The following is a 112,393-nucleotide window of genomic DNA, read 5'->3' on the forward strand; positions in this document are numbered from 1 at the left end:
TGGCCGGTGCGATTGGCGGCGGTGGTTTGGGTGACCTGGGCATCCGCTACGGCTACCAGCGCTTTCTGCCCGAGATCATGCTGGCCGTGGTGCTGGTGCTGATCTTCTTTGTGCAGGCCGTGCAGAGCCTGGGCGACTGGGCGGTGCGCAGGTTGAGCCACCGGTGAGTGGTTGATTGGCTGTTTCTTTTGCTATTTATTTGATAGCTATAGAGGGATGATGGAAGAGCGCAGACGGCCATTTTTCTTTAAACTCTGGCGCCCGTCTCCGCACCCATAGCTGCCCTCACCTTCACTCCCTCTCCCGCAAGGGGAGGGGGAGCCTGAATAACCCCTTCAGCCCGGCACCCGGTAGTGGTAGCCGTACGCCGTCTTGAACCCCATCGACTGGTACAGCCCCAGCGCTGGCGTGTTCTGCGCGCGCACCTGCAGGTAGGCGCTGGCTGCCCCGGCCTCGGCGGCCCAGTGCAGCAGGGCTGTGACCAGCGCGCGCCCGCGCCCGCCGCCCCGGTGCTCAGGCGCCACGGCCAGGTCGTACAGGCCCACGGCGCCGCGCTCCAGCACTGCCAGCCCAAAGCCCACGGGCTGGCCCTGTGCATCGTGCTGCAGGGCAAACGCGGCAGGGTGGGCGATGTGGTCCAGCATGCTGTTGTGCAGCGCGCGGTGGTGCGTTGGCACGCTGTTGGCGGCGGCAAAGCCCTCCAGCCAGGCGGCAGTGGGCGTGGTGCTGATATGGGTGCTGCCATCGGGCTTGCCGACCGAACCCAGGGCCAGCGGCCGGTGCAACACCAGTGAGGGGTCGAAGTGCTGGTAGCCCGCCTCGGCCAGTTCCAGGTCGGCCTCGGGCGGGGCCAAGGGCGAGATGCGGAACACGGCGGGCAGCCCGTGCCGTGCGTACAGCGCTGCAGCCGCTTCGCGCACCCCGTCAAACGGCGCGCCGGGCAGCAGCGCGTTGACCGAATTGGCACGCTTGGTGTAGCCGCCCGACAGCCGGAACACCCAGCCCCGGTGGAACACCGTCTGGCGCGCGGGCCAGGCGTTGAAGGCGCGTTCTTCAAGGGCGCGGATCAGGGCTGCGGGGACTGTGGGCTCGATGGTGGTGGGCGTCATGGCAGGTGTTATACCAACCCACCCCTCGGGCACGTAGTCAGTCGGTGGTGATCTTGTGGTCGGCCACCAGCTTGGCAAAGCGTGTGGTGTCGCTGGCTATCTGCTCGGCCATTTGCGCGGGCGTGTTGCCAATGGGCTCGGCGCCAATGTCCTGCATGCGCTTCTTGAAGTCGGGCGACTGGATCACCTTGACCATCTCGGCGTTCAGCCGGGTCACCACATCGGCGGGTGTGCGTGCCGGGGCCAGCACGCCAAACCAGGTGCCGATGTCAAAGCCCGCAAAACCGGCCTCCTGCAGTGTGGGCACATCCGGCAGCGATGAAGACCGCTTGGCCGTGGTCACCGCCAGCGCGCGCAGCTTGCCCGCCTTGATGTGGGGCAGCACGGGCGTGATGGTGTCGAACGACATCGACACCTGCCCGCCCAGCAGGTCGGTGGTCAGCGGGCCGCTGCCCTTGTAGGGCACATGCAGCACAGGCTGGCCTATGGCGGTGGAGAACTGCGTGCCGATCAGGTGCTGCGCCGTGCCCGCGCCGTTGGAGCCATACGAAAACTTGTCGGGCGCGGCCTTGATGAGGGCCACGAGTTCCTTCACATCCTTGGCGGGCGTGGTGGCGCTCACGGCCAGCACGTTGGGCACCAGGGCCACGGTGGTGATGGGCGCAAAGCTCTTTTGAAAGTCGTAGCTGAGCTTTTTGTAGACGCTGGTGGCAATGGTGTGGTGCACCGCGCCCATCAGCAGCGTGTAGCCGTCGGGTGCGGCCTTGGCCACGTAGTCGGCACCAATGGTGGCGCCCGCGCCGCCCCGGTTTTCCACGATCACGGGCTGGCCCAGCGCGGTGCTGAGCTTTTCGCCCAGCGCTCGCGCCAGCACGTCGGTGGTGCCGCCCGCTGCAAACGGCACGACGATGGTGACGGGCTTGGTCGGCCAGGCCTGCGCGTGGACAGTTTTGCCAGGCAGCAGGCAGGCGGCTGCGGCCAGCGCCGCCAGTGCCATCAGGTGTTGACGGCGCAGCGGGTGTGCGATGGCGGTGGGGCTGGGGGTAGGGCGATGCATGGTTTGTCTCCTAAAGGATGGGGGCGGCGGCTGTGTGGCCTTTGCGGCCTTGTGGTGGTGCCCGCCGTGTAGCGTCCAGGCCCGTTCTTGCGGGCCTTGAACGATTGCTTTCAGGCGGCTTTGCGCTCGGTCTCCTTGCCGCTGATCAGCGCGCACACCGCATCGGTCACCTGCGCCGTGGTGGCCGTGCCGCCCAGGTCGCGGGTGTGGAGGGCCGGGTTGGCGGTGACTTGCTCGATGGCCTGCATCACGGCGCGGGCCGCATCCACCTCGCCCAGGTGCTCCAGCAGCATGACCACCGACCAGAAGGTGCCGATGGGGTTGGCCAGGCCCTTGCCCATGATGTCGAACGCCGAGCCGTGGATGGGCTCGAACATGCTGGGGTAGCGGCGCTCGGGGTCGATGTTGCCGGTGGGCGCAATGCCCAGGCTGCCCGCCAGCGCGGCGGCCAGGTCGCTGAGGATGTCGGCATGCAGGTTGGTGGCGACGATGGTGTCGAGCGTGGAGGGGCGGTTGACCATGCGGGCCGTGGCGGCGTCCACCAGCTCCTTGTCCCATTTCACATCGGGGAACTCGGCCGCCACCTGCGCGGCGATCTCGTCCCACATCACCATGGCGTGGCGCTGGGCGTTGCTCTTGGTGATGACGGTGAGCAGCTTGCGGGGGCGCGATTGCGCCAGGCGGAAGGCAAAGCGCAGGATGCGCTCCACGCCCACGCGGGTCATGATGGACACATCAGTGGCCGCCTCGATGGGGTGGCCCTGGTGCACGCGGCCGCCCACGCCGGAGTATTCGCCCTCGGAGTTTTCGCGCACGATGACCCAGTCCAGATCCTTGGGCGCGCAGCGCTTCAGGGGCGCGTCGATGCCCGGCAGGATGCGTGTTGGGCGCACGTTGGCGTACTGGTCAAACCCCTGGCAGATCTTGAGGCGCAGGCCCCAGAGCGTGATGTGGTCGGGGATGTCCGGGTCGCCTGCCGAGCCAAACAGGATGGCGTCTTTGCCGCGCAGCGCATCGAGCCCATCGGCCGGCATCATCACGCCGTGGGCGCGGTACCAGTCGCCGCCCCAGCCGAAGTTTTCGAACTGGAACTGCAGGCCGGAGTGGCGGGCGGCCAGGGCTTCGAGCACACGCTGGCCGGCGGGAACCACTTCCTTGCCGATGCCGTCTCCGGGGATGGTGGCGATTTGATAGGTTGTCATGCAGAGGCCTGGGTGAATGAAGGTCTGGAAATGCCCGTGCAGCAAGGCACAGGCGTGAAAGAGAAACACAGGAGAAACCAAACGGTAGAGGGACTGTAGGCCTGGACGCCTTTACAGAACGCCGCTAAAGTGAATCCATCGTTAACCTATAGTTAAGGTCGCGCCGATGAGTTCCACCATCCAGCCCGCAGAACTGGGCTTCTTTTCTGCGCTGGCCGCCAGCCCCAGCCTGAGCGCCGCAGGGCGCGAAATGGGGGTCTCCACGGCGGCGGTCAGCAAGCACCTCACGCAGATGGAAAAGCGCCTGGGCGTGGTGCTGGTCAACCGCACCACGCGCCGCATGAGCCTCACGCCCGAGGGCGAGCTGCTGCTGGAGCACGCGCGCCGCATCCTGCGCGAGATCGATGCGCTCGATGAACTCATCGTGCAGTCCAAGGCCAGCCCCAAGGGCCTGCTGCGTGTGAACGCCACGCTGGGCTTTGGCCGCATGCACATCGCCCCCGTGATCTCGGACTTTGTGCGCCAGTACCCCGAGGTGGATGTGCAGCTGCAGCTGTCGGTGCACCCGCCGCCGATCACCGACGACGCCTACGACGTTTGCGTGCGTTTTGGTGAGCCGCCCGACGGCCGTGTGATCGCCCGCCGCATCGCCCCCAACCGGCGCGTGCTATGCGCCGCGCCCGCCTACCTCGACCGCCATGGCAGGCCCCGCGTGCCGCGCGACCTGATGGAGCACCAGTGCATCGGCATCCGCCAGGGCGACGAGGCCTATGGCCTGTGGCGCCTGACCACCGGGCGCGGCAGCAAGGCACACACCGAGTCGATCAAGATCACCGGCAACCTCACCACCAACGACGGCGAGATCGCCGTGCTGTGGGCACTGCAGGGCCACGGCATCGTGATGCGCGCCGAGTGGGACGTGAACCGCCACCTGGCCCAGGGCCTGCTGGAGCCCGTGCTGCCGCATTACCAGACCCCGGCGGCCGACATCTATGCGGTGTACCCGCAGCGCCACCAGTTCTCCACCCGCGTGCAGGCGTTTGTGGGGTTTCTGGCCGAGGCGCTGGCAGCGTCGGGGGCGCCGGCCGCTGTGCCCGCGAAGCCGGGCAAGCCGAGTAAAAGTGCAATGCAGGTTTCTTGATCTGCGGGGTGGCGCCGATCCGGTGGGGGGTTAGGGTGTCGCTATCCAACTGGCTGAGCCTGCCGTCTTCAACCGCCTTTCCCTGGCCCGCTTTTGACCATGTTTGACCATGAAACCACTCCCGCTACTTTCTGCCTTGCTGGTGGGCGCCTTCGCAGCCCTGCCTGTGCGGGCTGCTGATTCCACCGCCACGCAAGACTGGTCTCTGTCGGCCGATGGCGCCTATGTGCTTGATGTGCGCGCAGGCCTGGCCTGGCCGCGTTGTGTGGAAGGCATGCAGTGGACGGGCAAGACCTGCACCGGCAAGCCGTTGCTGCTGGACCGTGCAGAAGCCACCACCCTTGCCGCCGAGCGCTGGAAGGCCGAAGGCGTGGCCTGGCGCATTCCACGCGCGGCCGAGCTGCAGCGGCTGGTGGACAAATCGCTCTCGCCCCCGGGCCTGAACCCCATCCTGTTCCCTGCTGCGCCAGGCCAGTGGCACTGGTCGTCTACCAGCAATGTGAGTGCGCCCAGCGTCAACCAGTACACCTACGGCAACATCGCGCAAAGCCGCGCGGGCGATGGCGTACGGCAGGCCGCCATGATCAACGGCTGGGCGGTGAACCTTTCCACCGGCGAGGCACGGGGTGATGCGGCGCGGGCCAGCAAGCTGCCCGTGCGGCTGGTACGGCCGCAGCCGGTGGGGGAGGGGAAGTAGCCGCAGACATCGCGCGGAGCAGGTAGCGGCTCAGGCACCTCATGCCGCCTCCGTTTCTGCATCGCCCGCCGCAAACACTTCGCGGGCAGCGGCCAGTCCGTTCAGCGCGGCCGGAAAGCCTGCGTAAACAGCCATCTGCATGAGGACTTCCACGATCTCCTCGCGGGTGACGCCCACGTTCAGCGCCGCCTGCAAGTGCACCTTGAGCTGTGGTGTTGCGTTGCCCAGCGCAGTCAAAGCAGCGATCACTGCAATTTCGCGGCTGCGCAGGTCCAGTCCGGGTCGGGAATAGATGTCGCCAAACGGAAACTCGATCAGGTAGCGGGCGAAATCGGGGGCAATGTCGGCCAGGCTGGCGACGACGTGCTCACCGGCGTGGCCGTCGATTTCGCGCAGCTTGGCGAGGCCCTGGAGATAGCGGGGATTGGTTTCGGGGGACATGGGTGCTTCCTTGGCGGGGTGACGAGGGTGTGTGGCGAAGGGAAGCCTCCAGATCCCGGTAGTGCGCGATCTTGGCTTGCAGCGCCTGTGCGGCTTGCTGCATGGCGGTGATGGTTGCAAGCACCTGAGCAAGGTGATGCTCCAGCAGCTCGCGCCGCTCGGGGGCGGTGGTGTTCCCTTCGCTGCGCAGTCGCGCGAAGGCCTGCATCTGCCCGATGGGCATCTGGGTCTCGCGCAGGCGCAGCAGGAATCCGATCCATTCCATGTCCGAAGCCGCATAGCGGCGCTGGCCACCCGGCGCACGCGCCACGGACGCAATCAGCCCGGCGCGCTCGTAGTAGCGCAGCGTGTGTGCGGTCAGGCCCGTGCGTTTGGCGACTTCGGCAATGGTGAGGAGGGATGCCATGGGAGCGATTCTGAAAGTTGGAGTGCACTCTAAGTCAAGCACTGAATCGTTCCAACGTGACACGGGGTCGCAACAGGCCGCTGTCTAACCCTTGTTCGTATCCGCAGCCTCGTGATCTCTAGCCACCCGCGTGCTTGCAAGCAGTCTCTTCACCGCAGCTGCAACGCCTGCAGCACCAGCGAAAACGCAGGCGATGGCTGGCGCCGACTGGGGTAGTACAGGTGGTAGCCCGCGAACGGTGGGCACCAGTCTTCCAGCACTCGGACCAGGCGTCCGTCTTCGATGTGGGTGGCCAGCTCGTCCTCGGGCAGCAGCGCAATGCCCAGCCCGGCCAACGCTGCATCGACCTGGGGCGGGGCGGTGTTGAAGATCAGCGGGCCATCTACCCGCACGTTGACCTGTTTGCCTTTGCGCGCAAAGTCCCACACGTACAGGCCGCCCGAGGTAGGCATGCGCTGGTTGATGCACCGGTGCGCCGTCAGGTCGTGCGGGGTTTTGGGAATGGGATGGGCGGCAAAGTAGCTGGGCGATGCGACCACGGCCATGCGAAGCGGCGGGCCGATGGGCATGGCAATCATGTCCTTGTCGATGGTGTTGCCCAGGCGCACCCCGGCGTCAAAACGGTCGGCCACGATGTCGCGAAAGCCGTAGTTCATGTCGAACTCCAGCGTGATGTCGGGGTTGTCGTGCAACAGTGGCATGAGCTTGGGCAGCAGCGTGGTGTGCATGACGTGGTCGCCGCAGGTGATGCGCACAGTGCCTGCGGGTTTGTCGCGCAGTGCGGTCAGCGCATCCAGCTCGGCCTCAATCTCGTCAAAGCGGTGACCGATGGCTTGCATCAGGCGTTCGCCCGCTGGTGTGGGCGAGACGCTGCGCGTGGTGCGTGTGAGCAGCCGGATCTGCAGGCGCTCTTCAAGGCCACGGATGGTCTGGCTCAGTGCGGACTGCGTGACCCCCAGAGTGGCTGCGGCCCGGGTGAAGCTGCCCTCGCGCGCCACGGTGACAAAGGCCAGCAGGTCGTTCAGGTTGCGTCTCGCCATGTCTGATCCTTTGGGTTGATTGGTTAGCTAGCCTTATAAACCCATTCGCCATTCATTATCTAGTCGGCGCGGGCAGTGCTGGGCAAACTTCTCTCCATGGAACAACGCATCAGCACCCACCCCTTCCAACGCCGCGCGCTGGCGGGTGTCGCCTTTGCATTCACCGTGGCAGCCGGGGTGATGCCCACCACCACCTTTGCACAGCAGGGTCCCATGAAAATTCATCTGCATATCGATGGCGCCATTGCCACCGCCACCCTGGACAACAACGCCGCAGCGCGCGATTTTGTGGCCCAGCTGCCGCTGTCGCTGACGTTGCAGAACTACGCGGAGATCGAACGCATCGCCACCCTGCCGCGCAAGCTGTCGGTGGATGGGACACCGGCGGGCATCACCCCCAAAACCGGTGACATCAACTATTACGCGCCCTGGGGCAATCTGGCGATTTTTGTGGGCGATGACGCCTATGCACGCGGCCTGGTGCGGCTGGGCAGAGTGGACACGGGCCTGCCCGCGTTGCAGCGCCAAGGGCCTTTGAAGGTGCGTATCGAACGCGCCAGCGACTGACGCGCGGACAAAGTATTGGAGCGTCCAACGAAGGCGCGCCCTCGGCCCCGCCTTCATTTCTTGATTTCTCGTCCTTCCCCAATTTCCTACCTCCCCAGGAGCATTGAACATGCACAACACACTCGCCACCATCCACGCGCAGCACCCAATACCCGGCACAGACCCCCTCACCTCGGACCGGCGCGACTTCCTCATCCGGGCGGGCTTCGGTGCGGCGGTATGGGGCGGGCTGTCTGCCGCGGGTGGTAGTGCGATGGCAGCGGGGCCGCAGCCAGCGCCCGGCAAGCTCAGCGGCGCCGACAATTTCTACCAAAGCGACAAGGTGGCCGTGCGCAAGGTGACCTTCAAGAACCAGTACCGCATGGCAGTGGCTGGCAACCTGTTTGTGCCCAAGAGCCTGGACCGCAGCAAGAAAAATCCGGCCATTCTGGTGGGCCACCCCATGGGTGCCGTCAAGGAACAAAGCGCCAACCTGTATGCCACCAAGATGGCGGAGCAGGGTTTTGTCGCGTTGTCGCTGGACCTGCCTTTCTGGGGTGAGAGCGACGGCCAGCCGCGCAACGCGGTGGCGCCAGACATCTATGCCGAGGCTTTCAGCGCAGCGGTGGATTTTCTGGGCACGCAGGCGATGGTGGACCGCGAGCGCATTGGGGCCATTGGCGTGTGCGGCAGCGGCAGCTTTGTCATCAGCGCCGCCAAGATCGACCCGCGCATGAAGGCCATCGCCACCGTCAGCATGTACGACATGGGGGCTGCCAACCGCGACGCGCTGAACCACTCGCAGACTGTGGAGCAGCGCAAGCAGATCATTGCCGCCGCTGCCGAGCAGCGCTACGTGGAGTTCACTGGCGGGGCCATCCAGTACACCGGTGGCACGGTGCACGAGCTGACGGCAGACACACACCCCATTCAGCGGGAGTTCTATGACTTCTACCGCACCCCGCGTGGCGAGGTCACACCCAAGGGCGGCTCAGCCAAAACCACCACCCACCCCACGCTGACCAGCAACGTCAAGTTCATGAACTTCTACCCGTTCAATGACATCGAGACAATTTCTCCGCGCCCCATGCTCTTCATCACGGGTGACCAGGCGCATTCCAAGGAGTTCAGCGAAGACGCCTTCAAGCGCGCTGCCGAGCCGAAGGAGCTGCACATCGTCCCCGGTGCGGGCCATGTGGATCTGTATGACCGTGTGAACCTGATCCCATGGGGCAAGTTGACGGCGTTCTTTGGCAAACACCTGGCTTAAGCAATGACCACCCAGGTTTGCGACGCCCCGCCGCACCACACAGGCGGTGAAGACGGGGCGGCGGCGCAGCCCGCGCGCTGGAGCGGCGTTTTTGCGATGACGCTCTGCGTGTTTGCGCTGATCGCGTCGGAGTTCATGCCAGTCAGCCTGCTCACACCCATGGCCGCAGACCTGGGTGTCAGTGAGGGTTGGGCCGGGCAGGGCATTGCGATATCGGGCGCCTTCGCCGTGTTCACCAGCCTGAGCATTGCAGCGCTGGCAGGCAGGATGGACCGCAAGACCCTGCTTCTGGGCCTTACGGCGCTGATGTGCTTATCTGGCGCGGTCATTGCACTGGCACCGAACTACGCGGTGTACATGGTGGGGCGCGCGCTCATTGGGGTGGTGGTGGGAGGCTTTTGGTCGATGTCGGCCGCCACGGCCATGCGGCTGGTGCCCGCGCAGCAGGTGCCACGGGCCCTGGCCATCTTCAATGGTGGCAACGCGCTGGCCACGGTGGTGGCGGCGCCGCTCGGCAGCTATCTGGGGGCCGTGATTGGCTGGCGCGGGGCTTTCTTCTGCCTGGTGCCGGTGGCGGTACTGGCCTTCATCTGGCAGTGGGTGAGCCTGCCGCCGATGCCTGCCGGGCCCCGGCGCTCTGGGGCCTCTGGCCTTGTTTTCAGACTGCTCCGGCGCCGGATGATTGCCGTGGGCATGCTGGCAGTGGGCTGCTTTTTCATGGGACAGTTTGTGCTGTTTACCTACCTGCGTCCATTTCTGGAGACCGTCACGCATGTGGGTGGGTTCACCTTGTCGTTCATCCTGCTGGTGATCGGGGTGGCGGGCTTTGTGGGCACCACGCTCGTCGGCGCGGCGCTGGCCAGAGGCTTTTACCCAACGCTGTTCATGGCACCCGTCTTGATGGCGCTCATCGCCATCGCGCTGATCTGTTTGGGTGACCAGCTCACCGCTGTCACGGCCTTGCTGGGTGTATGGGGCATGGTGGCCACGGCAGCACCGGTGGGCTGGTGGACATGGGTCGCCCGGTCGATGCCGAGAGACGCTGAAGCCGGAGGAGGCCTCATGGTGGCGGTGGTCCAACTGGCTATCGGCCTGGGCTCCACGGTGGGGGGCCTGCTGTTTGACCGCAGCGGATACCAGAGCACCTTTGTCGTCAGCGCTGTTTTGTTGCTGGTGGCCGCTTTGCTGGTCTTGCTGACCTGGCGCTCTGGCAGGGCCGAGGGCTGTGCTGTTGCCGGTAGTTGAAGGTTGAAGGAGATGGGGTGAACGCGTGCATTGCGCGCCAGCAAACTGACGGCGATGTGGGTGCAAAACCGAGGGGACAGCAAAACCCGGCGTCCTGGTGAAAAATGGCGCGGCAGGTGGAGAGGCTGTGACCTGCTGGCACCCCAGCCTCCCCCCACGTCGCGCCGCTTCATGTGCGCGGCTCCATTTCCATCATCCCACTGCGAGTCCTCCATGAACCCATCCATCCCTACCACCGCGCTGCAGCTGCGCTCGCTTGTACAAGCCAATGGCACCTTGCAGATCAGCCTGGAGCCGACACCCGTGCCCACGCCAGGGCCTGACGAAGTGTTGATTCAGGTACAGGCCACGCCCATCAACCCATCGGACATTGGCCTGCTGCTGGGCCCGGCTGATCTGTCCACCGTGCAGGTCGCGGGCACGGCCGAGCGGCCGGTGGCCACGGCCCGCATCCCCGAGCGCGCCATGCCCGGCATGGCGGCACGCCTGGGCCAGAGCATGCCCGTGGGCAACGAGGGCGCAGGTCTGGTGGTGGCTGCGGGTGCATCGCCCGCTGCGCAGGCGCTGCTGGGCCGCACGGTGGCAGTGATTGGTGGCGCCATGTATTCGCAGTACCGCGCCATGCCTGCAGCGCAGTGCCTGCCTCTGCCGCCCGGCACCACGGCGGCTGAGGGCGCGTCGTGTTTTGTCAATCCGCTGACTGCGCTGAGCATGGTCGAAACCATGAAGCGCGAAGGCCACACCGCGCTGGTGCACACCGCTGCGGCCAGCAACCTGGGCCAGATGCTGCTCAAGATTTGCCAGAAGGATGGTGTCGGCCTGGTCAACATCGTGCGCAAGCCCGAGCAGGCGGAACTGTTGCGCGAACTGGGCGCCCAGTACGTGTGCGACAGCAGTGCGCCCGATTTCATGGCCGAACTGACCGACGCGCTGGCCGCCACTGGTGCCACCATTGCGTTTGATGCCACGGGCGGCGGCACGCTGGCGGGGCAGATCCTGCAGTGCATGGAGGCGGCCATCAACCGCAAGGCCAAGGAATACAGCCGCTACGGCTCGGCCGTGCACAAGCAGGTGTATCTGTACGGCCACCTGGACACGCGCCCGACCGAAGTGCACCGCACCTTTGGCATGGCCTGGGGCATGGGGGGATGGCTGCTGTTCCCGTTTCTGCAGAAGATTGGCGAAGAGGCCACCCAGGCGCTGCGCCAGCGCGTGGCGGCCGAGCTGAAGACCACGTTTGCCAGCCACTACGCGCGCACCGTGTCGCTGGCAGGCGCGCTGAGTGCCGAGTCCATTGCGTTCTACGGCCCGCGCAATACTGGGGCCAAGGTATTGATCGACCCGTCGCTGTAAGCGACGTTGCAGGGGCTCTTGCGGCGCCTTGAGGGACGGTCCATTACGGCAGGCGCCAGGCAAGCTCGGTAAGTGCCATGTAGCCAGCCGGCGCCGCGTGCGCCAACAAAAAGGGCTCCCAAAGGGAGCCCGATCTGCCTGCCCGCCCCTGCGGTTCAGTTAACACTCCCCATGGCAGCGCCACCCGCAAATGCAAAGTGCCACCACCATGGGAAGTCCCGCAACTGCTTCAACCAATCTCAAGCAGTTGGCCTGCCAATTACATGGCGCTGAATTCGCCCGAAGGGATCTTGCCGGTGCGCAGGGCTTCCGCAGCCTGGGCACGCACGGCAGCGCGGTCAGCGGTGGAGGTGTAGGTCACCACACGCGAACCAGCAGGTTCTTGGCTGCGCGTCTGGGCGACGGTTGCGGCTTCAGCGGCCACTTCAGCGCGGGTGCGGTTCGTGTCGAACTTCAGGGCGAATTGCGAGCTGTCGGCTTCGTCAGCATGGGCGCCAAAAGAAGCGAAAGCGGCAACGGCAGCGACGGAGAGGAAACGGGCGGTCTTGTTCATGATGAAAATCCTTGAAGGTTAAAAAGCGTCTCAAAAAAGCCGGGTCAAAAACCATTCCTGAACCGGGTTCGGTGAGTCGCCTTGCGGGTTCGGCTCATCGATGGGATGAACTGTACGCCGATGGTGTTCACGGAAAAACTACCTGGTCGCGAACTAACTGTTCCAGTATTGAGAACAATCCTTCCATCATCCCGCGCTCCCGGGTGATCTTTCAGGGCTCGAATTCTGCTGGAAAAAACTGTATATTCATACAGTATCAAACCACAGGAGTAGCAGTGCCATGCAAGTCATCGAATCCACTTTCGTCGTCAACCTCCGCGACTATCCCGAGGAGCTTCCGCCCAAAGAGCGCATTGCCGCAGAAACTCGGTACGCCAGGGCCCTGGAAAAGCAGCTTGGCGGCCCTGAACAGGTAGCAGCTGCGCTGGACACCATGCAGAGCCTGGAGGAGTCGCCCCCCGAGGTGGTGTCCCCTGGCGATCTCACTTTGCTCAAGGCCTGGGGCAAGGCCAGCGTGGCAGCCCGGCAGGCCGGGTTCCGGGATTTGGGGGAAGGAGAGGGCGCGTACTTTGAAGTAAGGCTGGTCTGAGAGGCTGAGAGTCCTTCATCCATACCCGCCTTGCACGCCAATACGCCCCAGCTCGTCGTTACAAATGCTCGCCATAGCCTGAGCTATGGCTGTGCTTTGCGCCTAAATCTGAAGCGTATTTGCGCGCCTTTCGGGCCCGGCTAAAAAACTCTCAGCCTCTGAGCCTGAAAGCCCGCAGCACGCAGTGGGGCTGACCGAGCCGTCGTGCAGGCGCGTGCTGGGTGTGAGGGCCGGGTCACCCCGGTGCTTGCACACCCGCCGTGTGGGCAGATACTGTGTGTACATTGCATTACCTGCACGATCAACGCCGGAGACACAACACCATGACCCTGCCGCTTCACCCCCTGGACCCTGACCTGTTTGCCCGCGCATTGCCGCTGCTGGACGAAGAGTGGCTGACCCGCGACCCTGAACTTGCGCCCGTGCTCCCCATGGTGCTCGCGCGCAATGTGGGGCAGGACTGGCACAAGGCGGGCACGTTTCGCCACCACCTGGTGGGCGTGACGCGCACGCTGACCGTGTGGCAGCAGCCGCGTGACGTGCGCCTGCTGGGCCTGCTGCACAGCGTGTATGGCAATGCGTTTGTGGACCTGGTGAAGTTCGACCCCGCCAAGGAGCGCGCCCGGGTGCGCGAGATTGCGGGCGAGTCGGCCGAGCACCTGGTCTACCTGTTCTGCACCCAGTCGCGCACGCAGTTTGTGCAAAAGGTGCTGGCCCATGCGCTGGAGGCGGACGGCAGCCTGGTGCTGCAAAAGGATGGGCAGGACCACGTGCTCACACCCTACGAGGTGGCGGCCTTCATCATCGTGAGCATGGCCGACACCATCGAGCAGTGGTTCAGCTGGCAGGACGATATCTTCTCGCGCTTTCCGGACGTGCAGCACCGCAGCCAGAAGGCGCACTGGGCCGCATCGCTGTGGCCCGGGCCCATGCGGCCGTCGGGGCGCATGGTGCACCAGATCAATGGCCTGGCCAAGGCGCTGCAGCACCCGGGGCTGAAGGACGTGCTGCCCATGCCACCCGTGTTTGCACACTGCTCGCAGCACCTGTCCGCCGCCAACGAGGCGGCAGCCACGTCGCTGTACTGGTCCGTCATCCAGCAAGACCAGCCGCTGGTGGACCTGGACGTGGCCACTGGTGTGCTGGAAAGCGCTGTGCGCCACAACCCTTGGGTGGGCGAGCCGCAGATGGTGCTGGCCCAGCTGTATCTGTCCGCTGGCCGCAAGGACGACGCCAAGGCCGCCGCCGAGAGCGCGCTGCACCTGTTCAGCGCCTGGGGCAATGCATGGGACAAGCGCGTGCAGTGGGACGCCTGGGTGGCCTGGACGCGCATCCTGCTGCAGGGCGCCACGGTGGAAGGCACCTGGCCCGAGCGGCTGGACAAGCTGAACAACGTGGCGCTGCGCGGGTGACTTGGAACATCCCCCTGAGTGGCTGCGCCACTTCCCCCTTCCCGAATTGCTGCGCGATTCGGGAAGGGGGACGCAGCCCTCGCTGCGGGGCGGCCCTTGCTCGGCTGCCATCGCCAGTCGCGCGCCAGTCTCATGAGGTGGGGGTGAGGTGCACGGGCCTTGTCTTCTTATTCGAATGAGTTTTAATGAAATAAAAACTTATTCGTTCCTGTTTTATCGGGAAAACCCTAGGATGCGAGCCATCTCTCAACGAAAGGTTTTCCCTGTGAACAACAATAAGCGCCTTCTCCTGCAATCCGCCCTGGCTCTGGCCGCTGCTGCCGCTTTCTCGTCCGGCGCCATGGCCCAGGACAAGCCCATCAAGGTGGGTGTGACCGGCGGCCCCCACGCCCAGATCTTCGAGCAGGTGAAGAAGGTTGCCGAGAAGGACGGCCTGAAGATCCAGATCGTCGAGTTCAGCGACTACGTGCAGCCCAACGCCGCGCTGGCTGCGGGCGATCTTGATGCCAACAGCTACCAGCACAAGCCTTACCTCGATGCGCAGGTGGCCGACCGTGGCTACAAGCTGGTGTCGGTGGGCTACACCGTCAACTTCCCCATCGGCCTGTATTCCAAGAAGGTCAAGAAGCTCGAAGACCTGAGGGAAGGCGCCAAGTTCGGCATCCCCAACGACCCCACCAACGGCGGCCGCGTGCTGCTGGTGCTGCAGGACAAGGGCCTGATCAAGCTGCGTGAGGGCGCGGGCCTCAAGGCCACGCCGCTGGACGTGGTGAGCAACCCCAAGAAGCTCAAGTTCGTGGAACTCGACGCTGCCCAGCTGCCGCGCTCGCTGGACGACCTGGACGCCTCGGCCATCAACACCAACTTTGCGCTGTCGGCTGGCCTGAACCCTGGCAAGGACGCGATTGCGCAAGAAAACGCCAAGAGCCCCTACGTCAACCTGATCGCCGTGCGCGAAGCCGACAAGGACAAGCCCTGGGTGGCCAAGCTGGTGAAGGCCTACCACTCGGAAGAAGTGAAGAAGTTCATCCAGACCGAGTTCAAGGGCTCGGTGCTGCCAGGGTTTTAAGGCTTCACGCTGAGCGCACCCTGTAATGGGTGGGCGCTGCGGTGCCCTGGTTTGACTTTCTCCCGCGAGGGGAGCGGGCGCCCGAAAGCGCTGTCGAAGAACGGCAAATATTCAGATTCCATTGGCATCCAGCGCTTGTCCAGCAGGCGCTGGATGCTATTTTTTTGGTAGCTATTGGCCGGCCCAGTGCCCCGGCTGCTTTGAGGGGAAACAGGCGGGCCACGCTTGCGTCCACAATGGGAGGGTTAACGTTCTGTAGCAATTACGCACAGCACACCCCTTCCACCACGGCCCCCCACCCATGTCCTTCGCGGAACGAATCCTCTCAGCGGTCTGGTTGAGCGCAGCCACGCTGTTGTTCGCCGCGTCGCTGTGGGTGCCGGACGTCAGCGTGCGGGTGTTTCTGGACAACGCCTCGTGGACGCTGGCGTTTGGGCTGTCGGCCTTCTGGGCCTGGCGCGGCTGGGTGCAGGCGCCGCCTACCGACCGCGCGCTGCACGCCGGTCTGCTGGCCTTTGCCCTGCTGGTGGCTGTGGGGCAGATGGTGTGGAACGTGCAGGTGGCGCTGGACTGGAACCCGTTCCCCGCGCCTGCCGACCTGTTCTTTCTGGCCGGGGGCCCGCTGTGGGCGGCCACCGTCATCCGCGCCACGTTTGCCCGCCTCTCGCGTGACCGCGCCTACCCGGCGGCGCTGGACTTTGGCGGTGCCGTGCTGGCGCTGCTGGCCTTCACCCTGGTGATCTATCTGCCCTCGGGCGGGGTGGGGTCGGCAGCGGTGGGTACGGTTCTGGTGCTGTACCCGGCAGGGTTCCTCACGGCGGCGGGAGTCACGGCGCTGGCCATTCCTACCGTAGGGGTGCGGGTGGCGCGCTCGCACCTGCTGGTCTTGATGGGCCTGTTGGGCTATGGCCTGAGCTGGATGCAGTGGAACCTGATGGTGATCAGCAGCACGGTGGAGCCGGGTGTCTGGTTCAACGCCAGCTTCAGCCTCTCGGCGCTCGCCCTGGGTTGGGGCGCGCGCTGGCTGCGCTTTGAGATGTCGGTGGATGCCGACTACCGCCGCCAGTGTGACCGGGCCATGAACTATGTGCCGCTGGTGTCGATGACGCTGGCGGCCATCACCCTGGTGCTGCTGTTTGTCGCGCCCGACGGGCGTGCCGGTGTGCAGGCGCTCATCTTGGTGTGCTGCCTGCTGGTGCTGCTGCTGGCCGCACTGCGCCAGACCATTGTGGTCAGCCTGCTCAACCGCCTTCGCACGGCCGAGGCCGCCGTGCTGCGCAACGAAGAGCAGCTGTACCGGGTTGCGCACTTTGACGCGCTTACCGGCCTGCCCAACCGCCGCTACTTTGAAGACGCGCTGGAGCGCGCCGTGGCCGAGGCCGCGCGCGACACGCAGGGCACCAACCGCCGTGTGGCGCTGCTGCTGATCGACCTGGACCACTTCAAGAGCGTGAACGAAACCTACGGCCACCGCGTGGGCGATGCGCTGCTGAGTGAGGTGGCCCAGCGCATCACCCAGCTGCTGGCGGGGCAGGGCCTGGTGTCGCGGCTGGCCAATGACCAGTTCACCGTGATGCTGCTGCGCCCCGCCTCGCGCACCGAGCTGGCGCAACTGGCCGCATCGCTGGTTGAAGGGCTGGGGAGACCCTGGGAGCTGTCGGAGGTGGGGGCGCAGTACATGGGTGCCAGCCTGGGCATCAGCCTGTACCCGGACGACTCTGCCAACAGTGTGGAGCTGGTGCGCCACGCGCATTCGGCGCTGCACGCCACCAAAAGCGCAGGGCGCGGCTCGTACCGTTTCTACATCGAGGAGTTCACGCAGATCACGCGCAGTCGGCTGGAGCTGCGCCGCCGCCTGCACAGCGCGCTGCAGGGTGGCGAGTTCACGCTGGTGTACCAGCCCCAGCTCAACCAGCAGCGCCATACGGTGGGCGCCGAGGCGCTGCTGCGCTGGTCGGTAGACGGCAAGGCGGTGCCGCCGGACGAGTTCATTCCGCTGGCCGAGGAGAGTGGGCTCATCGTGCCGATGGGCCTGTGGGTGTTCGACACCGCCTGCCGCCAGGTGGCGCAGTGGCGCGCCGAGGGCTGGCAGGTGCCGGTGGTATCGGTCAATGTCTCCACCATCCAGCTGCGCGAAGCAGGGTTCACCCAAACCTTGCTGGGAGTCACCCAGCGCGCGGGGGTGGCGCCTGCGGACCTGGTGCTGGAGATCACCGAGTCGCAGTTGCTCGACGAATCGCTCTACGCCATTGCGCTCGACCTGAAAAACGCGGGTTTTGCGCTGTCGATCGACGACTTTGGCACCGGGCACTCGTCGCTCATCAAGCTCAAGCGCCTGCCAGTGGGTGAGCTGAAGATCGACAAGGTGTTTGTGCGCGACATCGTGGTGGATGTGAACGACCGCGAGATCTGCGCCACCATCAATGCGCTGGCCCGCACGCTGGGCCTTTCGGTGGTGGCAGAAGGGGTGGAGACCGAGGAGCAGCTGCAGCTTTTGATCAAGATGGGCTGCGAGCGTTTTCAGGGCTGGCTGTTTGCCCCGGCGCTGCCGCCGGAGCAACTGGCCCGGCAGTGGCTGCAGCGGCAGTCGACAAGCCGCACAACCGTCTGAACGCGGATTTGCTATTTAATTTATAGCTATTAGCGCTTGTCTAATAAGCGCTGGAGTCACTTTTCAGCATAAAAAAAAGCCCGGCATGGAGCCGGGTTTTGCAATGTTGGCGGGGCCTGGTGTCCTGAGCTGGAAGTTCGTTGATGAAATGAATTTCCAACTCAGGACACTAGGGATCCTCTGCACGAATCGAGTGGTAAGTGTGCGCTGCGGATCTGGAGGGGCTGCCAGGCGCAAAACGCAGCAATAGCTGTAGCTATTGCGAGGTTTTGCAACACCGCAGACCACCCGAGTCCGCAGATGCACACGGTGCGGTGATTCGTGCAGAGGGTCCCCAGGGCCCTGCAGTTGCCGTTCAGGCCGCTTGCGCTACGCTGGCCTGGTTGGCTGCGGCGCCGGTGTGGTTGGTGATTTCCACTTCGGCGGAAGCCAGGGCTGCGGCCTTGGCATCAGGGCCCATGGCCACGCCTTCAGCGCGCACAAACCGCACGTCGGTGATGCCGAAGAAGCCGAACACCACCTTCAGGTAGCTCTCCTGGTGCTCCATGGCCTGGCCGCCTTCGCTGGTGGAATACACGCCACCCCGGGTGGAGGCCACGATCACAGTCTTGCCTTTGGCCAGGCCTTCGGGCCCGTTGGCGGTGTACTGGAACGTGCGGCCGGGTTGGGCAAGCCGGTCGATCCAGGCCTTGAGCTGGGTGGGAATGCTGAAGTTGTACAGCGGTGCGCCAATCACCACCACGTCGGCTGCCAGAAACTGGCTGACCAGTTGCTCGGACACCGCGTTCTCGCGCTTTTGCGCTTCGCTCAAGCCTTCGGTCTGGCCAGTGCGCGGAGTCATTGCGTCCATTGTGAAGTGTGCGGGGGTGTTGGCTACCAGATCGAGGTAGGTCACCTCGGTGGCTGGATGGCTGGCTTTGTAGGCGGCCACGATCTGTGCCGTGAGCTGTCGCGAAACGGAGTTGGCACCGGTGATGGCGGAATCGACGTGAAGCAGTTGCATGAAAAACTCCTTGGGGTTCTGTGGATGGAGCCACAGCGTGTGGCCATGGGATGAATTGTGGTTGTTCATCCGTTTGTTGATAAGGTGGTTAATTTGAGATAGATTGTTCCATCCATCGAATGAATCGCGCGTGGCTACAACCCGCACTTCCACCATGCAAGACCTCAATGACATGCTGTATTTCGCCGAAGTGGTGGAGCGCGGTGGCTTTGCCGCTGCGGGCCGCGCCCTCGGCATCCCCAAGTCGCGCCTGTCGCGGCGCGTGTCCGACCTGGAGGCGCAGCTGGGTGTGCGTCTGCTGCAACGCACCACCCGCAAGCTGTCGCTGACCGAAGTAGGCGAGGCCTACTTGCGCCATTGCCAGGCCATGCGCGAGTCGGCCCAGGCTGCGGCCGACACTGTGGCCCAGGTGCAGACCACACCGCGCGGCACCATCCGCGTGAGTTGCCCGGTGACGCTGGCGCAGACCGTGGTGGCCGAGCTGATGCCCCGGTTTCTCGCCCAGTACCCCGAGGTGCGTATCGACATGCTGGTGAGCAACCGTGCGGTGAACCTGGTGGAGGAGGGCATCGACGTGGCGCTGCGCGTGCGCCCCTCGGTGGACGACAGCGGCAGCATGGTCGTCAAGCGGCTGGACCACACCACGCAGATCCTGGTGGCCAGCCCCGAGCTGCTGATCCGCCAGGGCACGCCAAAGACGCTGGACGATCTGGCCAAGCTTGACAGCATTGCCATGTCGGCACCCGAGGGCCGGTCCATCTGGAATCTCATCGGCCCTGGCGGCGTGCACCAGATGGTGCAGCACACGCCGCGCTATGTGGCCGATGACCTGCTCACACTCAAATACGCCGCCGTGGCAGGCACCGGCGTGTGCTGGATGCCCGACTACATGTGCCAGGAAGAAATGCGCGAGCGCAAGCTGGTGAGGGTGCTGCCTGACTGGGCGCCCGCGCCCGCCATCGTGCATGCGGTGTTCCCCTCGCGCCGTGGGCTGTCGCCCGCCGTGCGGCGGTTTCTGGACTACCTGGGCGAGGCCATGCCCGGGCGCAGCAGCCTGAGCACGCGGCAGGCCCTGCAGGGGCTCGACGGCGCGAATATCTGAGTTGCTGAGCGCAAAGACTGCGCTTGTACACGGGTTCAATGGGCGGCACGCTTTTTGGCCCCACAATGCAACGAATTGCAACTGTGCGGGCTGCCCCCGTCCCTGTGTTCAGCACACGCGGCGGCCCGGGGATTTTTTGTGACTGCTCCACACCCCATCGACCAAGACATCCGGCAGGCCCGTGTGCACCCCGCCGTGCGGGCCATCGTGGTTCCGCCGTGCCCCGAGTCGTTGCTGCGCCTGCAGCAGATCATGGCCGAGCCCGAGCTGGATTCGGCGGCCCTGGAACAATTGGCGTCCTCCGACGTGGCCCTGGCCGCTGCCGTCATGCGACTGGCCAACAGCCCGCTGTATGGCCTGGCCCAGCCGGTGCAGACCGTGGGCATGGCGCTCACGGTGTTGGGGCTGCAGCCTGCGGTGCAGTTGCTGTCGGCCTTCATCACGCGCAACGCGCTGCAGGTGCGGTCCCCGTTGCTGGAGCATTTCTGGGAAAGCTCGCAGCGCCGCGCCATCGCCTGCGAACACATCGGCCACCAGCTCTACAGCTTTGACCCGGGCCTGGGCTACAGCTTCGGTCTGTTCTGCCATGTGGGCATGCCGGTGTTGGTGAAGGCGGTGCGCGGCTATGCTGGCACCGTGACCGAGGCCCTGGCACGCAAGGACCGCACCTTCACCCAGACCGAAAACGCCAGCCACCGCACCGACCACGCCGTGATGGGCGCCATCGTCGCGCGCACCTGGCACCTGCCAGGCGACGTAGCGCAAGCCATCTGGCTGCACCACGACTTTGCCTGCCTTGATGACGAGCGATTTGACCCTACCGTACGCCACCTGGTGGCCCTGGGCCTGCTGGCCGAGTTTCTGGTCAATCAGCATGACAACCTGCCGCCCACGCGCGAATGGCAGCAGCATGGGCAGGCCTGCATGGACCACCTGCACGTAACGCAGGACGAGCTGGACCACTGGATCGACGCGCTGCATCCGGCGTTTGAGGCCGTGCGGTTCTGATGCCGATGCGCGGCTGATCAATCAGAAGACCGTTCGGGCTGAGTCCATCACCGCCGCCCTCAGCGCACCGCCTCCAGCAACTCGGCCAGGCGCGTATGCCCCCGCTGCGCAGCCCACTGCGCCGCATTCAGGCCCTCGCGGTCCACCAGCCGGGGGTTGGCGCCCAGGGCCAGGAGCTTCTGGGCGGTGGTGGTGTGGCCGTTCATCGCTGCCAGCATCAAGGCGGTTCTGCCCTCGTTGTCGCGGGCGTCCACAGGCGTTCCCTGGCGGACGAGGCTTTCTATCTGCTGGGGGTTGCCCGCACGGGCAGCGTCCCACACGTTGCCTGGCAACGATGCACCGAGGCGTTTTTGCATGGAGGCGGTGGCTGCTCCGTTGCTGTCGCGGGCCACAGAGTCGGCCAGCGGGCTGCGGGCGGCCGGGGCTGCAGCAGCGGCCGCTGCCTGGGGCTCGGGCGCGGCTGGTGGGGGGGGCTGTTTTGTGGGAGCTGTTGCCGCGTGCTCGCGGCTCTCGGCGTTGGGGGCGGCGACCGGGGAGGGCGATGCGGGGAACCCAGACATGGCTCCGGCTGCGCGGGGGGCGTGCAGGGTTTCAGTTTCTGCGGCTGCTGTGGAGGCAGACGCGGGGGCGGGGACCACAGCCGTGGCAGGTGCTGGAGTCGGTGCCGGGGTTGGTGCTGGCGCGGTCTTGGCTAAGGGCTGCGCGGGGGGCGGTGCGTGCGCAGGCGAAGGTGCCGTGGTGGACTTGGGGGCCACGGCCCCGGTGGTCGGGCTGGTGGTGTTGCGGGCGCGCTCCTGCTCCTGTGCGCTGTCGGGGGGGGCTGGCAATGTGGCCGACGGAGGCGGGGAGAGGGCCTCTGGCAGGGGCTTGGGTGTGGGGGCGGCCGAGGGCGCGGGGGCTGGGGCGGTTTGGGCTGCAGGTGCGGGCGCCTCGGCCCGGCGGTGGCTGAATGCGGTGTCCCGCTCCTCGGGCGTGCCGCGTTCGAACTGCAGCATCAGCAAACCGGTCAGGCCCACCACGGCCACGGTGGCCAGGGCCGAGATCTTCCAGTGTGCCTGGTTGGCGGCGGGGGCTTCAGGCGTTGGAGCGGGGCCTGCAGTGTGGGCGGCCGCCACCATCTGTGCATGCGCGCGCACGGCCTCGCGCACATGCGCGCCGGGGCGGGCGCCTTCCTGCGCGCTGGCTTCGTGGTAGCGCCGGACCAGCTCGTCGTCCTGCAGGCTCATACAAACTCCTTGAGGTGCTGGCGCAGGCTGGCCCGCGCGTAGCGCAGGCGGCTCTTGGCGGTTTCGAAATTCACGCCGGTGGCCTCGGCAATCTCCTGCACGCCCAGGTCGCCTTCGGCCTGCAGCAGGAAGGCCTCGCGCTGCTCCAGCGGCAACTGTTCCACCGCCGCAATCAGCGCGGCCGCCTGTTCGCGCGACTGTAGTTGCCGCACGGGCCCAAAGCCCGAGTCGGCCACCAGTGTGTCGGCCAGCCTGCGCGCATCGTCGTCGCTCGCATCCAGGCTGGTGTGGTGCCTGGCGGTGCGCAGGTGGTCCACCAGCCGGTGGTGCGCCAGGGTGAACAGCCAGGTGCGGAACTTGGCTTTCACCTCGTAGCGGGCAGCATTGCGCGCCACGGCAAACCACACGTCCTGCAGCAGGTCATCGGCCTCGGCCTGCACCTTGACGCTGCGAAACACAAACCGCCACACCGCCAGTTCGTGCCGCCCATACAGTACATCGAACGCGCCCAATTCTCCTGCGGCGTAGCGCAACATCAGCGCTTCGTCGGAGTCCTCCATGGTGGCGGGGAATGGGGTGGATGGCACCCGCGCATTATGGGAGGGACTCATGCGCTGGCGGACAGATCCGCTGGGGTTGCATTCAGGGCCTACCTCGGGTCTGGTACGTAAGACACGTTGTCCGATTGCGGCACGGTTTGCGGTACCGGCGGGTGCGCACGCCGCTTTCGGATCACGCCTTTTGCAATCAGGTTTTTGCGGCTGTCGTAACGGATGCTGATGACCTCTTCGAGGAGGTGCGACACAACCGGGGTCTGGCGCTGCCCGTGCGGGGCTTCCTCGCTCAGACGGTCTTCGCTGCTAACTTTGTTGCGGTGTTGGCCGGACGGTTCAGGCCTCACCTGTGCAACGGGGTCGATGATCCGCTGGCGGAACAATGCAATCTGGATCAGGCCCACCTTGGTTGAGCGCGCAGTGAGGTCGGCGTGGGAGTTTGCAACGTTTGCGAACTCGAAGTGAGGCAACGTGCCGCTGGATTTGTACCAGCCGGCAATTCGATCGCGCGCATGGGGCAAGAACACATAGCCGCTCCGTCTCCACCCGTCGTTCTGACCGGTGAACTCATCGGTCTGACCGGTTAGTACGTCGACGCCATCCACCATTAGCACGACATTCACCCTATCGCCGCTGCGATTGTGCAATGTGACCGCATACTGGGCCCCAGGTCGGCCAGCGACCCAGTATTGGCCCTTGGCGTAGTACATCGGCAGCCTGGCGCCTGTATTGGGGTTGACGATAGTGACTTGGGCCAGGCGGCCGATGGCCTGGGCGGGCAAGCTGGTCAGCGCGAGCAGTACGGCCAGCGCGGTGACGGTGGTATGGTTGAGGGCAGGGAGTGTGGGGGAACCGGTTTTCATAGCGGCCCTTTGACGATGTTATTGGTGCTGAGTGAAACGAGCGGAATGGCTGGGTCGGATCAGGGGCAGTCGGCCGCCGCGCACTGTGCGAGGCGCCCGTTCACCTGCGCGCGGGACGGCTGCGCATGGCCGGTCCGCTATCTCGGGCCCAGTCAATTCGGGTCCGGCACATAGGACAGGTTGTCCGATTGCGGGAATGCCCGGGGCACCGGCATGCGCGCTGGCCGTTCGCGGATGATGCCGCTGGCCACCAGGTTCTCGCGGCTGTCGTAGCGGATGCTGATGATTTCATTGGGCTGCTCCTGCAGGCGCGTGAAGCTGGTGTGGGTGACGACCGATGTCTCGCGCTGGCCGTGCGCCGTGCCCAGCTTGGCCGACGGCATGGGGGCGGCCTTGGCCACACTGTCGGCAGATTGCGAGCGGGCAGAGGATTCGGCCGATGGATCAGGGGCCGCCGGTGCAGCGGCAGCGGGTGACGCGGGTTCCTCCCGCAGGCGCCCGAGGCCGTGGCCGTTGTCACGGCGCTGGCTGTAGGGCTCGGGGGTGATGGCGGGGGCAGGCTGGGGCACCGGCGCCTGTTCGCGGAACAGTGCCACGCCAATCACGCCCACATGCGCCGGGCGGCCCGTGCGGGCGGCATACGAGTTGGCAATGTGGGAAAACTCGAAGGCCGCTACCTGGCTGTCGCTCTTGCGCCAGCCGGTGATCTGGTAGCGCTCGTACGGCGAGAACACATACCCGCGCTGGTCCCATGCAGCGGTTTCGCCGCTGAGCACATTGACTCCGTCCACCGAGGGAACGGCCAGCACCCGCTCTCCCAGCCGGTTGCGCACCGTGATGGCATACCGCGCCCCGGGCCGCCCTGCCACCCAGTATTCGCCCCGGGCGTAGTGCACCGGCAGCGTGGCGCCGGTGTCACGGTCCACGATGGTGACATCAGCCAGGCGGCCAATGGCCTGGGCAGGAAGGTGGGCCAGGCCCAGCAATGCCGTCAGGGCGGCGAGGGCGGGCAGGGTGAGCGAACGGGGTTTCATAGCAGCTCCATCAAAAAAATGTGGTGGTGCTGTATGAAACGAACGGGGTGGGTCAATGGGGTTGAGAGGTGCCGAAAAAAATCAAAAATAGTTTTCAGCACTGCATCGCACCCAAGCTTGCGGGCCTACCGTTCGCACTGCGGTCTCAGTGAGCGAGGCGTCGCGCGCTGGTGGTGGGCAGGGCATTGCCCCGGTGACTCGCTGTGGCGCGTGTGCCCATGCCTGCTGCAGCGCTGCCGCTGACCTGGAACACGGCCACCAGCTCTGCCAGGCGCTGGGCCTGCTGGCGCAGGTTCTCTGCGGCAGCGGTGCTTTCACCCACCAGCGCGCCGTTTTGCTGCGTCATCTGGTCCAGCTGGGTCACGGCCACGTTGACCTGCGAGATGCCGTCGCTCTGCTCGGCAGCGGCGGTGCTGATCTCACCAATGATGCCGTTCACGCGCTGCACGCCTTGCACGATCTCGTTCATGGTGTCACCCGCATTCGCCACGAGCTGGGTGCCCGAGTCCACTTTTTCGACACTGGACTGGATCAGCGCCTTGATCTCCTTGGCGGCCTCTGCGCTGCGCTGTGCCAGGCTGCGCACCTCGGTGGCCACCACCGCAAAGCCGCGCCCCTGTTCACCCGCGCGCGCTGCTTCCACGGCAGCGTTCAGCGCCAGGATGTTGGTCTGGAACGCAATGCCGTCGATCACGCCGATGATGTCGGCGATCTTCTGGCTGCTGTGGTGGATGTCCTGCATGGTGCTCACCACCTGCTGCATCACCTCGCCGCCCTTGGTGGCGGTGCTGGCGGCGGTTGTGGCCAGTTGGTTGGCCTGGCGGGCCGAGTCGGCGCTCTGGCGCACGGTGGCGGTCAGCTCTTCCATGCTGGCGGCGGTTTGCTCCAGGCTGCTGGCGGCTTGTTCGGTGCGGTGGCCCAGGTTCTGGTTGCCACTGCTGATGTCGTCGCTGGCGGTGCGCAGCTGCGCAATGTTGTCGCGCACGGCCGAGACCAGTTCATGAAAGCGCTGTTGCATGTCGCGCACGGCCACCATCACGCTGCCGGTGTCGCCCGCCTTGACCTGCACGTGCGCCGTCAGGTTGCCTTGCTGGATGGCCTGCACCACGGCGCGCACTTCGCTCGGCTCTGCCCCCAGCTCGCGGCCAATGCTGCGCGATACCAGCACTGTCACCGCCACGCTGATCAGCACGGCCAGCAGGGTGATGGTCAGCATCACGCCGGTGAACTGGCTGGCGTCCTGGTTGGCCGTCTGGCTGTTCTTGATGATGCGGCCTTCCTCGTAGTCGATGAGCTTGTTGGCTGCGGCCAGCCATTGCTCGTACTGCGGTTTGGCCTCGGCCCAGAGCAGGGCTTCGGCGCCCGCGCGGTCGCCAGCCTGCATCAGTGCAACCACCTTGCTGGTGGTGGCCACCGTGCGTGCTTCGATGTCCTTGAGCGCTTGCACCATGGGGCCCACTTCGGGTGGGACCTCTTTTACGGTTTTCAGCACGTTGTCGAGTTGCGTGGCGGACTGGGCATAAAAGTCGGCCAGCCGCGCGATGGATTCAATCTCTTTTTTGCGCGCCTAGTCGTTGGGCGCCAGCACCACATCCCGCACCGCGATGGAGCGGTCGTGGGCCGAACCCCGGAAGTTGATGGCAGTGCGCTGGATGACAGCGTTTTGCGTGGCATTGGCGGTCAATGCGCCATCGATGCCCCGTGCAATAAGCACGCTGTAGACCGACATGCCGAGCAAAGCCACGATGACCAGGCCGAAGCCCGCCATCAGGCGCTGGCTGATTTTCCATGTGTGCATTGAAGGAGCCTCTTGAAGATGTCTTGGGGCGACGTTGCCCATACAAACCGCCAGGCGTCCCCGTTGGAGGGGCAGACCACGACAAGATGTTTGCTTTTAGTTACATTGTACTGATTGGTTGCAAATTAAACCGTTTGGTTTAACTTATTTACTCGATAGTCAATGCTTGTTTGTCTGGGCAGGAACTGAGGCTTTTTTTAGATGTTTTGGCGATTAAATAACAAAAATTAAGTCGTTTGGGTTTTAAAGCGCGGCTCGCAGAATGCAAGTGCTGTGACCTCTACCATCTCCATCATCATCGTCCCCGGCTGGCGCGACTCTGGCCCCGGACACTGGCAAAGCCTGTGGGCCGAGCGCCTGCCCAATGCGCGCCGCGTGGTGCAGGACGACTGGATCACGCCCACCCGGACGGCCTGGGTGGGGCAACTGGAAAAGACCGTTTTGGCCGCGGCGAAACCCGTGGTGATCGTGGCGCACAGCCTGGGCTGCATCGCTACCTCTCATATGGGCTCCGAGGCCGCGTCCCGGGTGTGCGGCGCGCTGCTGGTGGCCCCGGCAGACCCGGAGCGCCGCGCCATCCTGAGCGACTTTGCGCCCGTGCCCTACGCCGCGCTGCCCTACCGCAGCATTGTGGTGGCCAGCAGCAACGACCCTTTTTGCCCCATCCGGCTGGCGGGTGCCTATGCCCGGGCCTGGGGCAGCGAGTTCGTGCGCATGCAAAACGCCGGGCACATCAACATCGACTCGGGCCATGGCGAATGGCCCCTGGGCTGGGCATTGCTGCAATCGCTGGAAGGCGACCACGCCGTGCCGCAGCAGCCTGCCGCCCCAACACACGTAACGTCTGCAGCGGCCTGATTGCTATAATTTTTATAGCTATTAGCGCTTGATATTAAAGCGCTAGCGGCTTATTTGGCTTGAAGCGCCGCGTACGGGGTGGCTACCCGGGCAGGCATGCAATCGACCTGCGGCGGTCGATGAAAAATCCATATACCAATATACGATTAATTAACAAGAATATATTCTTTTGAGTTTTAAGGGCGCCTCCGCACAATGCGCCATCTCCAGTATTTTTTGGGCGACACCACCATGACTTCTTTGAAACTCAAGACCCTTCTTGCCTCCCTGGCCCTGGCCGCCAGCGGCATGGCTGCCGCACAGAATTCCCTGTTGAACGTGTCGTATGACGTGGCCCGCGAGTTCTACAAGGACTACAACGCCGCCTTTGCCGCGCACTACAAGAAGACCACTGGCCAGGACGTGAAGATCGACCAGTCGCACGCCGGCTCCAGCGCCCAAGCCCGTGCCGTGAACGACGGCCTGGCCGCCGACGTGGTGACCATGAACACCACCACCGACGTGCAGTTCCTGGCCGACAGCGGCGTGGTGGCCAAGGACTGGGCCAAGAAGTTTCCGCACGATGCATCGCCCACCACCTCGACCATGCTGTTCCTGGTGCGCAACGGCAACCCCAAGGGCATCAAGGACTGGGAAGACCTCATCAAGCCCGGCGTGCAGGTGATTGTGGTGAACCCCAAGACCGGCGGCAACGGCCGTTATGCCTACCTGGCTGCCTGGGGCGCCGTGCGTGAAAAGGGTGGCACCGAGGCGCAGGCCGCCGAGTTTGTGGGCAAGCTCTACAAGAACGTGCCTATCCTGGCCAAGGGCGGCCGTGATGCCACGGCCACCTTCCTGCAGCGCAACCAGGGCGATGTGCTGATCACCTTTGAATCCGAGGTGGTCTCCATCGACCGCGAATTCGGCGCGGGCAAGGTCGATGCGATCTACCCCTCTGTGAGCGTAGTGGCCGAGAACCCCGTGGCCGTGGTGGAGCGCACCGTGGCCAAGAAGGGCACGGCCCAGCTGGCCAAGGCGTACCTGGACTACCTGTACTCTGATGAAGCGCAGGAGATCGCGGCCAAGCATGCGATTCGTCCCCGCTCGGAAACCGTGCTCAAGAAGTACGCCGACACGTTCAAGCCGCTCAAGCAGTTCACGGTGGCCAAGTATTTCGGCTCGCTGACCGAAGCGCAGAAGGTGCACTTCAATGATGGCGGCCAGTTCGACAAGCTCTACACGCCCGGCGCCAAGTAAGCCAGCGCGTTTCGTTTCTACCTCCTCACTTATGACCACCGCGACTGCAGTGGCCGCAGCCCCGGCCGGACGGCGCGCGCCCAAACGCGTGCTGCCCGGCTTCGGACTGACTCTGGGCTACACGCTTTTCTATCTGAGCATCATCGTGCTGATCCCGTTGTCGGCACTGATCTTCAAGACCTTCACGCTGACCTGGGAGCAGTTCTGGGCGGCCATCAGTGCGCCCCGCGTGATGGCTTCGTACCGGCTCACCTTCGGGGCTTCATTCCTTGCGGCGCTGGTCAACCTGGTGTTCGGCCTGCTGATCGCCTGGGTGCTGGTGCGCTACAAGTTTCCGGGCAAGAAGATTGTGGACGCGCTGGTAGACCTGCCGTTTGCGCTGCCCACCGCCGTGGCCGGCATCTCGCTGACCGCCTTGCTGGCTGGCAATGGCTGGGTCGGCAGCATCCTGGAGCCCATGGGCATCCAGCTGGCGTTCAAGCCCGCAGGCATCGTGATCGCGCTGATCTTCATCGGCCTGCCGTTCGTGGTGCGCACCGTGCAACCCGTGCTGGAAGACGCTGAAAAAGAACTTGAAGAAGCCGCCACCTGCCTCGGGGCCACGCGCCTTCAAACCTTCACCAAGGTCATCCTGCCTTCCATCACCCCCGCGCTGCTCACCGGCTTTGCCATGGCGTTCGCGCGGGCGGTGGGGGAGTACGGCTCGGTGATCTTCATCGCCGGCAACATGCCCATGGTGTCTGAAATCACGCCGCTCATCATCATCGGCAAGCTCGAGCAGTACGACTACGCAGGTGCTACCGCGGTGGCGGTGGTGATGCTGGTCATCTCCTTCATCCTGCTGCTCATCATCAACGCGCTGCAGGCCTGGCAGCGGCGCCACGCGGGGGCTCCAGCATGAGCGGCAACAACTCCCGGACTATCCGCCGCGCACAAGCGGGCACTACTGAAGCGCCCTGGGTCCGCTACACGTTGATCACCATCGCGCTGATCTTCATGCTGCTGTTCCTGGTGCTGCCGCTGGCCGCGGTGTTTGCCGAGGCGCTGCGCAAGGGCTTTGGCGCGTACCTGGAAGGCCTGCGTGAACCCGATGCCTGGTCGGCCATCAAACTCACGCTGATCACTGCACTCATCGCCGTGCCGCTGAACCTCGTGTTTGGCGTGGCGGCTGCATGGTGCATTGCCAAGTACGAGTTCAAGGGCAAGGCGTTCTTGACGACGCTGGTGGACCTGCCGTTTTCGGTATCGCCCGTGGTGGCGGGCCTGATCTACGTGCTGATGTTCGGCGCGCAGGGCTGGTTTGGCCCCTGGCTGCAGGCGCACGACATCAAGATCATCTTTGCCGTGCCGGGCATCGTGCTGGCCACCGTGTTTGTGACCTTTCCGTTCATCGCCCGCGAGCTGATCCCGCTGATGCAGGCGCAGGGCAACGACGAGGAGCAGGCCGCCATCGTGCTGGGCGCCACCGGCTGGCAGACCTTCTGGTACGTGACGCTGCCCAACATCAAGTGGGGCCTGCTGTACGGCGTGATCCTGTGCAATGCGCGGGCCATGGGCGAGTTTGGCGCGGTATCCGTGGTGTCGGGCCACATCCGTGGGCAGACCAACACCATCCCGCTGCACGTCGAGATTCTCTACAACGAATACCAGTCGGTGGCTGCGTTTGCGGCGGCCTCGCTGCTGGCGCTGCTGGCGCTCGTCACCCTGGTGATCAAGACCATTGCAGAGCACCGCAACGAGCAGGCGCTGAAGGCGGCTGCCGAATTGCCCCCCGAGCGGCCCGCGCCTTTGCCAACCGCCCGCTGAAGGAAGAAGACCATGAGCATTGAAATCCGTAACGTCAGCAAGCAATTCGGCGACTTCCAGGCGCTGCGCGATGTGAGCCTCGATATCGCGTCGGGCGAACTCATCGCGCTGCTGGGCCCCTCGGGCTGCGGCAAGACCACGCTGCTGCGCATCATCGCGGGCCTGGAGACGGCCGATGTGGGCACCATCCATTTCAGCGGCGAAGACACCACCGATGTGCACGTGCGCGAGCGCAACGTGGGCTTTGTGTTCCAGCACTACGCGCTGTTCCGCCACATGACGGTGTTCGAGAACGTGGCCTTCGGCCTGCGCGTGAAGCCCCGCAAAGAGCGACCGAGCGAGGCGCAGATCAAGCAAAAGGTGACTGACCTGCTCAAGCTCGTGCAGCTCGACTGGCTGGCCGAGCGCTACCCCTCGCAGCTGTCCGGTGGCCAGCGCCAGCGCATCGCCCTGGCCCGTGCCCTGGCGGTGGAGCCCAAGGTGCTGCTGCTCGACGAACCCTTCGGCGCCCTGGACGCCAAGGTGCGCAAGGAACTGCGCCGCTGGCTGCGCCGCCTGCACGACGAACTGCATGTCACCTCGATCTTCGTGACCCATGACCAGGAAGAAGCGCTGGAAGTGGCCGACCGCGTGGTGGTGATCAACCAGGGCCGCATTGAGCAAAGCGGCTCGCCCCAGCAGGTATGGGACCAGCCAGCCAGTCCGTTTGTGTATGGCTTTTTGGGTGATGTGAACCTGTTCCACGGTCGCGCCCATGAAGGCCTGGTGCACCTGGACGGCATGCAGATCGACTCGCCCGAGCACAGCCAGGCGCAGAACGCCAAGGCCTTTGCTTACGTGCGCCCGCACGACCTGGACGTGGAGCGCTATTCGCCCGGTGCAGGGCTCGACGCCGAAGGCCGCCCGCGCGGCATCGTGGCCCAGCTCAGCCGCGCCATTGTGGTGGGCCCGATTGCAAGGCTGGAACTTATTCCCTCCGACGACCACAAACCAGCGGACAATGCGTCCCCAGAATCCTTGATTGAAGCGCAGATCCCTGCGCAGCAATTCAAGGAAATGGGTTTCAAAGAGGGCGAAACGCTGGTGGTCACACCACGCCGCGCCCGAGTGTTCTTGGATCACGCTGCTGGGATTTGACTCCCCCTGAGCCGCTTCGCGTCTTCCCCTGAGGGGGACGACGGCCTTTGCTGTGGGACGGCCCTTGCTGGCCGTCCGCGCGTTTGGGCTGTGACGGTTTCAGAGGCAATGCCCTGGGCGGTTACTGTTGGATGAGGGATAAGAATGATGGTGTTGAACTGGATCGATCAGGCCCCGCGCCGCGTGCTGGCGTTGATCAGTGTGGCCTGCGTGGCCATGCTGGCGTTTGGCATGTACCTGCAGCATGTGGTGGGCCTGGAGCCATGCCCCATGTGCATCGTGCAGCGCTATGCTCTCATTGGTGTAGCAATCTTCACAGGTCTGGCAAGCGCTAGGGGCTCAAAAGGCTGGTGGATGGGCTGGGGCGCGCTGGCCCTGATCGCATCCGGCTTCGGCGCCTTCGTGGCGGCCCGCCAGAGCTGGCTGCAGTGGTACCCACCCGAAGTCGCCACCTGCGGCCGCGACTTCTACGGCATGATCGAAAACTATCCCATCAGCCGCGCCATCCCCATGATCTTCCGGGGCTCCGGTGACTGCGCTGCGATTGACTGGACCTTCCTGGGCGGCTCGATAGCCAACTGGTCGTTTGTGTGTTTTGTGGGGTTTGCGGTGGTGCTGCTGGCGCTGTTGGTGCGCGGGTTCACCAGCGGCAATCGTCGGGGTTCCGGTTACTCGATGGCTTGATGCGCCGGGGTCGGCTCGCTTGTCGTAGCCCGTAACTTGCATCAGAAAAAAAGGCGCTCCTTGTGAGCGCCATTTTTTTTTGCGTTGGCATGGCAGGTCTTCACGCTGAGAATCCAGGTTTCGGGAGCATTCGATCAGGTGGTCGCAGAGGCGCCAGCGCCTGGCAATGGTGCGATATGAGCGAATGCATGGGCCTTCTCGATCCGGTTGCGCCCAGCTGCCTTGCCCTGGTAAAGCGCGACATCGGCAGCCCGCAGGGCCTTCTCCAAGGCGTGGCCGTTGGCGAACCGGGGTGACACACCAATGGTGACGGTGCAGTGCAGCGGTTTGTCGTGGCCGCTCACGTGAATGGCCTGTTCTTCGACCGCTGCGCGCAGTCGTTCTGCCAACTGCACGACGCCGACATCATCACTGTCGAGGCAGACAGCCACAAACTCTTCTCCTCCTATGCGGCCCGTCAGGTCGCCTCGGCGCACGGTGGTGCGCAGCACATCTGCAACATGGCGCAGCACGGTGTCGCCAGCCTGGTGTCCGTAGGTGTCGTTGATACGTTTGAAGTGGTCCACGTCCAGCAGCAGCAAGTAAGCGGGCGCGACGTTGTGGAGGTTGAAGTGTTGCTCCAGCGCTTCTGAAAGCCCCCGGCGATTGAGCAGTTTCGTCATGGGATCGCGCGCCGCCATCTGGCTCAGATCATCGGTCAGGCGCCGGAACACCAGCCAAATCATGAAGGGTGGCACCACCGTCGCCAGGGACGACATATAGATGTAGAACACCATCTGAAAGCTGCTGTCCATGTGCAGCACTTCCAGTCCGCCCTGGAGTAGCCTTATGAACTTGATTGCGTTCAGAATGCAGATGCCACTGATCAGGAGCGCGAAAAATGCCATTTCGCGGTACAGGTGCTTGGCGAATGTGCGAACACCATAGAGTGCCGCGAGCGTCATGACCAGGAACAGCAGCGCAGACATCCCGGACAGCATGGCGTAGCGGGCGACCGGCCCCAAGCTCCACTGAATCAGTGCCTGTGCGGCGGAGTAGGCGAGCACAAATGCCGCCAGCGGCCGCCACAGCGGCGCGGGAAATCCAAAGAACCGCATGACCCCGAGGCCATAGGTGATCGGGGCCGCCAGGGTGAGGGTGTGGTTGACCACGCTCATCATGCTCCAGGCCGGGCCGCCTTCCACCAACTGCAGCACATAGGCAAGCCCCAGCAGCAAGTTGCCCATGGCAAAAAAATCCATGCCCATCTTCTTGCCCTGCAAGCGCTTGCTGATGAGCAAAAACATCACCGCAAAGCACAGCAGGTGAGCGCACAGCATGCCGACGAGAACAGACCCCACCATGTCAGCGTCCTTCGGAGTCTGGCAGTGCGGTGTCGGCCCCAGGCGCGAGCCTCTTTGCCGGATGCGCAAACAGCACACCCTCTGTCCCATCCACCCATGCGGGTAGCTTGTGCATCACGCTGGCCAAAAGATCGCTGGCCTGCCACTGCGCCAGCCAGGCTTGCAGGCGGGGCCAGGGCTGTGCGGCCCACCAATCGGCATCAATGCCTGCAAACTGCCGTACAAAAGGCGCAATCGCCATATCGGCCAGGGCCGCATGGGTGCCGAACAGATAGGGCTGGTCCGGCCAGAGACGCGCCTCCAGCCCCCCCAGCCAGGCCACGGCGCGGGCGCGTTCTGCATTCGTGTCGGCATCGGGGTAGCGGCTGGGATATTTGCACCGGTCCAGCGCCTGCTTGAACGGGCCATCGCATTCGGCAATCAGCGCCAGCATGGCCTGCAGATTGCCGTGGCTGGGGATGAGCCAGCCCTCGGGGTCGTGCTGCGCCAGCGCCCACAGCATGATCTCCAGGCTCTGCTCCAGCACCTGGCCAGTCGGCAGCACCAGCACGGGCACAGTGCCCTTGGGGGAGGCGTGCAGCAGGCCCTGTGGCTTGTTGCGCAACACCACCTCGCGCAGTTCGCAGGCCTGGCCACTGACAGCCAGCGCCAGCCGGGCGCGCATGGCGTAGGGGCAGCGACGAAAGGAATAGAGGACGGGCAGGGCAGCGCTCACGCGGAGTCGTCCTCGCGATCATTTTTTTCGTCGCTGGAGCTGAATCGCGCTCGGTTGCCCGGTTGCCGCGCGCCGATATGCGCTTGCCCGCGCTGATCCGCCAGGTCCATCTGGCGTTGCCGCTCTGCCAGCGCGCGTTCCTGCTCGGGTGTGCGCGTGCCGTGGCAATACGGGCAGCTCACGCCGCGCACGTAATGCGGCGACTGCAGCTCGGCCTCGCCCAGTGGCATGCGGCAAGAGCGGCACAGTTGGTGGTGCCCCGGAGCCAGGCCGTGGCCCACCGACACACGTTCGTCAAACACGAAGCAGTCGCCATGCCACAGGCTGTCTTCTTCGGGCACGGTTTCCAGGTATTTGAGGATGCCGCCTTCCAAGTGGTACACCTCGTCAAAGCCCTGCGATTTGAGGTAGGCGGTGGATTTCTCGCACCGTATGCCGCCCGTGCAGAACATGGCCACGCGCGGGTTACCCGCCAGCACGCCGCCGGGCTGCGACTGCTGCGCCACCCAGGCCGGGAACTCGGCAAAGCTCTTGGTGTGGGGGTTGATGGCGCGTTCAAACGTTCCAATGCCCACTTCGTAGTCGTTGCGCGTGTCCACCACCACCACGCCGGGGTCGTCGATGAGGGCGTTCCAGTCCTCGGGCTTCACATAGGTGCCCGTGTTGCGCGCGGGGTTCAGGCCCGGCACTCCCAGGGTGACGATCTCGCGCTTGAGGCGCACGCGCATGCGGTAGAACGGTTGGCGGTCGGTGGGGGCTTCTTTGTGCTGCAGGTTCGCAAAGCGGGCATCGCTGCGCAGCCAGGTGAGCACGGCCAACACATCGGCGGGTGCACCCGCAATGGTGCCGTTGATGCCCTCGGGCGCCAGCAGCAGCATGCCGCGCACGCCGCGCTCGTCGCACAGTGTCTGCAGGGGCGCGCGCAGCGTGGCGCAGTCGGGCAGATCGACAAACTGGTAAAGCGCAACAGTGAGAAAGCGAGGTGTGACCGAATCCACGAAATGGGGGAGAGAGCGGAAAAGAAGGGGTGATGATAGCGGTCACTTTTCGTTACGATGCAAGCGTCTCCAACATGCGCCCGAGGTGTTTTATGGCCCAAGAACCCTCCCTCAACCTGTTTCGCCGCCTGGAGCAGCTCAACGGTATTGGGGCTGCGCTCTCCCGCGAGCGCAACATCGACCGCCTGCTGGAGAACATTCTGGAGGCTGCCAAGGCCATCACGGGCGCGGACGGCGGAACGCTCTACAGCGTGACGGAGGACGGGAAGTCGCTCAAGTTCGAGATACTGCGCACCGACTCGCTGGACATTCGCCTGGGGGGCACCACGGGCAAACCCATTGATTTTCCGCACCTGCCGCTGCGCAACGCAGATGGCAGCCCCAACGATTCGCTGGTGGCCGCGTATGCCGCCATCCACGACCGCACGGTGAACATTGCCGACGCGTACAGTGCCGAGGGGTTTGATTTTTCAGGCACCCGCAGTTTCGATGCGCGCACGGGGTACCGCTCGCAATCGTTTCTGACCGTGCCGATGAAGAACCACGACCACGAACTGATCGGCGTGCTGCAGCTCATCAACGCGCGGCAATGGGAGACCGGCGAGGTCACCACGTTCTCCGAGGCCGACCAGGGCCTGGCCGAGTCGCTGGCCTCGCAGGCTGCCATTGCCCTCACCAACCGCTTGCTCATCACGCAGCTGGAGCGCCTGTTCGAGTCGTTCGTGAACCTGATCAACCTGGCCATTGACGAAAAGTCGCCCTACACCGGTGGCCATTGCCAGCGTGTGCCCGCCCTCACCATGATGCTGGCCGAGGCGGTGAATGCCACCAACCAGGGGCCGCTGGCGGGCTTTCGCATGAGTGACCGGGACCGCTACGAACTCAAGATGGCCGGCCTGCTGCACGACTGCGGCAAGATCACCACGCCCGTGCACGTGGTGGACAAGGCCACCAAGCTGCAGACCCTGTACGACCGCATTGGGCTGGTGGACACGCGGTTTGAAGTCTTGAAGCGCGATGCCGAGCTGGCCGCACTGCGCCGCCAACTGGCGCTGCGCCCGGTGGTGGATGCGCGTGCCGAGGGGCAGGAGCTGCAAGCCCTGCAGCACGAAATCCACACACTGGAAGAAGACCGCGAGTTTCTGCGCCGCTGCAATACCGGCACCGAGGCCATGCGCCCCGAGGACCAGCAGCGCGTGCGTGACATCGCCGCCATGCGGCACTGGCGCAACCCACAGGGGGTGCAGACAAGCTTCCTTACGGCCGAGGAGGTGGAGAACCTCACCATCCGATCCGGCACCCTGAACCAGGCCGAGCGCGACACCATCAATTACCACATCGTTGCCACCATCAAGATGCTGGAGACGCTGCCCTGGCCACGGCACCTCAAGAACGTGCCGGAGTATGCGGGCGGCCACCACGAACGCATGGACGGCAAGGGCTACCCGCGCGGCCTTACACGTGACCAGATGTCGCTGCAGGCCCGCATGATGGGCATTGCCGACATCTTCGAGGCGCTGACAGCGGCTGATCGGCCCTACAAGAACGGTATGACCTTGTCAGATGCGATTGCCATCATGTGCAGGATGCGCGACAACGGGCACATCGACCCGGACCTGTTCGAGGTGTTTGTGCGTGAGGGGGTGTACCTGCGCTACGCGCGGGACTTTCTGGAGCCCGGGCAGATGGACGTGGTGGACATCGCGGCGCTCGGCTTCTCCTGACTGAAATGCTACTGAGTGGATCGCTGCCAAGCCCAGTGCACTGGCCACTGACCGGGTTCGCAGGGTCGAGATGCCTCATGGCTTGTGCAGCGGCAGCCACAGCGTGAAGCGCGAACCGCAGCCCTTCCCCAGCGCCCCCCAGGTGTCCCACGAACACTGCGCGCCCAGCGCCAGTGCGCGGCTACGCACGTTGGCCAGGCCCCTGCGCGCGGGCGGTAGCGCATCGGGTGGGGGCGCGGTGAAGGGGGTGCCGTTGTCCTGCACGCACACCTGCACGCCGGGCACACCTCCGCGCACCGATTCAGCGGTGCCGAGCGTGATCTCCATCGCGCCGCTGTGCTTGAGGATGTTGGTCAGCACCTCCTGCAGGATGCGCAGCACATGCAGCGCGCTCTGCGAATCGAGCCAGGGCAGGGGCGGCACATCGTCCACCTGCCAGCGCAACGCCAGGCCAGCGCCCTCTAGACGGGGGCCCAGCCGGAAGCGCAGGCGCGCAAGCAGGGCCAGCAGGTCGGCGTCCACAGGCTCCAGCGAGTCGATGGACAGCTTCAGGTCGTCGATGCACTCGCGCAGCACCGGCGCCACGTCCAGGCGCGCGGCGGGCTCGTTCTCCACCAGCCGCAGCGCGCTCATCAGTGACGAGCCCACGCCGTCGTGCATCTCGCGCATCAGGCGCTGGCGCTCTTGGAGCAGCGTCTGTTCGCGCTCGGCGGCGCGCAGCCGCTCGTGGGTTTCGCGCAGTTGCTGTTCTTGCGCGGCCAGGCGCTCGGCCTGCACGGCATTGGCCAGCTCGGCCGCGCCCAGCGCGCGCTGGTAGCGCGTGAAGGCCACCCACAGGAACATGGTGAGCACGCCCATGTAGGCATAGGGGGTGAGGTAAATGTGCTCGATGCTGATGAGATACCGCTGCATCGCCAGGTCATGGAACGCCATCGGAAACGACAGCGCCACGGCGCCGCACAGTAGAACGTTGGCCCCCGTGCGGTGCGTCCACGCGCCGCGCGCCGCCACATACAGCACCACCACCCCCGGCGGGAACAGCGCCAGGCGCAGCAGCGGAAGCATCGCCTCGTGCCTGAGCCCCCACAACGGCAGCGCTGCAGCCGCCACCAGCCAGCAGTAGGCCATCAGCGCCCGTGCCAGCCGGGGCCTGTGCCAGCCCTGCATCTGCCGCAGCAGCAAGAAAGAACACACCGAGGAGCCCAGTGACCCCACCAGCGTGAGCCAGGAGAACCAGGCGTCGGGCACGGCCAGGCCTTCCTCGTCCACCAGATAGAACAGCGTCGCCAGCAGGTGCGCCACCGACAACAGGAAGAACAGCAAGTAGCCTGCTTCCTCGCGCCCCTCGCCATGGCCCCGCGCCCGCCGCATCAGCCACACCATCAGCGCCAGCACGCCCAGCACCAGGTAGGCGCCCCGCAGGTAGGTCACCAGGCCGGTCTGCAGCAGCTCGCGCAGCCGCCAGGCTGGCCGCAGCGCCTCAGCCGGTCCGGCCCACACCGAGGACAGCGCCCCGCCCACGCCCGGCAGGCTGGCCATGCGCACGTGCAGCTGCGGCGCTGCACCCGCTTGGTCTAGGCCCTTCAGATCCAGCCATACCGGGCGGTTGAAGCCGTTCCACACGCGGCTGCCGCGCGTCTGCCATGCAAGGCGTCCGTTGGCATACACGGCCACCGTGCCCACCGTCTGCCAGCGCGGGATGTACAGGCGCATACCCTGCGGAGTGCCGTGCGGCAGCGCGTTGGCGGGCACGCGCAGGCGGTACCACTGCACTTCGGGCGGCGCGCTGGCCTGCTCGGCGCTGGACGCGGTGCTGCGCGGGCGAGCATGGGGCAGGGCCACGGCGGCCCAGGGCGTCGCGGCGTCCAGCACCGCATCGCCGGATGCGTGCAGCGAAGGCGGTGGCGCCCAGTCGCCGCTGGGCGAAGACCAGGTCTCGGCCTGCAACAGGTGCACGGCCTCTGCGGCGTGCGTGCACGGCACCAGCATCATCACCAGCAGCAGCACCAACGGCATTGCCAGCAGCCGCCAACGCCGCAGCACCCGGCGCGCCGCCTCAGTCGGCCGCATGGATCCAGCCCTGGCGCGCTGCGGCGCTCACGGCCTCGGCCTGCGTGGTGACCTGCAGCTTGGCATATACGCGTCGCACAAAGGTGCGCACGGTGTGGCGCGAGACGCCCATTGCGCGGGCGACCTCGTCCAGCGTATGGCCGCGCGCCACTAGGCGCAGCAGTTCGGCCTCGCGCGCGGACGGGGGTGCGCTTGCGCCCAGGCCTGCGCCCGGCGGCGGGGGCGGCGCCGCCGCCAGCGCGGGCTGCGTCTGGCGCAGCAGCAACAGCTTGCGCGCCACCATGGGGTTGATGGGGCTGCCGCCTGCGTGCAGGCTGCGCACTTCGTCCACCACGGCGGTGGCGGGCAAGTCTTTGAGCAAATAGCCCATGGCACCGGCGGCGATGGCATCCAGCACGTGCACCTCGTCGCCGAAGATGGTGCTGACCATGGCCGCCGCCTGCGGCCAGCGTGCCCGCAGCGCGGCCAGCACGTCCAGCCCGCTGCCGTCGGGCAGGCCCAGGTCGAGCAGCAGCACGTCCAGCGGCGCGGCGTCGTCCTGCGCCAGCGCGGCCATGGCCTCGGTGCGGCTGGAGGCCGTCCACGCCAGGCGCATGTCGCTGGCGCCTTGCAGCGCGTGGGCCAGGGCGGTGCGGCAGGCGGCGTCGTCCTCGACCACGGCGACGCGAACGGGGGTGGAGGCAATGGAAGAAGGCGGTGGCATGCACCGATGCTGCCACAGCCGCTGGGCACGGGCATGTCGCCCAAAAGGGGGACATACGAAACCGCCCCCTGTCCCTAGCATCCGGGTCACGCGCTGGCTTTGCTGGCTTTTTGCTATTGAAGTTATAGCTGTCAGCGCTTGATCAGAAAGCGATAGAGGCTAAAAATATGCTCAAAAATGTCCTTCACACCCCGCTCATGCACCGGGCCTGGTTGCGCGCGCGCAGCGCGGTGGCGCTGGGCGCGCTGGCCATGGTGCTGCTGCTGCAGGCCTGCAGCGTGGCCCAGCCGTCGTGGATCGAGGCGCCCCTGGTGGCCGACGGAAGCACCACCGGCGCGGGCTATGCGCCCCACGGCACCAGCCTGCCAGTGAGCGAGGGGGCCAGCGCGCAGTTGAAGTTCTCTTATGCCACCTTGCCAGACGGTGCGCTGACCAAGTTGAATGTGGACACCGACAACACGGTTGCCACCGTAGGCCATGACAGCTATACGCTCGACGCCGGCAAGGTGGTGCGCGCACGGCTGGTGCTGTATGTCGACAAGGTGACCACCTCGGGCTACATCGCCATCTTCGGTGCCTACCAGGCCGGGGGCGCAGACTGCTTTGCGCACGAGGGCACGGCTCCCGCCTGCGACCTGCAACTGGCCAGCGCCGTCGGTGGGCGCGCCACCGATGCGGACCGGCCGACGCAGCCCTTGCGCATTACCGAGCGCGGCTTCTACAGCTTCGACGTGACCGAGCTCGTCAAGCACCGGCTGGCGCAGGGTGTGGAATCGATGCTGCGCGTGGAAGCCGCGCAGGACACCGATGGTTCCTACGGCAGCTTCGAGTTCGCCAGCCGCGAGCAGCCGGTGGGCCAGGCGCGCGTGCTGCACCAGGCGCAATTGCTGATCACGCTGGAGGGTCTGGCGGGCATCAGCAGCAGACCCTATGCCTCCACCAGCGTGCGTCAGTCGTCCACCGACCCGACCGTCGCCGCGCAGGACTTCCGGCAGGACGAAAACCTGTGGCTTGGCGGCGCGGCAGGGGACCGCGCCTATGCACTGTTGCAGCCGCAGCCGCTCGAAGTCGGCTTTCCGCTGCGCCAGGTGCTGTTCAGTACGGGTTCGATGGCAGGCAAGCAGTCGCTGGTCATGCATGTGAACGGGCCGGTGCTGGACCAGACCACGCCGCAGCCGCAGGTGCAGGTCTACGGGCGACGCAGGTTCAACGTGAGCGGTCAGGTGGTGCGATCGTGGAACGACGGCTGGGCGGAGCCGCCGGGCGCGGACCTCATCGCCACGGCGGCACTGGACCGCAGCGCGCCTCGCCAGACTGTGGTCGCCGATACCACCGATCGCTATATCGACACGCTGGCCAGCGCGTACAACGGCAACCGCAACCAGGACTTTGCGGCGGCCGTCACCACCAACGTGCAATCGCCGATAACGCTGGACAGCAGCCGCAACACCCGCACCGGGCATGCGCCGCGTTTCATCACCGTCATCAAACCTGAGAAGGACGTGTGGCGGTCACCCTTCGACTTCGACAAGGACGACAGCACACATGCATTGAGCCTGTGCCTGCAGTACACGGGCAGCGCGGGCACGTGCCACAGCGCGCTGTCGCTGCGCGCCCGCCTCGGGCAGCCGTTCACCAGCTCGGGCCGTGTCATTGTCATCGGGCCCTGGGCCGACACCGCAGCCGGCGGCCATGTACCCTATGCGGCAGACATCGACCTTGCTCTGCCCCAAAGCGGCGCCAGCGCCCAAGTGCCCGCCGACCTGGGCCCCCAGAGCCTGTCGGGCGACATGGCCAGCTACATTGGCTACGGCATTCACGAAGCCAGGGCCAACCGCGTGGTGGGCACGTACCGCGGCATCGTGAGCATGGCGGGACACAACCTGCGCACCGCCATCGACTTCGAGAACCTGCCGCTGCCCTTGCCGTCGCTGAGCGGTCCGGCCCGTGTGGAGACGGCGCCTGGCGCCACCGTGGTGGCGGTCGGTGCCGGTGCGCCGCAGCCCTTCGTGCTGGCCGTGGCCGACCCGGTGGGCCAGAACATCGACGACACCACGCGCTGGATCATCACCAGCAGCAACCCCGCCGACTCCCTACCCGGCGCCATTCAGCAAAGCGACGGCAGTGTGCCGTTCGCCGTCACGTTCTCGGGTGTGGGCCCGCGCACGCTGACCGTCACCAGCAGGGGCGACGCCGGCATCACCGCAACGTTCGCCGTCAACGTGCTGCATGGCGCGCAACTGGGCCAGTCCATCAGCTTCACCACAACACCTGCAGCGTTCGCCAAGGTGGGCGGGACCTATCTGGCGGCGGCCACGGGCGGCGGATCGGGTCTGCCGGTCACGTTCAGCCTCGACACGGCCGCATCCACGCCGGGTGCCTGCACGGTGGCGGCAAACGGCGCGGTGGCCTTTACCGGCGCCGGTACATGCTCCATCCAGGCCGACCAGGCGGGCAACGCTGTCTACGCCGCAGCCACCCGGGCGCGGCAGAGCTTCACGATCGGCTCCGCGAGCTTCAGTGGTCCGACAGTGCCCTCGAGCGGCGGGGGCAGCTCAGGGCCGGCCAGCGCCAGCCTGTCGGGCGGCGGCGAGACCTGCCAATTCGATACGACGGCCACCCGCTTCACTGCCGCCACAGCTGCCCCGCCGGGGCAGGGTGCACCGCAAGGCATGTTCGTCTTCCGGCTCGTGGGCTGCACGCCGGGGGCCACCGTGACCATCACCACCCATTGGCCACAGCCCGTCACCGTGTTCGCCAAGTACGGCAAGGCCGCGAGCAATGCTGTCAGCGCCAGTTTCTTTGCGCCGTCCAATCTGGTCATCAGCGGCAGCACCGTGCACTTTAGCGTGACCGACGGCCAGCTAGGCGACGACGACTGGACGGCGAACGGTGTCATTTTGGACCCGGTGATGCCGCTGGCTGCCGCGCACAACATCCCCACGTTGAGTGAATGGGCCCTGTTGCTGCTCACTTTGCTGGTGGGCGCCCTGGCGTGGCGCCAAGCCAGGTTCTAAGGAAAATTGCGCTTCAGCGCTTATCTGATCTAATTAATAAGCTATCAAATAATGAGCAAAAACGTCTTGATTCGTTGGATGCGAATGGGAATGGCATCGCTGATGCTCTCCGCAGCGCCGCTGGCCTGGGCGGCCACTTGGCAGGTAAACCGGGTGGACGACCCCGCCAGCGGCAGCGCGGCCCGCTGCGCGCCCGGCAATGCGCATACATGCAGCCTGCGCGATGCGATCGCGGCCGCGCAGCATGGCGACACCGTAGCGTTCGACGGCGCGGTGTTTGCGGCGCCGCAGGTGCTGGCGGTGGGCAGGCCGCTGGTCATTGCCCGCGCCATCACGCTGCGCGGCCCCGGCGCCAGCCTGCTCACCCTCGACGGCCAGAACGCGGTGCACCTGCTGGAGGTGAATGCTGGCACGGCCAGCGCGGGGGTGCCAGTGAGCGGACCGGTGCATATCAGCGGACTGGCGTTCGCCAACGGCACGACGGCGGTGGACGGTGGCGTAAACATGAACGGAAACTCCGGCTCGGTGGGCGGTATCGCCAATTGGGGCACGCTCACGCTGGACGACGTGAAGGTCACGGGCATGTGGGCGGGCAACGTAGGCGCGGGCATCGGCAACGGGCCCGCGGGCAGGCTCACGATCGTGCGCAGCGAGGTCAGCGGCAATTCCACCGGCTGGCGCGGCGGCGGTATCTACAACTCACCCAACGGCGTGATCACCATCGACCGCAGCACCATCGCCAACAACACGGTGCGTGAAGGCGAATTTGGGCACAGCGGGGGTGGTGTGGCGTCGTATGGTGCGCTCACCATCGACCGCAGCACCCTCTCCGGCAACCAGGTGTTCTCGTCCGCATGCCATGGCAACGTGTGCGGCGGCGGCGGCATCGCGGCATCGGCGCTGACGATCAGCAACAGCACCATCTCGGGCAACCGCGCCCACAGCACCGTGGGCGGGGACGGCGGGGGCATCGCTCTGGCCGTCTTCAACGGAACGATCACCGTGCGCAACTGCACGTTCGCGGGCAACCGCAGCGGCGCCAAAGGCGGCGCATTCCGCTCGTCGGACGACTTCAGCATCAGCAACAGCACCTTCACCGGCAACACCAGCGATGGCGATGGCGGCGCCATCAGCGTAGGCTGGATCGGCGGCTCGAGCGTGGCGCGCATCGACAACAGCACCATCGTGAACAACGTGGCAGGGGGCTTGGGTGGCGGCATCCACATCCCATCCTCGGGCAGCACAGTGCCGATCGTGCAGTTGTTCAATTCCATCGTGTCCGGCAACGCCATCCAGAGTTACCTGACGGACGTCTATGGCAGCGACGTGGCGGATGACGACCTGGCCGTCGACCACTGGAACGTGATCGGCGCCCCAGCCTCAGGCGTGGGTGGCCTCTACCTGCAACCGCTGGGCGACTATGGTGGCCCCACGCAGACCATGCCGCCGGGAGGCCTCGCCAGCAGAGCCTGGGCCGCCTCCCGCTATGCCTCAGGCGAACCCGCCACCGACCAGCGCGGCGTGGCCCGGCCCGCCACGGTGGGCGCGGTCGTCGACGCCGGGGCGGTGCAGGTCAGCACGACGCTGCCATCCATCACCGAGCTGGACCCCGCCAAGGGGCCGCCCGCTGGGGGCTACGCGGTTACCGTCAGGGGCTTCAACCTGTCGGGCGGCACGCTGAATTTTGACGGGACGCCAGTCAGCGCCACGGGCTCGATCACCCATGCGGACGGTTCGATGAGCCTGACCGCAGCCGCGCCGCCCGGCACGGCGGGCAGCACCGTGCGCGTGCGCTACACCGTGGGGGCAAACGCCAGCCCCGACGTGCCGGAAGACGACTTCACCTACACGTCGCAGGCCATTAGCTTCACCACCATGCCGCCGAGCCCCGCAGTCGCGGGCAGCACTTACACCGTGGCGGCCACGGGCGGCGCGTCGGGCAACGCGGTGGTGTTCAGCACGGTGGGCCCTTGCACGGTGGCCGGCCAGGTGGTCAGCTTCAACGGCGCAGGCACCTGCACCATCTACGCCGACCAGGCGGGCGATGCGGTTTATCCCGCCGCGCCCCGCGTGTCGCAAAGCACAGCGGTGGTGCAGGCCGGCCAGGTGATCGCCTTCACCACCACGCCGCCCAGCCCCGCAGTGGCGGGCAGAACCTACACCGTGGCGGCCACGGGCGGCGCGTCCGGCAACCCCGTGGTGTTCACCACTGCGGGCGCTTGCACGGTGGCGGGCCAGGTGGTCAGCTTCAACGGCGCGGGTACTTGCACCATCTACGCCGACCAGGCAGGCAACGCCCACTACGCTGCCGCCGCGCGGCAGCAGCAAGCGTTTGCCATCGTGGCACTGCTCAAAACGTTCACTGGCACCACCTTGCCCGCCAGCGGCGCGGGCGGCCCGGCCAGCGCCAGAATTGGCAACGATGGCGGGGCGCTGTGCCAGTTCGATCCAGCCGCCACGGCCTTCGAGGCCGCCACGCCGCCTCCTGGCCGGGTGGCGCCGCAGGGCGCGTTCCGCTTCAGGCTGATCGGCTGCGACGCGGGTGCCACGGTGCGCGTGACCACCACCTGGCCGCAGCCGGTGGCGGACTTCGTCAAGCGCACCGGCAGCGGCCAGTTCATCGTGCCTGCGAGCGTGGGCCTGGGCAGCACCACCGTGGGCTTTGACGTGACCGATAACCAGCCTGGCGACGACGATGCTGCGCCCGGCGTGATCGCCGACCCGGTGATGCCGCTGGCCGCCGCCGCCCTGCAAGCGATCCCCGCGCTGTCCCCCTGGGCCCTGCTGCTGCTGGGAGTGATGGCCGGGGCGCTGGGCATGGTGGCGCAGCGGCGCAGGGCTTGATTGCTCCTCAATTAATAGCTGTTAACGCTTATGGGTAAAGCGATGAAGCCTATTTTTGTTTAGTTTTCTGAGCTGTGGCGAGCCAGCCGTGAAAGGCGTGCATGGCCGCCGTCACGGGCCGGGATTGCAGCCGTGTGAGCCAGTAGGCGCCCCGGCGCAGTTCCAGCGCGAACGGTCGCACCAGGCGGCCCTGGCGCAGTTCGCGTTCGAACATGCACGCCGGGAGCAGCGCGGCGCCCGCGCCCTGGGCCGCCGCTTCGGCCAGGGTGAGCGACGAGTCGAACACCGCGCCGCGCACAACGGGGCAGGGCACGCCGGCCGCCTCGAACCAGGCGGACCATTCGTCGGTGCGGTAGCTTCGCAGCAGGGGCTGGCGCGCCAGGTCTGATGGCACCCGCAGGCTGTTGGCCAGGGCCGGGGTGCACATTACAGACATGGGCGCGTCCATGATGCGTTCGGCATGTGTGCCGTGCCAGGCGCCGTCCCCAAAGCGGATCGCATAGTCCAGCCCTTCGCCCGCCATGTCCACCCGGTTGTTGTGCGTGAGCAGACGCAGGTCCACAAACGGGCAGGCCTGCTGAAAGTCGCGCAGCCGGGGCAGCAGCCAGCCCACGGCAAAGGTGCCCACGGCGCCCACGGTCAGCACTTCGCGCGGGCGGGTGTCGCCCAGTTTTTCCAGGGCACGCGCCAGGTTGGAGAACGATTCCGTCACCACTGGCAGCAGCGCCTGGCCTTCGTCCGTCAACGCCAGGCCACGCGGCAGGCGGCGGAACAGTGGCTTGCCCAGGCGCTCTTCGAGCTTGCGGATGTGCTGGCTGACCGCTGTCTGCGTGACGTGCAACTCCTGGGCCGCCCGCGTCAGGTTGAGGTGGCGCGCCGAGGCTTCGAACGCGCGCAAGGCATTGAGCGGGAGATGCATAAGTTTTTCTGGGGGCTGGCGGCAATTATTGTCGATGGTGCTTTGGGCTCAAGCTCTTTATCGTTCAGGCCTTGTCTTCACTCACCTCCAATTTTTATGCAAAGACGACAGTTTTCCTTGGGCTTGATGGCCGCTACCACCATGCCTCTTTGGGGTTGTGCGGCCGCCAGCAACGCAGCGAACCGCGACAAGACCACCCGCGAATGGAACGAGACCCTCGCCAGCATCGAACGCACTGCCCAGGGCCGCTTGGGCGTGGCCATGCTGGACACGGGCTCGGGCCTGCAGTTGGGCTGGCGCCAGGACGAGCGCTTTGCCATGGCCAGCACCTTCAAGGCGGTGCTGGCGGGCTGGGTGCTGGCGCTGGTGGACCAGGGCAAGGAGCGGCTGGATGCCCGAGTGCACTACGCCGCGGGCGATGTGGTGGCGTATTCACCTGTCAGCGGCCCCCGTGCGGGCGATGGGGGCGGGTTGACGGTCGGCGAGCTGTGCTCCGCCACCGTGAGCCTGAGCGATAACACCGCCGCCAACGTGCTGCTGGCGCGCCACGGCGGCCCGGCGGGGTTCACGGCCTTTGTGCGGTCACTGGGCGACAGCATCACACGGCTGGACCGCACCGAGCCCACGTTGAACGAAGCCAAGGTGGGCGACCCGCGCGACACGACCACGCCGCAGGCCATGCTGCAGACCCTGCATAAACTGGTGCTGGGTGATGTACTCACGCCCCCGTCACGCGCGTGGCTGCAGCGCTGGCTGGTAGAGACGAGCACGGGCGACAAGCGCCTGCGCGCGGGTGTGCCGGGCTGGAAGGTGGGGGACAAGACGGGCACTGCCAGTGACAGCGGCACTGCGAATGACGTAGCGGTTTTGTGGCCTCCGGCTGGCGGCGCCCCGGTGCTGGTGACGTGTTATCTCACGCGGTCTACCGCCAAGCCCGAGCAGCGCGATGCGGCGATCGCCCAGGTGGCGCGGGCCGTGGCCACCGCGATCCAGAATGGGTAGCAGAGCGCACAGTAACATCGTCGCACTCAGATAGGGGCGAGAACACCATGACGCACGCAACAAAAGTACTTGGCAAATCTGCGTGGGTACTCATCACAGCCATTGGCGTCGTGTTTGTTGCTACGGGTATGTGGCTGGTGATTGCCCCTTGGGCGCCACCGTACGGTGGAAAGGCTGGCTTCGTGTTTCACTTGGCCTACCTCACGGTCGGGCAGTACGGACCCGCGATGGTTTTTGCACTGCTTGGCCTGTTTGTGCTTTTTTGGGGGCTCAAGCAACTCCGCAGCTGATTTGCGCGGCCCCTCTATCCAGAGTGACTACAACTTCTTGACCAGCACCTGGCTGCGCCGGTCCCAGTTGTACTTGCGCTTGCGCGCATCGGGCAGCCAGTCCGGGTCCACGGGCTGGAATCCGCGCTTGATGAACCAGTGCATGGTGCGGGTGGTGAGCACAAAGATACTGTCCAGCCCTTGCAGCCGCGCGCGCTGCTCGATGCGCTTGAGCAGCTTTTCTCCATCGCCCGTGCCCTGGCTTTGCGGTGACACCGTCACGGCGGCCATCTCGGCCGTCTTGGCCTCGGGGTAGGGGTAGAGCGCTGCGCAGCCAAAGATCACTCCATCGTGCTCGATGATGGTGTAGGTGGCAATGTCGCGTTCGATCTCTGTGCGGTCGCGCTTGACCAGCGTGCCGTCTTTCTCAAACGGCTCGATGAGCTGAAGGATGCCGCCCACGTCGTCAATCGTGGCCTCGCGCAGCTCTTCCAGCTTTTCGTCAATGACCATGGTGCCGATGCCATCGTGCACATACACCTCCAGCAACAGTGATCCATCCACCGCAAACGGCAGGATGTGGCTGCGCTCCACGCCAGCCTTGCAGGCCTTCACGCAGTGCTGCAGGTAAAAGCCCGTGTCCGTGGGCTGCTGTGCGGGTGGTAGCTGCGCCAGCAAGGCTTGCGCGGCGGCCAGCGGCAGCTCGGTGTCGATGGGGTTGTCGTCGCTCTCGGGCTCGGTGGGCGACATGCGGATGCCTTGCACCTCGGTCAAGAAGATCAGCTTGTCGGCCCGCAGCTCAATGGCCACGCTGGTGGCCACTTCTTCCATGCTCAGGTTGAAAGCCTCGCCCGTGGGCGAGAAGCCAAACGGCGACAGCAGCACCAGTGCACCCATGTCCAGCGTGCGCTGGATGCCCGCCACGTCTACCTTGCGCACCAGGCCCGAGTGCTGAAAATCCACCCCATCCACGATGCCCACGGGCCGCGCGGTCAGGAAGTTGCCCGAGATCACCCGCACGGTGGCACCCGCCATGGGCGTGTTGGGCAGCCCCTGGCTGAAGGCGGCCTCGATTTCATAACGCAACTGGCCCGCAGCCTCCTGCGCGCAATCGAGCGCCACCGAGTCGGTGATGCGGATGCCATGCGAATACTTGGCTGCATGCCCCTTGGCGGCCAGCTGTTCGTTCACCTGTGGGCGAAAACCGTGTACCAGAACAATCTTTACGCCCATGGCCTGGATCAGTGCCAGGTCTTGCGCAATGCTGTGCAGCTTGCCGGCCGCAATCGCCTCCCCCGTGAGCCCGATCACAAACGTCTGGTTGCGGAACTTGTGGATGTAAGGCGCCACCGAGCGGAACCAGGGGACGAAGGTGAAGTTGAAAACGGCGGACATGGCAGTGGAGAGCGGTGGGTGGCCTTGGAGCTACGGAAAAACTGGCAATGAAAGGCAGCTGAGCAGGGCCGCCAAGTCGCGCATCATAAGCATGCAGGGCTTTCGCTGTCTGGGGCAGTTGCAGCCTGGCCCCCTGTTTGTTGCCGAAACGCCGCCAGCCGGGCCGCAAAGGGCTCCAGGATCAAAGCTTCGTCAGGCCCCGTGTGGGCTGCCACCGCAATGGCCACGCCACTTTGGGCCATCAGCGCCTGCATCTCGGGCTGGGCGATCATGCCGTGGTCCAGCAGGGCCTCTACCAGGCGGGTGAGGGCACCCCGGTACTGGCCCAGCAGGGCGCTGGCGCGCTGGTATTGGGACTGCAGCAGTTCCTCGATGGCGGCGTTGCTGGGTTCCACGTCGGTGTTGAGGTGGTTGTCCAGCTCCACCGTGACGTCGGTGCGGGACAGTCGCGTGCCAAATCCATGGTGGCGGATGAAGCGCGCAGCCTCGGCCGTGACCTGCTTGTAGTCCTGCTCCGCGCCGGTCGTGCAGGCCATTTCACCAAACACCAGCTCCTCGGCCACGCGGCCCGCCAGACCCACGCACATCATGTCGAGCGCGTTCTGCCGCGTTGTGACCTTCAGGCCCGCAAAGCTGTTGTAGCCGCCCTCGAACGAGGCGATGTTGATCTTCACCTCCTGCGGGGCCTGGCCGAACAGCAGACAGTAGACCAGCCCGTGGCCTGCTTCGTGCACGGCCAGCAGTGCGCGGAAGTCGGCATTGGCGCGCTGCTTGAGGCGGTTGAGCTCCAGCGTCACCGCAAATTGCGCCTGCTGCTCAATGCCTTGGGCGCTAGCGCCACGGACCACCAGATGGCGCTTGTCGGTCGCCAGCGTGATGCCAAAGTCCTGCGCCAGGGGCAGCTGCTGTTCCAGCACCCAGAGCGCGGCGTTGACCAAATTGGCGCTCAGGATGGCATGCACCGACGAGAACAGCGGCCGCGTGCCCTGGGCCGGAAACACCGCGTTGGCGTACAGCTCATCGTGCACGTCCTGCTCGATGGCAAAGCGCACGCCGCACTGGGCGGCAATGTCGTCGCAATACCGCGCACACAGGTTGCGGATGAGCTGCTCGTAGGTGGCCTTGTTGAACGATGGGTAGATCACATGCTCGTTGCCCAGCCGGGCGATCTGCTCAGGCTTGAAGCGTTCGCTGAGCGCCTTCTTCACATCGATGAGCGAAAGTTTGCGCGTGAGGCGGTGGAAGATGTCGGCATCGGTGTCGCAGTCTTCCACGCGCTGTGCGGTCTCGTGGTACATCTCGTCGAGGTTGCCGCAGACGAACACCAGCAGCTTGCTGTAGTCAGTCTCCCAGGACGAAAGCGACTGCTGAAACCGCGTGAACAGCGCCTGCACCTGTGCGGGCGGCCACTGCATGATCTCGGCCAGGGGCGCTTGCAGCTTGAGCATGCGCTTGAGTTCCTGCGCATCCCAGGCGTCGAGCTGAAAGCGGTAGGGCTTCTTGCCCGCGCGCTCCTCCTCGTTATCGTCAGCGCGCTCGGCTTCGTAGTGCGCGTCGGCCAGCTTGCGCTCGATGTTGGTCAGTGCACTCAAAGCGGGCGGCAGGCGCCCGTCGGACAGCAGCGTCCACACATCCTGGTAGCGCTCCACCTTGACCTCTTCACCTTTGGTGCTCACTGTGCGAAAGCGCTGGAACTCGTCCAGCACCAGCATGCCTGGTGCGCCCTCGTGGATGCCAGAGTCGCCCAGCATGCCCGAGATGGACGAGCTGCGGTAGCTCGCGCCGTGGCTGAAGCCGTCCATCTGCACTTCGACAAAACGGTCGTAAAAGCCCAGCAGCTGCGCCAGGCGCCGCGTGAGCTGCGTCTTGCCCGTGCCCGTCAGGCCCCACAGGCAGACGATGACGGGGCGGGTGATGAGCTGGGGCAATACGTACCAGGCGCGGATGGCATCGATCACGCGGTCGATCACGTCGTCGATGCCAAAAAGCTCGGCCTTGAGCTGCGCTGCGGCCTGCGCCAGCGCCTGCTGGCGCTGGGCCAGCAGCTCCCGGTGGGCGGTGCCCGGTGTGTGCCGCTCGCGCGGCGTGGTTTCTTGAAGGGTAGAAAGGTCCATGGTTTTCAATCGTTTTGTATCAGTCGCTTTCGGTGAAGCGGGATGTCTGGATCGCCTTGCGCAGGGCGACGTTGTCCGCACGGCGCTGGGCCCCACGGGTTCGTATGTGCTTGCCTGCCGCACTGGACAGGCTGCGTTGGGCCAGCGCTGCGGCCACAGGATTTCGGGGCGGGCCCGAGGCTTCGAGCTTCAACACCAGGGGCGCCTTCATGCGGCGCAGCTTCTTAAGCTCGCCCTGGGCGAAGGCCCGAGACAGTTTTTTGGCACTCATGTGCACTCCACAAACAAAAAACCCCGGCAATGGAGCCAGGGCTTGTGGTGCGCTGCAATGAATGGATGCAGAAACGCGCTTGCCGTGGCTGGAATTGCTGTGAATGCACAGTCCAGCCGGGGCGGTGGACCGTGGTCAGGCGGGAGCGAACAAGGGAACAAACATGGTGGTGACCTCCAGTGTTTTCAGGGGCTGCAGTTGCGGCGGGCGCGGCCTGAAAGAAGCGCGAATTGTGGCGATGCCCCCGGTGCTTGGCAAGCCGAAGGCGCCGCAATCGGCTGAATTTGTCGCTTGAAAAGAACAGTGCGGTGGGGGGTGAACAGCGCAGTTTTCAGGCTTGGCGCCGGTAGATCCAGCCAGCGGCGTGCATCCATTCGTCCTTGTCGCGCGTCTGCACCACCAGTTCCACCAGATCACGGCCCGCGTTGAGCGGCACCTGCACGGTCATGCCGGCCCGGTCCGCCGACAAGGGCAGCAGGAACTGGCTCTCGTCCCAGAACAGGTAGCCGGGCAGTTCGGGCAGCTCCCGAAGTCTGGAGGCCCCCACACCAATGGCCAGCGGAATGGATGTGGGTGCTTCGTTGGTCAGCAGCCAGGTGCTGTCGAGCCGCGCAGTCCAGGGGGCGGCAAGGGGGCCGGGTGCGGGCGGCATTTGTTGGCCGATGGGCACGGTGATCCAGTAGTGCCCCGCCGTGGCGGCCTCGCGCGCAAGGAGGTAGCGGCGGCCTTCGGACTGCTCCCAGCGGTAGTGGGTGCCAGGCTGGGCGTCTGACCACCACCAGCCATCGCTGCGCAGGCGAAGCCCGGTGCTCAGGTTTTTCCAGTCCTGCAGTTTTGGGTTCCACGACCACAGGTCAACCTGTTGGCGGTCGGGCGAGACGGCTTTGATGGGCGCGGAATAGTTGCCATAGATGCCGAGCAGGGCATCCACCGCGCTGGAGGATGCGGTGGCCATGGCGGGGGCGGCGCTCGAGACCCGGGGCGGCAGCACACGCAGTTGCCCCGTCTCCTGCAAGGCGCGCAGCGCAATGCCCTCGGCAATCGGGCCCGGCTTGAAGCTGGCGGCGTTGCCGGTGATCATGACCGCCATGCCCGCCTGGGGCAGCACGCAGAAGTCGCTGGAATAAAACATGGTGCCGCCGCTCTTTTGCCACGCGAGCACGCCCGCAGCATTCAGGCCCGGGTGCCGCGCACTGTCCCAGCCCAGGCCCGACTGCCAGTCGGGGGTGAGGCTGGGGTGCATGCCCTGGTTCTGAATCCTGCCCATCTCGGCCACGCTGGTTTTCGACACGATGCGCTGGCCATCGTGCTCGCCGCCCTGGATGAGCATGGCGGCCAGCTTCATCATGTCGCCGGGTGTGGTGCACAGCCCGCCCGTGGCGTAGCCCATCACGAACTCCTGGCCCTGCGGCGCGTCGTTGATGCTGCCGGGGGCAAAGTTGCCCGGTGGCAACGGCTGCAGCGTGTAGCCTGATCGGGCCATGCCCAGCGGGTTGAGCAGGGCGGACTGTACAAACGCCGGGTAGGTTTGCCCGGTGACGGCCAGCACGATGCGCTCGATCAGCGTGAAACCGTCGTTGCAGTACACCGCCATGGCGCCGGGGGGGTGCTTGAGGTGCACATGGGCCATGGCTGCCTCCACCTCGGCGGCATAGCCCGGCAGCGGCGCAAAGGCAAACATGTTGTGCAGGTAGGTGCCGGGCAACCCCGAGGCATGGCTCAGCAGGTGCCGGACGGTGATGTCGCGGTAGCCCGGCGACAGCATCGCGAACTGCGGCAGGTAGCCCACCACCGGGGCATCCAACTGCACCAGCCTGCGGTCTACCAGCACCATGATGGCCAGCGCCGCGAGCACCTTGCTGACGGAGCCGACGTTAAAGCGTGTGTCGGGCGTTGCGGGCGTGGTGGCGTTTGCATCCAGCGCACCGAAGGCCTCTTGCCAGACGATGTGGTCGTTGTGCAGCAGTGCCACGGAGGCCGCCCGCATCTTGCTGCTTTGCATGGCTTCGCGAATTTCCTTGCGCCCCCAGGCAATGGTCGTTGTGAGGGTGGGGGATGCAGTGCCGCTGCCACCACAACCGGGCAGCAGCGAAGCCATCGCGCTGGTGCCCGCCCAGGTCAGCCAACCACGGCGCGATGCAGGAAAAAGGCGGGGCTGATCAACAAGATTCTGGGCGGATGGCTGTCGGGGCATTCGGTATTCCTGGGGGCATTGGCCACGGAGGCATCGCCAGTCGAGGCGCGATTGTGGAAGCCCCGCACCCGGGCTGGCAACCGCGCGCATGGCCCGTGTTGCACGCGGCCAACGCCCGGCTCGGATAATGCAGCCCTCCATGACCGAATCCGCGCCTCCACACCCCTTGCCAACCGCCCCGCGCACTGCGCCGCTGCGCATCACCTTTCCTGAGTCCCTGCCCGTATCGGGCAAGCGCGAGGAGATCATGGAGGCTATCAGCAAGCACCAGGTCATCATCGTGTGCGGCGAAACGGGCTCAGGCAAGACCACGCAGTTGCCCAAGATTGCACTGGCGCTGGGCCGGGGCAAGTGCAACGCCAGGCCAGGCACCAAGGGCCAGCTTATCGGCCACACCCAACCGCGCCGCATTGCGGCCAGCAGCGTGGCCAAGCGCATTGCCGAAGAGCTGAACACTCCGCTGGGCGATGTGGTGGGTTTCAAGGTGCGGTTCCAGGACCGCCTCTCCCGCGATGCCTCCGTCAAGCTCATGACCGACGGTATCTTGCTGGCCGAGACGCAGACCGACCCGCTGCTGAAAAACTACGACACCATCATCATTGACGAGGCGCACGAACGCAGCCTCAACATCGACTTCCTGCTGGGCTACATCCGCCAGATCCTGCCGCGCAGGCCTGATCTGAAAGTCATCGTTACCTCGGCCACGATTGATGCGGACCGGTTTGCCAAGCACTTTGAGTCGGCCAAGGGCCCGGCCCCCGTCATCATGGTGTCGGGCCGCACCTTCCCGGTGGAGCAGCGCTATCGCCCGTTTGAAGAAAGCCGCGACTACGGCCTGAACGAGGCCATTGCCGATGGTGTGGACGAGCTGTGGCAAGGCAATGCGGCCGGTGACATCCTGGTCTTTTTGCCCGGCGAGCGCGAGATCCGCGAAGCGGCCGACCACCTGCGCAAGCACCTGTCGCACCAGCCCGTGATGCGCAACGCCGAGGTGCTGCCGCTGTTTGCGCGCCTATCCCAGGCGGAGCAGGACCGCATCTTTGACGGCCACACAGGCCGCCGCATCGTGCTGGCCACCAATGTGGCCGAGACTTCGCTCACCGTACCAGGCGTGCGGTACGTCATTGACGCAGGAACAGCGCGCGTGAAGCGCTATTCTTTCCGTAGCAAAGTCGAGCAGCTGCTGGTCGAGCCCGTCAGCCAGGCCGCCGCCAACCAGCGTGCCGGCCGCTGCGGCCGGGTGGCCAACGGCATCTGCATTCGCCTGTATGACGAGGCTGGTTTCAATGGCCGCCCCCGTTTTACCGACCCCGAAATCCTGCGGTCATCGCTGGCAGGCGTCATCCTGCGCATGAAGTCGCTGCACCTGGGCGACGTGACGCAGTTCCCCTTCATCGAGGCGCCTTCGGGCCGCGCGATTGCCGACGGCTACCAGCTGCTGGCCGAGCTGGGTGCGGTGGACGACGCCAACGAGCTGACCCCCATGGGAGTGGAGCTTTCGCGCCTGCCGCTGGACCCGCGCGTGGGCCGCATGATCATCGAGGCGCGCGACCGCAAGGCGCTCGATGAGGTGCTGGTGATTGCCAGTGCGCTCAGCGTGCAGGACGTGCGCGACCGCCCCATGGAGGCGCAGCAGCAGGCCGACCAGGCGCACGCCAAGTTCGACGACGACAAGAGCGAGTTCAGCGGCTACCTCAAGCTGTGGAAGTGGATCAACGAAGCGCGGGGCGGAGCACCCAGCCTGCCATCGGCCCGTGCGCAGAAGGCGATGGCCGCGCAGAAGGCGCCTTCGCAGGCCTACTTGCCGGTGGCGCAGCGCAGTGGCGGGGGCAGTCCTGCCGCAGCGCCTGCTGTACCCGCCGCCGTCCCCGCTGCGACTCACAAACTCAGCAACCGCCAGTACGAGCAGCTGCTGCGCCAGAACTTCATCAGCATCCGGCGCCTGCGCGAGTGGCGCGACATCCACACCCAGCTGCTCACGGTGGTCACCGAGCACAAGTGGCAGATCAACACCCAGCCCGCCAGCTACGAGCAGCTGCACCTGTCGATGCTGGCCGGGCTGCTGGGCAACGTGGGCGCCAAGAGCGACGAAGAAGACTGGTACCTGGGCGCGCGTGGCATCAAGTTCTACAAACACCCCGGCGCGCACCTGAACAAGAAGCCCGGCCGCTGGATCGTGGCGTCGGAACTGGTGGAAACCACGCGTCTGTTTGGCCGGGGCATCGCGGCCATCGAGCCGCAGTGGCTGGAGCAGATTGGCGGGCACGTGCTGCGCAAGCAGCTGCTTGACCCGCACTGGGAGAAAAAGTCTGCCGAAGTGGTGGCACTGGAGCGCGCCACGCTCTACGGCATCGTGGTCTACAACAACCGCCGCGTGAACTTCGGCAAGGTAGACCCGCACGCTGCGCGCGAGGTGTTCATCCGCGAGGCGCTGGTGGGCGGCAACTGGGAGACCAAGCAGCCTTTCCTGGCCGCCAACCAGAAGCTCATTGCCAAGGTCGAAGAGCTGGAGCACAAGTCGCGGCGCCAGGACGTGCTGGTGGACGACGAACTCATCTACGCCTTCTACGACCAGCAGCTGCCGCCCGAGGTATGCAGCGGCCACAGCTTTGAGGCTTGGTACCGCGAAGAAAGTAAAAAACAGCCTGATCTGCTCAAGCTCACCCGCGATGAGCTGATGCGCCACGAGGCCGCAGGCATTACCACCAACGCCTTTCCCAAAACCGTGCGACTGGGTGGCTTGGACTGCGCCGCCAGCTACCTGCACGAGCCCGGCGATGCGCGCGACGGCATCACCGTGACCATCCCGCTCTTCGTGCTGAACCAGGTGAGCGACGAGCGCTGCGAATGGCTGGTGCCCGGCATGCTCAAGGACAAGATCCAGGCGCTGCTCAAAAGCCTGCCGCAGCGCCCACGCAGCCGCTTTGTGCCGCTGCCCGAGTCCGCCACCCGCCTGGCCGCGCTGCTGGGCACGCCCGAACGTTTTGGCACCGGCAGCCTCACCGATGTGTTGCTCAAGCAGGTGCGCGACGAAACCTCGCTGGATGTGAAGCGGGCGGACTTCAAGCTCGACATGCTCAGCCCCCACCTGTTCATGAACTTCCGCGTGGTGGATGAGCACGGCCGCCAGCTGGGCCACGGCCGCAACCTGGGCGCGCTCAAGGCCGAATGGGGCGCCAAGGCGCGCGGCGCATTCCAGGCGCTGGCAGGGCTCAAGCTCGGTGGCGGGGCGGCAGAGAGTGAAAAAAATGAGTCAAAAATGCCTCCAGCGCTTGATGGTAAAGCGCAAGCAGCTACTAAATCAGGAGTAAAGGGGGCAGCGCCCGCCACCGCGAAACCTGCGAGCGTCACCCCATCGACCCCCGCAGGCCAGCGCTACACCACCTGGACGTTTGGCGAGCTGCCCGAGCTGATGGAGATCAAAAAGGCCGGGCAGACGCTGATCGGCTTTCCGGCGCTCATCGACGGCGGCGACGCTGTGACCATCGAGGTTTTTGACGAGCCCGAAGTCGCCGCCGCCAAACACCGCGCGGGCCTGCGCCGCCTGTTTGCGCTGCAGATCAAGGACGCCCTCAAGTACCTGGAAAAAAACATCCCCGATCTGCAGAAAATGGCCGTAGCGTTCATGCCCCTGGGCACGCAGGAAGAGCTGCGCATCCAGATCATCGACGTGGCGCTGGACCGGGCCTTTTTGCTCGACCCGCTGCCCACCGACGAAGTTGCCTTCAAACGCCGCGTAGAAGAGGGCAGGGGGCGCCTTACCTTGATCGCCAATGAGGTGGCGCGCCTGGCCGCCACCATCCTCACTGAATACGCAGCCGCCGCCCGCAAGATCAAGGACACCAAAAACGCCCCCGAAGCCACTGCGGACGCACTGCAGCAGCTGCAGCGCCTGGTGCCCAAGAACTTCATTGCCGTGGCCCCGTGGACGCAACTGGCCCACTACGCCCGCTACCTCAAAGCCATCACGCTGCGGCTTGATAAATATCGCGCCGACCCCGCCCGTGACGCTGCCAAGCTGGCCGAGCTGCGCCCGCAAGAGCAGCGCTACTGGCGCCTGGTGGCCGAGCGCAAGGGGCAGGTGGATGCGCGCATGCAAGAGCTGCGCTGGCTGCTGGAGGAGCTGCGCGTGAGCTTCTTTGCGCAGGAGCTGCGCACGCCCCAGCCGGTGAGCGTGAAGCGGCTGGACAAGCTGTGGGCGCAGGTCAATAGCTGATGGCCGGGGTGGAGGCCTGCGCCTTACCCCCTGGTCCAGATCTTGATCGTCACGTACATCGTGTAGCCCAGGGCGAGCACCAACCACACCACAAAAAACAGGTTGGCCCAGTACTGGCCGGAATGCTCTGCCAGGGTGTAGACCTGCCCGGCGCAGCCCTTTCCAACGCAGGGAATTTCGCGCAGCACCACTGCGCGCAGGGCTTCGAACAAAAGGTAGCAACCCAAACCGGCAACGAGCAAGAAGCCAATGGGCCCGACAGGTGGTTTGGTGAACTCATCGTTCTCGTCGCGCAAGCCCTGGTTGAGCAACTTCTGTCCGTACCGGTAAAAGAAGTAACCGACCAGGATCATCAGGGCGTAGTAGACGAGGGTCAGCATGTCGTCGAGTCTTGGTAGGTAGGAGGAACAAGCGGCGTGGCGACGATGGTAGCCGACGCACCTCGATCACAGCCGCCCCAGAAGCGCTGGCGCTGCGCCGCCAGCCTGTGGTCACTGCGCCGCGTGCGACCGGTACCTCGGCGTCACATGCGCGACGCAGCATCAGTGCCATCCCCAATGCCGTGGGGCACCATGCGAACTAGGCTGTGTTCTTCAAAGGAATCCCTGCTCCATGCGCGCTCACTACAAGTTCTGGCCCCGCCGGCTGCCCAAATCCATCACCCTGCCGTCCACCTCGCTGTGGGACAACCTGGCGACCAATGCACGCCGCTACCCCGACAAGGCGGCGCTGGTGTTTTTTGGGACCACGGTCAGCTATCGGCAATTGATGGAAGGCGCGGAGCGCCTGGCTGCGCGGCTCGCCCAGCTGGGCGTGCAGCGCGGCGACCGTGTGGTGCTGTGCATGCAGAACTGCCCGCAGCTGGTGATGGCGCATTTCGCCATCCTGCGGGCCAACGCGGTGGTGGTGCCCGTCAACCCCATGAACCGGGCCGAGGAGCTCAAGCACTACATCACCGATCCCGACACCAAGGTGGCGATCACCACGGGTGATCTGGCCCCCGAGATGGCCAAGGCCAGCAATGCGTTGGCCCCTGGTGAGCGGCTGGCGCATCTGGTGGTCACACAGTTTTCGGATGCGTTCGACGTGGCCGTGACCGGCATGGATGCGCCGCCCGAGGCTTGGATGGACTGGCTGGGCACGCGCCACCCCTTGCCTGCGCTGGAGGGCGGGCAGGTCCACGCCTGGACGGACGCCCTGGCCTGTGCGGACGCGCCACCCGCCCTGTCGGTAGGCCCGGCCGACCTGGCGCTGCTGCCCTACACCAGTGGCACTACAGGCCTGCCCAAGGGCTGTATGCACCTGCACAAAAGCATCATGCACAACACGGTGGCCGCCAGCCTGTGGGGCAATGGGTCAGCCGACAATGTGACGCTGGCGGTGGTGCCCATGTTCCACATCACCGGCATGGTGAGCGTGATGCACACGTCGATCTACTGCGGCGCCACGCTGGTCATCATGCCCCGGTGGGACCGCGACCTGGCCGGGCGCCTCATATCGCGCTACCAGGTCACCACCTGGACCAACATTCCCACCATGGTCATCGACCTGCTGGGCAGCCCGAACTTTGCCAGCTATGACCTGTCCAGCCTGGCCTATATCGGTGGGGGCGGGGCCGCCATGCCGCAGGCAGTGGCGCAGCGCCTGCTGGAGCAGTATGGCCTGCGGTATTCCGAGGGCTATGGCCTGACCGAGACAGCCGCTCCGTCGCACGCCAACCCGCCCGACCACCCCAAGCAGCAGTGCCTGGGCATTCCGTTCATGAGCACCGACGCGCGGGTGATCGACCCCGACACGCTGCAGGAGCTGCCCGTGGGCGAGCAGGGCGAGATCATCATCCATGGCCCGGAGGTGTTCGAGGGCTACTGGAAGCGGCCCGATGCCACGGCCTCGGCCTTCATCGAGTTCGAGGGCAAGCGGTTCTTCCGCTCGGGGGACCTGGGACGTATGGACGAGGACGGCTATTTCTTTTTAACTGACCGCCTCAAGCGCATGATCAATGCGAGCGGCTTCAAGGTCTGGCCCGCCGAGGTCGAGGCGTTGATGTTCCGCCACCCAGCCATCCAGGAGGCCTGCATCATCGCCGCCAAAGACAGCTATCGGGGCGAGACGGTCAAGGCCGTGGTGGTGCTGCGCGCCACGCACCAGGACACGACCGAGCAGCAGATCATCGACTGGTGCCGCGAGAACATGGCGGTCTACAAGGTGCCGCGCATCGTGCAGTTTGTGGCGGCGTTGCCCAAGAGTGGCAGTGGCAAGGTGATGTGGCGGGCGCTGCAGGAGCAGGAGGCTCAGTAGGGGCCGTAGCAGTAGCAGTGGCAGCAGCCGCTGTGGCCCATTGGCGGGTGGCCAGGCCGGGAATCGGAGTCAGGGGCTGCCATCGGTAGCCCTTTTTTCCATGCCCCGGGTCAGTGGGATGGCGTAGCCAGCGTCAGCTCGCCCAGGTCGCGCTCCAGCAAAGCGGGGTCGCCCAATTGCAGTTCGATCAGGCGGCGCAGGTGGGTCACGCTGTCCAGATCGATGCCCCGGCACAGCAGGCCGGTGTGCAGGCCTTCGGTATGCGCGACTTCGGTGGACATGGCGATGTGGTTGCCGGTTTCGGCCAGGGGAATGGTCAGCTGGCAGAGCATGCCCGGCTCCAGGTCGGCCTGCGCGGGCACCATGATCAACGCGCCTTTGAGGGACAGGTCCAGCACATGCACGCTGAATGCGTCGGTGGATGTGGTCAGCAGGGCCGGTGCGTCAAAGCCGACGCGGACAAAGTGGCGGCGTTCGTGGGGCATCGCTGTCTCCTGGGCGAAGCGGGGGGTGGACACATGCTACTCCAAGCCGGCGGTGGCAGATTGCATTTGGATGTTTTTGCAAGCTTTCGTTACCATGGGTCTTATTTCCCTGATTTCGATAGGGCCAAGCTGTGAGTCCATGCGTGTACCGGTTCGGGAGCCATTGCGTCGGCTGGCTGCGATGGGCAGTGCTGTTGGCGTTGCTGTGGGCAGGTGGCGTTGCGATGGCGGCTCCGCGCGAGCTGCGCGTGGGGGTGTACTCCAACGAACCCAAGGTGTTTGTGAACGCGGAGGGCAAGCCCTCAGGCATCTTTGTGGACCTGCTGCAGCTGGTGGCCACCCGAGAGCAGTGGACACTGCGCTATGTGCCCTGCGATTGGCAGGACTGTCTGGATGCGCTGGCAGCCGGGCAGATTGACCTGATGCCCGACGTCGCCCGCACCCGCGAGCGCGAGCGGCTGTTCGACTTTCATGCCTCGCCCGTGCTGCACAGCTGGTCGCAGGTCTACCGCGCGCGGGGCAGTTCCATCCAGTCGATGTTCGACCTGGCGGGCAAGCGTGTGGCGGTGCTCAAGGGCTCGGTGCAGCGCGCAACCTTCCAGAGCATGATGGACAGTTTTGGCATCGCGGTGCTGCTGATCGACGCGTCCACACTGACCGAGGCTTTCGAATTTGTACAGAACGGCGATGCGGATGCGGTGATTGCCAACCACCTGTTCGGCAACTTTCATGCGGCCCAGTATGGGCTGGCGGATTCGGGCATCGTGTTCCAGCCCGCCACCTTGTACTTTGCCACCGGCCTCGGACGCAACGCCGATGTGCTGGATGCCATTGATCGATCAGTGCAGGACTGGCGCAGCGGTGCCGACACGCAATACACCCAGGTTCTGCGCCGCTGGGGCGGGCAAGAGCAGGGCGCGCGAATTCCCCCCTGGGCGTGGTGGGGTGTGGCGGGGCTGGCGTTGTTCGGGCTGCTGGCCGCGCTCTCGGCCGTGGTACTGCAGCGCAAGGTGCAGGAGCGCACACGCCACCTTCAGGTCAGCGAGCAGAAGCTGGCTGCCATCCTCGACAGCGTGGGCGCCTTCATCTACATCAAGGGGCGGGACTATCGCTACCAGTATGCGAACCACCATATCCTGGAGCTGTTCGGGCGGCCCGCGAGCGAGGTGGTGGGGCAGGACGACACGGCTTTTTTTGACCAAGCCACTGCCGTACAGATCCAGGAGAACGACCGGCGCGTGCTCGAGCACGGCGAGCGGCTGGAGGTGGAAGAGGTCAATACCCACCTGGCCGATGGCGTGACCCGTGCCTACCTGTCGGTCAAGATTCCCCTTCGCCTGCCCGACGGCAGCATCCACGCGCTGTGCGGCATCTCCACCGACATCACCGAGCGCCGCCGGGCCGAGGAGTCGCTGCGGATCGCGGCGTCCGTGTTCGAGTCGTTCGAGGGCATGGTGGTTACGGGGCCGGACCAGCGCATCCTCAAGGCCAACCAGTCGTATGCACGCCTCACGGGGTATACGGTGGAGGAGCTCGTGGGCCAGACCCCCGCATTGCTGCAGTCTGGCCGCCACGATGCGCAGTTTTACGAAGGCCTGCACAGTGCGCTGCGCAGCACCGGTGCCTGGCAGGGCGAAGTGTGGAACCGGCGCAAGAACGGCGAGGTGTACCCCGCGTGGATCACGGTGACGGCTGTGCGTTCTGCACAAGGCGAGGTCACGCACTATGTGGGCACGCTGACCGACATCTCGCACCGCAAGGCGGCCGAGGAGGAGATCCGTCTGCTCGCGTTCTACGACCCGCTCACCGGTCTGCCCAACCGCCGCCTCATGAACGACCGTCTGCAGCACAGCCTGGCCACCTCGGCGCGCTCCGGTGCGGGCGGGGCGCTGCTGTTTGTGGACCTGGACAACTTCAAGGATCTGAACGATACGCAGGGCCACGAGTTTGGTGACCAGCTCTTGCGCCAGGTGGCGGCCCGCCTGGGCGGCTGTGTGCGCAGCGGCGACACCGTGGCGCGGCTGGGGGGCGACGAATTTGTGCTGCTGATCGAGGGGCTGAGCCCACAGGCCCACGAGGCCGCTGCCCAGGCAGAAACCGTGGGGCGCGCGGTGCTGCTCGCATTGGCGCAAGGCTATCCGCTTGGGGGGCACACGTACCACAGCTCGTGCAGCATCGGCGTGGCGCTGTATGCCGATGCGCAGGGCTCAGTGGACGAACTGCTCAAGCGGGGCGACATGGCCATGTACCAGGCCAAGGGTGCCGGGCGCAACACGATGCGGTTCTTTGATCCGCGCACACAGGCCGCCGTCACGGCGCGCACGGCCCTGGAGTCCGGGATGCGCGAGGCTCTGCGCGACGGCCAGTTCCTGCTGCACTACCAGGCCCAGATCAGCCAAGCCCGCGGCATGGTGGGGGCCGAGGCGCTGGTGCGCTGGCAGCACCCGCAGCGGGGGCTGGTGTCGCCGGCCGAGTTCATTCCGGTGGCCGAGGCCTCGGGCCTCATCGTGCCGCTGGGGGCGTGGATATTGCGCACTGCCTGTCTGCAGCTGGTGGAGTGGGAAAAAGACCCGGCCACCGCCCCCTGGACCTTGGCCGTCAACGTGAGCGCGCGCCAGTTCCGCCACCCGCACTTTGTGGACGAGGTGCTGGGCGTGCTTGAAGAGACGGGGGCCAACCCGCAGCGCTTGAAGCTGGAGCTGACCGAGACCCTGCTGCTTGACGACGTGGAGGACACGATCGAGCGCATGACCACGCTGCGGGCGCTGGGCCTGGGGTTTTCGCTCGACGACTTCGGCACCGGGTACTCGTCCCTGAGCTACCTCAAACGCCTGCCGCTGGACCAGCTCAAGATCGACCAGAGCTTTGTGCGCGACCTGCTCACCGACGCCAACGATGCCAGCATTGCCCGCACCATCGTCACCCTGGCCCAGAGCCTGGACCTGGGCGTGATTGCCGAAGGCGTGGAAACCTGCGAGCAGCGCGACATGCTGGCCAGCCTGGGCTGCCACATGTGGCAGGGCTACCTGTTTGGGCGGCCCGGACCTGCCAGCGCACTGCGGGAGGCGCCGGCAGGGGCGGTGGTGTAGGGCCGTCTATTGTTGGAGGGTGCTTCTATTTTGATAGCTGCTAGCGCTTGATAGGTAAGCGCTAGAAGCAAATTTTGCTTGTAAAATTGACCGCTGCGAGGCCGGAAAGGGGTTCTGTCGCCATTTCCTTACATCCTGTGCACCCTGCGCGGTGTAGGGTGTGGCAGGCCTTGTTACAAACCAGGGCCAGCCTACCGCAGCCGCCCAACGGGTGGCGGCTCCGGGTGGCAAAAACAAGGAGTCCCCCATGAAAAACACCACCATGACCACGATGCACTCACTCCGTCTTCTCCTGTCTGGCGCGATGGCCGCGCTGCTGCTGGCAGCCGCTGGCGGCGCCCACGCGCAGGCCTATGTCAACGCCACCGTGGGCGGCGAACTGGCGCCCGGCGTGTACGGCCGCATCAACATCGGCAATGCGCCACCACCGCCGCTGATCTACGCCGAGCCGGTCATCATCCACCGCCCGGCAGTGGTGGTGCCACGGGCACCCATCTACCTGTATGTGCCGCCCGGCCATGCCAAGAACTGGGGCAAACACTGTGGCCGCTACAACGCCTGCAACCAACCGGTGTATTTTGTGCAGGAGCCACCACCACGCCGTGGCCCTCCACCCCGTGCCCACGGCCGCGATGACCGCCGCTGGGACGACGACCACCGCCACGGTGGCAAGCACGACCGTGACCATGACCGGGGGCGCGGCCATGGCAACGGCAAGGGCCACGGCAACCGCGATTGATAGGCTAACGGCTAACGGCTAACGGCTAACGGCTAATGGCGAGCGGCGAGCGGCTAACGACTGAGGGGGAAGGCCGATTGCAGTGCTGCGGGATGCCACGCAGGTGGCAGGCCCTGCCGCACCTTGCTTGAGCCACCGCAGAAGACCTGCGGCGCCAGCGGTTAAGCTCGGGCTTCTATGGCCCAAGTCACTTTTTCTCCTCCGTTCACGGCTCCCTCCGATGTGGCGAGCCAGCTTCGCCAGGCGGGCTACGCCGTTCTGTCGCCTGCCGATGTGGCCCGCTGGGTGGGCTGCGATCTTTCGTCGCTGATGGCCCTGAATGGCGACTGGGCGGCGTTGCCGCCCGATGATTTTCTGAAGGACGGTGGCCGCTACCGGCGCCGCCGCCATGCGTGTTTTGTGGTGCAGGGCGGGCAACTGCAGCAGGCACCGCACCGGGCGCACTGGCAACCTGTGGAATACAACGCGCTGCATGGCGGCATGGAGCGCTGGTTTGCGCCCATGGAGGCTGCCACCGTGGCCCAGCCGGTGTGGCAGCAGCTGCTGGCTGCGCTGGCTGGGGTGTCCGATGCCGTGTTTGCTCCGTCCGAGGCGCCCGTGCCCTGGTTCATCGAGGCGCACCAGTTCCGCATCGACACCACCGACGGCATTGGCCGGCCCACGCCCGAGGGGGCGCACCGCGATGGCGTGGACCTTGTGGCCGTCTTCCTGGTGGGGCGCGAGGGCGTCAAGGGCGGCGAGACGCGCGTGTTCGAGGCCGCAGGCCCGAGCGGCCAGCGCTTTACGCTGACCGAGTCGTGGTCTTTGCTGCTGCTGGACGATGCTCGCATGATCCACGAGTCCACCCCCATTCAGCCGTTGGCCGAAGGAGGGTACCGCGACACCCTGGTGGTCACCTGCCGCCGCGGCAACTTTCAGGGGGCGGACGTGGTGGGGCAGACCCCGGCAGCCTGAACACAAGCGCCTGCAGCAGCGCATGTGTGCAGCCGATTTGATGCGAATCAAGATGCGGGGTATGGTGACGGTTCACACTCTGGTTCAAGAAGTCGGGCCACAAGCTTGACTCACCCATCAACCCAAGGAGAAGCACCATGTTCAAGCACATTCTGGTTCCAGTCGATGGTTCCAACACCTCGATGCTGGCCGTGTCCAAGGCGGCCGGGCTGGCCAAGACCTTTGGCAGCGCCGTGACGGCGGTCTACGTGGTAGACCCCTATCCCTTCACCGGCGTGGGGGCCGATTTTGCGTATGGCCAGGCGCAGTACATCAATGCCGCTACCTCCGAAGCCAACGCGGCCCTGGAAGCCACGCGCAAAGCCATGGCCGAAGCCGGTGTGGCTGTGACCACCGTGGTGGGCGAGGGCCATGCCGTGCACGACGGCATCCTGCGCGCGCTGGAGAGCACGGGCGCCGACCTCATCGTGATGGGTTCACACGGCCGCCGAGGCCTTGAAAAGCTGGTGCTGGGCAGCGTCACGCAGCGCGTGCTGGGTGTGGTGCACATCCCGGTTCTGGTCGTGAGGGACTGAGCGCCACTCCTATGAAGAACGGCTCCGAAAGGAGCCGTTCTTCATTTCAGTTCTCGATGACGCCGTGCATCCGCGCATTCCACAGCTCGTGGAACAGGCACGCCCCGTACCAGTGCACCCGTGGATCTGGCTCCGCCAGGCCACCGGGTGCGTCCCCCTTCAGGGGGAAGGCGCGAAACGCCTCAGGGGGTCACTCAATCTTTGCGCCGGAGGCTTCCACGATGCCCTTCCACTTGGCGTAGTCGGTCTTGAGCAGGGTGCCAAACTGTGCGGGCGACATGGCTTCGGGCTCGGCGCCCTGGGCCTGGATGGCGGCCTTCATGTCGGGCGTGGCCAGCAGCTTGTTGATTTCAGCGTTCACGGTGGTCACCACGGCGGCGGGTGTACCGGCTGGGGCAAACACGCCGTACCAGGTGCTCACATCAAAGTCCTTGAAGCCCGACTCGGCCACGGTGGGCACTTCGGGCAGCGACGAGCTGCGCTTGGCCGACGTGACGGCCAGCGGACGCAGCTTGCCTGCCTTGATCTGGCCCATGGCCGAGGGCAGGGACGAGACCAGCAGGTCCACGTTGCCCGCCAGCGCATCCATCAACGCGGGGTTCGATCCTTTGTACGGGATGTGGCTCAGCTTGACGCCTGCGGCCTTCTCGAACAGGTCACCCGCCAGGTGGATGGACGTGCCGTTGCCGGGCGAGCCATAGGTGATGGTGCCGGGCGAGGCCTTGGCGGCGGCCACCACGTCGGCCAGGGTTTTGTACTTGGAGTTGACGCTGGTGGCGATGACCACGGGCGTGTAGGCCACGTGGGCGATGGCGGTCAGGTCCTTGGTGGGGTCCCAGGGCAGGTTTTTGTACAGCCAGGGGCCGATCACGAGGTTGTCCTTCTGGCCCATCACCAGGTCATAGCCCGTGGGCGCGGCCTTGACAGCTTCGCCAATGCCGATGGTGCCGCCCGCGCCGGCCTTGTTGTCGGCCACCACCGTCCACTTGGCGCTTTCGGTGAGCTTGGTGGCCACCAGGCGCGAGAGGATGTCGGTGCCGCCGCCGGGCGGGAAGGGCACGATCAGGCGGATGGGCTTGGTGGGGTAGGCCGCAGCCGGTGCGGGTGCCTGGGCGTGCGCGGTGGTGCCCACGGCAAAAGCGATCGCGGTGAAGGAAAGCAGGGTGCGAATCATGGTGTGGTTTGTCTCCGTCGGTTCATGGAATGTGCAGGCGGTGGCTGGGCACACGCCACCTGGCTGATCTGGGTCAGCGGGCGCCAATGATCGCTGATGACCGGAGGCGCCCGCCTTGCCAATGGCGGGTGGCAGCATCGCGGGTGGCGATGGCAGTGTTCCCACCCGCAGGGAGGTCAGATGCGTTCAAAAATCGCTGCAATGCCCTGACCACCGCCGATGCACATCGTCACCAGCGCATAGCGGCCCTGGATGCGTTGCAGCTCGTGGATGGCCTTCACGGTGATGAGCGCGCCGGTGGCGCCAATAGGGTGGCCCAGCGAAATACCCGAGCCATTGGGGTTGACCTTGGCAGGGTCCAGGCCCAGGTCCTTGGTCACTGCGCAGGCCTGGGCGGCAAAGGCTTCGTTGGCTTCGATCACGTCCAGGTCGTTGACGGTGAGGCCCGCCTTTTTCAGTGCCAGCTGCGTGGCTGGCACGGGGCCGATGCCCATGTACTTGGGGTCTACACCTGCGTGGGCGTAGGCCACCAGGCGTGCCAGGGGCTTGGCGCCACGGGCCTTGGCAGCACCGGCTTCCATCAGCACCACGGCGGCGGCGGCGTCGTTGATACCCGAGGCGTTGCCGGCGGTCACCGTGCCGTTTTCCTTGATGAACACGGGCTTGAGCTTGGCCAGGTCGTCCATCGTGGCGCCGGGGCGGAAGTGTTCGTCGGTGGCGTACAACACGTCGCCCTTTTTGCTCTTGAGCGTGACGGGGACGATCTGGTCTTTGAACACGCCGTTTTGCGTGGCGCGTTCGGCGCGGTTGTGGCTTTCCACCGCCAGCTTGTCCTGGTCTTCACGCGTGATGCCCCATTTGGCGGCAATGTTCTCGGCCGTCACACCCATGTGGATGTTGTGGAAGGGGTCGTGCAGAGCGCCGATCATCATGTCCACCATCTTGGTGTCGCCCATGCGGGCGCCCCAGCGCATGTTCAGGCTGGCAAAGGGCACGCGGCTCATGTTTTCAGCGCCAGCGCCAATCGCCACGTCGGTGTCGCCCAGCAGGATGGACTGGCTGGCGTTGACGATGGCCTGCAGGCCCGAGCCACACAGGCGGTTCACGTTGAAAGCAGGCGTACCTTCGCCGCAGCCACCGTTGATGGCCGCCACGCGCGAGAGGTACATGTCCTTGGGCTCGGTGTTGACCACATGGCCAAACACCACGTGGCCCACGTCCTTGCCTTCCACGTTGGCACGTGCAAGCGATTCGCGCACCACGAGTGCGCCCAGTTCGGTAGGAGGCACGTCCTTCAGGCTGCCACCAAAGGTGCCAATGGCGGTGCGCACTGCGCTGACGACGACGACTTCACGGGTCATGGGGAGGTCCTTTCAGATGAATTTGAGGCTAAATTGGCCGCTAGCGCTTATCCAGAAAGCGCGAGCAGCTATAAAAACAGGAGTTTCGGGGCTTTAGGCATCTCTGACATCGGCCACCGGGTTGGTGCCAAAGTCTGCGCGTTCCAGCCAGGCGAGCACGCGGATAGCGGCGTCGGTGGGCGATGTGAGTTGGCCACCCGTCTTGAGGTTGGCGAAATTCTGGCGGTCCGGGAAGGCGGCCGGGTCGGCGCCGCGCAGCTGGACCTGCATATCGGTGTCGATCACACCAGGCGCCAGCGAGCATACCTTGGCACCATGGGGCTTGAGGGCCTCGTCCAGCGCCACGCAGCGCGTGAAGTGGTCCATGCCGGCCTTGGCCGCGCAGTAGGCGGCCTGCGAGGCCATGGCCCGGCGGCCCAGGCCCGAGGAGATGTTGAGCACCTTGCGGGGCACCGTCCAGCTGTCCGTTGCACCCAGGAAGGCGGCGGTCAGTTGCATGGGCGCCTCCAGCCCCACACGCAGGGCGGTGGCCAGGTCGTCCACATTGCTGTGTGACAGCGGTGCAATCTGCGGAATCATGCCCGCGTTGTTGATCAGCGTGGCGCTGGCAAATGCCTGCGGGCCTTGCGCCTGCAGCCAGGCCTGCAGCTTGTGGGCGGCCTGTTCGCCCTGCGACAGGTCTTGCTGCCACTGTTCGATGGTGACGCCTGCCGCTTTCGCTTCGATGGCCAGGTCGGCGTTGGTGCTGCGCGCGATGCAGACCAGGGTGTTGCCGCTTTTCAAAAGCTGCTGGGCCATGGCCAGGCCCATGCCGCGCGATGCGCCGGTGAGGATGGTGAGGTGGTTTTGGGGCATCCCGCCATGTTACTGCGCAGTACCCATGGCCGGGGGTAATTACTGCCCTGTGGGCGACTCCAGCGCCGCCAGCAGCAGTGCCAGCCGGGCGTCAAGTGCCGCGAGGTCGGCGGCCTTCAGTGGCGCCAGGATGCGGTGCTCGTTGGCCACATGGGCTTCCACGGCGCGGTCGATCAGTGCCAACCCCTCGGGCGTGAGCTGTACCAGCGAGCTGCGCGCGTCGTCGGGGTTGGGCCGGCGGGTGATCCAGCCCTGGGCTTCGAGCTTGCCCATGCGGTGCGTCATGGTGCCCGAGGTGACCATGAGCGTGGAAAACAGCGTGGTCGGTGCCAGGCAGTGGGGAGCGCCGCTGCGGCGCAGCGTGGCCAGCACGTCGAACTCCCAATAGCTCAGGCCGAATTCGACAAAGGTCTCGTCGAGCCTGCGCTGCAACAGCGCGGCGCAGCGCTTGATGCGGCCGATGGGACCCATGGGGCTCACGTCCAGGTCGGGGCGCTCACGGTGCCACTGGGCCAGGATGGCGTCCACGGCGTCGGGTTGGCGTTGAGTGGCCATGGTGTTGGTGATGAAATTATCTTGAATTCAAGATTGTAGGGCACGGGCGTGGTAGGATTATTTATCTTGAATTGAAGATATATTTATATGCAAAACCACCGTACCTCTCCCTGGCTGGATGCGCTCACCACGGCCGTGGGCCCGGTCATTTGGGGCTCCACCTACATCGTCACCACCGAGCTGTTGCCGCCCGACCGGCCCTTCACGGCAGCGCTGCTGCGCACGCTGCCTGCCGGCCTGCTGCTGGTGTTGTGGTGCCGCCGTTGGCCGGCGTGGGGCGATTGGGTGGGGTGGCGGCGCCTGCTGGTGCTGTCGGCGCTGAACATCGGGGTCTTCCAGGCGCTGCTGTTTGTGGCGGCCTACCGGTTGCCGGGGGGCGTGGCGGCTGTGGTGGGCGCCATAGGTCCGCTGGTGGTGATGGGGCTGGTCTGGGCGCTGGACCATCGGCGCCCGCCCGGCCTGGCGTTGGCGGCGGGTGCCCTTGGCGTGCTGGGCATGGCGGCGCTGCTGCTGTCGCCGGGGGCGCGGTGGGACATGGTGGGCGTGGCTGCGGCGCTGGTGGGCACAGTGTGCATGGCAGCGGGCACGTTCTGGTCGCGGCGCTGGCGGTCGGACCTGCCGGTGCTGGCATTTACGGGCTGGCAGCTGCTGGCGGGTGGCATCATGCTGGCGCCCGTGGCCTGGGTGGTCGACCCGCCGCTGCCCGCGCTCTCGGCCACGCAGGTAGGCGGTTATGTCTACCTGAGTCTGGCGGGTGCCCTGTTGGCCTACGCGCTGTGGTTTCGTGGCATTGCGCGGTTGCCGTCGGTGGCGGTGTCATCGCTAGGGCTGCTGAGCCCGGTCACGGCCGTGCTGCTGGGCTGGGTGTTGCTGGGGCAGGCCATGACGGGGGTGGCGCTGGGGGGCATGCTGGTGGTGCTGGCCAGCATTTTGGCGGTGCAGTGGGCGATGTCGAGGCCGGTGCAAGGGTAGGCTCGTTGGTCGCGCCTGGATGCGGTCTTATTTGCTATATTTTTTATAGCTAACAATGAGAACCATCAAGCGCCAGGGCCTCAAAAGGCCCTGAACCATCGCCTTGCCTTGCGGCGCCTCAGGCTGCGGCGATGGCGCGGGGCGCGCCGACGCGTGCAACCGGTGCCAGGGCTGGGTGGGCCGTGTGGGCCGATGGTGTGGGCGCCCGGCTGGCGGCAGGCAGCGGGGTGCTGCTGCCTGTTGCATCCAACTGGAACACCGAGACCAGCTGGACGAGATCCAGGGCCTGGCTCTTCATGCTGCTGGCGGCGGCGGCCATTTCTTCGACCAGGGCTGCGTTCTGTTGCGTGGCCTGGTCCATCTGCATCACGGCTTCACCCACCTGGCCCACGCCGTCGCTCTGCTCGGCGCTGGCGGCACTGATCTCGCTCATGATGTCCGTCACACGCCGGATCGACTGGACGACATCCGTCATCGTCTGCCCGGCCTTGTCGACCAGGGCCGTGCCTTGGTCCACGCGGCTCACGCTGGCCGAGATGAGTTCCTTGATCTCCTTGGCAGCTTCGGCCGACCGGCCCGCCAGCCCCCGCACTTCGGTGGCCACCACGGCAAAGCCCCGGCCCTGCTCGCCCGCACGCGCGGCTTCCACGGCGGCGTTCAGTGCCAGGATGTTGGTCTGAAAGGCGATGCCATCGATCACGCTGATGATGTCGGCAATTTTCTTGGAGCTGTCGTTGATGCCCTTCATGGTCTCCACCACCTGGGCCACCACTTCGCCACCCTGCACGGCCACGTCGTTGGCATTGCGGGCGAGCTTGTTGGCTTGCTGGGCGCTGTCGGAGTTCTGCTTCACGGTCGAGCCCAGCTCCTCCATGGAAGCAGCGGTTTGCTGCAGCGCGCTGGCCTGGCGTTCGGTGCGGGCCGAGAGGTCGTGGTTGCCCTGCGAGATTTCTGCACTGGCGGTGGAGACGCTTTCGGCGCTTTGCCGCACGTTGGCCACGATGTCGGCCAGCTTGGCACGCATGTGTGCCAGCTCGGTGAGCAACTGGCCCGGCTCGTCCTTGGCCCCCTGGGGAATGGGAGTGGCCAGGTCACCCGCCGCGATGGCCGTGGTGGCCTGGACGGCCTGCCGCACAGGGGCGGTGATGGAGCGGGTGGTCCACCAGGCCAGGAACAACCCCACCAGGATGGCCAGCACGGTGCTGCCGCTCACCCAGGCGGTGCTGGCCTCGGCCTTGCGCGTGGTGTCCTTCAGGGTGCTGGCCACGCCTTCGTCCAGCGTGTGGGTCAGCTCTTGCAGCACGGCCGCGTAACTTTGAAAGACGGGCGCCAGCACGGTATCGGCCTGCGCGGCCACGTCCTGTCCCGCCTCCTTGGCTTTGACGAGTTCGGTGCGCTTGACGCGGTAGGCATCGCGCGCGGCAATGGCCTGGTCGTAAAGCTGCATTTCCTTGCCGGACAACAGGTAGCTGCGCACCTCCTGCATGCGCTTGCTTTGCACCTCGACCACGGCAGACATGTCTTTCTTGAGCTTGCCGGCGTACTGGGCGTCGTTGGCTTTGAGGAAGGCCTCGGTGCGCAACCAGTTCATCTGGATGTCGGTCTGCCACTGGTGCACGATGCCCTGGCGCTTGAGTTCCGAGGTGGCAATGTGCTCGTTGCTGTGCTGCAGGGCGTTCACGCTCATGACGCCGAGTACAGCGATGACCATGGTGATCAGTAGCAGCAGCCCGAATGCCACTCCAAGTCGAATGCCCAGTTTCAGGTCTTTGATGCGCATGGCGGTTCCTTGAGGGTGCAGTGGCGAAGGTGTGTGAAGGGGCTGGGGTCGGGTGCCTGTGGACCAGGTTGGTTTGTCGCGCTGGTCAGGACAAGGCCGCTGCCCCGGTTTCCAGGGAGCTGGTGCTTTGCAGGCGCTGGCGCACGCGCTCCAGGTAGTCGGCCCGCACGCGGCGGGCCGCATAGTCGCGCGGCGCACTGCGCAGCAACTGCTCCCAGGCCTCGACGCGCCGTTTTTCTGACTGCTGGTGGCACTGCGCCAGCACCACGGGCGTGGGGGGCAGGGCCTGGGCCTCGGTCATGCATTCGTAGCCGTAGTAGTGCATGGTTTCCCACGCCAGGCTTTCGATGGTCTCGATCTCATGAGGCTGCAGCTGGGTCTTGAACTTGTCCTTGTTCGCTGGCAGGGGGGCAAAGCAGTTGGACTCCCACAGGGCGGACATGCGGGACAGGTCTTGCGCCTCTTGCGATGCCGCGATGTCCAGCATCTGTGGCAGAAACTCGATGCCGATGAACTGGCAGATGCGCCGCAGCGTGTGTTCCTGGTCGCCCAGGAAGTCTTCGTAGCGGATGGTGAGCACGCGGTCCGGGTAGCGCAATGCCAGTGCGCGGCCTGTGGCGTGGGCCTTGACCCAGGCCAGGGCGTTGAGTGTGGTGTCGAAGTCGTGAATGATTGCCCGGTTCATCGAAGCCACCTGCGCCCGGGGGTCGCGCACCACGTTCAGAAAACGCATTTCCGGAAACAGGGCCATCAGGTCGTGGGCGTAGTGGACGCTGTCGAGCGACTTGTCCATGGCCACGCTGGCCCCGTGCTGCTCTGCGCTGCGCAGCAGCAGCTCCCACACAATGCGGTGCACGCTGCGGGGTTCGTTCTCCAGCGCGTTGAAGATCTCCTCGGCGTCGAAATGCACCCCCGGCCACTTCACCATGCTGGATTGCTGCAGTCCCACCACGTCTTTGACCATCTGCCGGTACGCGCTGTCGTCGCGCAGGTCGCCATACAGCGGCACCAGGGGCATGAAGTCCACGATGTGCAGGGGGTAGGGGGAGTGGAACTGTGGGCTGGCGTTCAGGCGCAGGCGCAGTGCATGGCTGCCGCAGCGCCGCAGCGGAATCATCAACAGCGGAAGCGGGCGCGTAGTGTGGGTTGGCTGGTTCATGGTGTGTCTGACTCCAGGTGCGCGAAGAACTCGTTGATGAAGCGATCCATATCCTGGTCGGGCAGCCGGTCGATGCCGCCCGCGCCATGGCGACCGCCACCCGCCGGGTAGCGGCTGCAGAAGATGTCGGCACGGCTGGCGCTGGCGCTGCCGATGCGCAGGTTCACCAGAAAGTCGCCGTCCGAACGGGGCGTGAGCACGGCGACCGAACGCCCGTTGTTGCGTGCCACCAGCTGGTTGGCCAGGGTGCCGCACAGGCGCCGGGCCCATGCGCGGTCGGGCAGCACGTACACGGTGGCCCGGTCGTTGGCGGTGTAGGGGGCCAGGTCCTGCACGGCCTGCTGGTCGCTGGCATGGCCTTCTTGCAGGCGGCGGAATTCGTAGGCCTTGGCCATGAAGTCGAGCGGGCTTTCAAAGCGATGGAGTGACCGGTACAGCTGCACGGGGCAAAAGTGCAGGTCTTCGCGGCTTTCGCCATAGGCGTTGTAGTTGAGCAGGTAGCCCAGCTGCGCCAGCGCACCGCGTGTGGCCGCCGTGCAGCCATGTTCGCGCGCCATGCGGTCGGCCACGGCGTCCAGGTTGTCACCGTAGGCCGCCACGATGGCCCACTGGCGCAAAACGCCGCCCAGGTGGCGGTCTACCAGGATGCTGGTGCAGACGTCCAGGCCGGTGTCAATGTGGGCGGTAAGCTGCGGGTGGCGAAAAAGGGTTTTTGCGCTGTGGTGGTCGAAATAAGTCACGTGGCCGCCGCCATTGAGCACCCGGCACACGCCCTGTGCGTTGCGGTCCCACGAGATGTCAAGCGCCGTCACCTGCAGCGGCCGCCCGGAGGGCAGCTGGTCGAACAGGGCAATGTCCCGTTTCACCCCGCTGATGAGAAAGCTGTCGCGGGGCTCTACCAGGCGCAGCTGGTGCAGGGCACACAGCCCGTCGGCATCACCGTTGAAGAGGTCATAGGCGTGCACCCCATGGGCCGTGGGGGCTGGCGCCGGGGCGGAGACTGGGGCGTGGTCGGTAGACATGGAAAGAAACGTGCAAAAAAGACAGCCCTAGCGGATGTACCCGCGCTGGCGCAGGAGCGCGAGCACCTGCGCGCAGGCATCGGGCAGGCTCAGGTGGGCGGTGTCGATGCTGAAATCAGGCGATTCGGGTGCCTCGTAGGGGGCGGAAACCCCTGTGAACTGTGGGATGTGCCCCGCTCGCGCCAGGGTGTACAGGCCCTTGGGATCGCGGCCCTCGCACACGTTGAGCGGGGTGCTCACATGCACCTCCAGAAAGCGGTGTTCTCCGATGAGCGCACGGGCCATGGCACGGTCGCTGCGCTGGGGGGAGATGAGTGCGGTGAACACCATCAGCCCGGCGTCGTTCATGAGGGCGGCGACTTCGGCCACGCGCCGAATGTTTTCCGAGCGCTCGGCGGCGCTGAAACCGAGGTCGCGGTTGAGCCGGTGCCGCAGGTTGTCCCCGTCCAGCACAAAACTCGCAAACCCGAGCCCATGCAGTTCTTCCTCCAGCGCATAGGCCAGGGTGGACTTGCCCGCGCCGCTCAGGCCGGTGAGCCAGAGGGTGACGGGGCGCTGCTGCAGCAGGTCCTCGCGCAGGGGACCTGTCACCCGTCCGGCATGCGGGATCACCACCCGCAGGCCGTGGGGCGTCAGGCCTGGAGAGGCAGCCGCAGGGGTCGGGCCCTGGGCCGGGTGCTGGAGCGAGGAAGGCTGCGGCATGGTCATGTCAGGCAAGGGCTGTGGGCGGCGAGCGTGTCAGCAGGCGGGTTCGTGTTGTCACTTGCACCGAATGGAGCAGGCAAAAAGCGGATGGCCCTGGACCACGGTGGGCGGGCCCAGGCGATGCGATTCAAAACCCGTGCGGCGCAGCAGGCGCTCCACCCCCAGTGGCGAGACAGTGACCATGCGCTGGGCCCCGTGTGCCATGGCGCACCGGCTGGCCGCCTGCAGCAGGCCGGTGGTGATGGGCGAGGAGAACTGGTCGAGCGCAGAGCCCGTGGGACCTGAAAAATCCATGGATGCAAAGCGGGACAGCTCCCACACCTCCGGCGCGTCGGGGGCCGGGGCACCGTTGAGCAGTTGCGGAAACACCTCGGCCAGCAGGTAGGGGCGGGTGGTGGGTAGAAGCCGGGCGGTGCCGATGACCTCGCCGTCTTCGTTCTGGGCGATGACGTAGACGGTGTCGTCCCGGTCGAACTGGTCCAGCTCCAGGGCATCGCGGCAGTGCAGCTGCCAGCCCAGTTTTTCCACAAAAACGCGGTGCCGGTACCGGGCCATGCGGGTCATCAGTGGTGGACGCAGTTCCGCAGAGCAGCCAGAGGTGATGCGCATCGGAGATTCCCTCATGAGTTTTCCCCATTAGAAAATCACCCGAAAATATTTGTAACTACCAACTCTGGTAGGTGTTGCCTGACCCCGTCCCTCTCAAAATCAACTCGCCAAAGGGCTTCAATGCCGCCAGAATGTGGAAAAACGTAACGGCGGTTGATGGTGCGTAATTCGCATGCGGATGGTCAGTCTCTGTGGGGTGGTGCTCGGTGTTGGAGTCCTATGACAAGCTGGCAAGAAGATCTTTTGGGGGTGATGGACCGCGCGCAGTCTGAGCAAGAGGTTTTTTGCAAAATCGAGCTTGCTGCGCACGCCTTGGGGTTTGAGTACTGCGCCTATGGCCTGCGGGTACCCATGCCCCTGTCCAACCCAAAGACCATTTTCTTGAACAACTACCCGCCGGCCTGGCAGGAGCGGTATGTGCAGCAGGGCTATGTGCAGGTGGACCCCACGGTGCAGCATGGGTGCCGCAAGCAGACCCCGCTGGTCTGGTCGGACGACGTGTTTGCATCAGCCCAGGATTTCTGGGAGGACGCGCGATCGTTTGGCCTGCGCTTTGGATGGGCGCAATCGTGCATTGATGGGGGCGGGGTGCGCGGCATGCTGACGCTGGCGCGTTCGTCCGATGCCCTGACACCCGACGAGATTGCCCACAGCGAGATGAAGATGCGCTGGCTGGCGCACATTGCGCACCTGATCCTGTCGCGCATCTTTACGACACGCCAGGCCGAAGAGATGCAGCCGCATCTGACGGCCAGAGAAATCGAGGTGCTCAAATGGACCGCCGACGGCAAGACCTCTGCCGACATCTCCTCGCTGCTGGATGTGTCGGAAAACACCGTGAACTTCCACGTCAAGAATGCCGTGACCAAACTGCAAACCACCAACAAGACGGCTGCCACCGTGCGTGCCGCCATGCTGGGGTTGCTGGGCTGATGCAGCGGCCCGGGGGCGCTGTAGGCCCTTGCGCACAGCCAGACCGCACCACGCTGGGATGGGCCGCAACCTGGGTGGCCTGTGGGGAGCGGGCGTGAACGCCATGCAGGTGTCGCCGGATGGCCTGCTGCGCCTGTCGATTGACGAGTTGCTGTCCCTGCCCATCCACCATCTGATGTCAGCGGTAGACCTGGACTTGGTGGTGCCGCGCACCGCAGTGTGCGGCTGCGAAACCACCATCAGCGGCTATACCGAATGGGTGAGCGCGTCCTGCCCCGTGGTTTCCATTGGCTGGGACTGGCACATCAGTCTCTGGACAGCGCAACGGCCCTTTGCCTGGGCACGGCTGGGCCAGCCCCGCAGCAACGTGATGCTGGTGTATTCCACGGGCAACGACACCGGGTGGCACAAGAACCTGGAACTGCTGTCCACGGTGGTGGACGCTTTGCCCTGGCAGGAGCAATTGAGCCATTCGGTGACGGCCCTGCTGCCCAGTCATTGAGTATGGTTTGCTATTAAAAATATAGCTATAAATGACACCCTTCAAGCGCTGGGTGGCAAATAACTTCAAAAATCAGCTGCGAGCTCCCACCGCATGGCCTGCCCGGTGGTGGGGTGGGCCAAGGCCAGTTCCCCGGCATGCAGCAGCAGGCGTGGCGCCTGGGCCTGGGTGGCGGCATTGGCGTACAGCGCATCTCCCAGGATCGGGTGGCCCAGGGCGGCCAGATGCACGCGCAGTTGGTGCGTGCGGCCAGTGACGGGTTCGAGCTCGACCCGCGTGGTTCCTGCCGCCGTGTTGTGGTCCAGGGGGCGCCAGCGGGTGTGGCTGGGCTTGCCGTGCTCTGCGTCAATCACGCGCAGGGGGCGTCGCTCCCAGTCGGCAGCGATGGGCAGATGGATGTCTGCCCAGGAGCCGGGCGGTTCGGCCACCAGGCCTTGCACGATTGCGACGTAGCGCTTGTGAATCTGCCGCTGTTCGAACGCCAGGCTCAGGCGCCGTTGTGCCTCGGCATGCCGGGCCATGAGCACCAGGCCTGAGGTGGCCTGGTCCAGCCGGTGCACGATGAGTGCGCCGGGCCAGTGCTGCTGAGCGCGGGCACTCAGACAGTCTTGCTTGTCGGGGCCGCGCCCTGGTACGCACAGCAGGCCTGAGGGCTTGCAGAGCACGAGCAGGTCGGCATCTTCATGCAGTGCCACCGGGGCGGGTAGGCCAGCAGTGTCCGCAGCCAGCGCGCTGGTTTCAGCCTGCGGCATGGCTGTCGCCGCCCACCAGGCGCTGCACGGTGGCGCAAAGCTCTTCCACGTCGTTGGGCTTGTGGATCAATGCCTGTGCGCCTTCGGCCAGCGCAGCCTGTTCGATTTCGGCCGTGACGTAGCCCGAGGCAAGGGCCACGGGCAGGTCGGGGCGGATAAGGCGGGCTTCGCGCACGAGGTCCACTCCACAGAAGCCGGGCATGTTGTAGTCGGTGACCAGCAGGTCAAAGGCCTGCGGGGCAGCGCGCAGCGCGGCCGTGGCCTCATGCGGGTCGGTGTAGCCGCTGACCTCATAGCCCCGGCGGCGCAGCAGGCGCTGAACCAGAAACACCAGGGCCTGGTCATCGTCCACGTACATCACGTGGTGCTTCTTGCGCGGTGCGCTGCCGGGGGTATCGGTGGCGGGAGGCGTCGAGGGTGCGGAGGATGCTGGTGCGGCCTGCACCGCTTGAGTGGGCTGCGCATCCAGGGTGCTTTGCGCCGCGCTGTGGGCGACCGGAAAGTACAACGTGAACCGGCTGCCCTGGCCGGGGGCACTGTGCACGTCCACGCCGCCTTCATGTGTGCGCATCACGCCGTGCACCACCGCCAGGCCGAGGCCCGTGCCCTGGCCCACGGGTTTGGTGGTGAAGAAGGGCTCGAAGATGCGTTCCAGCGTGGCAGCGTCCATGCCGGGGCCACTGTCGCGCACGGTCAGGGCGACGTAGTCCACGGGGGCCAGGCCCAGCCGTTCGCTCAGGCGCTGGTCGGGCTGCACGGCAGCGGCTTCCACATGGATGCTGCCGCGCTCGGTGCCTTGGCTCTGGATGGCATGGACCGCATTGGTGCACAGGTTGAGCAGGGCCTGCTCGACCTGCGTGGCATCGGCCAGCACGGGGGGCAGGCCTGCTTGCAACTGCATGTGCAGCTCGATGGCGGGGGGCAGGGTGACGCGCAGCAGGCGTTCGGTGTCGTGCACCACTTCGGCCAACGACACTGCGGAGCGCTGCGGTGGCTCGTTGCGGCTGAAGGTGAGGATCTGGCGCACCAGGTCGCGCGCACGCCGACCGGCCTTGTCGATCTCCATCAGGCTTTCCAGCACGGGCGAACCTGCTGCACAGTCGGCCTTGGCCAGTTCGACATTGCCCAGGATCGCGCCCAGGATGTTGTTGAAGTCGTGAGCAATGCCGCCCGCCATGGTGCCCACGGCCTGCATCTTGTGCGACTCGCGCAGCTGGGCTTCCAGCTCGCTGCGGTGCGCCTCGGCCTTCTTGCGGCCGGTCAGGTCGCGGGCGAACACGGTGGTGGTTTCGCCCTCGGCATGGCGCTCGAACGACACGCTCACTTCCACGGCCAGTTCCTTGCCGCTGGCGGTCAACGCCGTCATCTCGCCCAGCAGGGCCTGGGTGGTGAGCTGGGCAAACGCCAGCGCCTGCGCCGCATCGGGCAAAAAGCGGTCAAGGGTGCTGCCCAGCGCGTCGCTGGCACTGCACTGGAACAGCGCTGCCGCCGTAGGGTTGAACACGGTGATGCGCTGGTGCTGGTCCACGCAAATGATGGCGTCCAGCGCGGAGTTGATGATGGCCTCCAGCCGCTTCTCACTGGCGCGGATCTGTTCGTTGCGCTGCTGCAGAGTAATGGCGCTGTGCTGCAGCGCCTGGCGCTCGGCCAGCAGTGGGCCTTGGTCGATCACTGCACACAGAAACTGCGACAGGGGGGGACCACTGCTTTGCGGGGCCTCAATGTGCGCGATGTGCAGGTCGCCCGTGATGGGCGTATCTGCATTGATGGAAAAAACGACCTCCTTGACCTCGCTGCGGCCCAGGTCCTGCGCCAGCGCGAAGGCCTCGCGCACGCGCCGGGCGTCCTGCGGGCGCACAAAGGGCATCAGTGCCGTGAGCGGGCGGTCGCGTTCGGTGGGCTGGAACGAGCGGTGCGCCATCGAGTTGGCCTGCACCACCATGTCGTGTTCGTCCACCACCATGAGGGCCAGCGGCACACTGGCAAACAGGGTCTCGAAGCGTTCGTAGGCGCTTTCCGCCACGGTCTGGCTGTAGCGCAGGACCTTGTTCTGGCTCTCCAGCTCTGCCTGGTAGGCGCGCAGCTCAGCCACCAGGCCCTCGGCTCCTGTGCTGGGGGGCGTGGCACGCGGGGTGGGAGTCCCGGGCGCGTGACCTGTGGGAGCGGGCTGCCGCCCCGCAGGGTCCAGAAACGACAGGTCGGGTTCACTCATGGGAGGGGCGCGGCCAGGGGTTTTGGCGCGAGGAAAGTGCGCGCGCTGCGCAATGCTGTGGGCCAGAAAGCATGGCCACGAGTGTACGCCCGCAAGCCTGCGGATCCTGCAGGCCCCGGGGGCTCGTACACGCAGAGACCGGGGTGAACGGCTTCAGCGCGTCTTTCAAGGGGCGATTGTTGATCAATTGCGAACAATCCTTTTCTCTCACGGGGCTTACCGAAGGAGATTCGGATCCCTACAGTTCCACCATCCCGCATTTTTTAGATCCAACCCGATCGCTACTGACTGTCAGGAATTTTTGCCATGAACCCCATCGACGACACCTCCCTTGCCCAACCCCTGCTGAATAAACTGCAATGGCGCTATGCCGCCAAGAAGATGAACCCCACCAAGGCGGTTCCGCAGGAGAAGGTGGAGCGCATTCTCGAAGCCGCGCGCCTGGCGCCCACCTCCAGTGGCCTGCAGCCCTTTGAAATCATCGTGGTGACCGATCCCGCTGTGCGCGCCAAGATCCAGCCCATCGCCTGGAACCAGGCCCAGATCACCGACGGCTCGCACCTGCTGGTGTTTGCCGCATGGGACAACTACACGGCCGACCGCATCAACATGATGTTCGATCTGACCAATGACCAGCGTGGCTTCAAGAACGAAGGCTGGGAAAACTACCGCCAGATGCTGCTGAACAGCTACCCCCAGCGCGATGCCGAGGTGAACTTCCAGCACGCAGCCCGCCAAGCCTACATTGGCATGAGTGCCGCACTGATCGCCGCTGCGTTTGAAGAGGTGGACTCCACCCCCATGGAAGGTTTTGACCCCAACGCGCTCGATGAGATCCTGGGCCTTCGGGCACGTGGCCTGCGCAGCGTGTCGATCCTGCCGCTGGGTTACCGCGCCGATGAAGGCGACTGGCTGGTGAACCTGAAGAAGGTGCGCCGCCCCCGCGAGCAGTTCGTGACTGAAGTCTGAGGATCTCCTCCTAAGGCACAAAAAAAGGCTGGACAGTGGTCCAGCCTTTTTTGCGTGGGGAGCCTCAGCGTGTGGCGGGTGCTGCATCCGTCACGCGGCGCATGGGCGTCAGTACAAAAGCCAGCGCGGCCAGCACCACCAGCGTACCTCCGCTGGCCGCAAACAGCTGGGTCAGCGTGATGCTTTTCATCACCCAGCCCGTGACGGCTGCGGAGATGGGGGCCAGGCCCATGAAGATGAACATGAACAGGCTCATCGCCCGGCCAATCAGGGCCGGCGGCACACGTTGCTGGATCCAGGTGAACACGCTCACCTGCATGAAGCCGCCGAGCAGGCCGATGACCAGCATCAGCGTTGCGCCCTGCCACACGGCTGTGATCAGCCCCAGAGGCATGAACAGTACACCGATGATGGCGTCGAACGCCAGGATGGTCATGCCCAGGCTGCCAAAACGCAGCCTCGGCAACATGCCCGACACCACCATGCCCAGGAGCGTGCCCGCGCCATGGGCGCCCACCATGGTGCCGAACGCGGCCGCGCCCAGCGCTGGCGTGCTGCTGGCCAGCACGGGGATGGCGATGTGGATGGGGCCCATGATGAACAGGGCGATGGCGCTCCAGTAGAGAAAGCAGGTGCGCAGTTCCCCATCGCGCCAGAAGTGAACCAGGCCCTGCGCCACCGATGCCAGCACCGCCTGGGGTGCGGCAGCCGGGGCCGAGTTGCCTGCATGGGTCTGCACCTTGGACAGCGTCCAGGCGGACACCGCAAAGCTCAGGGCATCCAGCGCGAAGGCCAGGCCGATGCCGGTGGCGTTGGCATGGGCCGGTGCACTGGCGACTTCTTTGACTGCGTCGCCCGCACCAAACAGCGCAATGAGCAGCCCTGCCAGCAGAGGCCCAAGGAACATGGTCAGCTGGCGCAGGCCCAGGCTGATGCCGTTGGCGGCCTGCAACTGCGAGCGCGCCACCACGTGCGGCATCATGGCCGTGCCAGCAGGAATGCTGAAGGCCGTGGCCAGGCCAATGCCCAGCGACAGCGCATACACCATCCACAGCGTCAGGGTGCCTGCAAGCACCAGCCCCGCCAGCACGGCCAGCAGCACCAGGTTGATGTATTTGGTGATCATCAGCACCTGCTTGGGCGAGTGGCGGTCTACCAGTGCTCCGCCGATCAGGATGAACAGTGCGCGCGGCACGCTGATGAGGGCCAGCACGGTGCCCAGCACCAGGGTGTCGCCCGTCATCTGCAGCACCAGCCAGGGCAGTGCAATCAGCGTGAACTGGTCGCCCAGCATGGACAGGAAGGAGCCGCTCGTCATCCAGCGAAAGTTGGGGTCCTTGAACAGCGCGGCGCGTGGGTCCTGGGGAGCGCTCTTTGGTTGGGGGGGCGAAGGGTGATGGGGCATTTCAGGTCGCATGAACAGGGTCTCCAAAAGATTTGCGGGTGTGCCGGCGCCCGTTGAGCCACTGGCTCACGGCAGTGAATCGCACGCACAGGTGGTAGCTGGCCAGGCACAGGGCCGTGGTGGCCAGCACATTGAGAGCCATCTTGGCCAGGACGGGAATCGGCACCCCATAAAGCAGCGCGCCAAAACCAATCGTCAGCGGCAGGTGCACGAGGTACACCCAGTACGAGCTGTCGGCCAGGTAGGCGAGCCAGGCACGGGGCTGTCCGACGTGGCGCAGAAAGAGCCCGATCAGCGCAAAGCTCCACAACCAGGACGCGGCGTTGTAAGCCAGTGCCATCCAGAACTGCAGGTGCCGGGTGGCAGAGACGGGCTCGGCCAGGATCTCGGTGAAGGCACCGGTGACCAGGACCAGAGCAAAGGCCGAAGCCTCAGGCTGGGCCAGCACTTCCGACAAGAATGCAGTGATCAGGAAGCAAACGAGCCCCAGGCCCGCCAGCACGGGCCAGTGCCTTGCGTAGCGCACCATCAAGTCCCTGCGCTGCGTGTACAAGCACAGCCCGAATCCGTAGAAAAGCCCGTTGTGGAGCCATTCCGCCAAGGGAGGCAGAAAGGAACCGCTGGGCGTGACAATTCCGTGGTCGTAGTGGGCGCCGATCCAGGCGAGTGGAAGGGTGAGCGCCACAACGCCCAGGGCCGAACCGCCCAGCCAGGCGGCGAAGCGCCCCAGGGCTTTTTGCACGCCGCCAGGCAGCGCACGTGCCGCAGCCCACACCACAGGCGTGAACACGGCCAGCCACAGCAGCATCCACAGAAACCACAGGTGCATGGTCGGTGGGCCTTTGGGTACGTTGGGGCCGTGGGGCAGCAGGCTGCGGTCTACGCCCCAGGTGCCATGGGCCATGCGGTGCAGGAACAACAGGCCCAGCAGGGTGCTGACCGCCAACAAGGGCGGCCAGAACACCACAAAAGGCAGGCCCAGGCGGCGCAGCCGGTTGCGCACCATGCCCGCCAGCCCTCGGTGCTGCACCAGTGCCGACATAAAAAAACCGGCCAGGATAAAAAACAGGGGCATGCGGAACGCATGGATCACCGCCACCAGCAAGTCGGCCACCGACGTGGACAAATCGTCGTGCCAGGGCAGGGGAGACGGCCGGCTCATGTAAATGACCGAAACATGCAGCACGATGCCCAGCCACATCATGGCGGCGCGCAGATTGTCCAGGGCATGCAGTTTTCGGCCCGGGGCGGCGGATTCTGGGGTGTGAGTCGGTCCATTCATAGGGACCGACTGTGAAGCCTCACGTTGCGTGAGGGTCAAGCACTTTTCTGACTTTTTGGGGCGGTGCTGTTGTCAGCGGTGTGGGGATACCACAGCGGCCGCAGGTGCTGGCATTGCGTGCGCCAGCGCTGCCTGCAGATAGGCGCGCACGGGAGCACTCAGGGGCGAGCCTGCCTGCAGCAGCGGTTCATTGGCTGAGGCCATGAGCAGCTTTTGGCGCAACTCGGGGCTGCGCCGCGTGAGTGTGTCGAACAGTGCGTTCCAGCGCAAAGCGGCAGCCACCGCATCGGGGTGGTGGGGAGGAAGGGCGCGGGCCAGAAGCTGCTGAACGTCCTGCTCCAGCGCTGCCCAGTCGGTATGGGGCACATGGCCCAGTGTGCGCAGATCGTTGCGGGTCAGGTACTTTTCCAGCAGCGCCATGCGCAGCTTGATGGCCGTTTCGATGTACTCGATCATTTCACCCGGCGGTGCGTGGTTGCGCCCCTGGGTGCTGGGTTCGGTGCGGAACATATGGCCCCAGCGCTCCAGCAGGTCCAGATCGCCCTTCATCCAGTGCAGCATGAGCGCCATCCAGCGGTAGGCCAGCGCCTGCACTTCGGGTGTGTCGGGTGCCAGTTGGCGGTCCATGGCACTGCGCACCAGGTCTTTGACGATCAGCCAGTCAGCCTCAATGAGGTTCCAGTTCTGAAAGATGTGCTTGAGTTCGGCCGAGCTGAAATACTTGCCATAGGTCGTCATCAGCGCCAGGGCCTCCAGCCAGTTGCCCATGTCTGGCTCGGCACCGGCCATCAGGCCGTCCCTCAGCATGGTCAGGCGTCCGCGCAGTTCGGTGGCCTGCGCGATTTGCTGGTCCAGCGAGCGGATCTGCTGCCCGATGATGCGTTCGGGGGCCATGCCGTCACCCGCCAGCAGCGCCCCGATGTCGCTGAGCGCCAGGCCCATCTGGCGCATGGTCTGGATGCCGTGCAGTCGCTGCACATCGGCCTGGCTGTAGAGGCGGTAGCCCGCCTCGGACCGGCCTGAAGGCTTGAGCAGCCCGATCTCGTCATAGTGGTGCAGCGTGCGCACCGTCAGGCCGGTGCGCCGCGCGAGATCACCGACCTTGAGCAGCATGGGGTCAGCGGCCGATGGAGATGAGTTCGATCTCGAAGTTGAGCGTGGCATTGGGTGGGATCACGCCACCGGCTCCCCGGGCGCCGTAAGCGATGGAGGGCGGGCAGGTCAGCTTGGCCTTGCCACCCGGCTTCATGCGTTGCACGCCTTCGGTCCAGCAGGGGATCACGCCGTTGAGCGGGAACGACGTCGGCTCGCCGCGCTTGTAGGAGCTGTCGAACTCCTTGCCGTCCAGAAACATGCCTTTGTAGTGCACCTTGACGGTGTCGGTGGCCTTGGGCGAATCGCCGGTGCCGTCCTTGAGCGATTCATAGACCAGGCCACTGGCCGTGGTGACGGGGCCTGCGGCCTGGGCAGAGGCAAAGGGGGCAGCCAGAAGGCCAATGAGCACAAGGGCGGAAGAAATGCGCACGGGGAGTCCTTGAAACAAAAAGAAAGGGGGAAAAGTCAGAACGCCATTTTGCTCGTCAGCAACGGTTGGGCTGCAAGCGGCGCGCCAGTGTAAAGGGCGTGGCGCCGTGGCTGGTGCCGATCCACTGTGGGCGCGTTAACCAACGTTAATGCGCAGCGGCATGCGGATGACAACACTGCAGCTGCGGCCAATGGGTGCCGAGTGCTTGTTTTTGCGGAGATGACGGATGCGTTCATTCAACGGCCACAGCGGACTGGCTCGGAGGACTTTTTTGGGGGGGCTTGCGACGGGGGGCGTGGGTATGGCGGCGGCGCAGGCAGCGCAGCCACGGCCACTGGCCGCCCGCTTGCCCGATGCGATGACCCGCCCCGGTGGGGCCGATCTGCCGTACGGCCTGCCCGCAGCACAGGAGGCGCAGGTGGAGCGGACCTTGTCCACTGCGGCAGGCTTTCCGGTGTGGCGCACGCCGTTGCAGCACCAGCGCAGCATCATCACCCCCAGCGGCCTGCACTTTGCCGTGCACCACAACGGCGTGCCCGACATTGCGCCGGAGCGCCACACACTGAAGGTGCATGGGCTGGTGCACAAACCGCTGCGCTTTGACTTGGAACGCCTGCTGCGCTACCCCATGGTCAGCCGCGTGCATTTTCTGGAATGCGCGGGCAACTCAGCCGCCAACGCGCTATCGCCCAAGGCTCTGGACCAGACGCTGGGCGAGATTGCGGGCGAGGTGTCGTGTTCGGAGTGGACGGGCGTGCCGCTGGCCTATCTACTGAACGAAGCGGGGGTGAAGGACAGTGCCCAATGGGTGGTGGCCGAAGGCGCCGACGGTGGATCGCACAGCCGCAGCCTGCCGCTGAAGGCCTTGCTGGAGCACGGCATGGTGGCGCTGTACCAGAACGGAGAGCGGCTGCGGCCTTCGCAGGGCTACCCCATGCGCCTGTTCATGCCGGGCTGGGAGGGCAACGTCAACGTAAAATGGCTGCACCGGCTCGAAGTGACCGACGCGCCCGCCTACACCAAGGACGAGTCGGGTCTGTACACGCAAGTGCTGGCCGATGGACGGATCGAGCGCTTCGCGTTCCACATGGAAGTGAAGTCGGTGATCACGCACCCCTCCGGCCAGCAGCGTTTGCCTGAGCCCCATGGGTTTTGCGAAATCGCTGGTCTGGCCTGGTCGGGCCGGGGGCGCATAGCGCGTGTGGATGTGTCCTTGGACGGAGGTCGCAACTGGGCTGCGGCGCAGCTGCACGGCCCGGTACTGGACCGGGCCTTTACGCGCTTCACGCTGCCCTGGCAGTGGAACGGCCGCAAGGCCGACCTGATGAGCCGCGCCACGGACGAGCACGGTCGTACACAGCCACTGCGCAGTGAATGGAAGCGGCGCTATGCCATGCACTCGTTCAACCACTACAACGCGGTGCAGGCCTGGCGCGTGCAGGCCGATGGCCGCGTGGAGAACGTCTATGCGTGAAGACCTGTGCAGCCAGTTGCTGCCAGCAGAACGCGCCACCCTGCGGCGGGGCGTGGCCGTGGCGATGGTGGTGGGACTGCTGAGTGCAGGCAGAGCCAGCGAGGTCCAGGCGCCATCCGCTGCGGCTCCTGCGCCAGCAGCGCCGCCACTTGTCATCGGCTTAGGCCAACCGCTTTCGCCTGCCGACATTGATCGCTATGCCATCACCGTCTTCCCCAACGGCCGCAATCTGCCACCGGGCCGGGGCAGCGTGGAGCAGGGCGCGCGGCTGTATGCCATGCACTGTGCCGCCTGCCACGGCGCACAGGGCATCGAAGGGCCTGCCGCACGGCTGGCGGGCACAGATGGTTTTATCGGCTGGAGCGACCCGCTGCGCCCCCTGCGCGTGCGCAAGTACCCGCTGCAGGTGTTGTCGGTGGGCGCGATGTGGCCTTATGCCACGACGGTGTTCGACTATGTGCGTCGGGGCATGCCGATGCACGCGCCCAAGAGCCTGACCGATGACGAGGTGTACGGCATCACCGCGCACCTGCTGCATCTGAACGGGCTGGTGGCAGGTGACGCCCTCATGGACAAAGAAAATTTGCCCCAGGTGGTGATGCCAGGGCGGGATCGCACGGTCAGTGCGTGGCCATAGGGACGCTGAAAATTCTCAAACGCCGCGTGACGCTTCCAGCATGCCCAGCCGTGCCCGGATGCGTGATAGCGATACCGGCGAGATGCCCAGGTAGCTGGCCACATGGTGCTGCGGCAGGTGGGGCGTCAAATCACCGTGTGTAGCGAGAAAAGATTGGTAGCGCACCTCGGGCGGGTGGCTCAACAACTCGGCTTCGCGCTGTGCGTGCTGCTGAAACACATAGCCCAGGGCCTCTTCCAGCAAGGGGCCGATGTGGGCAAAGCTGCGTTGCCACTGCTGCAAGGTGGCATAGGTCAGCTCCACAGCCTCTACGGGTGCCAGGGCCTCGATGGCATAAGGGCTGGGCAGCGCCAGAGGCGGCAGGTTGCCAGCCACCCAGCTGCCGGTGCCGTGAAACGACCGGTTGCGTTCGGTACCTTGTTCGTTCAGGTAGAACAGCCGAACCACACCGCTGCGCACCTGCCAGCAGCGCGTGCTGGTCTCGCCCGCGGGCTGCACCAGCGTGCCTGCGCCGAACTGACGGCGAGGCAGGGCCTGCCACAGAGCGGCCAGGGCAGGTTCAGACCGGACCAGCGCCTCCAGCGCAGGCGGCTGGCAGACAGTGCAGGCGCTGGTGGTTGAGGTCACTGCGTTCAGGCAATTCAGGCGTCTCAGGCGTAGTCAGACACCGGGATGCAACTGCAGCTTAGATTGCGATCACCCCACACGTTGTCCACGCGGCCTACGGGCGACCAATACTTGTTGCTGCGAAGCGCGGCCACGGGGTAAGCGGCGGCTTCGCGGGCGTAAGGGCGAGCCCATTCGCTGCCCAGCAGACTCTCGGCCGTGTGCGGCGCGTTCTTCAGCGGGTTGTTGTCCTGCGGCCAGGCGCCGGATTCGATCTGGCGGATCTCTTTGCGGATGGCAATCATCGCGTCGACGAAGCGGTCGATCTCGAACAGCGTTTCGCTCTCGGTGGGCTCCACCATCAGCGTGTTGGGCACGGGGAAGCTCAGCGTGGGTGCGTGGAAGCCGTAGTCGATCAGGCGCTTGGCGACATCCTCAGCCATCACGCCGCTGGTGTCCTTGAGGCCGCGCAGGTCCAGGATGCACTCGTGCGCCACGTGGCCATTGGCACTCGCGTACAGCGTGGGGTAGTGGTCCTTGAGGCGTGCACTGATGTAGTTGGCCGAGAGGATGGCGGTTTCGGTCGCGGCCTGCAGGCCTTCGGCGCCCATCATGCGGCAGTACATCCAGCTGATGGGCAGCACGGCGGCATTGCCCAGAGGCGCTGCCGACACGGCACCCACGCCGCCGGCCACACCGGCCGTGGCATGACCAGGCAGGTAGGGCACCAGATCGGCCACCACACACACGGGACCCACGCCGGGGCCGCCACCGCCGTGCGGAATGCAGAAGGTCTTGTGCAGATTCAGGTGGCTCACGTCGCCGCCGAACTCGCCAGGGGCGGCCACGCCGACCAGGGCGTTCATGTTGGCGCCGTCCACATACACCCGGCCGCCGTGGCTGTGCACCAGGGCGCACAGCTCCTTCACCTGCGTTTCGAACACGCCGTGCGTGCTGGGGTAGGTGATCATGATGCAGGCCAGGTTGGCACTGTGCTGTTCGCACTTGGCCTGCAGGTCGGCCATGTCCACGTTGCCGTTGGCATCGCAGGCGGTCACTACCACCTGCATGCCCACCATCTGGGCGCTGGCGGGGTTGGTGCCGTGTGCGCTGCTGGGGATCAGGCAGATGTTGCGGTGGCTATCGCCCTGGGCCTCGTGGTATGCCTTGATGGCCAGCAGGCCCGCGTATTCGCCTTGCGATCCGGCGTTGGGCTGCAGGCTGATGCCTGCGTAGCCCGTGGCCTGGCACAGCCAGGCGCGCAGTTGTTCGTCCAGCTCCTTGTAGCCTTGCAACTGGTCAGCGGGTGCGAAGGGGTGCACGTTGGCGAATTCGGGCCAGGTGATGGGGATCATCTCGCTCGTGGCATTGAGCTTCATGGTGCAGCTGCCCAGCGGGATCATGCTGCGGTCCAACGCCAGGTCCTTGTCAGACAGCTGGCGGATGTAGCGCAGCATGCCGGTTTCGGAGTGGTGGGTGTTGAACACCGGATGAGTCAGGTACTTGCTGGCGCGGCGCAGTTCGGTGGGGATCAGCGGCTCTACACCCTTCTCGAAGGCGTCAAACGTGGGCAGCGCCTGGCCATCCGCGGCGAACACCTTCCACAGCAGCTCGATGTCGGCGCGCGTGGTGGTCTCGTCCAGCGAAATGCACAGGTAGTTTTCGAAATAAATTCGCAGGTTGGCGCCCAGCTGTACTGCGCGAGCAGCTATGGATTTGGTAGCGCCATCGGTTTTGAGCGTCAGTGTGTCAAAACACGCCTGCGGGCGCACCGGTGCGCCCAGTTGTGTGAGCCCCTTGGCCAGAATGGCGGTGTAGCTGGCCACACGCTGTGCAATGCGCTTGAGCCCATCGGGGCCATGGTACACGGCGTACATGCTGGCGATCACGGCGGGCAACACCTGCGCGGTGCAGATGTTGGACGTGGCCTTTTCGCGGCGGATGTGCTGCTCGCGCGTTTGCAGGGCCAGGCGGTAGGCGGGCTTGCCATGTGTATCCACGCTCACGCCCACTAGGCGGCCGGGCAGGCTGCGCTTGAACTCGTCGCGGCAGGCCATGTAGGCAGCGTGCGGGCCACCCGCGCCCATGGGCATGCCGAAGCGCTGCGTGGTGCCCACGACGATGTCGGCACCCCATTCACCGGGCGGGGTGATCAGCGTGAGGGCCAGCAGGTCGGCCGCTGCGATGAAGGCCGCCTGTTTGGCATGCGCCTTCTCCACATCAGCGCGCAGGTCGTCAATGCGGCCGCTGGTGGCAGGGTACTGGGCCAGCACGGCGAAATACTCGCCATTCAGCGCTGCATCCCATTCGGCGGCGGAGTTGGCCAGCACCACTTCGATATTGAGGGGCTTGGCACGGGTCTGGATCACTTCGATGGTTTGCGGGTGGGCATCACCGGCCACCACAAACACATTGCTCTTGCTCTTGACGGAGCGCTTGGCCAGCGTCATCGCCTCAGCGGCGGCCGTGGCTTCGTCCAGCATGGACGCATTGGCAATCGGCATGCCTGTCAGGTCGCACACCATAGTCTGGAAGTTGACCAGGGCCTCCATGCGGCCTTGCGAGATTTCGGCCTGGTAGGGCGTGTAGGCGGTGTACCAGGCGGGGTTCTCCAGGATGTTGCGCAGGATGACGCCCGGCGTGTGCGTGCCGTAGTAGCCCTGGCCGATGAAGCTCTTCAGGACCTGGTTCTTCGATGCCATCGCCTTGAGTTCGGCCAGCGCCGCCGCTTCCGTGATCGGCAGGGGCAGGTCCATCGCGCTGCTGCGTGCGATGGAGCGCGGGACGATGGAGTCGATGAGGGCGCGGCGCGAGGCCTCGCCAATCACCGACAGCATGTGCGCTTCATCGGCCGCATCGATGCCGATGTGGCGTGGCAGGAATTCGGTGGCGTTTTCAAGCGCTGCGAGCGTGGGCAGGGGGGCGAGGGTGGTCATCGGCGGCGGCGTGGGACAACAAGGAGGCACATTGGCCCGGCAGGGCGCCGGGCCTCGGGGAACAAAAGATCCGGAGATCAGGCGTTCTTGGCGAACTCTGCGTACGCAGGTTCGTCCATGAGCGCGTCGAATTGCATCATGTCGGTCACGTGGACCTTGAAGAACCAGCCAGCGCCCAGCGGGTCGGTGTTGGCCAGCGAGGGGTCGGCGCGCAGGGCTTCGTTCACCTCGACGATTTCGCCGCTGACGGGCATGTACACGTCGGCGGCGGCTTTGACGGACTCCACCACGCCGGCGACTTCACCTTGGGTGAAGGTCTTGCCGACTTCGGGCAGGTCCACAAACACCACATCGCCCAGCGCGTCCTGGGCGTGTACCGTGATGCCCACGGTGGCGGCTTCGTGGTCGGAGATGTCGATCCACTCGTGATCCTTGGAAAACTTGACGGTCATGGGGGCTCCAGAAAAAAAGGGGGAAACAAACAAAAGTGCCGATGCCAGCCAAGACTGTAGCCGGGCTGGCGCAGTTTCAGACGGTCAGCCGCGGTAGTAGCGCGCGGGGGTAAAGGGCATGGCACGCACTTCCATGGGCACGGCCTTGCCGCGCACGATGGCGTTCACCCGCGTGCCGATGGCGGCGAAGGCGGGTGTGACATAGCCCATAGCCACGGGTTCGTTCACCGTGGGGCCCAGCAGGCCGCTGGTCACTTCGCCAATCTTCTGGCCGTCTTCGCTCTGCAATTCGGTGTGTTCGCGCACGGGCACACGCTCCATCGCGACGAGGCCAACGCGCTTGCGCTGCAGGCTGGCGGGGTTGTCGATCTGCGCGAGCACCTTGTCTGCTCCGGGGAAACCCCCTGCGCGGGCGCCGCCCGTGCGACGCACCTTCTGGATGGCCCAGTTCAGTGCGGCTTCAGGCGGCGTGGTGGTGGTGTCGATGTCGTTGCCATACAGGCACAGGCCCGCTTCGAGCCGCAGCGAGTTGCGGGCGCCCAGGCCGATGGGTTTGACCTCGGGCTGAGCAAGCAGGGCGCGGGCCAGGGTGTCGGCCTGCGCAGCGGGCACCGAGATTTCAAAACCGTCTTCACCGGTGTAGCCGCTGCGGGTCACAAAACAGTCACAGCCTGCAATGGAAAAATCGCCGCCCGTCATGAACACCAGCTTTTCAACGCCGGGCGCGAGGCGGGCGAGGGCGGTGACGGCCTGCGGGCCTTGCAGAGCGAGCAGGGCGTGGTCGGGCATGGGCGCCACCTTGCAGCGCTGGCCGATGCGGGCCGTGATGTGCGCAATGTCGCCCACCTTGCAAGCACCGTTCACGATCACGAACAGCGTGGGCTCGCCATCCACCACGCCTTGGTTGAAGAACATCAGGTCATCGATGACCGTGCCTTCGTCAGTGAGCAGCAGCCCGTAGCGCTGTTTGCCCACGGGCAGGTCGATCACGTCCACCGGCATCAGGGTTTCAAACGCCGCTGCGGCGTCAGGGCCTACCAGCTTGAGCTGGCCCATGTGCGAGACGTCAAATAAGCCCGCCGCGCTGCGCGTGTGCTGGTGTTCGGCCATCAGGCCAGCGGGGTATTGCACGGGCATGGAGTAGCCGGCGAACGGCACCATGCGGGCGCCCAGCTCGATGTGCAGGGCGTTCAGGGGCGTGGTGAGCAGGGGGGCGGTGGCTGACATGGCGGAACTCCGGGGCAAATGAGGGCCGCAGCCACAAGGTGGCTACGGGATTTGCCCTGCTGTCCGCTTTACCTGAGAGATTCACCGCAGCGCCCTGGCTGGCCGTGCGGTTTGCTCCTTCGGTGGATGGCCTCAACACGCGGTGCGGTGGGCCATCTCTCTCCAGCAAGGGAACGCCCACATCACTGCGGGCGGTTGTCAGTCCTTTTGCCTGAGCGTTCGGCTGCTGCCTGCGCCTTCGGCGGTGCGGTGGCCTGTGGGGCTTGGCACTCTCTCCTGACCGGGGGATTCTAACTACTTTGCGTAGACCAGATCGCGCAAACCCAGCGACAACTGCGGCACATAGGTCACCACCATCAGGCAGGCCATGATGACAAGCACAAACGGAATCAGGTGCCCGACGATGCGGTCTAGCGATATTCGCGCCACGGTGCAGGCTGCAAACAGATTCACGCCAAACGGCGGCGTGATCATGCCCATGGCCAGGTTCACTACCATGATCAGGCCAAAGTGCACCGGGTCCACACCAAAGTGGATGGCCACGGGAGCCAGGATGGGCGCCAGAACGATGATGGCGGCACTGGTCTCGATGAACATGCCGATCACGAACAACGCCGCGTTCACCCCGAGCAGGAAGAGGGTGGGGGATTGCAGCACCGCCTCCAGCCAGCGGCCAATGGCATCCGGCACGCCAGCACGGGTGATGAGGAAGGCGAACAGGCCCGCATTGGCAATGATGAACATGATCACTGCGGACGAGATGGCCGATTTGCGCAGGATGGCAAACAGGTCCTTGAGCCGGATCTCGCGGTATATCACCACCCCCACAATCAATGCGTAGAACACCGCCACGGCCGATGCTTCAGTGGGGGTGAATACGCCACCGTAGATGCCGCCAAGGATGATCACCGGCATCAGCAGCGCCCAGCCCGCCTGCAGCGTGGCCTTGCCAAGAGGCATGCGGCCGTCGCCGTCGTTCTTGCCCCAGCCCTTGTACTTGCAGTACGCCCAGACAAAAAGCATCAGTGCGCCACTGATCAGCAGCCCCGGGCCAAAGCCGGCGATGAACAGCTCGCCAATCGACACTTCGGCGCTCACGCCATACAGGATCATGGGGATGGAGGGCGGGATGATCACGCCCAGCTCGGCGCTGGTGGCCTGCAGGGATGCGGCGTAGCTCGTGGGGTAGCCATGCTTGATGAGCGCGGGGATCAGGATGGCGCCAATGGCAAATGTGGTGGCCACCGACGAGCCCGACACGGCCGCAAAGATCATGCAGGTCAGCACGCAGGTCATGGGCAGGCCACCCTGCACGCCGCCCACGATGCTCTTGGCAAACTCCACCAGGCGGCGGGATATGCCGCCCGTTTCCATCAGGTTGCCCGCGAGGATGAAGAACGGAATGGCGGCCAGCGGAAATTTGTTGATGGAGCCAAACATCTCCTTCACAGAGATCAGCATGTTGGCATTGGCTACCTGGATGCCCAGGATGGAGGCCAGGCCGATGGAAACGGCAACGGACACAGTGAGTGCAAAACACAGCACCATGGTGGTGATCATGACGGGCGTCATTGCGCGGTCTCCAGCTCAAGGCGTTGAGGGTCTAGCAGGTTGCCGACGATGCCAATGGCGCTGAACACGCCGCCCACCGGCATGGCCACGTAGGCCCAGAACATGGAGACGGATTCGAGCCCCGCCATCGACTGCACGCCGCCGCGTTGGGCATAGTCCCAGCCCCACCACACGATCACGCCAATCAGTGCCAGCGCCGCCACTGCCACGACATAGTCCAGCACCCGGCGCACGCGCGGGGGGCTCCAGCGGTACAGCACATCCACGCTCACCATAGCGCCCTGGCGGAATGCGCTGGGGATGGCCAGGAACACCATCCAGATCAGGCTAAAACGGATCAGCACTTCAGTCCACTCGGCGGGCTGCTCCAGCACAAAGCGGGTCACGATCTGGAACATGCCCAGCGATGCGGCAATGACCAGCATGGCGCACGCGCCGAGCAACGCTGCAAACGTGGCCCCGCGTTCAAACATCAGAAAAGCTTTTTTCATGGGGCGGACAACGCCATGGGTTCGGATGATTCGGTGGAGAGAATCAGATTGAAGATAAAAAACGCCCGTAGCGCTTATTCTACGGGCGTTGTGTGCTACTAAAAATATAGTAGCTGATGCGCATGCAACTACTTGACGTCGCGGATCTTGTCCAGGGTGGCCTTGCCAAACTGTTTTTCAAACTCGGCGTTCACAGGCGCCAGCGCCGCCACAAACTTGGACTTGTCCGGATTGTCCACCACCGTCATGCCTTTGGCGCGCAGGTCGGCCACGCCCTTGGCGTCGTCTTCATCCACGCGTGCACGGTTGGCCTTGGTGCCTTCCTTGGCGGCGTCGATGAAGGCCTGCTTGTCGGCGGCCGAGAGCTTGTCGAACGAGGCCTTGTTCATCACGAAGATGGCAGGCGAATACACGTGGCCGGTCAACGTCAGGTGCTTTTGCACCTGGTCGAACTTGGCCGAGATGATCACGGGCAGCGGGTTCTCCTGGCCGTCCACGGTGCCTTGTTGCAGGGCCGTGAACACTTCGGGGAAGGCCATGGGCGTGGTGATGATGCCGAAGCCCTTGTACGCGGCGATGTGCACGGGGTTTTCCATGGTGCGCATCTTCAGGCCCTTGAGGTCCTCGGGCGTGTTCACCGAGCGCTTGCTGTTCGTCATGTGGCGAAAGCCGTTCTCGGCCCAGGCCAGGGCCTTGAAGCCCTTGCTATCGAACTTGGTCAGCATCTCCTGGCCGATGGGGCCATCCAGCACCGCACGCGCATGGGCCTTGTCGCGGAACAGGAAGGGCACGTCAAAGATGCGCGCTTCGGGCACAAAGTTGGGCACGGGGCCGGTGGAGCTGAAGGCCAGCTCTTGCGTGCCCAGCTGCACGGCTTCAATCGATTCGCGCTCGCCACCCAGGGCGCCGTTGTAGAACGTCTGTACCTTGTAGCGGCCGGCCGTGCGCTTTTCGACTTCCTTGGCAAACGTGTCGATGGCAATCCCCTGGTGGGAATTCTGGGCTGTCGAGATGCTGATGCGCATGGTGGTCTGCGCGGCAGCGGTGGCCACAAAGCCGAGCGCAAGGCTCAGGCCGACGACGAGTTTGGTCAGTTGCATGCTGTCTCCTGTTAATGGTGGGCTGGGTTGGTGGGGATGCACGGTTGCTCCTTGCAGAGCGGACCCCAGCCTCTGCCAAATTATGGCGGTGCAGCATCGGCGCAGGCATCGGGGTTTGTGCTGGTAAGCGTGCTTATTAACTACCCACCAGGGCGCTAGCCAAGGCGCTTCTGTTGGCCATGGGCGACGCCAAAAAATGCCAAGGGCCCCGTGCTGGCGGTAACCAGCCGGGGCCTTGTCAGTTTGTGCGCTCCGGTAAGAGCGCCTTGATGGAAGAAGTATGCGCGGGGCGGATGAGATGAATTTGCTGAATTCGCTTCAAATGGAGTGAATCGAAGAATAATTTTCTGTGTTGGCGAAGATTGGTGAATAATCCAGCCGATGGATCGACTGGATAGAAAAATTCTCGCTGTGCTGCAGGGCAACGCCCGCGCCAGCCTGCAAGAGATCGGGCAGGCCGTGGGCCTGAGCGCATCGCCCTGCTGGGGCCGCATCAAGAAGATGGAAGAGGCGGGTGTGATCCAGGGCTATACCGTGCGCATCAACCCGCAGTCGCTGGACCTGGCCGACACGGTGCTGGTGCAGGTCACGCTCGACAGCCATTCCGACAACACGCTCGAAAAATTTGGCGAAACACTCGCCAGCATTCCTGAGGTGATCGAGGCGCACCTGGTGTCGGGCGACTACGACTACCTGCTGCGCATCGTCGTGAAGGACACGCGCGATTACGAGCGCTTGCTACGCGAGAAGCTCTACAAGATCAAAGGCATCCGGCACAGCCGCTCCAGCTTCGTGCTGCGCACGCTCAAGAAGGCCGATCTGCCCCTGTTTGTGGGGTGAGTTTGAATGAAATTGGACTCTAGCGCTTATCTGTAAAGCGCCAATAGCTATTGTTTTTATAGTATTTGCATCCGGTCGCAATTCCATTGCGCAGGCATCGAGGAAACCCGGCGATGCTCTGTTTTTGCGGCTCAAAGGCTGTGGAGCACGTGGATCAACGGCAGAATGGCCACGCCTTTCGGCGCTGGCTTGGGGGATGTTGCACCACCACGGTGCACCGCCAAGGAGCTTGCAACGTGCCAGCGAGGCCGGAGAACCACCACCATGAACCTGCGTTTTGTCGAAGCCTTTTACTGGGTGGCCTCCCTCAAGAGCGTGACGCGCGCAGCGGAAAAGCTCTTTCTGACGCAGTCGGCCATGTCAAGTCGCGTGGCGGCGCTGGAGGAAGAACTGGGCGTGCTGCTGCTGGACCGGCGCGACAAACATTTCAAGCTCACAGTGGCGGGCACGCGCTTTCTGACGTACGCCAAGCGGATGCTGGAGCTGCAACGCCAGCTCAAGGCCGAGATGGGCTCGGGCGGCCCGCTGGAAGTGTCGATTCGGCTGGGCGCCATTGAGTCGGTGCTCCACTCGTGGCTCATCCCCTGGGTGGAACAACTGCGCAAGGACAACCCGCTGCTGGAGCTGGAACTCACGGTCGAATCCACGCCGGTGCTGCTGGATCAGATCCGCCGGGGCACGCTGGATGCCGTGTTTGCGGCCTTGCCCGCATCGGCAGAAGGCATTCGCAGCCAGGCGCTGACGCCGATGGAGATGGTGTTCGTCGGCAACAGCAAGATCCAACGCAAGCGGCGCTATGCATCGGAAGACTTTGCCGGCACCGACATCCTGACCTTTCAGCGCGGTTCTCAGCCCCATGTGTACCTGCTGGACACGCTGCGCCAGGCGCAGGTGGAGCCGCGCTGCGTGCACACCATTTCCTCAATCTCTGCCATGGTGCAGCTGGTGCAGGGCGGTTTTGGCGTTGCCACGCTGCCGCGCCTGGCGGTGCAGAGGATGCTGGCATTCCCGGATCTTCGTGCGCTGGCCTGCGATATCGCGTTGCGTCCGCTGCCCATTCACGTGAGCTACCGCGAAGACCCGTCTTCGCCCGCAATGGAGGCGATCGTGCGTTCGGCGCTCAGCTTCATCGAAGCGCAGCAACCCCCAGCGCCCAAGCCCCGCAAGGCCCGCGCCTGAGCGCGGGGACCACGCACGCTCCTTTTTCCGCTGCGCGCACTGCGGTTGCGCTGTCTGCCTTCACGGCGCAGCCCCGAGGACTTCGCATTGAAGCGACATGCGCAGTTCGGTGCGGCTGCGCTTGTGCAAATTCTCCTTTCTAGGGTTCGGGTTAACCCTAAATAGAAGTCCAAGGGTTAACCCTGAGCACCAAATTGGTTTGCTTCGCCCCAATGAAGTGCATCGAAAAAATCGATGAGCTAAGAGAAATTTTTTGAATTTGCCAGCGCAGTTACACCCCAACACAATCCGTCCAACGTCATGCAATTGACTTTTCTCAATGCAAGGAAATACGGTGGACTTAGCTCAAGAAAATTCGCTCGCGGTGTTTGGCCCTGAGGGCACCAGCAATCCGAACCACGTCCGCGACACCATCCGCAAGGGCCTGTGGACATCGCACACCAGCGGTCTCGCAGACGGCCATGTGCAAGGCAACGTGGTCATCCTGCCCGAGGTGCTTGCCAGTGACTTTCTGCGGTTTTGCCAGCGCAATCCCAAGCCTTGCCCCGTGCTGGCGGTCAGCGAGCCCGGCCAGTTCACCCTGCCTTCGCTGGGCAAGGACATCGACATCCGCAGTGATGTGCCGCTGTACCGCATCTGGCGCCACGGTGAAATGTCGGAGGAGGTGGCGGACATTGCCAGCCTCTGGCGGCCGGACCTGGTCACCTTCATCCTGGGCTGTTCGTTTTCGTTCGAGTCCGCATTGATCGAGGCAGGCATCCGCCTGCGCCACATCGACGAAGGCAAGAACGTGGCCATGTTCCGCACCAACGTGCAAACCGAACCGGCCGGCCCTTTTGGCGGTGCCATGGTGGTGACCATGCGTCCCATGCCCGCAGCGGATGTGATCCGTGCGGTGCAAGTCACTTCTCGTTTTCCCAACGTGCATGGAGCGCCTGTGCACATCGGTGACCCGGCCCTGATCGGCATCGCCGATCTGGCCCATCCCGACTACGGCGACGCCGTAGCGCTGATGCCGGGCGAAATCCCTGTTTTCTGGGCCTGCGGCGTCACCCCGCAGTCGGCCATCTTGAATGCCCAACCCGCGTTCTGCATCACGCATGCACCGGGCTGCATGCTGGTCACCGACCTTCTCAACCACCAGCTCGCCAGTTTCTGATCCGCTTTCAACAAGGAGTTCCACCATGAAGAAAATCACAATTTGTTTGTCCGCAGTCCTCAGCGTCTGCGCCGCCCAGGCCCAGATCAAGTGGGACCTGCCCACGGGTTATGGCGCCAACAGCTTCCAGACGCAGAACGTGCAGCAGTTCGCCAACGAGGTGGATCAGCTCACGGGCGGCAAGCTCAAGATCGTGTTGCACCCCGGTGGCTCGCTGTACAAGGCCAACGAAATCAAGCGTGCGGTGCAAACCGGCCAGGTGCCTTCGGCCGAGTTCATTCTCTCGGGCGCATCCAACGAGAACCCGCTGTTTGGTGTGGACTCGATTCCGTTCTTGGCCACGAGCTATGCCGATTCCAAGCGCCTGTATCTGGCCGCCAAGCCTGCCCAGGAGAAGCTGCTCGCGTCCCAAGGCGTGAAAGTGCTGTTCAGCGTGCCATGGCCCGGCCAGTCGCTCTACTCGCTCAAGCCCGTGAGTACGCCCGCGGACTTTGCAGGCACCAAGATGCGGGCCTACAACCCCGCCACCACGCGCATTGCGCAACTGCTCAAGGCGCAACCGGTGACGATCCAGCTGTCGGAGCTGGGCCAGGCGCTGGCTACCAACACCGTGCAGAACTTCCTGACGTCCAGCGCCAGCGGCGTGGAATCCAAGCTGTATGAGCAGGTGAAGCACTTCTATCCCGTCAGCGCATGGCTTCCGCGCAATGCCACCGTGGTGAACCAGAAGGCGTTCGATGCCCTCGACAAGCCTTTGCAGGACGCCGTGCTGAAGGCAGCGGCAGCCGCCGAAGAGCGCGGCTGGGCCACGAGCGAGCGCGTGGACAAGGAGTTCATCAAAGAGCTGGGCGCCAAAGGCATGACCGTGGCCGAGCCCAGCGACAGCATCAAGAAGGAACTGGCAAGCATTGGCGAGTCCATGACGGCCGACTGGATCAAGTCTGCCGGGCCTGAGGGACAGGCCATCATCGACGCCTACCGCAAGAAGTAATCGTCGTTTTCCGGGCCCCCGCAGTGGGGCCGGGGTAGCACAGGCGCCTGCTGCCCAGTTCTTTAGTCGCCACTCCCCCTCATTTTTTTCAAGCGTTACCGGAGTACGCCATGGACAAACTCGTCCGAAATTTCTACAGGCTGCTGATGTTGCTGTCCGGCCTGTCCATGTTGGCTGCGTTCGCCGCAGTCACGCTGGGCGTGTTTGCCCGCGAGGTCATTCACGTCAACATCGACGGTCTCGACGCGTATGCAGGCTACGCCATCGCCGCAGCGCTGTTCTTTGCATTGCCCGGCACATTGCAAAACGGAGACCACATCCGGGTGACCCTGTTGCTCGACCGGCTGCCGTCACGCTGGCGCGGCGCCTTTGAATGGTTCTGCCTGTCCAGTGCACTGGTGCTCACGGCCTATATCGCCTGCTACGCAGTGCGCTCGGTGTGGATTTCCTACGTCACGCACGACATTTCGCCTGCGGCCGATGCTTCGCCGCTGTGGATTCCCCAGATCAGCATGGCCATGGGCTGCATCGGCTTTGCGCTGTCGTTTGCCCATGCGCTCATCCTGCGCTTTCAGGGCGTGGCCTTCATGGCCGTGTCTGAATCGGCCCGTTCCGAGTAACCCCCGCAGGAGAAATCAACATGGACGTCATCATTGCCTTTGGCCTGATCGTGGTGCTCTTTGCAGTGCTCGGTTCGGGTTTGTGGATCGGCCTGTCACTGCTTGCGGTGGCGCTGGTCGGTATGGAGCTTTTTACCAGCCGCCCCGTGGGCGACAGCATGATGCTGACTATCTGGGGGTCTACCTCCAGCTGGACGCTCACGGCCTTGCCGCTATTCCTCTGGATGGGCGAGATACTGTTTCGCAGCAAGCTGTCGAGCAGCATGTTCAAAGGCCTGGCGCCCTGGCTGGACCGTCTGCCCGGCCGTCTGTTGCATGTGAACGTGGTGGGCTGCACCATCTTCGCTGCCATCTCGGGCTCATCGGCGGCCACTTGCGCGACCATCGGCAAGATCACGCTGCCCGAACTCAAGCAGCGTGGCTATCCCGAAGACATCTCGGTGGGCACACTGGCTGGCGCAGGCACGCTGGGCCTGCTGATCCCGCCGTCGATCATCATGATCGTCTATGGCGTGGCGGCCAATGTGTCGATCTCCAAGCTGTTCCTGGCCGGCGTGATTCCAGGCCTGCTGCTGGCAGCACTGTTCATGGGCTACATCGTCGTGTGGGCCTTGTTCAACAAGGACAAGGTGCCAGCGCCCGATGCCCGCCTGAGCTTTGTGCAGAAGCTCTATGCGTCGCGCCACCTGATCCCTGTGGTGTCGCTCATCGTGGTGGTGCTGGGCGCCATCTACAGCGGTATTGCCACCGCCACCGAGGCCGCGGCGCTGGGTGTGGGCGGGTCGCTGATCCTGGCGAAGATCGAGGGATCACTCGATTGGGCGCGCTTCAAGGACGGGCTGGTCGCTGCCTGCCGCGTGTACTGCATGATCGGCCTCATCCTGGCGGGCGCCGCGTTCCTCACACTGGCCATGGGCTTCATCGGCCTGCCACGCCACCTGGCCGAGTTCATCGGCGCCCTGCACCTGTCGCCCTTTGCGCTGATGCTGCTGCTCATCGTGTTTTTCATCCTGCTGGGCTGCTTCCTGGATGGCATCTCCATGGTGGTGCTGACCATCGCGGTGCTGCTGCCCACGGTGGAAGCTGCAGGCTTTGACCTGGTGTGGTTCGGCATCTTCATCGTGTTGGTGGTGGAGATGGCGCAGATCACGCCGCCGGTGGGCTTCAACCTCTTTGTGCTGCAGGGCATGACGCGACGCGAAGTTACCTGGATCGCCCGCACTGCGCTGCCTTTGTTCGCACTGATGATCGTTGCGGTCATCCTGACGTATTTCGTGCCCGACGTCGTGCTCTGGCTGCCACGCCAGATGCAGGGCTGACCCCGCAGCATCCCTCGCCGAATAGTCCGTACAGGAGCTCACCATGAAGACTATCGTGTTGTTGGCCGCGCTTGCCGTGGCCCCGGTGCTGCACGCTCAAACCCAGTGGAAGCTGGCCACGGGCTACCGGGCGGAGTCGTTCCACACGCGCAATATCGTCCAGTTTGCGCAGGACGTGGAGCGTGCTTCAGCCGGTGCATTGCGCATTGAAGTGCATGCCAACAACGCCTTGTTCAAACTGGCGGAGATTCCTCAGGCGGTGCAGGACGGCAAGGCCCAGGCGGGCGAAACCATCATGACGAGCCTGGTGCGCGAGATCCCCATGGCAGGTGGCGATTCCGTGCCTTTTGTGGTCCGCAGCTATGCCGACGCACGGCGCATGTGGGATGTGCAGCGACCGTTGATCGAAGTGCACATGGCGCGCAAGGGGCTCAAAGCCTTGTACGCCGTGCCGTGGCCTCCGCAGGGGCTGTTCACCACGGTCCCGGTGCGTTCGTCGGTGGATTTCAAGGGCACCCGCATGCGCACCTACAACCCGGGCACGGTGCGTATTGCCGAGCTGCTGGGCGCCACGCCCGTGGATGTGCCCATGGTCGAGGTCAACCAGGCCCTGGCGGCCGGAAAGCTGGATTCGATGATCACATCGGCCCTGACCGGGGTGGAAAACCAGGTCTGGGGCCAGATCAAGCAGTACTACGGTATCAACGCCTGGTTCCCCAAGAACATCGTCTTTGTGAACCAGCAGGCGTTTGACGCACTGCCCGCCCCGGTGCGCCAGGCCGTGAGCCAGGCTGCAGCAGACGCCGAAAAACGGGGCTGGGCGATGAGCGCCGCCGTGGCCGAGGAGTCGGTGATCGAACTGCAGCGCAAAGGCATCAAGGTCGAGCCCCCCACCGCGGTGCTGGACTCCGAACTCAAACGCCTGGGCGAACGGTTTTCCCGCGAATGGGTGCGGTCCGTGGGGAGCGAGGCCAACCAGCTCTTCATCCCGTACTACACGCAGCGCTAGGCCATTGCATTGTTGGCATCACCGAGGAATCACCATGCAAACCCCTTCCGACACCATCGAGATGTATCTGCTGGCCAAGGATGGCAACCGGCCTCACCTGATCGAGCGGGCCTTTGCCGGCGGCGCGCTGCTGCGCATGGACGTGCGGCAGGGCGACATGGACTTTCCGCCGGTGGCCCACGGCCGCGACGCCATTGCCGAAACCCTGGTGCGCCGCTTTGGCCGCACTTATGAAAACGTGTACAGCTTCTGTCTGGCCGATCCTCCCGATCCTGCGTGTGCGGAGTTTCACTGCCCCTGGCTCGTGGCCATGACCGAAAAAGACAGCCGCGCGGTGCGCCTGGGTTGCGGCCAGTACCACTGGCGCTTTGCACCGGGCTCGCGCCTGGCGCAGGAGTTGAGCATTGTGGTGGACAGCATGCAAACCCTGCCGCCCTCGGACATCCATGTCGTGATGCCCTGGATCGCTGCACTGAGCCGCCCCTGGTGCGGAGCGGACAAGGCCATGGTCACAGCGCCCTCCATTCCTTCTGTGCGCGCGGTGCTTGAGGCACTGGCTCGCGCGCCGCGCTCCCCGGCCCGCTCCCCTCTGGCCCTGGCGGCCTGAGCGAGCACCGAACCCTTTCATTTCACTTTGCAAACCATCACACCATGACACAACTTGCACCCACCACCCACATTCCCCGCTGGCAGTTCTGGATTGACCGTGGGGGCACATTCACCGACATCGTGGCCAAGCGGCCCGATGGCTCGCTGACCACCCACAAGCTGCTGTCCGAAAACCCCGAGCAGTACAAGGACGCCGCCGTGGCGGGCATCCGCCACCTGCTGGGTTTGAAGCCTGGCGAGCCCGTCACACCCGCGCTGGTGGAGTGCGTGAAGATGGGCACCACCGTGGCCACCAACGCATTGCTGGAGCGCAAGGGCGAGCCCACGCTGCTGGTGACCACGCGCGGCTTTCGCGACGCGCTGCGTATTGCCTACCAGAACCGCCCCCGTTTGTTTGACCGCCACATCCAGTTGCCCGAGCTTTTGTACACCGAGGTGATCGAAGCGTGCGAACGGGTGGGCGCCCATGGCGATGTGCTGCAGGCACTGGACGAACCCAGCCTGCGCGGCGACCTGCTGGCCGCCTACGGACGTGGTCTGCGCAGCGTGGCTATTGTGTTCATGCACGGCTACCGCTACACCCAGCATGAACAGGCGGCTCAGCGCATCGCCAAAGAGGTGGGCTTCACGCAGATCAGCACCTCGCACGAAACTAGCCCGATGATGAAGTTCGTGAGCCGGGGCGACACCACCGTGGTGGATGCTTACCTCTCGCCCATCCTGCGCCGCTATGTGGAGCAGGTCGCCAGCGAGATGCCGGGCGTCAAGCTGTTCTTCATGCAGTCTTCGGGGGGCCTCACCGATGCGGGTACCTTCCAGGGCAAGGATGCGATTCTGTCGGGGCCCGCAGGTGGCATCGTAGGCATGGCGCGCACGGCGGGCCTGGCCGGGCATGAAAAGGTCATCGGCTTTGACATGGGCGGAACGTCCACGGATGTAAGTCACTACGCCGGTGCGTTCGAGCGCGAGTTCGAAACCCACGTCGCCGGTGTGCGCATGCGCGCCCCCATGATGAGCATCCACACGGTGGCGGCTGGCGGCGGCTCGGTGCTGGCCTACGACGGTGCCCGCTTCCGAGTGGGCCCCGAGAGCGCAGGCGCCAACCCAGGCCCGGTGAGCTACCGCCGTGGCGGCCCGCTGGCCGTGACCGATGCCAACGTGATGGTGGGCAAGGTGCAGCCGCGTTACTTCCCCAGCGTGTTTGGCCCCGCCGCCAACGAAACACTGGACGCCGATGCGGTGCGCGCCCGTTTTGAGGAAATTGCTGCGCAGACCCAGCGCAAGCCCGAAGAAGTGGCCGAAGGCTTCATCCAGATCGCTGTGCAGCAGATGGCCAACGCCATCAAGAAGATCAGCGTGGCACGCGGCTACGACGTGACGCGCTACACGCTGCAGTGTTTTGGTGGCGCGGGCGGCCAGCATGCCTGCCTGGTGGCCGATGCCTTGGGCATGTCGCGTGTGTTTGTGCACCCGCTGGCGGGCGTGCTCAGTGCTTATGGCATGGGTCTGGCGGACCAGACTGTGATCCGCGAACAGGCGGTGGAGATGCCACTGGCCGCCGCATCGCTGCCGCTGATTGCGGAACGCCTGGACGCACTGGGCTCTGCGGCCCAGGCCGAGCTGGAGCGCCAGCAGGTCAGCGCCAACCCGGTGCAGGTGCGCCACAACGTGCACGTGCGCTACGAAGGCACCGATTCGGCCCTGGTGGTGCCGTTTGGCGACATGGCCAGCATCCAGGCCGCTTTCGAATCTGCCTATCGCCAGCGTTTTGCCTTCCTGATGGTAGGCAAGGGTCTGGTGGTGGAGGCCGTGTCGGTCGAGGCCATGATTGCGGGCGATGCCCCCGCCGAGCCGCGCCTTCCCGTGCATCCGCACCGCAAGCACCCACAGCGCGAGACGGTGAAGATGTACTCGGGCAGCGCATGGCACGATGCCGCCCTGGTGGTGCGCGAGGACCTGCACCCTGGCGACGTGATCCCAGGTCCGGCCATCATTGCCGAGAAGAACACCACCACCGTGGTGGAGCCCGGCTGGTCTGCGCGCCTCACGGACCTGGATCACCTGGTGCTGGACCGCGTCACCGCGCGCAAGGTGCAGTACGCCGCAGGCACCACGGTGGACCCGGTGCTGCTGGAGGTGTTCAACAACCTGTTCATGAACATCGCTGAGCAGATGGGCCTGCAGCTGCAGAACACGGCCTACTCGGTCAACATCAAGGAGCGCCTGGACTTCAGCTGTGCGCTCTTCGATGCCACCGGCAACCTGATTGCCAACGCGCCGCACATGCCCGTGCACCTGGGTTCCATGGGTGAGAGCATCAAGACCGTGATCCGCGAGAACGCGGGCAAGATGCACCCGGGCGATGTGTACATGCTCAACGACCCGTACCATGGCGGCACCCACCTGCCCGATGTGACGGTGATCACCCCGGTGTATGTGGCCGAGGGCAAGGAGCCCACGTTTTATGTGGGCAGCCGGGGCCACCATGCCGACATCGGCGGCACCACGCCGGGCTCGATGCCACCGTTCTCCACGCGCATCGACGAAGAGGGTGTGCAGATCAACAACGTGAAGCTGGTGGACCGTGGCATCTTTCTGGAAGAAGAGGTGCGCAGCCTGCTGACGACGGGTGGCGGCACCACGCCATACCCCAGCCGAAATCCCCAGCAGAACCTGGCCGATCTGCGCGCGCAAATCGCTGCCAACGAGAAGGGCGTGCAGGAACTCTCGAAGATGGTGGGACAGTTTGGCCTGGATGTCGTGCAGGCCTACATGCGCCATGTGCAGGACAACGCTGAAGAGTCGGTGCGCCGCGTGATCACGCAGCTCAAAGACGGGCAGTTCACCCTGAAGCTGGACAATGGCGCACAGATCAGCGTGTCGGTCAAGGTCAATGTGGCCGAGCGCAGCGCGGTCATCGACTTTGCAGGCACCAGTGCGCAGCAGACCAACAACTTCAACGCCCCACGTGCGGTGTGCATGGCGGCGGTGCTGTATGTGTTCCGCACGCTGGTCGACGATGACATTCCGCTCAATGCCGGGTGCCTCAAGCCCCTGCAGGTCATCATCCCGCAGGGCTCCATGCTCAACCCCAATCCGCCGGCCTCGGTGGTGGCGGGCAATGTGGAGACCTCCACCTGCATCACCAATGCGCTGTTCGGCGCTTTGGGCGTGATGGCGGGCAGCCAGCCCACCATGAACAACTTCACCTTTGGCAATGCGCAGTACCAGTACTACGAAACCATTGCCGGCGGCAGCGGCGCCGGTGCGGTGTTCGATGCTTCGGGCCGCACGGTGCGCGGGTTTGACGGCACCAGCGTGGTCCAGACGCACATGACCAATTCGCGCCTAACCGACCCCGAGGTGCTGGAGTTCCGCTTCCCCGTGGTGCTCGACAGCTACGAGATCCAGCGCGGGTCTGGCGGGGCAGGCCGCTGGGCGGGTGGTGATGGTGGCGTGCGGCGCGTGCGCTTTCTGGAGGCGATGACGGCCAGCATTTTGTCCAACGGGCGCCTGAACCCCGCCTTTGGCATGGCAGGCGGCCAGCCCGGCCGGCCCGGTGCCAACCGCGTGCTGCGTGCCAACGGCCAGGTGGAAGAGCTGGGCCATATCGGCGCGGCGCTGATGGAGCCTGGCGATGTGTTCGAAATCGCTACCCCCGGCGGTGGCGGCTTTGGCGAATGTGTCACGTCGTGACGTGATGGGCCGCTGACCCCAGTGGGGCATGTGCTGTGTGCGATGTACCTGCGGGGACACACTGGGCACAGCGCTTGCCACCACTGGTTTCCACCCCCGCACGGTGCGGGAAATGAACCAGGAGAACGCTCATGAACTACTTGCCAGCCACTTCCGGGGCGCTTGGCGGCGCCACCTTCTCCGCCGCACCTGCACACGCGGATGTCAACCGTGCCACAACAGACTCTGCCGCCCAGAGCCCAGAGCCTGCGCGGCGCAGCCGCACCCTGAGCGTGGGGCAGAAGCTGGCGGCCAGCTTTGGCATTCTGGGCTTCGCGGTGGCCTTGCTCGGCGCCACCACCTGGCTGACGGGCCAGGACACCAGCCGCCAGGCTACGCTGCTGACTGCAGAGCAGCTGCCCATTGAGCGCACGGTGCGGGACTGGAAAACGCAGTCTGTCTATATCGGCCAGATTGCATTGCGTGCCACGTTGTCGTCCGACGTGTTCCCGCTGGTGGCTGAGATGCGCAGCCAAATCGCCGCCGAAGACGCGATGCGCAAGCGCATTGAAGAAGCGATGGCCAAGGCGTCCTCCAGCGAGAGCGCCGGGCCGCTGTGGACCGAAGCCCAGGAGCAACGCCAGAAATATGCAGTGTTGCGGGATGCGCTGGTGCAAAACGCCCTCGAAGCCAAGATCATCAGCCAGAAGGAGTTGCAGGAACACGCTGCTGCGTTGACCCAGTACCTGCGCTCCATTGACCAGTTGCTCGCAGCCTCCGAGCAGTCATCCCTGAAAGCGGGTGACAGCATGATTACCGACGCGTCCCGTGCGCAATGGGTCAGTGCTGTGGCGGTGCTGGTGGTGGTGGCGCTGTCGGCGCTGTTTGGCTGGCTGCTGCGGCGCTCCATCGTGCTGCCGCTGCGCCAGGCCTGCGAAGCGGCGGATCTGGTGGCGCGGGGCGACCTGACGGTGCGCATGCAAACCCAGCGCACCGACGAGATTGGCCAGCTGCTCACGGCGCTGGACAAGATGGTCGAGTCGCTGCACTACGTGGTGACCGAGGTGCGTGACTCGGGCGAATCCATCCATGTGGCCAGCTCTGAGGTGGCCGCGGGCAACACTGACCTGAGCATGCGCACCGAGCATGCCGCCAGCAACCTGCAGCAGACGGCGGCCAGCATTGCGCAGCTGGCGCAGATGGTGGCCGCCAATGCCGACAGCACGCGCCAGGCCAATGCCCTGGCGCTGAACGCCACCGAAGTGGCCAGCAAAGGCGGCGAAGTGGTCAGCCAGGTGGTCAAGACCATGGAAGAGATCAACGCCAGTAGCAAGAAGATCGCCGACATCGTTGGCATCATTGATGGCATTGCGTTCCAGACGAATATCCTGGCACTGAACGCCGCCGTGGAGGCCGCCCGCGCGGGCGAACAGGGGCGCGGCTTTGCCGTGGTGGCCAGCGAAGTGCGGGGCCTCGCAGGGCGCAGTGCCAATGCGGCGCGCGAGATCAAGGCGCTGATCTCCACCAGCGTAGACAAGGTGAGTGACGGCGCCCGGCTGGTGGTCACCGCAGGTTCCACCATGGGCGACATCGTGCAGAGCGTGGAGCGGGTGACCACGCTGATGTCCGAGATCAACGAGGCCAGCAGCGAGCAGAGTACGCAGATCGGCCAGGTGAGCCAGGCGGTCGACCAGCTCGACCACATGACGCAGCAAAACGCCGCGCTGGTGGAGCAGGGCGCTGCAGCGGCCCAGAGCCTCAAGGACCAGGCCAACCGGCTGGCGGGTGCGATGGGGCAGTTTCAACTCACGCGGGCAGCCGCGTGAGCGCCAGTGCCAGATACATCAATAAAAAAGGGCCTGCAGCGCAGGCCCTTCAAGCACTAGGCGCTATGAATTTTGATGGTGCTCACATGCCTGCATAGTTCGGACCGCCGCCGCCTTCAGGGGTGACCCACACGATGTTCTGCGTGGGGTCCTTGATGTCGCAGGTCTTGCAGTGCACGCAGTTCTGCGCATTGATCTGCAGACGCTGGGCATCACCGCCTTTGGTGGTGTCGGGCACGAACTCGTAAACGCCCGCCGGGCAATAGCGCGCCTCGGGGCCCGCGTACTTGGCCAGGTTGATGTTGACCGGCACGCTCGCGTCCTTGAGCGTCAGGTGGGCGGGCTGGTTCTCTTCATGGTTGGTGTTGCTGATGAACACGCTGGAGAGGCGGTCGAACGTGAGCTTGCCATCGGGCTTGGGGTAGACGATGGGTTTGCACTCGGCCGCAGGCTTGAGGTACGCGTGGTCGGGCTTGTCGCGGTGCAACGTCCAGGGGATGTGGCCGCGCAGCACAAATTGTTCGAAACCGTTCATCAGCGTGGCCGTGGTCAGGCCGTACTTGAACCAGTTCTTGAAGTTGCGGTCCTTGTTCAGTTCGGTGTGCAGCCAGCTCTTTTCAAAGGCTTCTGGGTAGGCTGTCAGCTCGTCGTGCTGGCGGCCAGCCACCACGGCGTCGTAGGCGGCTTCAGCGGCCAGCATGCCGGTCTTGATGGCGGCGTGGCTGCCCTTGATGCGGCCCACGTTCAGGTAGCCCGCATTGCAGCCCACCAGTGCGCCACCCGGGAACACGGTCTTGGGCAGGGCGTTGATGCCGCTGGCGTTGATGGCGCGCGCGCCGTACGACAGGCGCTTGGCCGTGATTTCGCCTTTTTCGTTTTCGAAGTAATAGCGGACGTTCGGGTGCGTCTTCCAGCGCTGGAATTCTTCAAACGGGCTGAGGTAGGGGTTCTGGTAGCCCAGGCCGGTCACAAAACCGACGGCGACTTTGTTGCCCTCCAGGTGGTACAGGAAGGCGCCGCCGTAGGTGTCGTTCTCCATGGGCCAGCCAGCGGTGTGCATCACAAAGCCGGGCTGGTGCTTCTTGGGGTCGATTTCCCAGAGTTCCTTCACGCCAATGCCAAAGCTCTGCGGGTCGCGGTCCTTGTCGAGCTGGTACTTGGCAATCAGCTGCTTGCCCAGGTGGCCGCGTGCGCCTTCGGCAAACACGGTGTATTTGCCCAGCAGCTCCATACCGAGCTGGAAGTTCTCGGTGGGCTCGCCGTCCTTGCCGATGCCCAGATTGCCCGTGGCCACACCCTTGACGGAGCCGTTGTCGTTGTAGAGGACCTCTGCGGCGGTAAAGCCGGGGAAGATTTCCACGCCCAGGGCCTCTGCCTGCTCGCCCAGCCACTTGGTCAGGTTGCCCAGGCTGATGATGTAGTTGCCATGGTTCTGCGCAAACGGTGGCAGGAACATGTTGGGCACGCGAAAGCCCGATTTTTCAGACAGGAAGATGTAGGCGTCGTCAGTGACGGGCTGGTTGAGCGGGGCGCCGCGCTTTTTCCAGTCGGGGATCAGCTCGGTGAGGGCCTTGGGGTCCATGATGGCGCCCGACAGGATGTGCGCACCGGGCTCGGAGCCTTTTTCGAGCACCACGACCGAGACGTCCTGGCCTTTTTCGGCCGCCAGTTGCTTCAGGCGGATCGCAGTGGCAAGGCCGCCAGGGCCGCCGCCAACGACCACCACGTCGTATTCCATGGATTCGCGGGGGCCGTATTGGGCGAGGATTTCTTCGTTGGTCATGGGCTTCTCGTCGGGCGTTTGATAATGGATTATTTTCTACAGAGCGCCGACCGCGCCCTGTCTGTCTGGCGACTGATTGTATTCACGGAATATGGACAATCGAACGACCGTTCTATTTTGATCAGTAGGGAGACTCTAAATGGCATACAGCATCGACTTGTCCGGCCGCGTGGCCTTCATCACGGGCGCATCCAGCGGCCTGGGCGCGCAGTTTGCCCGCACGCTGGCCCGCGCGGGCGCAGGCGTCGTGTTGGCCAGCCGCCGGGTGGAAAAACTCAAGGAGCTGCGCGCGCGCATCGAAGGCGAGGGCGGTGACGCCCATGTGATCGAGCTGGACGTGACCGATCACGACTCCATCAAGTCCGCCGTGGCCCATGCCGAGACCGAAATGGGCTCCATCGACATTCTGGTGAACAACTCGGGCGTGAGCACCACGCAGCGCATCCAGGACGTGACGCCCGAGGACTATGACTTCATCTTCGACACCAATGTGAAGGGCGCCTTCTTTGTGGCGCAAGAGGTGGGCAAGCGCATGCTGGCCCGCTCCCGCGGTGCAGCGCCGGGCAGCTTCACCGGCGGTCGCATCATCAATATCGCTTCGATGGCGGGCCTCAAGGTGCTGCCGCAGATCGGTGCCTATTGCATGAGCAAGGCCGCCGTGGTGCAGATGACCAAGGCCATGGCCATCGAATGGGGCAGGTTCGGCATCAACGTGAATGCGATCTGCCCGGGCTACATCGACACGGAAATCAATCACCACCACTGGCAGACCGAGCAGGGCAAGAAGCTCATCGACATGCTGCCCCGCAAGCGCGTGGGCAACGCGCAAGACCTGGATGCGCTGCTGGTGATGCTGGCCAGCGACCAGAGCCATTTCATCAATGGTGCGGTGATTGCGGCCGATGACGGCTTTGGGGTCTGATCCCTCGGGTGTGCGAAGCCATGAAGATTGAAATCCCGGAAGTCAAGAAGCTGGTTTTTGAAATGCGCTTCCCCGTGCGTTGGGGCGACATGGACGCCATGGGCCATGTCAACAACACGGTGTATTTCAGGTACCTGGAGACGGCGCGCATCGACTGGATGGTGTCGGTGGGCTGCAACCCCGATCCGCGCGGGCAGGGGCCGGTCATCG

At 65.0% G+C, this 112,393-nt stretch carries 98 protein-coding genes and 2 riboswitches (2 of these 100 only partly in view); of the genes, 49 read left to right on the plus strand and 49 right to left on the minus strand.

Annotated elements, in window-relative coordinates; all coding sequences use genetic code 11:
• Nucleotides 1–167, plus strand: the 3' end of a protein-coding gene (locus AC2YJX_RS20325; protein WP_055397552.1) for a methionine ABC transporter permease. It extends 499 nt beyond the left edge of the window; only the last 167 of its 666 coding nucleotides appear in the window; its start codon lies off the left edge, out of view; the stop codon is at nt 165–167.
• A 168-nt stretch (nt 168–335) separates the two neighbouring features.
• Here AC2YJX_RS20325 and AC2YJX_RS20330 read toward each other — a convergent pair whose 3' ends face one another.
• The 3 genes from AC2YJX_RS20330 to AC2YJX_RS20340 form a co-directional block, all read right to left on the minus strand.
• Nucleotides 336–1,109 (minus strand): GNAT family N-acetyltransferase, encoded by a 774-nt coding sequence (locus AC2YJX_RS20330; RefSeq protein ID WP_487257112.1) that lies wholly within the window; start codon nt 1,107–1,109, stop codon nt 336–338.
• A 37-nt stretch (nt 1,110–1,146) separates the two neighbouring features.
• The gene (locus tag AC2YJX_RS20335; protein ID WP_487257113.1) at nt 1,147–2,166 is read right to left on the minus strand and encodes a Bug family tripartite tricarboxylate transporter substrate binding protein; all 1,020 of its coding nucleotides are present in this window, start codon (nt 2,164–2,166) and stop codon (nt 1,147–1,149) included.
• Between the two features lie 110 nt (nt 2,167–2,276).
• Nucleotides 2,277–3,368 carry a tartrate dehydrogenase gene (locus AC2YJX_RS20340; protein WP_487257114.1) on the minus strand — a complete coding sequence of 364 codons (1,092 nt, stop codon included), beginning with the start codon at nt 3,366–3,368 and terminating at the stop codon, nt 2,277–2,279.
• A gap of 166 nt (nt 3,369–3,534) precedes the next feature.
• Here AC2YJX_RS20340 and AC2YJX_RS20345 point away from each other — a divergent pair, with 166 nt between their 5' ends.
• Complete coding sequence (locus AC2YJX_RS20345; RefSeq protein WP_487257115.1) at nt 3,535–4,509, plus strand: LysR family transcriptional regulator; 975 nt, start codon at nt 3,535–3,537, stop codon at nt 4,507–4,509.
• A 109-nt stretch (nt 4,510–4,618) separates the two neighbouring features.
• The gene (locus AC2YJX_RS20350; protein WP_487257116.1) at nt 4,619–5,206 is read left to right on the plus strand and encodes an Lcl C-terminal domain-containing protein; all 588 of its coding nucleotides are present in this window, start codon (nt 4,619–4,621) and stop codon (nt 5,204–5,206) included.
• Nucleotides 5,207–5,245: 39 nt separating this feature from the next.
• On the opposite strand, the gene AC2YJX_RS20355 is transcribed toward AC2YJX_RS20350, so the two are convergent.
• From AC2YJX_RS20355 to AC2YJX_RS20365, 3 genes are all read right to left on the minus strand, one after another.
• Nucleotides 5,246–5,647 carry a carboxymuconolactone decarboxylase family protein gene (locus AC2YJX_RS20355; protein ID WP_487257117.1) on the minus strand — a complete coding sequence of 134 codons (402 nt, stop codon included), beginning with the start codon at nt 5,645–5,647 and terminating at the stop codon, nt 5,246–5,248.
• Complete coding sequence (locus AC2YJX_RS20360; RefSeq protein WP_487257118.1) at nt 5,574–6,053, minus strand: MerR family transcriptional regulator; 480 nt, start codon at nt 6,051–6,053, stop codon at nt 5,574–5,576. Before AC2YJX_RS20360 ends, AC2YJX_RS20355 begins: the two co-directional genes overlap by 74 nt.
• Before the next feature lie 149 nt (nt 6,054–6,202).
• Nucleotides 6,203–7,093, minus strand: coding sequence for a LysR family transcriptional regulator (locus tag AC2YJX_RS20365; RefSeq protein ID WP_121419893.1), 891 nt, complete (start codon nt 7,091–7,093; stop codon nt 6,203–6,205).
• Nucleotides 7,094–7,189: 96 nt separating this feature from the next.
• Here AC2YJX_RS20365 and AC2YJX_RS20370 point away from each other — a divergent pair, with 96 nt between their 5' ends.
• The 4 genes from AC2YJX_RS20370 (at nt 7,190) to AC2YJX_RS20385 (ending at nt 11,507) form a co-directional block, all read left to right on the plus strand.
• Nucleotides 7,190–7,660: a cyclophilin-like fold protein gene (locus tag AC2YJX_RS20370; protein WP_487257119.1), complete on the plus strand. Its 471-nt coding sequence runs from the start codon at nt 7,190–7,192 to the stop codon at nt 7,658–7,660.
• A 253-nt stretch (nt 7,661–7,913) separates the two neighbouring features.
• A complete protein-coding gene (locus AC2YJX_RS20375; RefSeq protein ID WP_487257172.1) occupies nt 7,914–8,909 on the plus strand; it encodes an alpha/beta hydrolase in 996 nt (331 codons plus the stop codon).
• Between the two features lie 3 nt (nt 8,910–8,912).
• A complete protein-coding gene (locus AC2YJX_RS20380) occupies nt 8,913–10,154 on the plus strand; it encodes an MFS transporter (protein ID WP_487257120.1) in 1,242 nt (413 codons plus the stop codon).
• Between the two features lie 213 nt (nt 10,155–10,367).
• On the plus strand, nt 10,368–11,507 hold the full coding sequence (locus AC2YJX_RS20385) for a zinc-binding dehydrogenase (protein ID WP_121506619.1): 1,140 nt from the start codon (nt 10,368–10,370) through the stop codon (nt 11,505–11,507).
• A 259-nt stretch (nt 11,508–11,766) separates the two neighbouring features.
• Here the strand turns inward: AC2YJX_RS20385 and AC2YJX_RS20390 are convergent, their stop codons facing one another.
• Entirely contained in the window at nt 11,767–12,060 is a 294-nt protein-coding gene (locus AC2YJX_RS20390) for a DUF4148 domain-containing protein (RefSeq protein WP_487257121.1), read from the minus strand.
• A 280-nt stretch (nt 12,061–12,340) separates the two neighbouring features.
• Here AC2YJX_RS20390 and AC2YJX_RS20395 point away from each other — a divergent pair, with 280 nt between their 5' ends.
• From AC2YJX_RS20395 to AC2YJX_RS20410, 4 genes are all read left to right on the plus strand, one after another.
• Complete coding sequence (locus tag AC2YJX_RS20395) at nt 12,341–12,649, plus strand: hypothetical protein (protein ID WP_055397526.1); 309 nt, start codon at nt 12,341–12,343, stop codon at nt 12,647–12,649.
• Between the two features lie 323 nt (nt 12,650–12,972).
• Complete coding sequence (locus AC2YJX_RS20400; protein ID WP_487257122.1) at nt 12,973–14,061, plus strand: DUF6817 domain-containing protein; 1,089 nt, start codon at nt 12,973–12,975, stop codon at nt 14,059–14,061.
• A gap of 232 nt (nt 14,062–14,293) precedes the next feature.
• Nucleotides 14,294–15,130 (plus strand): MetQ/NlpA family ABC transporter substrate-binding protein, encoded by an 837-nt coding sequence (locus AC2YJX_RS20405; protein ID WP_487257123.1) that lies wholly within the window; start codon nt 14,294–14,296, stop codon nt 15,128–15,130.
• 301 nt (nt 15,131–15,431) lie between these two features.
• Nucleotides 15,432–17,741 (plus strand): putative bifunctional diguanylate cyclase/phosphodiesterase, encoded by a 2,310-nt coding sequence (locus AC2YJX_RS20410; RefSeq protein ID WP_487257124.1) that lies wholly within the window; start codon nt 15,432–15,434, stop codon nt 17,739–17,741.
• Nucleotides 17,742–18,096: 355 nt separating this feature from the next.
• Here the strand turns inward: AC2YJX_RS20410 and AC2YJX_RS20415 are convergent, their stop codons facing one another.
• Complete coding sequence (locus AC2YJX_RS20415) at nt 18,097–18,744, minus strand: FMN-dependent NADH-azoreductase (RefSeq protein WP_121419901.1); 648 nt, start codon at nt 18,742–18,744, stop codon at nt 18,097–18,099.
• 154 nt (nt 18,745–18,898) lie between these two features.
• On the opposite strand from AC2YJX_RS20415, the gene AC2YJX_RS20420 reads away from it, so the two are divergent.
• Both AC2YJX_RS20420 and AC2YJX_RS20425 read left to right on the plus strand, forming a co-directional pair.
• Nucleotides 18,899–19,846 (plus strand): LysR family transcriptional regulator, encoded by a 948-nt coding sequence (locus AC2YJX_RS20420; RefSeq protein ID WP_055397516.1) that lies wholly within the window; start codon nt 18,899–18,901, stop codon nt 19,844–19,846.
• A 138-nt stretch (nt 19,847–19,984) separates the two neighbouring features.
• A complete protein-coding gene (locus AC2YJX_RS20425; protein WP_055397514.1) occupies nt 19,985–20,854 on the plus strand; it encodes an HDOD domain-containing protein in 870 nt (289 codons plus the stop codon).
• 59 nt (nt 20,855–20,913) lie between these two features.
• Here AC2YJX_RS20425 and AC2YJX_RS20430 read toward each other — a convergent pair whose 3' ends face one another.
• The 6 genes from AC2YJX_RS20430 to AC2YJX_RS20455 form a co-directional block, all read right to left on the minus strand.
• A complete protein-coding gene (locus AC2YJX_RS20430; protein ID WP_487257125.1) occupies nt 20,914–22,080 on the minus strand; it encodes an ankyrin repeat domain-containing protein in 1,167 nt (388 codons plus the stop codon).
• A complete protein-coding gene (locus AC2YJX_RS20435) occupies nt 22,077–22,691 on the minus strand; it encodes a sigma-70 family RNA polymerase sigma factor (protein WP_370449732.1) in 615 nt (204 codons plus the stop codon). The genes AC2YJX_RS20430 and AC2YJX_RS20435 overlap by 4 nt, the downstream gene beginning before the upstream one ends.
• Before the next feature lie 38 nt (nt 22,692–22,729).
• Nucleotides 22,730–23,497, minus strand: a complete 768-nt coding sequence (locus tag AC2YJX_RS20440) for a hypothetical protein (RefSeq protein ID WP_487257126.1) — start codon at nt 23,495–23,497, stop codon at nt 22,730–22,732.
• Nucleotides 23,498–23,649: 152 nt separating this feature from the next.
• On the minus strand, nt 23,650–24,531 hold the full coding sequence (locus AC2YJX_RS20445; protein WP_487257127.1) for a hypothetical protein: 882 nt from the start codon (nt 24,529–24,531) through the stop codon (nt 23,650–23,652).
• 145 nt (nt 24,532–24,676) lie between these two features.
• Entirely contained in the window at nt 24,677–26,023 is a 1,347-nt protein-coding gene (locus AC2YJX_RS20450; protein WP_487257128.1) for a methyl-accepting chemotaxis protein, read from the minus strand.
• A gap of 75 nt (nt 26,024–26,098) precedes the next feature.
• Nucleotides 26,099–26,329 carry a hypothetical protein gene (locus tag AC2YJX_RS20455; protein WP_487257129.1) on the minus strand — a complete coding sequence of 77 codons (231 nt, stop codon included), beginning with the start codon at nt 26,327–26,329 and terminating at the stop codon, nt 26,099–26,101.
• Nucleotides 26,330–26,602: 273 nt separating this feature from the next.
• Between AC2YJX_RS20455 and AC2YJX_RS20460 the strand changes: the two genes are divergently transcribed.
• The 6 genes from AC2YJX_RS20460 (at nt 26,603) to AC2YJX_RS20485 (ending at nt 32,050) form a co-directional block, all read left to right on the plus strand.
• Nucleotides 26,603–27,187: an RBBP9/YdeN family alpha/beta hydrolase gene (locus tag AC2YJX_RS20460; RefSeq protein ID WP_487257130.1), complete on the plus strand. Its 585-nt coding sequence runs from the start codon at nt 26,603–26,605 to the stop codon at nt 27,185–27,187.
• A 231-nt stretch (nt 27,188–27,418) separates the two neighbouring features.
• Complete coding sequence (locus AC2YJX_RS20465; protein WP_029413810.1) at nt 27,419–28,423, plus strand: sulfate ABC transporter substrate-binding protein; 1,005 nt, start codon at nt 27,419–27,421, stop codon at nt 28,421–28,423.
• Nucleotides 28,424–28,454: 31 nt separating this feature from the next.
• Nucleotides 28,455–29,324 (plus strand): sulfate ABC transporter permease subunit CysT, encoded by an 870-nt coding sequence (cysT, locus tag AC2YJX_RS20470; RefSeq protein ID WP_436126501.1) that lies wholly within the window; start codon nt 28,455–28,457, stop codon nt 29,322–29,324.
• On the plus strand, nt 29,321–30,229 hold the full coding sequence (gene cysW, locus AC2YJX_RS20475) for a sulfate ABC transporter permease subunit CysW (RefSeq protein WP_029413814.1): 909 nt from the start codon (nt 29,321–29,323) through the stop codon (nt 30,227–30,229). Before cysT ends, cysW begins: the two co-directional genes overlap by 4 nt.
• Before the next feature lie 12 nt (nt 30,230–30,241).
• Complete coding sequence (locus tag AC2YJX_RS20480) at nt 30,242–31,366, plus strand: sulfate/molybdate ABC transporter ATP-binding protein (protein ID WP_055397497.1); 1,125 nt, start codon at nt 30,242–30,244, stop codon at nt 31,364–31,366.
• Nucleotides 31,367–31,513: 147 nt separating this feature from the next.
• A complete protein-coding gene (locus tag AC2YJX_RS20485; RefSeq protein WP_199731376.1) occupies nt 31,514–32,050 on the plus strand; it encodes a disulfide bond formation protein B in 537 nt (178 codons plus the stop codon).
• A 134-nt stretch (nt 32,051–32,184) separates the two neighbouring features.
• Here the strand turns inward: AC2YJX_RS20485 and AC2YJX_RS20490 are convergent, their stop codons facing one another.
• From AC2YJX_RS20490 to trhO, 3 genes are read right to left on the minus strand one after another with little or no spacing between them, the layout of a single operon-like run.
• Nucleotides 32,185–33,393, minus strand: coding sequence for a GGDEF domain-containing protein (locus AC2YJX_RS20490; protein ID WP_487257173.1), 1,209 nt, complete (start codon nt 33,391–33,393; stop codon nt 32,185–32,187).
• Nucleotide 33,394: 1 nt separating this feature from the next.
• The gene (locus tag AC2YJX_RS20495) at nt 33,395–34,057 is read right to left on the minus strand and encodes a glutathione S-transferase (protein WP_487257174.1); all 663 of its coding nucleotides are present in this window, start codon (nt 34,055–34,057) and stop codon (nt 33,395–33,397) included.
• Between the two features lie 47 nt (nt 34,058–34,104).
• Nucleotides 34,105–35,106, minus strand: coding sequence for an oxygen-dependent tRNA uridine(34) hydroxylase TrhO (trhO, locus tag AC2YJX_RS20500; RefSeq protein ID WP_487257131.1), 1,002 nt, complete (start codon nt 35,104–35,106; stop codon nt 34,105–34,107).
• A 92-nt stretch (nt 35,107–35,198) separates the two neighbouring features.
• On the opposite strand from trhO, the gene AC2YJX_RS20505 reads away from it, so the two are divergent.
• Nucleotides 35,199–36,830: an HD domain-containing phosphohydrolase gene (locus AC2YJX_RS20505; protein ID WP_487257132.1), complete on the plus strand. Its 1,632-nt coding sequence runs from the start codon at nt 35,199–35,201 to the stop codon at nt 36,828–36,830.
• Nucleotides 36,831–36,905: 75 nt separating this feature from the next.
• Here the strand turns inward: AC2YJX_RS20505 and AC2YJX_RS20510 are convergent, their stop codons facing one another.
• The gene (locus AC2YJX_RS20510) at nt 36,906–38,900 is read right to left on the minus strand and encodes a sensor histidine kinase (protein ID WP_228895018.1); all 1,995 of its coding nucleotides are present in this window, start codon (nt 38,898–38,900) and stop codon (nt 36,906–36,908) included.
• Entirely contained in the window at nt 38,887–39,603 is a 717-nt protein-coding gene (locus AC2YJX_RS20515; protein ID WP_228895020.1) for a response regulator transcription factor, read from the minus strand. The genes AC2YJX_RS20510 and AC2YJX_RS20515 overlap by 14 nt, the downstream gene beginning before the upstream one ends.
• 167 nt (nt 39,604–39,770) lie before the next feature.
• Here AC2YJX_RS20515 and AC2YJX_RS20520 point away from each other — a divergent pair, with 167 nt between their 5' ends.
• Together AC2YJX_RS20520 and AC2YJX_RS20525 are read left to right on the plus strand one after the other, a co-directional pair.
• Nucleotides 39,771–42,620: an IPTL-CTERM sorting domain-containing protein gene (locus AC2YJX_RS20520; RefSeq protein WP_487257133.1), complete on the plus strand. Its 2,850-nt coding sequence runs from the start codon at nt 39,771–39,773 to the stop codon at nt 42,618–42,620.
• A 90-nt stretch (nt 42,621–42,710) separates the two neighbouring features.
• A complete protein-coding gene (locus AC2YJX_RS20525) occupies nt 42,711–45,464 on the plus strand; it encodes an IPTL-CTERM sorting domain-containing protein (protein WP_487257134.1) in 2,754 nt (917 codons plus the stop codon).
• A 49-nt stretch (nt 45,465–45,513) separates the two neighbouring features.
• Here AC2YJX_RS20525 and AC2YJX_RS20530 read toward each other — a convergent pair whose 3' ends face one another.
• The gene (locus AC2YJX_RS20530) at nt 45,514–46,383 is read right to left on the minus strand and encodes a LysR family transcriptional regulator (protein WP_055397480.1); all 870 of its coding nucleotides are present in this window, start codon (nt 46,381–46,383) and stop codon (nt 45,514–45,516) included.
• Nucleotides 46,384–46,479: 96 nt separating this feature from the next.
• Here AC2YJX_RS20530 and blaACA point away from each other — a divergent pair, with 96 nt between their 5' ends.
• Nucleotides 46,480–47,385, plus strand: a complete 906-nt coding sequence (gene blaACA, locus AC2YJX_RS20535) for an ACA family class A beta-lactamase (protein ID WP_487257135.1) — start codon at nt 46,480–46,482, stop codon at nt 47,383–47,385.
• A 47-nt stretch (nt 47,386–47,432) separates the two neighbouring features.
• The gene (locus tag AC2YJX_RS20540; RefSeq protein WP_487257136.1) at nt 47,433–47,675 is read left to right on the plus strand and encodes a hypothetical protein; all 243 of its coding nucleotides are present in this window, start codon (nt 47,433–47,435) and stop codon (nt 47,673–47,675) included.
• A 27-nt stretch (nt 47,676–47,702) separates the two neighbouring features.
• Here the strand turns inward: AC2YJX_RS20540 and argA are convergent, their stop codons facing one another.
• The 3 genes from argA to AC2YJX_RS20555 form a co-directional block, all read right to left on the minus strand.
• A complete protein-coding gene (argA, locus tag AC2YJX_RS20545; protein ID WP_055397476.1) occupies nt 47,703–49,049 on the minus strand; it encodes an amino-acid N-acetyltransferase in 1,347 nt (448 codons plus the stop codon).
• 83 nt (nt 49,050–49,132) lie between these two features.
• On the minus strand, nt 49,133–51,163 hold the full coding sequence (locus AC2YJX_RS20550) for an AAA family ATPase (RefSeq protein WP_487257137.1): 2,031 nt from the start codon (nt 51,161–51,163) through the stop codon (nt 49,133–49,135).
• A gap of 19 nt (nt 51,164–51,182) precedes the next feature.
• Entirely contained in the window at nt 51,183–51,434 is a 252-nt protein-coding gene (locus AC2YJX_RS20555) for a hypothetical protein (RefSeq protein WP_218299689.1), read from the minus strand.
• Between the two features lie 163 nt (nt 51,435–51,597).
• On the opposite strand from AC2YJX_RS20555, the gene AC2YJX_RS20560 reads away from it, so the two are divergent.
• Nucleotides 51,598–51,729: a hypothetical protein gene (locus AC2YJX_RS20560; protein ID WP_487257138.1), complete on the plus strand. Its 132-nt coding sequence runs from the start codon at nt 51,598–51,600 to the stop codon at nt 51,727–51,729.
• 36 nt (nt 51,730–51,765) lie between these two features.
• On the opposite strand, the gene AC2YJX_RS20565 is transcribed toward AC2YJX_RS20560, so the two are convergent.
• Nucleotides 51,766–53,628, minus strand: coding sequence for a serine hydrolase domain-containing protein (locus AC2YJX_RS20565; RefSeq protein ID WP_487257139.1), 1,863 nt, complete (start codon nt 53,626–53,628; stop codon nt 51,766–51,768).
• A gap of 139 nt (nt 53,629–53,767) precedes the next feature.
• On the opposite strand from AC2YJX_RS20565, the gene hrpA reads away from it, so the two are divergent.
• The gene (gene hrpA, locus AC2YJX_RS20570; RefSeq protein WP_487257140.1) at nt 53,768–57,844 is read left to right on the plus strand and encodes an ATP-dependent RNA helicase HrpA; all 4,077 of its coding nucleotides are present in this window, start codon (nt 53,768–53,770) and stop codon (nt 57,842–57,844) included.
• A gap of 23 nt (nt 57,845–57,867) precedes the next feature.
• Here the strand turns inward: hrpA and AC2YJX_RS20575 are convergent, their stop codons facing one another.
• A complete protein-coding gene (locus AC2YJX_RS20575; protein ID WP_487257141.1) occupies nt 57,868–58,224 on the minus strand; it encodes a hypothetical protein in 357 nt (118 codons plus the stop codon).
• 232 nt (nt 58,225–58,456) lie between these two features.
• Between AC2YJX_RS20575 and AC2YJX_RS20580 the strand changes: the two genes are divergently transcribed.
• Nucleotides 58,457–60,142, plus strand: a complete 1,686-nt coding sequence (locus tag AC2YJX_RS20580) for a long-chain fatty acid--CoA ligase (protein ID WP_487257142.1) — start codon at nt 58,457–58,459, stop codon at nt 60,140–60,142.
• A 110-nt stretch (nt 60,143–60,252) separates the two neighbouring features.
• On the opposite strand, the gene AC2YJX_RS20585 is transcribed toward AC2YJX_RS20580, so the two are convergent.
• On the minus strand, nt 60,253–60,627 hold the full coding sequence (locus tag AC2YJX_RS20585) for a PilZ domain-containing protein (protein WP_055397452.1): 375 nt from the start codon (nt 60,625–60,627) through the stop codon (nt 60,253–60,255).
• Nucleotides 60,628–60,851: 224 nt separating this feature from the next.
• On the opposite strand from AC2YJX_RS20585, the gene AC2YJX_RS20590 reads away from it, so the two are divergent.
• The 4 genes from AC2YJX_RS20590 (at nt 60,852) to AC2YJX_RS20605 (ending at nt 65,984) form a co-directional block, all read left to right on the plus strand.
• A complete protein-coding gene (locus AC2YJX_RS20590; RefSeq protein WP_487257143.1) occupies nt 60,852–63,716 on the plus strand; it encodes an EAL domain-containing protein in 2,865 nt (954 codons plus the stop codon).
• 247 nt (nt 63,717–63,963) lie between these two features.
• The gene (locus tag AC2YJX_RS20595; RefSeq protein ID WP_228895041.1) at nt 63,964–64,455 is read left to right on the plus strand and encodes a hypothetical protein; all 492 of its coding nucleotides are present in this window, start codon (nt 63,964–63,966) and stop codon (nt 64,453–64,455) included.
• 177 nt (nt 64,456–64,632) lie between these two features.
• Nucleotides 64,633–65,409, plus strand: a complete 777-nt coding sequence (locus AC2YJX_RS20600; protein ID WP_487257144.1) for a 2OG-Fe dioxygenase family protein — start codon at nt 64,633–64,635, stop codon at nt 65,407–65,409.
• A gap of 137 nt (nt 65,410–65,546) precedes the next feature.
• Complete coding sequence (locus AC2YJX_RS20605) at nt 65,547–65,984, plus strand: universal stress protein (protein ID WP_055397444.1); 438 nt, start codon at nt 65,547–65,549, stop codon at nt 65,982–65,984.
• A 190-nt stretch (nt 65,985–66,174) separates the two neighbouring features.
• Here the strand turns inward: AC2YJX_RS20605 and AC2YJX_RS20610 are convergent, their stop codons facing one another.
• The 4 genes from AC2YJX_RS20610 to AC2YJX_RS20625 form a co-directional block, all read right to left on the minus strand.
• Nucleotides 66,175–67,158, minus strand: a complete 984-nt coding sequence (locus AC2YJX_RS20610; RefSeq protein WP_055397442.1) for a tripartite tricarboxylate transporter substrate binding protein — start codon at nt 67,156–67,158, stop codon at nt 66,175–66,177.
• Nucleotides 67,159–67,334: 176 nt separating this feature from the next.
• The gene (gene bktB / locus AC2YJX_RS20615; RefSeq protein WP_055397440.1) at nt 67,335–68,519 is read right to left on the minus strand and encodes a beta-ketothiolase BktB; all 1,185 of its coding nucleotides are present in this window, start codon (nt 68,517–68,519) and stop codon (nt 67,335–67,337) included.
• A 93-nt stretch (nt 68,520–68,612) separates the two neighbouring features.
• Entirely contained in the window at nt 68,613–69,374 is a 762-nt protein-coding gene (locus tag AC2YJX_RS20620; protein ID WP_055397439.1) for an SDR family NAD(P)-dependent oxidoreductase, read from the minus strand.
• A 39-nt stretch (nt 69,375–69,413) separates the two neighbouring features.
• Complete coding sequence (locus tag AC2YJX_RS20625; RefSeq protein WP_487257145.1) at nt 69,414–69,929, minus strand: MarR family winged helix-turn-helix transcriptional regulator; 516 nt, start codon at nt 69,927–69,929, stop codon at nt 69,414–69,416.
• An 87-nt stretch (nt 69,930–70,016) separates the two neighbouring features.
• On the opposite strand from AC2YJX_RS20625, the gene AC2YJX_RS20630 reads away from it, so the two are divergent.
• Entirely contained in the window at nt 70,017–70,901 is an 885-nt protein-coding gene (locus AC2YJX_RS20630) for an EamA family transporter (RefSeq protein WP_487257146.1), read from the plus strand.
• A 118-nt stretch (nt 70,902–71,019) separates the two neighbouring features.
• On the opposite strand, the gene AC2YJX_RS20635 is transcribed toward AC2YJX_RS20630, so the two are convergent.
• The 5 genes from AC2YJX_RS20635 to AC2YJX_RS20655 all read right to left on the minus strand — a co-directional run bounded on the left by AC2YJX_RS20635 (nt 71,020) and on the right by AC2YJX_RS20655 (nt 76,176).
• A complete protein-coding gene (locus AC2YJX_RS20635) occupies nt 71,020–72,681 on the minus strand; it encodes a methyl-accepting chemotaxis protein (protein ID WP_487257147.1) in 1,662 nt (553 codons plus the stop codon).
• An 85-nt stretch (nt 72,682–72,766) separates the two neighbouring features.
• Nucleotides 72,767–73,840 (minus strand): sulfotransferase family protein, encoded by a 1,074-nt coding sequence (locus tag AC2YJX_RS20640; protein ID WP_487257148.1) that lies wholly within the window; start codon nt 73,838–73,840, stop codon nt 72,767–72,769.
• Nucleotides 73,837–74,862, minus strand: a complete 1,026-nt coding sequence (locus AC2YJX_RS20645) for a hypothetical protein (RefSeq protein WP_487257149.1) — start codon at nt 74,860–74,862, stop codon at nt 73,837–73,839. Before AC2YJX_RS20645 ends, AC2YJX_RS20640 begins: the two co-directional genes overlap by 4 nt.
• 27 nt (nt 74,863–74,889) lie before the next feature.
• Nucleotides 74,890–75,564: an adenylyl-sulfate kinase gene (cysC, locus tag AC2YJX_RS20650; protein WP_487257150.1), complete on the minus strand. Its 675-nt coding sequence runs from the start codon at nt 75,562–75,564 to the stop codon at nt 74,890–74,892.
• A 57-nt stretch (nt 75,565–75,621) separates the two neighbouring features.
• Nucleotides 75,622–76,176 (minus strand): acyl-homoserine-lactone synthase, encoded by a 555-nt coding sequence (locus AC2YJX_RS20655; RefSeq protein ID WP_055397429.1) that lies wholly within the window; start codon nt 76,174–76,176, stop codon nt 75,622–75,624.
• A gap of 252 nt (nt 76,177–76,428) precedes the next feature.
• On the opposite strand from AC2YJX_RS20655, the gene AC2YJX_RS20660 reads away from it, so the two are divergent.
• Nucleotides 76,429–77,109, plus strand: a complete 681-nt coding sequence (locus tag AC2YJX_RS20660) for an autoinducer binding domain-containing protein (protein WP_121506585.1) — start codon at nt 76,429–76,431, stop codon at nt 77,107–77,109.
• A gap of 58 nt (nt 77,110–77,167) precedes the next feature.
• The gene (locus AC2YJX_RS20665; RefSeq protein WP_055397425.1) at nt 77,168–77,611 is read left to right on the plus strand and encodes a DUF4902 domain-containing protein; all 444 of its coding nucleotides are present in this window, start codon (nt 77,168–77,170) and stop codon (nt 77,609–77,611) included.
• A 65-nt stretch (nt 77,612–77,676) separates the two neighbouring features.
• Here the strand turns inward: AC2YJX_RS20665 and AC2YJX_RS20670 are convergent, their stop codons facing one another.
• Both AC2YJX_RS20670 and AC2YJX_RS20675 read right to left on the minus strand, forming a co-directional pair.
• A complete protein-coding gene (locus AC2YJX_RS20670; protein ID WP_431152850.1) occupies nt 77,677–78,363 on the minus strand; it encodes an RluA family pseudouridine synthase in 687 nt (228 codons plus the stop codon).
• Nucleotides 78,350–80,575, minus strand: a complete 2,226-nt coding sequence (locus AC2YJX_RS20675) for a PAS domain-containing hybrid sensor histidine kinase/response regulator (RefSeq protein ID WP_121506583.1) — start codon at nt 80,573–80,575, stop codon at nt 78,350–78,352. The genes AC2YJX_RS20670 and AC2YJX_RS20675 overlap by 14 nt, the downstream gene beginning before the upstream one ends.
• Before the next feature lie 306 nt (nt 80,576–80,881).
• On the opposite strand from AC2YJX_RS20675, the gene AC2YJX_RS20680 reads away from it, so the two are divergent.
• Nucleotides 80,882–81,544, plus strand: coding sequence for an NAD(P)H-dependent oxidoreductase (locus AC2YJX_RS20680; RefSeq protein ID WP_055397419.1), 663 nt, complete (start codon nt 80,882–80,884; stop codon nt 81,542–81,544).
• A gap of 64 nt (nt 81,545–81,608) precedes the next feature.
• Here the strand turns inward: AC2YJX_RS20680 and AC2YJX_RS20685 are convergent, their stop codons facing one another.
• The 4 genes from AC2YJX_RS20685 to AC2YJX_RS20700 all read right to left on the minus strand — a co-directional run bounded on the left by AC2YJX_RS20685 (nt 81,609) and on the right by AC2YJX_RS20700 (nt 85,750).
• Entirely contained in the window at nt 81,609–82,961 is a 1,353-nt protein-coding gene (locus AC2YJX_RS20685; protein ID WP_487257151.1) for an MFS transporter, read from the minus strand.
• On the minus strand, nt 82,951–84,231 hold the full coding sequence (locus AC2YJX_RS20690; RefSeq protein WP_487257152.1) for an acyltransferase family protein: 1,281 nt from the start codon (nt 84,229–84,231) through the stop codon (nt 82,951–82,953). Before AC2YJX_RS20690 ends, AC2YJX_RS20685 begins: the two co-directional genes overlap by 11 nt.
• Before the next feature lie 72 nt (nt 84,232–84,303).
• Complete coding sequence (locus AC2YJX_RS20695) at nt 84,304–85,344, minus strand: MerR family transcriptional regulator (RefSeq protein WP_176885804.1); 1,041 nt, start codon at nt 85,342–85,344, stop codon at nt 84,304–84,306.
• Nucleotides 85,345–85,348: 4 nt separating this feature from the next.
• Entirely contained in the window at nt 85,349–85,750 is a 402-nt protein-coding gene (locus AC2YJX_RS20700; RefSeq protein ID WP_369801340.1) for an FKBP-type peptidyl-prolyl cis-trans isomerase, read from the minus strand.
• Nucleotides 85,751–85,982: 232 nt separating this feature from the next.
• Between AC2YJX_RS20700 and soxC the strand changes: the two genes are divergently transcribed.
• Both soxC and AC2YJX_RS20710 read left to right on the plus strand, forming a co-directional pair.
• Entirely contained in the window at nt 85,983–87,230 is a 1,248-nt protein-coding gene (gene soxC / locus AC2YJX_RS20705) for a sulfite dehydrogenase (RefSeq protein ID WP_487257153.1), read from the plus strand.
• Nucleotides 87,223–87,867 (plus strand): c-type cytochrome, encoded by a 645-nt coding sequence (locus AC2YJX_RS20710; protein ID WP_487257154.1) that lies wholly within the window; start codon nt 87,223–87,225, stop codon nt 87,865–87,867. The genes soxC and AC2YJX_RS20710 overlap by 8 nt, the downstream gene beginning before the upstream one ends.
• A 15-nt stretch (nt 87,868–87,882) precedes the next feature.
• On the opposite strand, the gene AC2YJX_RS20715 is transcribed toward AC2YJX_RS20710, so the two are convergent.
• From AC2YJX_RS20715 to AC2YJX_RS20745, 7 genes are all read right to left on the minus strand, one after another.
• A complete protein-coding gene (locus AC2YJX_RS20715) occupies nt 87,883–88,494 on the minus strand; it encodes a Crp/Fnr family transcriptional regulator (RefSeq protein ID WP_487257155.1) in 612 nt (203 codons plus the stop codon).
• Nucleotides 88,495–88,517: 23 nt separating this feature from the next.
• Nucleotides 88,518–91,409: an aminomethyl-transferring glycine dehydrogenase gene (gcvP, locus tag AC2YJX_RS20720; protein ID WP_487257156.1), complete on the minus strand. Its 2,892-nt coding sequence runs from the start codon at nt 91,407–91,409 to the stop codon at nt 88,518–88,520.
• Between the two features lie 77 nt (nt 91,410–91,486).
• Complete coding sequence (gene gcvH, locus AC2YJX_RS20725) at nt 91,487–91,861, minus strand: glycine cleavage system protein GcvH (RefSeq protein WP_055397402.1); 375 nt, start codon at nt 91,859–91,861, stop codon at nt 91,487–91,489.
• Between the two features lie 84 nt (nt 91,862–91,945).
• Nucleotides 91,946–93,088 carry a glycine cleavage system aminomethyltransferase GcvT gene (gene gcvT / locus AC2YJX_RS20730; protein WP_487257157.1) on the minus strand — a complete coding sequence of 381 codons (1,143 nt, stop codon included), beginning with the start codon at nt 93,086–93,088 and terminating at the stop codon, nt 91,946–91,948.
• 49 nt (nt 93,089–93,137) lie between these two features.
• Nucleotides 93,138–93,264, minus strand: a riboswitch (glycine riboswitch).
• Nucleotides 93,265–93,285: 21 nt separating this feature from the next.
• Nucleotides 93,286–93,369: riboswitch (glycine riboswitch) on the minus strand.
• 13 nt (nt 93,370–93,382) lie between these two features.
• Nucleotides 93,383–94,660, minus strand: coding sequence for a TRAP transporter large permease (locus tag AC2YJX_RS20735; protein WP_055397398.1), 1,278 nt, complete (start codon nt 94,658–94,660; stop codon nt 93,383–93,385).
• Nucleotides 94,657–95,151 (minus strand): TRAP transporter small permease, encoded by a 495-nt coding sequence (locus AC2YJX_RS20740; RefSeq protein WP_055397396.1) that lies wholly within the window; start codon nt 95,149–95,151, stop codon nt 94,657–94,659. Before AC2YJX_RS20740 ends, AC2YJX_RS20735 begins: the two co-directional genes overlap by 4 nt.
• A 128-nt stretch (nt 95,152–95,279) precedes the next feature.
• On the minus strand, nt 95,280–96,251 hold the full coding sequence (locus tag AC2YJX_RS20745; protein ID WP_121419952.1) for a TRAP transporter substrate-binding protein: 972 nt from the start codon (nt 96,249–96,251) through the stop codon (nt 95,280–95,282).
• A gap of 381 nt (nt 96,252–96,632) precedes the next feature.
• On the opposite strand from AC2YJX_RS20745, the gene AC2YJX_RS20750 reads away from it, so the two are divergent.
• From AC2YJX_RS20750 to AC2YJX_RS20795, 10 genes are all read left to right on the plus strand, one after another.
• Nucleotides 96,633–97,091, plus strand: coding sequence for an Lrp/AsnC family transcriptional regulator (locus AC2YJX_RS20750; RefSeq protein ID WP_010458688.1), 459 nt, complete (start codon nt 96,633–96,635; stop codon nt 97,089–97,091).
• Nucleotides 97,092–97,355: 264 nt separating this feature from the next.
• Nucleotides 97,356–98,270: a LysR family transcriptional regulator gene (locus AC2YJX_RS20755; protein WP_487257158.1), complete on the plus strand. Its 915-nt coding sequence runs from the start codon at nt 97,356–97,358 to the stop codon at nt 98,268–98,270.
• Between the two features lie 319 nt (nt 98,271–98,589).
• A complete protein-coding gene (locus tag AC2YJX_RS20760) occupies nt 98,590–99,429 on the plus strand; it encodes a putative hydro-lyase (protein WP_255577604.1) in 840 nt (279 codons plus the stop codon).
• Between the two features lie 25 nt (nt 99,430–99,454).
• A complete protein-coding gene (locus AC2YJX_RS20765) occupies nt 99,455–100,420 on the plus strand; it encodes a TRAP transporter substrate-binding protein (protein WP_176885811.1) in 966 nt (321 codons plus the stop codon).
• A gap of 110 nt (nt 100,421–100,530) precedes the next feature.
• Nucleotides 100,531–101,040 carry a TRAP transporter small permease gene (locus tag AC2YJX_RS20770; RefSeq protein WP_055402379.1) on the plus strand — a complete coding sequence of 170 codons (510 nt, stop codon included), beginning with the start codon at nt 100,531–100,533 and terminating at the stop codon, nt 101,038–101,040.
• Between the two features lie 20 nt (nt 101,041–101,060).
• Nucleotides 101,061–102,359, plus strand: a complete 1,299-nt coding sequence (locus AC2YJX_RS20775) for a TRAP transporter large permease (RefSeq protein WP_121419955.1) — start codon at nt 101,061–101,063, stop codon at nt 102,357–102,359.
• A gap of 43 nt (nt 102,360–102,402) precedes the next feature.
• Nucleotides 102,403–103,368, plus strand: a complete 966-nt coding sequence (locus AC2YJX_RS20780) for a TRAP transporter substrate-binding protein (protein WP_055402383.1) — start codon at nt 102,403–102,405, stop codon at nt 103,366–103,368.
• A 34-nt stretch (nt 103,369–103,402) separates the two neighbouring features.
• Nucleotides 103,403–103,975 carry a hypothetical protein gene (locus AC2YJX_RS20785; RefSeq protein WP_055402385.1) on the plus strand — a complete coding sequence of 191 codons (573 nt, stop codon included), beginning with the start codon at nt 103,403–103,405 and terminating at the stop codon, nt 103,973–103,975.
• 44 nt (nt 103,976–104,019) lie between these two features.
• Complete coding sequence (locus tag AC2YJX_RS20790) at nt 104,020–107,673, plus strand: hydantoinase B/oxoprolinase family protein (protein WP_121419957.1); 3,654 nt, start codon at nt 104,020–104,022, stop codon at nt 107,671–107,673.
• Between the two features lie 131 nt (nt 107,674–107,804).
• On the plus strand, nt 107,805–109,478 hold the full coding sequence (locus AC2YJX_RS20795) for a methyl-accepting chemotaxis protein (RefSeq protein ID WP_487257159.1): 1,674 nt from the start codon (nt 107,805–107,807) through the stop codon (nt 109,476–109,478).
• Between the two features lie 82 nt (nt 109,479–109,560).
• Here AC2YJX_RS20795 and AC2YJX_RS20800 read toward each other — a convergent pair whose 3' ends face one another.
• Nucleotides 109,561–111,261, minus strand: a complete 1,701-nt coding sequence (locus AC2YJX_RS20800) for an electron transfer flavoprotein-ubiquinone oxidoreductase (RefSeq protein ID WP_055402390.1) — start codon at nt 111,259–111,261, stop codon at nt 109,561–109,563.
• Between the two features lie 139 nt (nt 111,262–111,400).
• Between AC2YJX_RS20800 and AC2YJX_RS20805 the strand changes: the two genes are divergently transcribed.
• A complete protein-coding gene (locus tag AC2YJX_RS20805) occupies nt 111,401–112,183 on the plus strand; it encodes an SDR family oxidoreductase (RefSeq protein WP_055402392.1) in 783 nt (260 codons plus the stop codon).
• 20 nt (nt 112,184–112,203) lie between these two features.
• Nucleotides 112,204–112,393, plus strand: partial view of an acyl-CoA thioesterase gene (locus AC2YJX_RS20810; RefSeq protein ID WP_487257160.1) — the 5' end (the start) only. The gene runs 236 nt beyond the window's last position; the window shows 190 of its 426 coding nt (coding positions 1–190); it begins with the start codon at nt 112,204–112,206; its stop codon lies off the right edge, out of view.

This window comes from Acidovorax sp. SRI_002, from assembly GCF_057586455.1.

Coding starts and splice junctions, on each gene's coding strand:
- AC2YJX_RS20755 (WP_487257158.1), top strand. CDS start 97,356: ATGAACCTGCGTTTTGTCGAAGCCTTTTACTGGGTGGCCTCCCTCAAG.
- AC2YJX_RS20495 (WP_487257174.1), bottom strand. CDS start 34,057: ATGCGCGCCCGGCTGGCGCTGGCTGTCAGTGGCCAGGCCTGCGAACTG.
- cysT (WP_436126501.1), top strand. CDS start 28,455: ATGACCACCGCGACTGCAGTGGCCGCAGCCCCGGCCGGACGGCGCGCG.
- AC2YJX_RS20595 (WP_228895041.1), top strand. CDS start 63,964: ATGAAAAACACCACCATGACCACGATGCACTCACTCCGTCTTCTCCTG.
- AC2YJX_RS20395 (WP_055397526.1), top strand. CDS start 12,341: ATGCAAGTCATCGAATCCACTTTCGTCGTCAACCTCCGCGACTATCCC.
- AC2YJX_RS20490 (WP_487257173.1), bottom strand. CDS start 33,393: ATGGTGGGGTCTGTTCTCGTCGGCATGCTGTGCGCTCACCTGCTGTGC.
- AC2YJX_RS20750 (WP_010458688.1), top strand. CDS start 96,633: ATGGATCGACTGGATAGAAAAATTCTCGCTGTGCTGCAGGGCAACGCC.
- AC2YJX_RS20340 (WP_487257114.1), bottom strand. CDS start 3,368: ATGACAACCTATCAAATCGCCACCATCCCCGGAGACGGCATCGGCAAG.
- AC2YJX_RS20645 (WP_487257149.1), bottom strand. CDS start 74,862: ATGTCTACCGACCACGCCCCAGTCTCCGCCCCGGCGCCAGCCCCCACG.
- AC2YJX_RS20775 (WP_121419955.1), top strand. CDS start 101,061: ATGGACGTCATCATTGCCTTTGGCCTGATCGTGGTGCTCTTTGCAGTG.
- AC2YJX_RS20745 (WP_121419952.1), bottom strand. CDS start 96,251: ATGCAACTGACCAAACTCGTCGTCGGCCTGAGCCTTGCGCTCGGCTTT.
- AC2YJX_RS20550 (WP_487257137.1), bottom strand. CDS start 51,163: ATGGACCTTTCTACCCTTCAAGAAACCACGCCGCGCGAGCGGCACACA.
- AC2YJX_RS20515 (WP_228895020.1), bottom strand. CDS start 39,603: ATGCCACCGCCTTCTTCCATTGCCTCCACCCCCGTTCGCGTCGCCGTG.
- gcvH (WP_055397402.1), bottom strand. CDS start 91,861: ATGACCGTCAAGTTTTCCAAGGATCACGAGTGGATCGACATCTCCGAC.
- AC2YJX_RS20790 (WP_121419957.1), top strand. CDS start 104,020: ATGACACAACTTGCACCCACCACCCACATTCCCCGCTGGCAGTTCTGG.
- AC2YJX_RS20465 (WP_029413810.1), top strand. CDS start 27,419: ATGACTTCTTTGAAACTCAAGACCCTTCTTGCCTCCCTGGCCCTGGCC.
- AC2YJX_RS20350 (WP_487257116.1), top strand. CDS start 4,619: ATGAAACCACTCCCGCTACTTTCTGCCTTGCTGGTGGGCGCCTTCGCA.
- AC2YJX_RS20605 (WP_055397444.1), top strand. CDS start 65,547: ATGTTCAAGCACATTCTGGTTCCAGTCGATGGTTCCAACACCTCGATG.
- AC2YJX_RS20640 (WP_487257148.1), bottom strand. CDS start 73,840: ATGAACCAGCCAACCCACACTACGCGCCCGCTTCCGCTGTTGATGATT.
- AC2YJX_RS20660 (WP_121506585.1), top strand. CDS start 76,429: ATGGACCGCGCGCAGTCTGAGCAAGAGGTTTTTTGCAAAATCGAGCTT.
- AC2YJX_RS20620 (WP_055397439.1), bottom strand. CDS start 69,374: ATGCCCCAAAACCACCTCACCATCCTCACCGGCGCATCGCGCGGCATG.
- AC2YJX_RS20585 (WP_055397452.1), bottom strand. CDS start 60,627: ATGCCCCACGAACGCCGCCACTTTGTCCGCGTCGGCTTTGACGCACCG.
- AC2YJX_RS20525 (WP_487257134.1), top strand. CDS start 42,711: ATGGCATCGCTGATGCTCTCCGCAGCGCCGCTGGCCTGGGCGGCCACT.
- AC2YJX_RS20590 (WP_487257143.1), top strand. CDS start 60,852: ATGGCGGCTCCGCGCGAGCTGCGCGTGGGGGTGTACTCCAACGAACCC.
- AC2YJX_RS20455 (WP_487257129.1), bottom strand. CDS start 26,329: ATGCACACATGGAAAATCAGCCAGCGCCTGATGGCGGGCTTCGGCCTG.
- AC2YJX_RS20680 (WP_055397419.1), top strand. CDS start 80,882: ATGAACCCCATCGACGACACCTCCCTTGCCCAACCCCTGCTGAATAAA.
- AC2YJX_RS20540 (WP_487257136.1), top strand. CDS start 47,433: ATGACGCACGCAACAAAAGTACTTGGCAAATCTGCGTGGGTACTCATC.
- AC2YJX_RS20430 (WP_487257125.1), bottom strand. CDS start 22,080: ATGAGCCTGCAGGACGACGAGCTGGTCCGGCGCTACCACGAAGCCAGC.
- AC2YJX_RS20710 (WP_487257154.1), top strand. CDS start 87,223: ATGCGTGAAGACCTGTGCAGCCAGTTGCTGCCAGCAGAACGCGCCACC.
- cysC (WP_487257150.1), bottom strand. CDS start 75,564: ATGCCGCAGCCTTCCTCGCTCCAGCACCCGGCCCAGGGCCCGACCCCT.
- AC2YJX_RS20390 (WP_487257121.1), bottom strand. CDS start 12,060: ATGAACAAGACCGCCCGTTTCCTCTCCGTCGCTGCCGTTGCCGCTTTC.
- AC2YJX_RS20635 (WP_487257147.1), bottom strand. CDS start 72,681: ATGCGCATCAAAGACCTGAAACTGGGCATTCGACTTGGAGTGGCATTC.
- AC2YJX_RS20370 (WP_487257119.1), top strand. CDS start 7,190: ATGGAACAACGCATCAGCACCCACCCCTTCCAACGCCGCGCGCTGGCG.
- AC2YJX_RS20530 (WP_055397480.1), bottom strand. CDS start 46,383: ATGCATCTCCCGCTCAATGCCTTGCGCGCGTTCGAAGCCTCGGCGCGC.
- AC2YJX_RS20520 (WP_487257133.1), top strand. CDS start 39,771: ATGCTCAAAAATGTCCTTCACACCCCGCTCATGCACCGGGCCTGGTTG.
- AC2YJX_RS20555 (WP_218299689.1), bottom strand. CDS start 51,434: ATGAGTGCCAAAAAACTGTCTCGGGCCTTCGCCCAGGGCGAGCTTAAG.
- AC2YJX_RS20560 (WP_487257138.1), top strand. CDS start 51,598: ATGGTGGTGACCTCCAGTGTTTTCAGGGGCTGCAGTTGCGGCGGGCGC.
- AC2YJX_RS20690 (WP_487257152.1), bottom strand. CDS start 84,231: ATGAATGGACCGACTCACACCCCAGAATCCGCCGCCCCGGGCCGAAAA.
- AC2YJX_RS20630 (WP_487257146.1), top strand. CDS start 70,017: ATGCAAAACCACCGTACCTCTCCCTGGCTGGATGCGCTCACCACGGCC.
- AC2YJX_RS20670 (WP_431152850.1), bottom strand. CDS start 78,363: ATGCCGCAGGCTGAAACCAGCGCGCTGGCTGCGGACACTGCTGGCCTA.
- gcvP (WP_487257156.1), bottom strand. CDS start 91,409: ATGACCACCCTCGCCCCCCTGCCCACGCTCGCAGCGCTTGAAAACGCC.
- AC2YJX_RS20405 (WP_487257123.1), top strand. CDS start 14,294: ATGCGAGCCATCTCTCAACGAAAGGTTTTCCCTGTGAACAACAATAAG.
- AC2YJX_RS20360 (WP_487257118.1), bottom strand. CDS start 6,053: ATGGCATCCCTCCTCACCATTGCCGAAGTCGCCAAACGCACGGGCCTG.
- AC2YJX_RS20410 (WP_487257124.1), top strand. CDS start 15,432: ATGTCCTTCGCGGAACGAATCCTCTCAGCGGTCTGGTTGAGCGCAGCC.
- hrpA (WP_487257140.1), top strand. CDS start 53,768: ATGACCGAATCCGCGCCTCCACACCCCTTGCCAACCGCCCCGCGCACT.
- AC2YJX_RS20655 (WP_055397429.1), bottom strand. CDS start 76,176: ATGCGCATCACCTCTGGCTGCTCTGCGGAACTGCGTCCACCACTGATG.
- argA (WP_055397476.1), bottom strand. CDS start 49,049: ATGTCCGCCGTTTTCAACTTCACCTTCGTCCCCTGGTTCCGCTCGGTG.
- AC2YJX_RS20420 (WP_055397516.1), top strand. CDS start 18,899: ATGCAAGACCTCAATGACATGCTGTATTTCGCCGAAGTGGTGGAGCGC.
- AC2YJX_RS20610 (WP_055397442.1), bottom strand. CDS start 67,158: ATGATTCGCACCCTGCTTTCCTTCACCGCGATCGCTTTTGCCGTGGGC.
- cysW (WP_029413814.1), top strand. CDS start 29,321: ATGAGCGGCAACAACTCCCGGACTATCCGCCGCGCACAAGCGGGCACT.
- AC2YJX_RS20480 (WP_055397497.1), top strand. CDS start 30,242: ATGAGCATTGAAATCCGTAACGTCAGCAAGCAATTCGGCGACTTCCAG.
- bktB (WP_055397440.1), bottom strand. CDS start 68,519: ATGACCCGTGAAGTCGTCGTCGTCAGCGCAGTGCGCACCGCCATTGGC.
- AC2YJX_RS20695 (WP_176885804.1), bottom strand. CDS start 85,344: ATGCTGCTCAAGGTCGGTGATCTCGCGCGGCGCACCGGCCTGACGGTG.
- gcvT (WP_487257157.1), bottom strand. CDS start 93,088: ATGTCAGCCACCGCCCCCCTGCTCACCACGCCCCTGAACGCCCTGCAC.
- AC2YJX_RS20440 (WP_487257126.1), bottom strand. CDS start 23,497: ATGAAAACCGGTTCCCCCACACTCCCTGCCCTCAACCATACCACCGTC.
- AC2YJX_RS20685 (WP_487257151.1), bottom strand. CDS start 82,961: ATGCGACCTGAAATGCCCCATCACCCTTCGCCCCCCCAACCAAAGAGC.
- AC2YJX_RS20415 (WP_121419901.1), bottom strand. CDS start 18,744: ATGCAACTGCTTCACGTCGATTCCGCCATCACCGGTGCCAACTCCGTT.
- AC2YJX_RS20355 (WP_487257117.1), bottom strand. CDS start 5,647: ATGTCCCCCGAAACCAATCCCCGCTATCTCCAGGGCCTCGCCAAGCTG.
- AC2YJX_RS20765 (WP_176885811.1), top strand. CDS start 99,455: ATGAAGAAAATCACAATTTGTTTGTCCGCAGTCCTCAGCGTCTGCGCC.
- AC2YJX_RS20435 (WP_370449732.1), bottom strand. CDS start 22,691: ATGAGTCCCTCCCATAATGCGCGGGTGCCATCCACCCCATTCCCCGCC.
- soxC (WP_487257153.1), top strand. CDS start 85,983: ATGCGTTCATTCAACGGCCACAGCGGACTGGCTCGGAGGACTTTTTTG.
- AC2YJX_RS20805 (WP_055402392.1), top strand. CDS start 111,401: ATGGCATACAGCATCGACTTGTCCGGCCGCGTGGCCTTCATCACGGGC.
- AC2YJX_RS20675 (WP_121506583.1), bottom strand. CDS start 80,575: ATGAGTGAACCCGACCTGTCGTTTCTGGACCCTGCGGGGCGGCAGCCC.
- AC2YJX_RS20740 (WP_055397396.1), bottom strand. CDS start 95,151: ATGAAAAAAGCTTTTCTGATGTTTGAACGCGGGGCCACGTTTGCAGCG.
- AC2YJX_RS20760 (WP_255577604.1), top strand. CDS start 98,590: ATGCAAGGAAATACGGTGGACTTAGCTCAAGAAAATTCGCTCGCGGTG.
- AC2YJX_RS20485 (WP_199731376.1), top strand. CDS start 31,514: ATGGTGTTGAACTGGATCGATCAGGCCCCGCGCCGCGTGCTGGCGTTG.
- AC2YJX_RS20665 (WP_055397425.1), top strand. CDS start 77,168: ATGGGCCGCAACCTGGGTGGCCTGTGGGGAGCGGGCGTGAACGCCATG.
- AC2YJX_RS20335 (WP_487257113.1), bottom strand. CDS start 2,166: ATGCATCGCCCTACCCCCAGCCCCACCGCCATCGCACACCCGCTGCGC.
- AC2YJX_RS20345 (WP_487257115.1), top strand. CDS start 3,535: ATGAGTTCCACCATCCAGCCCGCAGAACTGGGCTTCTTTTCTGCGCTG.
- AC2YJX_RS20380 (WP_487257120.1), top strand. CDS start 8,913: ATGACCACCCAGGTTTGCGACGCCCCGCCGCACCACACAGGCGGTGAA.
- AC2YJX_RS20385 (WP_121506619.1), top strand. CDS start 10,368: ATGAACCCATCCATCCCTACCACCGCGCTGCAGCTGCGCTCGCTTGTA.
- AC2YJX_RS20400 (WP_487257122.1), top strand. CDS start 12,973: ATGACCCTGCCGCTTCACCCCCTGGACCCTGACCTGTTTGCCCGCGCA.
- AC2YJX_RS20375 (WP_487257172.1), top strand. CDS start 7,914: ATGGCAGCGGGGCCGCAGCCAGCGCCCGGCAAGCTCAGCGGCGCCGAC.
- AC2YJX_RS20780 (WP_055402383.1), top strand. CDS start 102,403: ATGAAGACTATCGTGTTGTTGGCCGCGCTTGCCGTGGCCCCGGTGCTG.
- AC2YJX_RS20785 (WP_055402385.1), top strand. CDS start 103,403: ATGCAAACCCCTTCCGACACCATCGAGATGTATCTGCTGGCCAAGGAT.
- AC2YJX_RS20795 (WP_487257159.1), top strand. CDS start 107,805: ATGAACTACTTGCCAGCCACTTCCGGGGCGCTTGGCGGCGCCACCTTC.
- AC2YJX_RS20330 (WP_487257112.1), bottom strand. CDS start 1,109: ATGACGCCCACCACCATCGAGCCCACAGTCCCCGCAGCCCTGATCCGC.
- AC2YJX_RS20600 (WP_487257144.1), top strand. CDS start 64,633: ATGGCCCAAGTCACTTTTTCTCCTCCGTTCACGGCTCCCTCCGATGTG.
- AC2YJX_RS20580 (WP_487257142.1), top strand. CDS start 58,457: ATGCGCGCTCACTACAAGTTCTGGCCCCGCCGGCTGCCCAAATCCATC.
- AC2YJX_RS20770 (WP_055402379.1), top strand. CDS start 100,531: ATGGACAAACTCGTCCGAAATTTCTACAGGCTGCTGATGTTGCTGTCC.
- blaACA (WP_487257135.1), top strand. CDS start 46,480: ATGCAAAGACGACAGTTTTCCTTGGGCTTGATGGCCGCTACCACCATG.
- AC2YJX_RS20565 (WP_487257139.1), bottom strand. CDS start 53,628: ATGCCCCGACAGCCATCCGCCCAGAATCTTGTTGATCAGCCCCGCCTT.
- AC2YJX_RS20510 (WP_228895018.1), bottom strand. CDS start 38,900: ATGCGGCCGACTGAGGCGGCGCGCCGGGTGCTGCGGCGTTGGCGGCTG.
- AC2YJX_RS20575 (WP_487257141.1), bottom strand. CDS start 58,224: ATGCTGACCCTCGTCTACTACGCCCTGATGATCCTGGTCGGTTACTTC.
- AC2YJX_RS20365 (WP_121419893.1), bottom strand. CDS start 7,093: ATGGCGAGACGCAACCTGAACGACCTGCTGGCCTTTGTCACCGTGGCG.
- AC2YJX_RS20445 (WP_487257127.1), bottom strand. CDS start 24,531: ATGAAACCCCGTTCGCTCACCCTGCCCGCCCTCGCCGCCCTGACGGCA.
- AC2YJX_RS20735 (WP_055397398.1), bottom strand. CDS start 94,660: ATGACGCCCGTCATGATCACCACCATGGTGCTGTGTTTTGCACTCACT.
- AC2YJX_RS20625 (WP_487257145.1), bottom strand. CDS start 69,929: ATGGCCACTCAACGCCAACCCGACGCCGTGGACGCCATCCTGGCCCAG.
- AC2YJX_RS20800 (WP_055402390.1), bottom strand. CDS start 111,261: ATGACCAACGAAGAAATCCTCGCCCAATACGGCCCCCGCGAATCCATG.
- AC2YJX_RS20505 (WP_487257132.1), top strand. CDS start 35,199: ATGGCCCAAGAACCCTCCCTCAACCTGTTTCGCCGCCTGGAGCAGCTC.